The sequence below is a fragment of the Sporosarcina sp. OR05 genome (assembly GCF_041414805.1).
GTDB lineage: Bacteria > Bacillota > Bacilli > Bacillales_A > Planococcaceae > Sporosarcina > Sporosarcina saromensis.
This window is the reverse complement of the sequence record NZ_JANKJL010000014.1, coordinates 1-88,593: the sequence shown is the minus strand read 5'-3', so window position 1 is coordinate 88,593 and position 88,593 is coordinate 1. Positions and strand designations below refer to the sequence as shown.

Genomic DNA, 88,593 nt, shown 5'->3' with positions numbered 1-88,593 from the left:
TTTGGCTAGTCGATACGCAGCGCATTGCGTTGTCAGCTTCAGTCGATCCGTCAGTCACGTACTAAAGTACGCTCCTTCCTTCTCTCCTTCGCTTCCTAGCACTGCACTACGTCTCGACCGCCAAAATGTCTTCTATAATAGAAAACACAAGAGAAACTTGAATAAGCTCTAGTTTCTTGCTGGCATCATTTAAGATGTCAATTTTGAATCCGAAGATTCGAGTTGTTCGTCCACCGACAAGTCGGCTTCAGAACTTTATTTGTTGACGTTTTGCTGTTCAGTTTTCAAGGTTCATGTTTGGTCACTTCGTTCAGAAGCAACTTTTATATAATAGCATGTCGCATCATTCGATGTCAACAACTTTTCTAAAAAACTTTTTCGCCCACTTGCTAAGTAAGTAACTTCCCAAGCGACGTTTATTATAGTAGCATGGAGTTCATTTAGAAGTCAACACCAAAAATAAAAAAAGGCGAATAAATCGCCTAACCCCCTATACAATCACTACTTCACCGTATATTCTCGGTGAAACACATACTCGTTTTTAGAATCACTTTGCACGATTTGAATAAATCCCTTATCAATTAGAAACTCAATTAGCACTTCGAGATTAGTGGAATACATTTGTAGTTCCTCATGTTCGTGTAGCTGCTGAATGGTCCATCTATCCATTTCAGACATGACGTCCATAATATGCCTAGCACCATCCAACGTTCGGTTATGGATGAAGAACTCACTTGCTAGGAATAATAGTTCCAGTCTTTTTTGAATCGGTTCGTCGCTCATGATCAACTCTTCATATAATTTATAAATCGCAGGATCAATTCGCTTCACTTGGGACCAGACAGTCACCTCTGGAGAAAAACCTTTCTCAATAACCGTTAACCGCGCAAGGTGATGCAATGATTGAATGGCATGTTGATAAGCATCCATGTAATTTTGTTGCTCAAAAAACATCTTTCCTTCCATATAGACACGCACTAAACGAGAAAGTTCAAGTCCCATTTTAATTTTACGGCCATAGAAAGGATACTCTTTCAACTCTTTTTTGAGACCTTCTACAAATTCATTGCGATCAAAGAAAATCTTTCCGTAAAACAACCAATCTACGACTTTTCTTCTTGTCCCTAAAAGCAACCATCTTCTCAACTGCTTTTCACTGATGACGTGCATCGCAGCTTTTCCTGTACCATCTGTATAATGCTTCGTATATATAGGTGTTTCTTCATTAGATGTAATGATTAACATAATTTCATCGAACGTATCAGTAATCGGATCGCCCGCGCCTCTCTTTTCTACGAGAATAACGCCAAGCGTTTCAGGAGAACTTGCACGTTCCTGATAGATCGGTCTAAGCACTTGTTCCATAGTAAACACCTCCATAGTATTCTTTTCGACGGTCTTTCATGAAAATCCTTCTAGGTATATTTCAAAAATAGGATGTGACTTGTTTTTTTATGCTATATTAGTTGAGGAGCCTATACACGGTCCTTTTCGCACTGTGGAAGGCAATCGTACCTACGACCATCACTATTTACGAAGGAGGATTATTCGTGAAACCTTATAAAAATAAAATTAACCGCATCCGTTCTTTTGCGCTATCCCTTATTTTCATCGGCGTTGTCATTATGTATCTCGGCATATTCTTCCGAAGCAACGAAATCATTATGCTGATTTTTATGGTTCTTGGACTACTTGCTATTTTAGGGAGCACCGTCGTATATGCATGGATTGGTACTTTATCGACAAAAGCCGTTCAAATCGTATGCCCAAATTGCGGGAAAGCGACAAAGATGCTAGGCAGAGTCGATATGTGCGGTCATTGTAGAGAGCCGCTTACACTAGATCCATCTTTAGAAGGTAAAGAGTTTGATGAATCATACAACCGACCTAATCGTCAAAACGAGCAAACGGATAAGAAATAAGAAAAAACCGGTTCCCGATTAAATGCGGAACCGGTTTTCTTATTTTACTTCCATAGCACTTGATGCACATTCAGGACACGTTCCATATACTTCGAGTCGATGCGAGTTGACTTGGAATCCTGTCACATGAGAAGCCAAATGTTCCACTTCTTCAAGCCCCGGGTGATGAAAGTCAACGATTTTGCCGCATCCATCACAAATGATATGGTAGTGATCGTGGGTGACAAAATCGAATCGGCTTGAGGCATCTCCGTATGTGAGCTCTTTTACTAATCCCGCATTGCGGAAAACACGTAAATTATTGTAGACAGTGGCAACACTCATGTTCGGAAAATCATTCTCGAGTGCTCTATATATTTCATCAGCGGTTGGATGCATTTCAGAAGAAATCAGGTACTCTAAAATTGCATGTCTTTGCGGTGTAATACGTACTCCGCTTTCCTTTAATGTGACAAGCGCGTCTTTAAGATAGACCTCAGACATCGCCAACACTCCATTCCATAAGGATTACTTCTTTATAATCATTATAATTAGTTTACTGAAGAAGTGGCGTAGTTGTCAATCAAGAAGCTGAGGAGCAGCCGCACTCTCTCGTACTAGTAGCCTCTTTTTGGTTCAATGATGTTGAGTAAATCCCTATCTCCTTGTTGCCATTTTACTAAGTTCCGTGTGAAGAACTCCAATGCCCGCTCTACATATTTACCAGAGTGACTGGATACGTGTGGTGAAATCGTGACATTGTCTAATTCCCACAGCTTACTTTCTGCCGGCAACGGTTCTTGTTCAAATACATCCAACACTGCGTGGCGAATTTCACCATTCCGCAATGCATCTACTAGTACGGACTCTTTAACAAGATCTCCACGACCGAAGTTCATGAACATTGCCGTGTTTTTCATTGCAGAGAAATGACTTTCATTCAATAAACCTCTTGTTTCGCTCGTGCTTGGCAAGACTGAAATTACAAAGTCTGCATGCGGAAGGACGTTCAACAGCTCATTGAATTGAACCGTCTTATCCATGAAATCAGCACTTGCCCCCGACCGGTTACAACCGATTGTTACTACGCCGAACGCTTGCAACAACCTTCCGATTTCAGAACCGATTGCTCCTGGTCCTAAAATCAGTGCGGTAGAACCAAGCAATTCCGTTTGTCGGACTTTCATGTTCCACTCTTTCCGTTTTTGTTGTGCATGTAGCACGGGCAATGCACGACCTTCTGATAATATGTGCGCTAATACGGATTCCGCCATCGGTGTTTTATGAATCCCACGAACGTTACTCATCACGATTCCGCGCTCAGCAATTTCAGCAAGCGGCATTTTTTCCACACCTGCCGATGCAACCATTAGCCATTTAAGTGCTGTTGCGCTGTCAAGCACTTCAGATGTAATGTCCTCTCCATATGTAACAATGACTTCATACTGGGCAATCGGTTCATTCGCCAAATCTTTCGTAAAGGAAAATTGTATGTCAGGAAAATCATTTGTCAAAGCTTCTAATTGATGATCCTTAATCTTAAATGTGAATAAAACGTTCATATGCCATTCCCCCATTACCCTTTTGTCAATTGTTCCAACGTCGCCAAAGCATCTTGAATATGCCCATCCACTTTCACTTTACGCCATTCTTTCACAACCGTCCCTGTAGGATCAATTAAGAATGTTGATCGCTCAATTCCCATGTACTCCTTGCCAAACATTTTCTTCATCTTCCAAACACCATAGGCTTCAGCTACTTCATGGTCTTCATCGACGAGTAGCGAGAATGGCAAGCCTTGTTTTTCAATGAACCGTTGATGGGACTTCTCATTGTCTGGACTGACACCTAAAATGACCGCATTTAATTCGGTAAAGTTTTGAAAAGCATCTCTAAAATCACAAGCTTGTGTCGTACAACCCGGCGTTGCATCTTTCGGATAGAAATAAAGAATGACGTATTTCTTCCCTTGGTAATCGTTTAATGAAACGGTTTCCCCTTTTTCATTTGGCAATGAAAATTGAGGTGCGTGTAATCCTTCTAGTTTCTCCATGCAGATTCCTCCCACAATCGTTTCTTTCATCGTACCGAACTACGGTGGGAGTTTCAATTTCTTTGGCGTACGAGCACTTTTTTGTTTAGAATAGATACGGTACTCATTTGAACGGAGGAATTAAAATGATTAGAACAAAGTCAGAAGAAATCTACAAAGAAGCATGTGAACATATCGTAGGAGGCGTCAATAGCCCTTCACGTGGATATAAAGCCGTCGGTGGCGGTGCGCCAACTGTAATGGAACGTGCAGAAGGTGCTTATTTTTGGGATGTCGATGGGAATAAATATATCGACTACCTCGGTGCATATGGCCCCATCATTACGGGGCATGCACATCCCCATATTGCAGAAGCAATTACAAAAGCGGCAACTACAGGTGTTTTGTATGGTACACCTACTGCGCATGAAGTGAAGTTTGCGAAGATGTTGAAAGAAGCAATCCCTTCCATGGATAAAGTCCGTTTCGTTAATTCAGGAACAGAAGCAGTCATGACGACAATCCGCGTAGCTCGAGCTTATACAGGAAGAACGAAAATCATGAAATTTGCAGGTTGTTACCACGGACATTCCGATTTAGTGCTTGTCGCAGCCGGTTCAGGCCCTGCTACGTTAGGGACACCTGATTCTGCAGGCGTTCCTGCATCCATTGCGCAAGAAGTGATTACGATCCCATTCAATGATCCAGCAGCCTATAAAGAAGCGATGGACAAATGGGGTGACGAATTAGCTTGTATATTAGTCGAACCGATTGTGGGGAACTTTGGAATCGTTGAACCGAACGAAGGCTTTTTACCACTTGTGCATGACCTTGCGAAAGAGAAGGGCGCACTTATCATTTACGATGAAGTCATCACGGCATTCCGTTTCCATTATGGAGCAGCTCAAACGCTTCTCGGAACAACACCTGACTTAACAGCATTTGGAAAAATCATCGGCGGTGGACTTCCAATTGGCGCTTACGGTGGCAGAAAAGAAATTATGGAAACTGTCGCGCCGTTAGGACCCGCATACCAAGCTGGAACAATGGCAGGAAATCCTGCATCGATGCTTTCTGGAATCGCTTGTTTAGAAGTGTTGCAACAACCGGGTATCTATGAAGAGATGGACCGTCTTGGCGCCATGCTAGAAGAAGGCATTTTAGAATCTGCGAAGAAAAACGGCATTACGATGACTGTCAATCGACTTGGCGGAGCCCTTACACTCTACTTCACGGACTGCAAAGTTGAGAACTATGAGCAAGCCGAGGAGAGCGATGGAGAGATTTTCGGGAAGTTCTTCAAGTTGATGTTAGAGAAAGGCATAAACCTTGCCCCTTCCAAATACGAAGCGTGGTTCTTAACAATTGCGCATAAAGAGGAAGACGTCATTCATACATTAGAGGCAGTCGACCGTTCATTTCAAGAACTTGCACAGCTCTTGAACAGTTGACCAGCTCGCCGAGATACGGTACAGTAGCGGAAAAAGCATGTTTGTGTATATTGAAAAACCGTTTGTGGAAAGGAAAATCCTATGAAACTTGGTGCCCGCATCTTTAAAACGGGTATAGCGATTGTTGTCGCATTGTTTGTAGCAGAAATGCTGCAGTTACCAAATGCCGTGTTTGCTGGCATTGCCGCCATCTTTGCAATCCAACCAACCTTATATCGTTCGTATTTAACAATTATTGAACAAATTCAAGGGAATCTGATCGGTGCCATCACAGCTGTCACATTCGTGTTAGTGTTCGGCCATCAAATTGTAACTGTCGGTCTAGCAGCTGTTATTATCATTTTGATAATGTTGAAGTTAGGGTTAGAAAAGTCGATTTCTCTGGCACTTGTAACTATGATTGCCATTATGGAAATTAAAGGAGATGAATTCCTCTCCTTCGCCCTGCTTCGGTTAGTAACCATTGTGATAGGTGTCCTTTCAGCCTTCATCGTCAACTTGCTATTTGTGCCACCTAAATATGAAACAAAATTGTTTCAGGCCATCCACCAAGCACAAGATGAAATCATCAGGTGGATTCGGTTAGCTGGCAGACAGGCATCTGAACATATTGCCACAAAGAAATCTTTAGATAAATTGAGTGAGCGTTTGACACAAGTCGACCTGTTGTACTCATTATTCAAAGAAGAGCGTAGTTACTTTAAGAAAAACACGGTGGCAAAAGCAAGGAAACTGGTCATTTACAGACAAATGATTGCAACTTCCAAAAGCAGTCACGAAGTGCTATCACGACTCCATAAATTCGAGAATGAACTGAGCAGTTTACCAGAGCATTTCAGGATGATGATACAAGAACGCCTCGATGCCTTACTTACTTATCACGAGCAAATCCATCTGAAGTTCGTTGGAAAACTGAAGTCGGATAAAATGATTGACAAGATGAGTGGAGAATTCATTCAACGACAAGAAGTAATGGACATTTTCGCAAAGGAAATCGCGATTACGAAAGAGGAAGAGGAATTTTCCGCCTATCACTTGCTCCATGTCCTTTCTTCCATATTAAACTACGAAGAGCAGCTGGAGCATTTAGACCGGCTCATTATTTCAAGCCAACGTCGTCATGGACACGAAGTGAGTACGGAATTGCAGGATGAGATTTATTAATGAGTCGAACACATTCAATTGAAAAACCGCGTGAAGTCCAATGAGTATGGGCTTCACGCGGTTTTTCTTATATATTTGCTGTCCAATGACTTAATTTTTCATTTTGGGATCCAATGCATCTCGCAAACCATCCCCCATCAGGTTGAAGCCTAAAACGGTCAGCATAATTGAAAGTCCAGGGAAGATCATTGTCCATGGGGCGGATTGCAAATAGGATTTGGAATCTGCCAACATTTTTCCCCATTCAGGTTGAGGGGCTTGTGCACCCAACCCTAAAAACCCTAATGCTGCCGCTTCCAAAATAGCTGTTGCAACCGCAAGTGTCCCTTGTACAATGACAGGGGCCATCGAGTTCGGAAGGATATGCGAAAACAGGATTCTTGCATCCTTCATACCTATCCCTTTGGCGGCCATAATGTATTCATCTTCCTTAATACTTAATACTTTCGAGCGAATCAACCGTCCAAAGTTCGGTATATTAATAATCGCAATAGCAATCAAGGCATTTTCCAAACCAGGTCCTAATACCGAAACGATGGCAATGGCAAGAAGGATGGATGGAAATGCAAGCATAATATCAAATATCCTCGAAATAATCGTATCAATCCACCGACCGTAATAACCCGCAATGATTCCTAAAAAACTACCGACAATGACCGATAGAATGACCGATAAAAAGCCTACTGACATTGAAATTCGCGCTCCATGGATAATACGCGATAAAATATCTCTTCCAAAATCGTCTGTGCCGAGCCAATATTCTGCTGAAGGGGGTTGTAGACGGTCAGCTGCCATTTGCTCATTGATACCTTCTTTGGCAAAAATCGGCCCGAATAGAGCTAAAGCTATAAAAAAGAGTATAATGACCATTCCAATAACTGCCGTTTTACTTTTTCTGAAGTTACGCCATGCTTCTCCCCAAGGTCCTACTGTTTTTTCTAATTCAGCATCTGCAATCCCATCTACTTTAGGCATAAACTCTGACATGTTTACCGTCCCCTTTCTTTAATCATATTTAATCCTCGAATCAATCAAACTATAAAGGAGATCGACGATTAGATTAATCATGACAAAAATGAAAGCGACTACTAATATGCCAGATTGTATGACAGGATAGTCCCTAAAATTGATTGCATCGTAAATATAACGACCGATACCAGGCCATGCAAAAATTGTTTCCGTCAAAATCGCTCCACCGAGTAACAACCCTGTTTGCAATCCGATAATTGTCAACACAGGGATCAATGCATTTTTAAACGCATGTTTGTAAACAACCCAAAACATTTTCTGCCCTTTCGCTCTTGCCGTTCGAATATAATCGGAACGCATCACTTCCAACATGCTTGAACGTGTCATTCTCGCAATGATTGCCATCGGGATTGTCGCTAACGCCATCCCTGGTAAGATGAGGTGACGAAGGACTTGTAACAACTGGTCGAACCGTCCTTGAATAATTGTATCCACAATATACAGATGAGTGATTGCATTGACTGGATCGCGAACTTGTTCGCGACCGGTCGTCGGAAGCCAACTAAACTCAATTGCAAACGCCCATTGACCAAGTAACCCAAGCCAAAAAATTGGCATGGAAACACCGACAAGCGCTAACACCATTGCAATGTAATCGAACCAAGAATTTTGGAACCAAGCTGAAATGACTCCAGCATTAATCCCAACAATAATAGCAATAAGCATTGCAAAAAAAGCGAGTTCAATCGTTGCCGCAAGATGTGGCCATATTTCATCGGCTACGGGCAAACGCGTTCGCATCGACTCGCCTAGATCCCCCTGCAAAATACCACCCAGATATTTGAAGAATTGAATATACCAAGGCTGGTCCAATCCTAGTTTTGCATTCATAGCCGCAACCGCCTCAGGTGTCGCTTGTTGGCCTAATATTACTTGTGCAGGATTTCCAGGAATTGCACGGATCATCATAAATACGATAAATACCATACCAAGCAATACGGGTATGAGTTGCAACAACCTTCTTCCTATGTAACTCAGCATGCTTTTCACCTCACAGAGTCTCGTTCATTCGATGCCTGCTCGTGTTTCTTGCCAATAGGAATTATCTAAAACAAGGGGAAATCAATGACCTCCCCTTGTACTTTTATAAAACCTTACTTCGTCAGCTCTACCTTTGATAAGATGTCTGATCCTGTCGGGTGTGGTTTGAACCCTTTCAATCCTTTAGCTGCTGCTAGCAAAGGTGTAGAGTGAGCAATTGGAACCCATGGTGCTTCTTCATGGATAATTTCTTGTGCACTCTTATAAAGTTCAATCCGCTTGTTTTCATCCACTTCTGTTTGTGCTTCAATGAGCAAATCATGCATATCCGTATTTTTAAAGTACGTGTAGTTATTGCTGCCGATATTGTCTTCATCAAGAAGGACATAGAGGAAGTTATCAGCATCTCCGTTATCCCCAGTCCAACCTAGCATGAAAGCATCCGCTTCTCCTTTACTCGCCTTATCAAGATACGTTGGCCATTCGTAAGAAACAATTTTTGCTTTCACGCCAATATCCGCCAAGTTACTTTGAATGACTTCAGCCACTTTAGCGCCATCTGGCATATACGGGCGTGGAACTGGCATTGCCCAAAGTTCCATTTCAAACCCGTCAGGATAACCTGCTTGCGCAAGTAACTCTTTCGCCTTTTCTGGATTGTATTCGTATGGTTCTATGTCTTCGTTATAACCCGAAATAGAAGGTGGCATCGGATTTTTCGCGATGTTTGCACGCCCCTCGAAGAATGAATTAATAATTGTTTCTTTATCAATTGCATAGTTCATCGCTTGGCGTACTTCCTTCTTATCAAACGGTGGTCGCGTAACTGTTAACCCTAGATAACCGACATTCATGGACGGTCTTTCAATCAATTGCAGTTCTTCATTTTGTTCAATCTTCTCACCATCTGCCGGGTTAATGCCGTCCGCAATATCAATTTCACCTGTCATTAATGCATTAAGACGTGTCGAGTTATCAGGAATTGATTTGAAAATGACTTTATTTAACTTCGGTAAACCTTCTTGCCAATACTCATCAAATTTCTCAATTGTAATCGTTTCGTTCGGTCTCCACTCAACAAATTTAAATGGCCCTGTTCCAACTGGATTTCTTTCGAATTGATCGTCACCCTTTTCAAACGCATCTGGACTTGCAATGGCAAACATACTCATTGCAATGTTTTTCAAAAATGGTGCTTGCGGTCTCTTCAACGTGATGACGACCTTATAATCTCCATCGGCCGTCACCGACTCGATGACATGACCTTCATCCCCTTTAAAACCACCAAACATGGAATTATAATATGGGAATTTATCCGCATCTCCATTCGCCCATCGTTCAAAGTTTTTCACAACGGCATCTGCATTGAAATCTGTGCCGTCATGAAATTTCACGCCTTCTTCCAATGTGAATGTATACGTCAATCCATCATCTGTCTTCCATTCTTTCGCCAAACCTGGCTGGATTGTTGTATCGTCTTCTCCAAAGTTCAATAACGTTTCAAAAATATTGACCGTCACCTTAAAGGTTTCTCCTTCAGTTACACGCGACGGATCCAGGGAAGTTGAATCCCCACCACGGCCAAACACTAATGTATCCTCTTGACTTCCGCTACTTTGCGATCCGCCTTCGTTACAAGCAACAAGTACAGTAGACAGTACTAGTAATAATACGAACGCAACAGACCACATTCTCGTTTTCCTCATAGAGACCCCTCCAATTGTTTTATATCATTGTCGACTTGCTGCTCATAAAGATGGCAAGCGACAGAATGACCATCGAGTTGTTCTTGGAGCTGTGGAGCTACCTTTGTGCAAATCTCCATCTTATATGGACAACGTGTGTGGAATGCACATCCAGTTGGTGGTTCCGCCGGATTCGGGATATCTCCTTCTATGATGAGTTGTTCTTTTGAATAGTTCGGATCAGGTATCGGCACAGCTGATAATAACGCTTGAGTATAGGGGTGCAGCGGTTTTTCATACAGACTTTCACTCGTCGCGAGTTCCACGATTCTCCCTAAATACATAACACCTACACGATCACTAATATGACGGACGACACCTAAATCATGTGCAATGAAGATGTACGTAAGGTTAAATTCTTTTTGAAGATCTTGCATGAGATTCAGTACTTGCGCTTGAATCGACACATCTAAGGCGGATACGGGCTCATCTGCAATAATTAACTTTGGATTCGTCATAAGAGCCCGTGCAATCCCAATACGCTGTCGCTGTCCTCCACTAAATTGATGAGGATAACGTTTTGCATGAAATGGATGCAAACCGACGATTTCCAAAAAACGATGGACCTTCTGCTTTCTTTCCTTCGTATCCAAATCAGTATGAACAAGTAACGGTTCCTCTAAGATCTTTCCAATTGTATGCCGTGGATTCAACGAGGCATACGGATCTTGAAACACCATCTGAATATCCCGACGTACTTTTCTCATCTCTTCGTCACTTAGCGATGTAAGTGTCTTCCCGTTAAATTCTATTACGCCACTCGTTGGTTCCAATAGCCGCATGAGTACACGGCCAGTTGTCGATTTTCCACAGCCACTCTCCCCAACAATTCCAAGTGTTTCCCCTTCATTTACATGAAATGTGATATCATCGACCGCTTTCACATAACCAACTGTCTTGCCAAACATCCCTTTCTTAACAGGAAAGTGTTTCTTTAAGTTTTTAACGTTCAACAAAGGCGTTGTCTCCAACTCGCTCCACCCCCTCTGTTGCATATAAAAAACAACGTGTTTGATGCTGTTCGGAAGTTTGGATCAGTTCAGGATCCTCTACTTGACAACGTTCGAATGCAAACGCACATCGAGCTGCAAACCGGCATCCTTTCGTTATCGAACCTGGTTTAGGGACATTCCCTGGAATCGAATAGAGTCGTTCTTTTTTAAACCGCATATCCGGCACAGACTGGATAAGCCCTTTTGTATATGGATGTTGAGGATCTTCAAACAGTTGTTTCGTCGGTGCTTCTTCAATGACTTGCCCTGCATACATGACGATAACCCGCTCACATACATCTGCTACAACGCCTAAGTCATGTGTGATTAACAAGATGGCAGTCCCGAGTCGTTCATTCAAAGACTTCATTAGTTTTAAGATTTGCGCTTGGATTGTTACATCAAGCGCAGTAGTCGGTTCATCCGCAATAAGTATTTTCGGATCGCACACCAATGCCATTGCAATCATAACGCGTTGTCGCATGCCACCTGATAATTGATGGGGATAATCACTTAATAACTCTTCCGCTCTTGGTAAACCGACTAGTTTCAGCATTTCAATTGCCCGCGCTTTGGTTTGCTTTTTGGACCAGCTCTTTTCATGTATCCGAATGGCTTCAATCATTTGGTTACCGATTGTAAACAGTGGATTTAAAGATGTCATCGGTTCTTGAAAAATCATCGCAATCTCATTGCCTCGTATTTGTCGCATCTCTTTCTCAGACAAAAGGGTCAAATCGCGATTTTTATACAAAACTTCGCCACCGACAATTTTTCCAGGAGGCGAGGGAACGAGCCCCATGACAGATAATGACGTGACACTTTTTCCACATCCCGACTCGCCTACAATTCCTAAAATCTCTCCGTCTTGCAGATGAAAATGGATGTGATCCACTGCTGGAATCTCTCCTGAATCTGTAAAAAATGTCGTTTGTAAATCGTTCACCTCTAACACACGATTCGGTCCACTCATTAAGCATCACCTTTTCCTATGGCATATTTAACGGAAACATCTGATTATACCTATTATACTTTCAATTCAATAAAATTCAATACTAGATTTCCAGCTACGATCAAAAACAGTGGGGCATATACATCCCACCGAGTACGTGTGTTGATTTCTCATTCTTTTACAACCACCGTTTACAAATCCCTTTCCATCAATAAAAAACCGTATAAAACCAAATACTCGCGGTTTCATACGGTTCTACTATTTCTCATGAACGGCAGCGATCAGCACATGCCGCTCACTATATCTTCAAATCCCTTGCACCTGATACAAATCGTAGTAAATGCCTTTCTTCTCCATTAACGATTGATGTGTGCCCATTTCCTTTAACGTACCATGATCAATGACGAGAATTTTATCGGCATGGGTAATGGTTGACAAACGATGGGCAACGATGAATGTCGTCCGATCACTGGCAAGTCGTTCAAGTGAATCTTGAATGAGTGCTTCACTTTCTAAATCCAATGCAGAAGTCGCTTCATCCAAAATGAGCAAAGGTGGATTTTTTAAAAATACGCGTGCAATGGCGATACGTTGTTTTTGACCTCCCGATAATTTCACACCTCGTTCGCCAACTTTTGTCTCATACCCGTCCGGCAATGATTCGATAAAGTCATGCGCGTTCGCCGCTTTAGCTGCAGCAATCACGTCTTCTTCCGTCGCATCAGGATTGCCCATTCGTATATTGCTTTTAACGGAATCACTAAATAAGATGCTATCTTGTAGCACTAGCCCAATCTGATCGCGCAACGTTTTCAGTTGCACATCGCGAACATCATGCCCGTCAATTCGGATTGCGCCTGATGTGACATCGTAAAAACGGGGAATGAGGCTGACGATCGTTGACTTGCCACCACCACTCATCCCGACAAGCGCAACCGTTTCTCCTGGCTTGACATTAAATGAAACGTTTTTCAACACATGCTCATCTTTTTCTTCATACGTAAAGCTCACATTATCAAACGAAATTTCTCCACTGATCTCCGGCAATTTATTTGCCCCTGTTTTATCTCGAATATCATACGGTTCTTCCATCAATTCAAATACCCGATCCATCGACGCAAAAGACTGTGTAAGTGTGGTAGACGCATTCACCAATCGTCGGAGCGGATTATAGAGTCGATCAATATAAGCAATGAACGCAACCATTACCCCAACAGACAAATCACCATTAATTACTTGATACCCTGCATAGGCGATGACAAGTAAAGGCGCGACATCTGTAATTGTATTCACGACGGCAAACGCTTTCGCATTCCAACGTGTATGGTCTATTGCCTTGTCCAGGAATTCACCATTCGTTTCGTCAAATCGCCGTTGTTCTCTGTCTTCCAATGCGAAGCTTTTTATGACGCTAATGCCAGAAATTCGCTCGTGTAGGTAACTCTGCACATTCGCAAGAGCTTGCGATCGTTTTCTCGTCAAATCGCGTAATTTCCCAAAGAAATGCTTCACACTATACGCGTAAAACGGAAACGCCAGCAACGTCACAAGTGTTAGCGGGACATCCATCGATAGCATAATCGCTATAGCAATCAGAATAGTCGCTACGTCTAACCAAACATTCATTAAACCGATCACAACAAAGTTCTTCGTCTGCTCCACATCATTAATGACGCGCGAGATGACTTCACCCGCTCGTGTATTGGAATAATAACGTAGGCCAAGCCTTTGCAGATGATGAAACAAGTTTTCACGAATGTCAAAAAGAATTTTATTGCTTACATATTGCGCAAAATATTGGCGGTAATATTCAACGGGCGGTCGAATGATGAAAAACAATAACGCCGTCCCGCCTAACCAATAAAATAATTGACGCGTCTTTTCCACATCCGATAAGCCCGGTCCATTAATGATATCGTCAATGACAATTTTTATAAGATAGGGAATGAATAATGGGATTGCAAATTTGACGACACCTATTAAAACCGTTAACACGATTAGCCAGTTATATGGCTTTACAAACTTCATATACCTTTTCATACTGTCACCCATGTACATCCTCCTACAGCTCATCCAATGAATAAAAGCCTCCCTGCGTTTATGCAGACAGGCCGTTATTGGTTGCTTTTCTTCACTTGTTTATAAAACTGATAACGCGATGTCCATACTTCAATGAAGTCAGGCGCAAACGGACCTTTCCGTTGTTTAATCCACAACAGTAACTTATCGAGGTTGCGACGTAAAATCTGATCGATCACTTCTGGATAATTCATCTTCCGCTTATGCTCAGCATACTCATCTTCATCCAGTATTAAATAACTCATATCCGGAAACACTTTTACATCCAAATCATAATCGATATACTTCAATGAATGATGGTCATAGACAAACGGTGAACTCATATTGACGTAATAATATACGCCGTCTTCCCGCAGCATACAAATGATGTTGAACCAATGTTCAGCATGGAAATAACAGATGGAAGGCTCTCTCGTCAGCCACGTCCGCCCGTCTGCTTCGGTGACAAGCGTGCGTTCATTCGCACCGATGACAATATTACGCGTGCCCTTTAAAACCGTCGTTTCCTGCCAAACCCTATGGATGTTCCCATCATGCTTATAACTGTGTACTTGTATCGTTTCCCCTTCTTTAGGTATTGTCATTTTCGAAAACCACCTTTATGTTCGACCCCATTACTATTTCTATAGTATACCAACCGAACAAACAAATAGAAAACGAAAGCCCTTCCTGTCAATCCTTACATAATGTTACCCCAAATTATGTATAACCAATCAAAAAACCGGCAGCGTTTTAAGCTGCCGGCCGGTGATAATTATCCATTACTTCGACTGATCTTCGTAACTGTTCGCACGAGCACCAGAAGCGTTACGCTTGTTTTGCTCTGCTTTCATGTTTTGTTGCTTTACATGATTCACATCTGTTTCCATCCCAAACTCTTCTTGCATGTTTTGTTGGTTAAACTGACCTTGGTTTTGTGTTTGGTTTTGGTTACGATTTTTCTTTGTCAATGGATATTCACCTCCGTAACCAATATGATGTCCAACGGCCGATTTATTATCCTTAGGAATTTTTTTCTTTTTCGTTAACTGCTTGCCATATTTTAATGACAGGAACTGCTTTCGGTAGTGCTTCGACTTCTTCTGTCGAAAAAAACTGGAATCCTTCAGGTGCAACATCATCAGTGACAACGAGATGACTCGTTATGTCCCACGTTAAATGGGAAAAGATATGCTTAAAATGCAGTAACGGCGTAGGCTGCTCGACTTGCATTTTGTATTGTTGCTGCATGAGCTGTTCAATTGCTTGGGATGGATAATTTTCAACCAACGGAAATTCCCACATATTCGCCAACAAACCTGTCGCAGGTCTTTGCCTTAACAACCATTTGCCATCTAAGTTTCGAATGACCACCATCAGGACGGGTATGGTTTTCATTTTCACTTTTTTAGATTTTATCGGTAGCTCCTGCTGCCGTCCCTCATGGAAAGCACCACAAAATTCACGGACCGGACAAAGCAGGCATTTCGGATTTGGCGTACAAATCGTTGCACCTAACTCCATAACTGCCTGGTTAAATGAAGATGGATCTTCTTTATCAATTAGGTGCATGACAACTTCTTCAAAAATCTTTTTATTCCGCGGGATAGCAATATCTTCATCAATGAGCAGTAAACGCGACATGACACGCATGACATTTCCATCCACCGCATGCTCTGGTATTCCATAAGCAATACTTAACACAGCACCAGCCGTGTATGGTCCAACACCTTTTAACTGTGAAATTTCTTTACGGGTTTTTGGAATTTGACTATTGTACTGCGTTACGACTTCCTTCACACCCGCTTGCAAATTCCTTACACGCGAATAATAGCCAAGACCTTCCCACATTTTCAATACGTCTGCTTCATCCGCTTCCGCCAAATGAGCAAGCGTGGGAAACTTTTTGATGAAACGTTCATAATACGGAATGACGGTATCGACACGGGTCTGCTGTAACATCACTTCGGACACCCAAATATAATAAGGATTTGTCGTTCGTCTCCACGGTAAATCGCGCTTTTCCCTCAAATACCATTGGATCAATGCTGATTGAAATTCTCTTTTTTGTTCAATTAATTGCATGAAGACCTCCGCACTGCATATGCTTTTCGTTAATGAAATGAAATTGTAAAAACTGAATGTTTTTTGTTCAACGATAAAAGGGTATATACTAATGAAAGAACCGATGCATATTCACACAAGGAGTGATCACTTGGATACAGGCACACATATTGTCATGGGCGGCGCGATATGCGGACTCGCAATGGCGGACCCAGTCGTTGCCACAGATTCTGTAACGATGACTGCCGTGTTTATCGGCGTTGTATCCGGCTCTTTAATACCAGACGTCGATACTGTCCTTAAATTGAGAAATAACGCAGTCTATATACGTAATCATCGAGGCATTACGCATTCAATACCCGCGGTTCTATTATGGCCACTCGTTCTGTCAATTTTACTATCGTTCATGTTCCCTGCTTCAGCCTTTTTCCACGTCTGGGCATGGACATTTCTAGCTGTGTTCTTGCACGTCTTCGTTGATATCTTTAATGCGTATGGCACACAAGCGTTACGACCTTTTTCGAATAAATGGGTAGCGATTGGGGTCATTAATACATTCGATCCCATTATCTTTGCATTACATGTCATCGCCCTTGCCTTCTGGCTATTCGGTACAGAACCTGTTCCAACATTCATCGTATTATATTGCGTCGTATTCGTTTACTACCTACTCCGCTTTGCTGTTAAAGCGGCCGTGAAGAAAGCAGTTATGAATACGGTGCCAGATGCCGACCACATTTTCATTGCACCTACCATGAACTTCTTTCAATGGAGAGTGGCCGCGACAAATAAGGATTGTCATTTTGTTGGACGCGCATATGGACGGTCCGTCAATATCTACGATCGATTTGAACGGGAAAAAATGCCGAAGTCCCCTTACATCGATGCAGCCATGCAAGATAAAAACATCGAGGCGTTCGTTTCTTTTTCACCGATTTATCGATGGTCAGTCGCTCATGTTAACGACTTATATGAAGTTCGACTAATTGACCTCCGCTACCGAAGCAAAGATTATTACCCTTTTGTAGCAGTCGCCCATATTAATGAAGACATGGAAGTTGTCAACTCCTATACAGGATGGATTTTCTCCGAAGATAAATTACGGAAGAAGTTAAATTTCATCCCGAACTCTTAATAACCAAGAGCTTGTCCCCGGTCGAGTAAGGGACAAGCTCTTATCACTTACCACTTTTCACAGATTCGAGCATCGCAATCGGCAAGGCTTCCGTTGCCCGCTCACCACCGAGACGATACCCCCAAGCAAAACGCCCTTTTAGATAATCGACATAGAAAAACACACCCTCATCGCCGTCAATTCGGTAAATTTCACCCGGAACGATTGTTGCAGGGTCGATCATGTACGACTTCGCCATTAACGCTTTACGTTGGTAAACGGCAAATTCATTGATCATTCCCATCTGTTCCGCTTTGCGCGCTTTCTCCATCAGGCGTCCGATTTCTGACCGTAATTCGTGCTCATTCATTTCACTATATTTCTTTTCAGTTTCCATTTTCCTCATTCTCCTTCATTTCAATGAAACGGTCAATTTTCTCAAGGGGGATGCCCTTTTGATACATCGATTGCTTCACTCGATTCCTTAAATCATAACCTGAATACTTTGCTGCATAACGTCGCCAAGCCTTTTCACCAACTGACGTACAAATAGCATCCCATTCATCTTCTTCACGTTCAAAGTCAATGGACTCCAACACATCACTAATAAGACCAAATGAAAAACCTTTTCGCGCTAAAGCATTTTGGATTTTCTGTTTCAATTGTGCTGGGGGAATCGTTCGGTTAGACGTTGCCGCTTTTTTAGCAAGCTTTTGTGCAATCGCAAATTGCTCCTCTTCCGGATACGCTTGAAGCACTTCTTCTTGTAGCTCCTTCGTGACTCCCTTTTTGTGCAACTCTTGCTTAATCGCCTTCGGTCCTTTACTCGATGCATTTTTTTGCGTTCGCACAAATGCTTCAGAGAATGCTGCATCATCAAGAAAGCCTAGTCTTCTTAACTTCACAATCGCTTCTAGGATGACCGCTTCGCCAAATTCAAGATCCAGCAATTTTTTCTTCACTTCGAATTCTGTCCGCATTCTAAAGGATAGGAAATGCAACGCTTTGTTAAACGCCTTTTCGATTTCATCTTCATATGTAATTTCGTCCATTGCCCAATCATCCAACTGCATCCCTTTTGTGAGACCAAACTTTACTAAGATGGATTCATGGACACTGAACGCATATTTTTCATCTATGAATAGATTATAACGTTCGCTATCACGTTTTTGTTGTGTTATTTTCGTAAGTATAGGCAAACCGGCTCGACCTCCCTTTCCTATCAGTATACATGTTCTATTCCGGAAGGTCAGCTTGCGAGGTTACAAGACTAACGGAGGTGTTCAAGTTGAAAGTTGTCATTGCAGGCGGTACAGGTTTCATTGGACAAAAAATCACATCGTTACTAAAGGAGAAAGGTCATGACATTGTGATTCTGACTCGTTCTAAACGACCGAACGAAAAAAACATCGAATATGTGCAATGGTTAACGGACGGATCCAAACCCGAAGAAGAGATTCTTTCAGCAGATGCATTCATAAACTTAGCAGGCGTATCCATTAACGATGGGCGCTGGACTCCAGACCACCAACAGCAAATCTACGACAGTCGGATGGTTGCGACGGACGAACTGATCCGCATTATTTCGGCATTGCAAAGTAAACCTACTATCTTTTTAAATGCAAGTGCAATCGGCATATATCCAGCTTCTGAAACGACTATCTACAGTGAAGCATCGCGCGACGTCGCTGATGACTTTCTTGGTAAGACCGTCCATGACTGGGAGCAAAAAGCAGCTACATTGCAAGCGCAAGGTATACGAACAGCAATCATGCGGTTTGGCGTCGTTCTCGGAAAAGATGAAGGCGCACTACCGCTCATGAGTATGCCCTATAAGCTATTCGTCGGTGGAAAAGTCGGTTCCGGTCGACAATGGGTTTCATGGGTGCATGTCCAAGATGTAGCGAACGCAGCTGTTTTTTTGTTAGAGCATGCAAGTGCCCAAGGCGTATTTAATATTACCGCACCTTTCCCATTGCGAATGAATGATTTCGGCAAGACAATCGGCAATGTTCTTCATCGGCCACATTGGTTACCTGCTCCTGCCTTTCTTATGAAGAGCGCGCTTGGTCAAAAGAGTGCACTAGTCCTGGAAGGCCAATATGTTTCGTCTGAAAAGATTGTAACAGCAGGGTTCGATTTTGAGTTTCCTGTTTTGGCGGACGCACTGAACGATCTGCTTAAATAAGGTATACTTTCCATCGTTGCGCACATCCTACGGAAAAAGGAGTTGTGTAATCATGGTGGAAGAACATGGACCAGGTATTCTCATGGCTGCATTCATCATTATTGTCGGCATCTTGTTCAATCCATTCGCTGCAAGTGCTGAAGAATTCCATTGGGGGTTCAAAAAATCAGCAAATGGCGTTCCTCCTAATGCTGGAGCTGCATTGGAATCGTTGCTCGACAGACACGGTGCAATCTATAAAGGTAAACCAGATGAAAAAATTGCCTATTTGACGTTCGACAATGGCTACGAAAACGGTTATACAGAATCCATTTTAGATACACTGAAAAAGGAAGATGCACCTGCAACTTTCTTCCTTACGGGTCATTATTTAAAGAGCGCTGCACCGCTTGTCAAACGGATGGTCGAGGAAGGTCACGACATCGGCAACCACTCATATGATCATCCGAATATGGCAAACTTGACAGAAGACGGCATGGAGAAAGAATGGAAAAAATTTGACGAGTTGTTGTTGAAAACAGCAGGTGTAGAACGGACCATTTACGCACGGCCACCTGAAGGCATTTTCAATGATGCATTATTGGCGAAAGGAAATGAATTAGGGTATCGACACATTTTCTGGTCTGTCGCTTTCATTGATTGGCATGCCGATAAACCTCGTGGACGCGATTATGCATATAATGAACTGATGAAGCAACTGCACCCAGGTGCTGTCATCTTAATGCATACAGTATCACCTGATAACGCGGAAGCATTACCGGATTTTATTCGCGATGCAAAAAAAGCCGGTTACGAGTTCCGTACATTGGATGATCTTGTCATGGAATACGAAAATGTCGATTCGATTTTGCGCTAGTTACTATATGAAGCAAAAATCTCCTTATTTCAGAACCGTCCTTTTATAATAGAAGAATGAGGAGGTTAAAAACATGAAATTTGAAATGACAGAGAACGGATTCCAAACAGAAACATCTTTCGGTACGTTACAAATCTCCGGCAATGAGGAGTTTGGCTTCAGGCCATATCAACTACTCATTTCTTCAATTGCCGTTTGTACGGGAGGCGTCATGCGGAAAGTACTTGAACGCAAAAGAATGCCTGCGACTTCCATTACGATTGAAGTTAAAGATGTATATCGCAATGAGGAAGAAGCGAGTCGGGTTGAAAGAGTCCATTTGCATTTCCTGATTGAAGGCATCGAGATGACGAATGAGAAGATGGATAAGATTATGCAAGTAACAGACAACAACTGTTCAATGTATCAATCCGTTAAAAACTGTATCGAAGTCGTCAAGACCTATGAATTTGTAAACTAAAAAAGCCCGGTCCATATCTGTAAAAGATGATGGCTGGGCCTTACGTATGAATAGAACTCTCACTTTCAATTTGCATAAAATTCGTAGGCGTCTATCGGCAGTAGCCGTCAAACGGTAACGGATCCCCTCCTTTGACATCGGATTCGATTCGTCTCTACTCTACAGCCTCCTTTACGAATTAGATTATTAGTAGTATACCACTTTGATTATGTATTGTAAACATTTTGTTAAGTATAATTTTCTATATAGTTAAACTGATTCGCGTTACATTGAATTCTATTGCCATTTCATATACGATTACAATGATGAAAAGAGGTGTATGTGTTGGAACAAAGACAAAGTGGACAAGTAGATGAGTTAAAAAACCGTCTTCATTTATTTTTGGAAAAGCTTGAAGCGATTGAGCCAGAAAACACTGATTTACAAGAGATTGATCAGCTCATCAGTTTAATTGACGAATTGGAACAACAAATGAATAAACTAAAAACAGACCAATGATTCCTTAGGGGGAAATAAGAATGTACATAGAGCAACTCGAAAAAAGTATGTATGATCTCATTTGCGATACATCTACGAATTTACCGAAAGATGTCCGTAGAGCTGTAAAGGCTGCAAGGGAAAAAGAGAATGCCGGTACACGGGCAGCAATGAGTCTTGATACAATCGCGAACAACATCAACATGGCTGACGACAAACTATCACCGATTTGCCAAGATACGGGTTTACCAACTTTCAAAATCAAAACACCAATCGGCGTTAACCAGTTGGAGATAAAAGACGCCATTACGCGTGCTATGGTACAAGCGACGAAGGACGGTAAATTGCGTCCAAATGCAGTTGATTCGCTTACTGGCGAAAATAGCGGGACAAATTTAGGCCTCGGTCTCCCTGTTGTGAAATTCGAGCAATGGGAAAAAGATTATATTGAAGTGAAGCTCATCTTAAAAGGTGGCGGCTGTGAAAACAAAAATATTCAATACAGCTTGCCAACTGAACTCGAAGGTCTTGGCCGAGCTGGACGTGATTTAGACGGAATTCGTAAATGTATTCTCCACTCTGTTTACCAAGCGCAAGGACAAGGCTGTTCTGCCGGTTTCATCGGTGTCGGAATCGGAGGCGATCGCGCTTCTGGGTATGATTTAGCAAAAGAACAACTTTTCCGCGAAGTGGATGACGTGAATCCGCATCCTGATCTTGCAGCATTGGAAAGTTACATCTTGGATACTGCAAACCAACTCGGTATCGGAACAATGGGCTTCGGCGGTGAAGCAACATTATTAGGTTGTAAAATCGGCGTCATGCACCGTATCCCTGCAAGTTTCTATGTCTCCGTAGCTTATAATTGTTGGGCATACCGCCGTATGGCCGTCGATATTGATGCAACGACAGGTGATGTGACCAAATGGCATTACAATGAGGGTGACAAACTAGCTTTTGCTGCTACGACGGAAACGAATGACACACAATCATCACGTGTCGTCGAACTAACTGCTCCTATTACAGAAGAGCAAATCCGTGAATTACAAGTTGGAGATGTCGTCAAAATTAGCGGAAGAATGTATACAGGACGCGATGCAATTCATAAGCACCTTACGGAAAACGATGCACCTGTCGACTTAGATGGACATATCATCTACCACTGCGGTCCGGTCGTATTGAAAAACGAAGACGGATCGTATGAAATCAAAGCAGCCGGACCTACCACTTCCATTCGGGAAGAACCTTACCAAGGCGATATTATGAAAAAATTCGGCATTCGCGCAGTCATCGGAAAAGGCGGCATGGGTCCTAAAACGCTCGCAGCCTTACAAGAACACGGCGGTGTCTACTTAAACGCAATCGGTGGGGCAGCCCAATATTATGCAGACTGCATCAAAGAAGTAGAAGGCGTCGACTTACTTCAATTCGGCATTCCTGAAGCAATGTGGCATTTACGCGTCGAAGACTTTACTGCGGTCGTCACAATGGACTCACACGGAAACAGCCTTCACGCCGACGTAGACAAATCATCGTTAGAAAAACTCGCAACATTTAAAGAGAAAGTATTTAGCTAAATAGCTTGGAAAGCCCTGCAGCATGTACATACTGCAGGGCTTTTTTGCGACTGTAGAAGTAAGCGGCGAGGTTCGTACTGTGTGGAGCGACTTGCTTTGGGCACACGACTCCCCTCTTTCCGCGTGGAGCAACATGCTTTAGACATGCAGCTCTCCTCTTTGCACAAATCAATTTCGCTCAAAAAACTTTTCAAACAACCCACTATCATTTTTCATTAGGAGTATGCTATACTCTTATTTATAATAATTATAAACAAGAAATGATTATCGAACAGCTCTCTATATCCAATTATATCAATTGTTTTAAAGATAATACATGTAAGTTCGTCACTTGCAAACGATAGTCATTCTCAATTAGGAGGGGTTTAAATGACAACAGAAACAACAGAAGCGCAACAAACGCCTCGTCACTGGACGGCGCACATCGAATTGATTGCTGCACTTCTTTCAGGACTATTAATAGTCTCAGCTTGGTTGATCGGCAAAGATGGTAACGAATCTTTATCCATCGCGCTTTATATAATTGCCTTTCTAATCGGTGGATTTGCTAAAGCGAAAGAAGGCATTGAAGAAACAATTGCAGATAAGCAATTGAACGTAGAAATGCTAATGGTCTTTGCTGCTATCGGTTCAGCAATTATCGGTTATTGGGCTGAAGGCGCAATATTAATCTTCATATTCGCAGTGAGCGGTGCGTTAGAAACCTATACATTGAACAAAAGCCATAAAGAAATCTCGGCGTTAATGAACATGCAACCGGAAGAGGCTTGGCTACTACAAGGTGATGGATCAACAAAAAGCGTCCCCACTTCTTCCCTTTCCGTCGGTGCTGCGATAGTTGTTCGACCTGGCGAGCGCATTCCGGTGGACGGTATCATTCTCCAAGGAACGACTTCCATTGATATGTCCGCCATTAACGGAGAGTCTGTTCCGGTTACGAAGGAAAAGAACGATGAGTTGTTCGCAGGAACCATGAACATTAGTGGCGTCATTCACATGGAAATGACAAAACCAAGTTCAGATACATTATTTCAAAAAATAATTACACTCGTTCAAAACGCACAAAGTGAAAAATCGCCATCACAGCAATTCATCGAGAAATTCGAAGGTACGTATGTAAAGATTGTTATTTTAACTGTCCTTGTTATGATGTTCCTCCCCCACTTCCTGTTTGGTTGGGATTGGACGACGACATTTTACAGAGCAATCGTTCTATTAGTTGTCGCTTCTCCTTGCGCACTCGTTGCTTCGATTATGCCAGCGACATTGGCAGCTGTTTCCAACGGAGCAAAGAGAGGGATATTGTTTAAAGGTGGTGTCCATTTAGAGCACTTAGGTTCATTGCAAGCAATCGCATTTGACAAAACAGGGACACTTACAACCGGGAAGCCTGTTGTTACGGACTTTTTCGTACGAAGCAAAGCAGATCGTACACAAGCATTATCACTTCTAGCGAGCATTGAAGCCCAATCCAATCATCCGCTCGCTCTCGCTATTGTAAACTACGCGCAAGAGCATGGCCTTACGACAAGAGGAATTGAACATATTGAAGATGTCCCTGGCTTTGGCATTCGTGCGGTTGTAGACGAGCAAGAGATCCTAGTAGGAAATCCTCGTTTTGTCGGTGCCCAAGAAACGAAAGACTTCCACCAAGGTATCATTCACGAACTCTATGAAGATGGAAAGACCGTCGTTTTCATCAAGGATTCACAAGGGATTCTTGCGGCTGTCGCATTGAAAGATACACTCCGACCTGAAGCAGTTCAAGCAATTCAAGACTTAAGGCAGTTAGGTATCCAGTCAATCATGTTGACAGGAGATAATGAAAAAACAGCTCATGCCATCGCTAAGGAAGCTGGCCTTGACCGTTACGTCGCAAACTGTCTGCCAGAGATGAAAGTCGAACAGATGAAAGGGCTACTAAAAGAATACGGTAATGTCGGGATGGTCGGGGACGGCATTAACGATGCGCCTGCTTTAGCAACAGCTACATCAGGGATTGCCATGGGGGAAGGGACAGATGTTGCACTCGAAACAGCAGATGTCATCCTCATGCAAAATGATTTGACGAAAATCTCTTATGCGGTAAAAGTTTCTAAAAAAATGCAACGCGTTGTAAAACAAAACGTATTCTTTTCTGTTTCCGTCATCGCTATTTTAATCATGTCCAACTTCATGCAAGTTGTCGACTTACCGTTAGGGGTAATCGGTCATGAAGGAAGTACAATTCTCGTCATCTTAAACGGTTTACGCTTGTTAAATCGCATCAACTAAACAGAAAAGAGCAATGCCCGTCATAAGACTGCATTGCCCCCAGAGTGTAGACAAAGTCGATTTTTACTTTGTCTACACTTTTTTAATGAAATTTGTTATACATAGAAAGTTCTTCAGCCTGATTGAAAACGCTTGTCAGGTGGAAGGCAGTCTAAGTTCGGGACGTCCTGTCCCAACGCCTGCACGACCTGCGTCGTGCAGGCCCGCGCGAAGTCGAGCGAAGACGCGAATAGAACTTAAGTTCATGAGCGGACGAGTGAGACAAGCAACAACGGATGCGAGCGTTTGTCAACAGGCTGAGAGCAATGCCAGTCAAACGACTGCATTGCTCTTTTGTTTTGCCAGCTTTGCCTGTTTTCGTTCCGTCATCACCGCGTTTAACTGCCCACCTAGCATTAAGATAATGGCCGAAAAATACAACCACATCATAAGTACGATGATGCCTCCAATACTGCCATACGTATTCGAATAGCTAGCGAAGTTCCCTACATAATAAGAGAATGCTAGTGAAGTGATAATCCACCCTGCCGTGGCAAATAAAGCACCTGGCATCGCACTTGTTATATGAATCTTTTTATTTGGTACAATCCAATACAATGCTAGAAAAACGGTAAACAATAAAATTGGTGGTAAAATCCAACGTAGATTCTCCCAAATGGTCATGAAGTCCTCTTCCATGCCAAAGTAAGAAAATGCAAGGGATCCGATTTGTTGTCCAAATACAGGTAGTAGGAGAGCAACAACTAGCACACCGATGAGTGCAACTGTAAATACAACAGACATTGCTCTCGCTACAATGAATGACCTTGACTCTTCCACATAATAGGACTGATTTAACGCTTTTGTAATCGCATTCATCCCTTTGGAAGCAGACCAAATGGTTGCTAATGCACCAACTGATAACAAACCACCGTTCCGGTTTCTCAATATGTCTTCAAGTGTGTCATGAATTAGACTATAAACACTATCAGGAGCGTAATCACGAATGAAGAGAAATATTTGGGATTCATCAATATTCAAAAATGGCAACAGCGTCATCATAAAGATTAATAGCGGAAAAAGCGATAACAGGAAAAAGAACGCTAGTTGAGAGCCTAAACCCGTTATATCGACATTTTTAATCCGAATAATTAATTCTTTCCAAAAGCCTTTTGTGGTCGTAACATCAAATCGCTCCATTTCACCTTCTTTTACATCATCGATGAACTTCATGATTTCCGAATCCTTTAGAATCCCACTTTTTTTGCTCTTAGGGTGTAAGCTTTCCTGTTGATGAGTCACTTGTTCTTTCTGGCTCACATCTGGCTCACTCCTTTCAAAGCTTACGACTTTTTTACATCTCCAGTTTCTTTCGTTTCTGTTATGAGCTCTTTATACTCTTCCTTTGAATCGACAAACGCTTCCTTCGTTCCTACTACCAGTTCTTTCACTTGTGGTGTCAGCGTCTTCAACTCGTCTACTTGTGTTTTAATGTATGCTGCGTCTCCAGAAAACTGATCATATAAGGACATATATTTTTCTTTAGTTTGCTGAAATTTTTCTTTTAATACATCCGGGTTACTCGCGTAGAATTTTACTTGGTTCGCCATGTGATTGGAAGTATTCATGACTTGCCTACGCGTACTTTTATCGAACAAACTAACAGCCGCTCCAGTTAATGCCCCAATCAAAATAAATTTACCAAATTTACTATTACCCACTACAAACCCCTCCAATATTGACTTATATGCATATAACATTATACCCGTAGAGAGGAAAAACAAACAATCTTACTGTATTTCAAAAAAAGTGCTTGACTATCGCTCTAAAATTTCGGAATATTATCAATAACAACTATTAAGTATTCTAAGTAGTTTTTCTACTTGATTCAATGAGAGGAGTCGATATAAAATAACTTATCTCGCTGTAACTGTATTGACATAATGAAACGAGGGGGTATTGACAATGGATGCAGTGTACAATTTTCTAGACAAAGCGAGCGGACTTATTTGGGGGCCACCCCTACTAATCCTACTTGTAGGAACCGGTATATTTTTAACTTTCAGATTAGGATTCATTCAACTACGTTTACTACCGTATTCGTTAAAGCAGGTTTTTTCTCGTAAGCACAGTAAAAAAGAGGACGGAGATATCTCTCAATTCCAGGCTTTGATGACCGCGATGGCTGCCACTGTCGGCGTCGGTAACATCGTCGGAGTTGCAACTGCCGTATTTTTAGGAGGTCCTGGGGCAATTTTCTGGATGTGGCTTGCAGGCTTTTTTGGAATGGCGACTAAATATGGTGAGGCCATTCTTGCAGTAAAGTATCGTACAAAGGATGCGAACGGCCAAATGGCTGGTGGTCCGATGTATTACCTTGAGCATGGATTAAAGCAAAAGTGGTTAGGTATAATTTTCGCAATATTCGGTGCTTTAGCTGCATTTGGAATTGGAAATGGAACTCAATCAAAAGCAGTTGCAGATGTTATGAATAGTACTTTCAATGTACCGCACTTACTAACGGGCATAGCACTCGTTATATTCGGAGCTCTCGTTATTCTCGGTGGTATTAAATCCATCGGAAGGGTTACAGCATTTTTCGTTCCAATTATGGCGCTATTCTATTTCATTGCTGGTGCAATCATCATGATTATGAACATCCATCTCGTACCTGAAGCATTTGGTTTGATTTTCAGTGATGCGTTCTCAGGCGAAGCTGCGGCGGGTGGTGCAATTGGTGCAGTAATCCGATTTGGTGTAGCACGTGGACTATTCTCCAATGAAGCAGGTATGGGATCTGCTCCAATCGCCGCTGCTGCTGCAAAAACTGACATGCCAGGTCGACAAGCACTCATTTCAATGACTCAAGTATTGTTTGATACACTTATTATCTGTTCAATTACAGGTGTAACGATTGTCATGTCAGGTCAATGGAAGAATAAAGACATTGATGCAGGGGCATTGACTGCTGAAGCATTCGGCTCATTCCTAGGTGGAGCAGGTCCAATCATCGTCGCAATCGGATTGGTATTCTTTGCAACATCAACAATTTTAGGGTGGAGTTATTATGGAGAAAAGTGTTTCCAATACTTGTTCCCTAAGAAACAAGCAGTACTCGCATACCGAATCTTTTTCGTAGCATTTATCATCGTCGGTCCACTTGTTTCACTTGATATCGTCTGGTTATTGGCGGATGTCCTTAATGGTCTCATGGCCATTCCGAACTTAATCGGTCTTCTAGGGTTGTCTGGTGTCATTGTGATGGAGACAAAGCGTTTCAAAAAGAAAATCGAAGAAGAGAAAGAAGCAGCAAAGCTTGCACAATCAGCAGCTGTTGACAGCTCGTCTAAATAATGTGATGATTAGTCCGATGCTAATGAAGGGCGGACGAAACTATGGATTTATCAAAACCTACCGAAGAAAATGTTTTGTATATGATTGAAAAAATCAAGGAAAAACTGCGTATGGTCAACGTGGACGCAATGAAAGCGGAACATTTCAACACAGAACAGTACGAAGACTTAGTGTACATGTACGAAATGGTCATGAAGCGCGAGACGATTTCTCCGAATGAAATGCAAGCCATTGCTGCGGAACTTGGCTCATTACGCAAATAGTCTTAAAGCCGACGGAAAGGATAAAATCCCTCTGTCGGCTTTTATTGTACAGACAAAAAAACGTGAAGCGATTGATACACGCCTCACGTTTTTTACTATTCAACTGACGTTCCATCCTTTAACACAAGAGGTTGGATAAGCACTTCCACACGTCGATTTTTACTACGGCCTTCAGCTGTTTCGTTTGAAGCAATCGGTTTATTTTCCCCGTAGCCTTTTACACTGAACAAATGTGGATCCAACTGATCCGTTGACACGATTGTTTTTAAGAAATTAATTGCCCGCATCATACTTAATTCCCAGTTTGAAGGGAACTCACTACTGTTGATGGGGACATTATCGGTATGACCCGCTACGACAATCTGTCTCGGCTTATCAAAAATCAGCAGCTGTGCTATATCCTTTGCGATATTGGCATACTCCGGTTTTATCGTTGCTTTGCCTGTTTCAAATAATATGTTATCACGAATTGTAATAAGTAAGCCTTCCTCTGTTAACTTCGTCTCGAACTGATTCTCCAACTCATGTACCGCAATATACTCTTCAAGTTTTTGCTGCGTTGCTTCCAATGATTGTTGATCTTCCAAATAAGAAGAATTCTCGTTCTCGTTTTCTTCCCCTGCCGAATCTTTTGGAACCGGAACAGCAGTTGGTGATGAACTATCCATCACCCCTGTTCCACCATCAAAGATTTGATTGAACACGGAAGAGATTTGGCTAAACTTCGCTTCATCCAATGAACTGGATGCAAACAATACGATGAACATGGCTAACAATAACGTAAGAAGATCTGCATATGGTAGGAGCCAGGACTCATTCACATGGCCAGAGTCATGATTTTTTTTCTTACGCTTCCTCGACAACCTGGCCCGCCCCCTTCTCACTCGTCACTTTTTCAGCACCGAGCTTTCGACGTTCTTCAAGAGACAAGTAAGATGCAAGCTTTTGTTCAATTACACGTGGTGCTTCACCTTCTAGTACAGATAAGATACCTTCAATCATCATCATTTTTTGGCGAACTTCTTCTTTTGACTTTCGCTGTAACTTGTTGGCAAAAGGGTGCCAGAGTACATACCCTGTAAAAATCCCCAATAATGTCGCAACGAATGCCGCTGAGATGGCATGTCCTAATGCGTCAATATTGTTCATATCTTTTAATGCGGCGATTAGCCCAACAACCGCTCCTAATACCCCGAGTGTCGGGGCATAAGTGCCTGCCTGTGTGAAGATTTGAGCCCCTGCTGTGTGACGTTCTTCCATTGCGTCAACTTCTTCCGTAAGCACATCCCGAATGTAATCGGCATTTTGACCGTCAATCGCTAACCCAAGGCCATTCTTTAAAAAAGGGTCTGCAATATCGTCCGTCTTTGCTTCCAAGGACAGTAAACCTTCCCGTCTTGCGACATCTGCCCAACCTGAAAAGATTTTAATTAACTCTGCGTCTGATGTTAACTGTTGTTCTTTAAAAATCACACCAAATAACTTGGGAACGCGTTTAATTTCCCTCATTGGAAAGGCAATGACGACGGATGCAATCGTTCCTAATACAATGATGAGTAATGCTGCCATATTAAAAAGGGTATCAGGGGTTACACCTTTTAACATCATCCCAACAAACAGCGCAACGATACCAATAACAAGACCAACAACGGTTGATAAATCCATACAAGTACCTCCATGTGTTCCAATCTACTTCTTCTTATTTCGACATTTTCTTACCATTCTTTAGATAGAACGGATAATTAATATGGATTATTTGTCTGAATGATGAATGATTTATTTTGCTTGAACGCATGCACTTTAGTACTATGAATATATACATGTTAAGGAGGTTTCCACTTTGTACTCATTCGAACAAAAGTTAGAAAATTACGCAAGTTTAGTAGTTGAGGTTGGCGCAAACATACAAAAGGATCAAGTACTTTACGTTAGTGCTTCCATTGATGCGCAAGCGCTTGTGAGAAAAATTGCAGACAAAGCATATGATGCAGGTGCACGTCAGGTAATCGTTGATTGGGCGGATGACGTGTTGACAAAAATGCGCTATGAAAAAGCCCCAGCGGATTCGTTTTCAGACTTCCCGGAATGGAAAGTAATGGAGCGTGAGCGGTTAGCAGAAGGAGGCGCTGCGTTTGTCAGTATCGTTTCCCAAAGTCCTGATTTGTTAAAAGACATTGATCCATCTCGCATTGCGGATGCTCAAAAAGCGTCAGGACAAGCTCTGAGCAACTATCGGAAAATGCTTCAAGCAGACCGATTCAGCTGGTCAGTCATTGCTGCTCCTTCTCCTGATTGGGCTGCGAAGATGTTCCCTGAATTGCCGCGTGAAGAGCAAGTCCCAGCACTTTGGGAAGCTATTTTCAAAGCCGTCCGTGCAGATGTCGCTGATCCGGTCAACGCTTGGAAAGATCTTGACGCAACACTGAATGACAAAGCTGATCATTTGAATAAAAAAGCGTATCGTAAGCTTCATTACAAAGCACCTGGAACAGATCTCACAATTGAGTTGCCTAAAGGGCATATTTGGTGTGGCGGCGGTAGCGTGAATGTAGACGGAAATCCTTTCATGGCGAACATGCCGACTGAAGAAGTGTTCACGGTCCCACATATGTCAGGTGTAAACGGCTATGTTAAAAACACGAAACCGTTAAGTTATGGTGGCAATATCATTGACGATTTCACGTTAACATTTACGGATGGCAAAATTACGGATGTTTCAGCCGGTCAAGGTGCAGAAGTACTTCAACGTCTTATTGACACGGACGAAGGTGCAAAACGACTTGGAGAAGTTGCCCTCGTCCCTCACGCCTCACCGATTTCAGAATCAGGTCTACTATTTTACAACACATTGTTTGATGAAAATGCGTCTAATCACCTTGCAATCGGAAGCGCATACTCGTTCTGTTTAGAAGGTGGAAAAACGATGTCTTCCAACGAACTTGAAGAACATGGTCTCAATCAGAGTATTACGCATGTCGACTTCATGATTGGTTCAGCTGAAATGGATATTGATGGAATCTTAGAAGACGGAACAGTAGAACCGGTCTTCCGCAACGGGAACTGGGCATTCTGATTTCAGTCACAATTTATGAAAACATATTGAACAAGCCTTTTAATTTTACAAAACTATAGTATAATGGTTGTATAATAATCATTTATTGTAGAGAGGAGTCTTATAATGGGCTTAATGTTCACTACAGTCATAGGATATTCAATTGTCCTTGGCCTCGCTGCTTTATTTACAATGCACTATCTTGGCAAGGCGCTTGATTCTTCGGATGCAGAAAGAATCGATCCAAAGCCGGAAGTAAAATAAAATACCAGCTCTCAGAGTGTAGACAAAGTCGATTTTGACTTTGCCTACACTCTTTTTAAATGGAATTTATTATGAATAGAAAATTTTTCAGCCTGATTGAAAACGCTTGTCAGCCTAGGCGCGAAGTTGAGCGAAGACGCGAATAGAACTAAAGTTCATGAGCGGACGAGCGAGACGAGCAACAACGGATGCGAGCGTTTGTCAACAGGCTGAGAGTTGCCACTTGGCAGCTCTTTTATTTATATTGTAAACTTATCTCATTACAAATAGATGGAGGGACTTCCTATGACAATATTATCCGAAATCATTGAATTCAATAAAACATTTGTTGAAGAAAAAGAATATGAAAAATATGCAACGACGAAATTCCCCGACAAACGAATTGTTATTTTAACTTGTATGGATACAAGATTGACGGAGTTATTGCCTAAAGCGATGAACTTGCGTAATGGCGATGCGAAGATTATTAAAAGTGCCGGAGCAATTGTTGCTCACCCGTTTGGCGGGATTATGCGTAGCATCTTAATTGCTGTGTATGAATTACGCGCAGATGAAGTATATATTATTGGCCATCATGACTGTGGCATGAGCTCCATCGATACAGAAAAGACGTTTGGCAATATGATTGAGCGTGGTGTAGACGAAAGCATCTTCTCTACCTTAAAGTACTCTGGTGTCGACTTGGAAGATTGGTTACGCGGTTTTAACGATGTAACAGAAAGCGTAAAAAGCAGCGTAAACCAAGTGCGCAATCACCCGTTAATGGACAAGAAAGTTCCAGTTCACGGTCTTGTTGTTCATCCTGCTACAGGTCAATTGGAGACAATTGTAAACGGGTACGAAGCAAACGAAGACAATTGACTACAAATTTCCCGGGAAATAGACAAAAACCGATTCCTCTAATTGAAGAATCGGTTTTTTATTAATGCAAAGTATTTCCGCCAAGCGGCCTTACCCTTTCAAAAATCTTCCGCTATCATCGCATACATATAATGATCTTCCCATACACCATTGATGTAGAGTAATTGCCGTAGAAGGCCTTCACGGACAAATTCGGCATTTTCCAGTACTTTAACCGACCCTATGTTTCGAGGAGAAACAAAAGCTTCCACACGATGTAAGGACACTGTTTCAAAAGCAAAACGGGTAATGATCCGGACCGCTTCCGTTGCAATTCCTCTTCCTGTCTCCCGTTCGTCAATCGAATACCCGATAAAACCGCTCGAAAAGGGAAGTCTCTTAATGCTGTATAGCGAGATATGACCAATTAGCCTACTCGTCTCCGCGTCGAATATACCGAAGTTATATTCCCGTCGATCCCTCATTTGATAAAGGGATTCCCTAATTTTATCCCTCTGAACTGAAACAGTATAATAACTCGCTTCGTGTCGCGGCTCAAATACTGTCCAATACGCTTTGTTCGCTATGAGGAGATCAGTAAAAGCCCTCGCATCTTCTTCTGTTAATATTCGCAAATAACAAGTGTGCCCTTCAAGCAAAATCAACGCTTCTTCACCTTTCTTTGGAAGCTATTTTCAAAAACTCCTCTACATCTTTTACACATAACGCGACTCCCTTCGCCCAGAAGTCTTCTTTCGTAATGTCTTCTCCTAAATGTTTCATCGCAAGATCCTCAACGGACATGACAGCTGTATCTCGAAGTAGATCGATATACTTCTTCTCAAATCCTTCCCCTTCAGTTAACGCTTTCGCATAAATGCTCAAAGAGAACAAATAACCGAACGTGTATGGGAAATTGTAAAACGGTGTTCCGGTAATATAAAAGTGCAGTTTGGAAGCCCAGAAATGAGGGTGGACCACGTCAAGCGCATCACCGTACGCTTCCTTTTGAGCTTCTTCAGTCAGCTCATTCAGCCGTGCAGCCGATACGACTCCTTCTTTTCGTTCCTCATAAAATCTTGTCTCAAATAAAAAGCGCGCATGTATATTCATAAAGAATGTAGCACTTCTTTTAATTTTATCCTCCAATAACGCAAGTTTTTCATCTTCTGTTTGCGCAGATTTAAGCGCGGCATCCGCCACAATCATTTCTGCAAAAGTCGAAGCCGTTTCAGCAACGCCCATTGCATATTGACGATTCAAATAATGGACTGGGCGCAATGCATAGGAGTGAAATGCATGACCGAGTTCATGTGCAAGTGTTGCGACGTTAGACATGGAACCACTGTATGTCATGAAGATCCTTGATTGCTGTGAAGCTGGCATACCGGTACAAAAGCCGCCTGGCCGTTTGTTTGGACGGTCTTCCGCCTCAATCCATCCTTCTTCAAACGCTTGTCTAGAAAATGCTTCGAGTTCAGGTCCAAACTTTCCGAAATGCGCTAATATGAAGGCAGCACCTTCCTGGTAGGACATTTTTGTCGTTTGAGAAGTGATCGGAGCATTTAAATCATACCAATTCATCTTTTCAGCGCCAATCATTTTCGCTTTTGTAGTTAAGTAATCGATGAATGGTTGTTTATTCGCTTGAATCGCTCCCCACATCGCGTCAAGCGTTTCTTGGCTCATTCGATTGCGCATGAGCGGTTCTTGTAGGACAGAATCCCATCCACGCTTGTTGTATACGGCTAAACGGAATCCTGCGAGGTGATTAAGAGCTGAAGCAAAGAAGTCTTCTTTTTCTTTCCATGCAGCTTCAAGTTTCTCGAATACTTCTTTCCGGACAGCAGCATCTGGATGAGACGCCAAGTTGTTAGCCTGTCCTACAGATAATTTCTTCGTCATACTATCAACAGTCATTTCAATTTCCATATCACCAACAAGTTGGTTATATAGCTGTCCCCATGCTTGGTAACCATCTACACTCAATGATGTAATAAGGCTCTCTTCAGCTTCAGAAAGTTGAAGTTGAACATTTTCCCGCCATTCATTTAAAACAAAAGTAAATTGGGAGAGCTCTTTCGTTTCCAACAACGCTCCCCATACATCTTCTTCCGTTTTTGCGATCGTTTGTTCAACCTTTAGTCGAACAGTCGAAAACCGAGCTTGGATTGTACTCACATCTGATTGAAGCAATAACGCTTGCTTGTCTTTTGTATTTGCTGCAACAAAACAGCCAATCACTGCAGATGCTTCTCTAAGATTAAGCGCTGTCGCTGTTATGCTTTCTAGTAAGTCATGTACTTCTTTTGCATCTTCTACTTTCGTTGGTACAGAAAATGCCTCAATACGGTTTTCAAGTGCGACAATTTGCGTTTTCACCTTTTCCAAATGTTCGTTTAGCTCAGGTGAATGGCTTCCCCCTTTAAAAAACACATCTAAATCCCATACTTCACTGTACAGTTTTGTCGTCATGTTCATCCCCCTCGTTGTTTGGAAAATTGCTATAAAAACCTGTATTAATTATAGCACGAATTTTCGGTATACGAAATATTTGATTTGTGACGGAAACTTCATACTTTCATTCGCATGTAGGGCTTTTCCTATGTATACTGTTCATGGGAGGATTTTATTATGTCTAGAATGATCTTGATGGCTCTTTCACTTCTGACGGTCATCGTTACGAATATAGCCGCTAGTTTTTTCACCCTCAATCATCAAACAACCGTTGAAATTGTTAACCGTTTGCCTGTGCTCTTTAATCCTGCAAATTATGTTTTTATTATATGGATTGTCATCTTCATTTTGTTGTTCATGTGGATAGTAAATTTCAATAAGATCACCGAGCAAATGAGCAACAAACATAAAAATCGAATCACTTTCCTGTTCGTAGTGAGCTGTGCGTTAAATACAATTTGGCTGTTCCTATGGCATTACAGCTTGTTCAACTGGGCAGTTATAACTGAACTCGCTCTTCTCGGTGTCGTACTTACCTATTATTTTACGTTTCCGAAGAAAGAAAATCGTTTGTATGGAAGAGTACCTTTTAGTATCCTTACGGGCTGGGTATTCATCTCCTCCATTTCTAACATCAGTTACACACTCATGTATCATGAATGGGAAGGTTTCGGTCTAAGCGATCCTTTATGGACAGTCTTTTACTTAACGATTTCCACTGCGTTCGCTTTACATTTTATGTACCATCACCGGGATTATGTGATGAATCTTGTTTTTGTTTGGACATTCATTGGCATTGCGATTCGAAACGGGATTGAAGAGTTGTTCATTACTTCTGCTGCACTCTTTTTGACTGCAGTCATCATTACATGCATGTTTCTTTTTTCAGGCAAAGGTGTACAAAAAAAATAGAGCAAAGTGCACACTACATGCACTTGCTCTATTTTAATTTCTTTGAATCAACCGTGGGGCGGATGTGAATAACAACACTGCTACAATTGCACATAACACTATGGAAGGAATCATATAAGAAGCATTGTATCCTAAAGAGTACAGCCAAGCCGGTTGGTCACCTGCATATTCCGCGAAGAACACCATTCCACCGATAAAATGTGCTAAAAAGCGCAATGATCCACCTAAAACGCTTCCTACAATAATGGCCGTTGCCATGGAACCTTTTTTACCTTCCGCTTTACTTTTCAGAAGCCATCTAAGTGTTACTGCCGCCAAACCGACAACCGTATACGCGATGAAATAATCCAACGCACCTTGTACAGGGTGAATAATGTAACCGCCGATGACTGCTTGGAGTAAACCGGAAATCAATCCCGTTAATAAACCTCCACTAAGGCCCCAACGGAATGCCATTAAGATAATTGGCAGCATCGATAAGGTGACGGAACCACCTTGAGGCATTTTAAATACTGTTAAGTTATCCAAAACAAATGACATTGCCCCTAATATTGCTACTTCCAATAAAAACTGCAAACGACTACGATCCAATTCGAATTCCTCCTCTTTTGTTTTCGGAGGGATACGGAAGAAAAGTCAACGTGTCAACAAAGACGTATGACCAGATTCTGTATTATACTTTACATAAAGCTCATCACTCACTAAACTTATGTAACAAAAAACGACATCCCGGATAGAACCGAGACATCGTATCGTATATGTCAGTTTCCATCCACATCCCTACGCAAGTATGAACTTACAGGTTCGAAGGGTCAGGACATCCGTCCAATCTCAGCCAAGTCGGCACCCCTTGTGGTCGTGTAATTCAATTGTCGTTACCATTGTATATGGTACAGTACATATAAGCAAGATGATTTTAAAAACTTCTTCTATTTATCAGGAGGTACACATGTCGAATAACAAAATCTTATCCGCCTTATGCTATTTCAGTATTTTCTTTTCCCCTCTTCTACTCCCCGCAATTGTCTTCTTCATTACGGACGATGCGGAAGTGAAAGGTCATGCAAAACGATCGCTCATTTCACATCTCGCACCTGTTGTATTGCTCATTGCAGGTTTTATATTGTTTACTTTTTCAATGGTTTCCTATGAGTCTCGATTAACGACGATGATGAATGGACAATTTGATTTCTGGGGGCTAGCCCCATTCTTATTCATGCTCATCTATGGCTTATTATTTTTAGTTGTTGTTATCTGGAATGTGTACCAAGGGGTTAAAGTGCTAAAATGACCGATAGTATTTTCAGCAAGCCCGCACCCCTCTTCACGAATGGAATTATGATATAGTAAAATGGAAAAGTACGTTTTGAGAAGGGACCTGTAAATAATGATTGTTAAAACAAATGAAGAAATTGAAGCGTTGAAAAAAATCGGACGAATGGTCGCTGAAATTCGCGAAGCGATGAAAGAAGCGGCCGTCCCTGGAATTTCAACAAAAGAACTTGACGAACTCGGTGGACGTCTATTTGCTGAGCGTGGTGCCGTTTCTGCCCCAATCGACCAATATGATTTCCCTGGCTATACATGTATTAGTGTCAACCATGAGGTAGCACACGGCATTCCAGGATCAACCGTTCTACAAGACGGAGATCTTGTCAATATTGATGTGTCTGGTTCATATGAAGGATTCTTTGCGGACACAGGCATTTCATTCGTCGTCGGTACACCTGACGAGAAAAAGCAAAAACTTTGTGACGTTGCCAAATTGGCATTTGATCGTGCAATGACAAAAGTGAAAGCCGGCTCAAAATTGAACCAGATCGGGAAAGCAGTCGAACGCGAAGCGAAAGAACACGGATTCGCCGTCATCCGGAATTTGACGGGCCACGGCATCGGTACTTCATTGCACGAAGAACCACAGCACATCCTCAACTATTATGACGCTTGGGATAAAACATTAATGGTCGATGGTATGGTATTGGCGGTAGAACCATTCGTATCCGAAAAAGCGGAAAACATAGTTGAATTAGGCGATGGATGGACATTTGTCACACCGGATAAATCCCTTGTCGCCCAAATTGAACATACGATTATCGTAACAAAAGACAAACCCATTATCTTGACACAACTGTAAAGAATTACAAAAGAGGCTGGGACAAATCTCTAAATAGACCGTTCCTCTGCGCTCCAAAAGGCACGCTTTCCGCGGGGCGCGCTTGAGCCAATCGAACAACAAAGAGTTCGATTTGCCGTATTTCTGCGTACTTTGCAGAAATTAAGGCATCCTTGCTCCCAACGCTTCGCTTATGCTCGCAAAAGCCGTTCTACGTAACGGCTTTCCCTACGGGGTCTCAACATTCGCGCTACAATCCCGCAGGAGTCGGCCTTTTTCCGCTCCGACTCACTCAAGAATTTGAAAAGAAACATTGGAAAAATATAAAAAAACTGCATGACGGCGAATTAGCCATCATGCAGTTTTTTTATGGTATGTCCCAGCCTTTTTTTCTTATTTCTTTTTTGGTTGGCTCTTCTTTGCATCTTTCTTATTCGAATCTTTTTGGCCACTGACTGTCTTTGAATTTCCTTCGGTCAATTTACCTTTAAACCACACTTTTTGTACAGGTTTGAATGGCTTTGCCAATTTCTTATAAGTCCGTTCTTCATGATAGGATAATAAGGTGAGTACTTCGCCATCTTCTCCCGCTCTTCCCGTTCTACCTGATCTGTGTACATATTGTTCTGTCGTATGCGGCACATCCACATGGATGACGTGTGTCAATCCTTGGATATCCAATCCTCTAGCCGCGAGATCAGTGGCGATTAGGATTCGGATTTCTCCTTTCCGGAAGTCCTCCAACGTTTGCTGGCGTTCAAATTTTGTCATGGACGAATACAAAACAGCAATTGGCGCGTTATTGTACTGCAATTTCATTTCCTTCATACGTAGTTGGTCGACATTGTTCATGAATGCGAGCGCTCGAATAGCTGGCAAATGCGACAAGCCGCGGAGAAGGTCTGTCTTATCTCTCGCTTCTGTCTTTACGAATGAATGCACCACTTTGCCTGAAGATGGCATATCTTCAAGTGATACTTTTAAACGGATCGGGTTGTCCATCATCTGTTGGGCAACTCGTTCGATTTCGTCCGTAATCGTTGCAGAAACAACGACAACTTGACGATCTTCATGTGCCCCGTCGATTAAATTTTTCACAATGACACGGTACTCTCGTGCTAGTAGTTGATCACCTTCATCTAGTACGATATAGCGAATATCGTGCAATTTTAGGCGTTTCGCTTTGACAAGTTCCACTAAGCGGCCAGGTGTACCGACAACGATTGTCGGTTTTTTCTTTAACTTTTCGATCTGACGTTGCATATTCGCTCCACCAATCAGCTGGGTAACTGTAATGTCAGTCCCTTCCACCCACTCGCGTATGACATTCACAATTTGCATGGATAACTCTTGAGATGGCGCCATGATTAGTGCTTGCGTTTGCTGTTTCTTCCCATCTACTCGTTGTAAAATCGGTAGAACATACGCTAACGTTTTTCCTGTTCCTGTAGGAGATTCCGCAACAACATCTTTGCCAGAAAGCATTTCAGGTATCATTTGTGCTTGAATTGGTGTTTCGCTATCAAATTGCCATTTATCTTTTAGTACATCGTCCATTTTATCCAAGAAGGACATATACATCCCTACTTTCCATTATTCCTTATTTAATAATGGACTGGTTTCTATTTCATTTCAACTATTTTCATCAATAAGGCTTACGTCTTGCACGAGTTGCTTGTTCAAAAGCGTATGCATAGCCGATTAATGCTGGTTCTGAAAAGGCTTTTCCACAAAATGTGATTCCAAACGGTTCACCGTCAATTGTAAAATCAGCCGGCACTGTAATTGCCGGATATCCCGCTGCTGCACTGAAACTGCACCCATGATCTTGCGGGAAAACGAGCGCGTCAATTCGTTGCTCCTTAAAAGCACGATTGAGCGCCACCTCGCCAGCTAAGTGCCTATTTCGTAATAATGCTTCAATATACTCCGGTTCCGTTAGTGTTCCACTTGTCCGTTCCACTTTTTCCAATAACACTTGTCCATACTTGAGCGTTTCTTCTGGGTGCTCTTTATTGAACTCGATAAGATCACCTAGATGACGGATTGGATTTGTCGGTGATGAAGTGTCCAAGTATTCATTAAGAGCAGCTTTGAATTCGTACAGCAAGACATTATACCCTAAATCATCTTCCATCGTACCGAGCTCTATATCGTCCACTATTTCTGCATCGAGCTTCTGGATTGCCCTTAACGCTTCACGAAATTGCGCTTCCCGTTCACTCGAAATCTCTCGAGTAAAGATTGAACGTGCGACCCCAATCCTTTTCCCGATTAGAGCATCTTTATCCAATCGCGCTAACCAATCAATTCCTACAAACCGAGTTGCACTTTTGGTAACCGAATCGGCCTCATCTTGCCCAATCATCAAGCTGAAAGTGATTGTTGCGTCTTCCACTGTTCTCGCAAGTGGTCCGGGCGTATCTTGTGTAATGGATAAAGGTATAATCCCTGTTCTACTAATCGCTCCAACAGTCGGCTTTATACCCACTAAGGAATTCTGAACAGCAGGATTGATGATCGATCCTGTCGTCTCCGTGCCGATAGAAACAGCGGTCAAATTTGCTGCCACAGCTGCCGCCGCTCCCGAGCTTGAACCGCCAACATCAAATAAACCGTATGGGTTATTCACCTGTCCTCCACGTGAGCTCCAACCGTTTTTCATCTTATCAGACATGAAATTTGCCCACTCAGTCATATTACTTTTTCCAAGAATGACAGCTCCTGCTTCACGTAACTTTTGAACGAGGAACGCATCCTGCTGTGCATAATGGTGTTGCAAGGCAATTGAACCACAACTCGTGTGCATGCAATCCGCTGTATCCATATTATCTTTTAAAAGCACAGGAATACCGTGCAACAGTGAGCGCACTTTCCCATTTCGACGTTCTTCATCCAAACCTTTCGCAATTTGGAGCGCATGCGGATTCACTTCAAGAACTGCATGGATATTTGGGTCTTTTTCTGCGATTGCCGCGAGATACATCATGACCAAATCTTCAGCACAAAGTTCGCCAGCATCCATTTTGTGTTGCATGTCTCGTATCGTCGCTTCTTCTAGCCATTCTTTTTGAAGTGCTTTCAAATAATCGTTCAATCGAATCCCCCCAGATGCATTCGTCCTGTCGTATATGTTGTAAACTGTTTCATTAATTCATAATAGGAAAGCTCATATAATTGTTTGCCATGGATTTTATAGATGCCGTCATTGACAAGTTGTTCAATAATCTTATTTCGTTTGTCATCCAATTGAGGATACTCTACTTTTCTCATGTTGTTTTCCTCCTATATCTTCCCCCTATCTATTCCACTTTACGAAGCTCCATAAACACTTTCATACGAGGAAGTAATTGTTGAAAAACCGCCTATTTTGCAACTCAGTTCCCGAACATAAAAAAGATGAGAACTCGTTAACAATCAACGAATTCCCATCTATAGTCAGTGACGAACTTCCCTATCCTCACCAATTATTATTTTTATATTTTCGATAATAATTCACTTGCCGCATGAAGAGGTATAGTTTACGTTTCAAATGCTCGTCCCTCTTATAAAAGAGTGGATTTGCATACTTACCTGCCCGTAACAATTGCTTGATTTCTTGACGGATTTTTTCATTTCCTACGAATTTCTTTAAGACGATTTTCGGAACAACCGTAAAGAGGAACTTCTCGTCAAGCAAAGTCAATGGCTTTTCCACTTTATAGATAAGATCGTCAACAAAATTCTTCGCCATATTGTGTCCGCAAGATGTAATGTAATAACTTGAGCGACCTTGACGGATGTTCACTTCAAATACTTTAAACTTCCCGTCACGATGATCATATTTCAAATCAAAGTTCGCATACCCCACATAATTTAACGCTTCTAAAAACCCTTTGAGCTTTAACATCATCTCTTCGTTGTAGCGCGTAATGACAGCTGTATAATTACCGATTGCCGTCACGGTATGCTCCTGCAAAACGACTTGACCAAAAGTAATTAACTCGGTATTCCCTTTACTATTCACGTAAAATACTGAATCCCACATGTATGTATCGTCACCAGGAATGAAGTCTTGAATGATTAAGTCATCCGTGTAACCACTTCTCTTAATCGTCTCGATAACAGAATTGATTTCTTCATATGAATTGACTTTGTACACCTTTTGCATGCCTTCAAATGGGTGTTTGTAATACTGAACTCCATTACTCGGCTTAATAATGACGGGAAACCTCACTTCATCAGCGAACGGTTCCGTAGACAAGCAAGAATAAAAGTACGTTGCCGGTGTATCAATTCCGTGTTCTGCACATAATTCATAAAAATTCTTTTTCACGAGCAAGTTGTTCATTAACGGCTCATCAATATAATTGAACACAAAATCATCTTGTAACGCTTCACGGTTTTCAATGATCAACCGTACATACAAGTCGTTCGTACCGACTAACAGCAACTGCTTATCAGGGGTTTTATACTTCTTAGCCACTTCTTTCAGGAAACTTGCAAACACATCACGCTCTCCTAACTTTGCATTCAGTTCAATCGCTCCAGGGATTGTACTCAATGTTGTAAACGAAAGCGGTTCTTTTCCAACAAGTATCGGGTTGATGCCATATGCTTCATGAAAAGATATAGCCATATTGTATGCATTAATATCTGTTCCGACGATAATCGGGATGAATGGGTGATTTTCCATGATTTCCTCCAAAACCTTTTCTCATACTTAGTGTAGAGTTCCTGTTTTTCGATGTCAATAAACCTGATGTCCCGTTCAATTTCAGCAGCGCAATGAATGCCCAAACACCCTAGTGCGCATATCACTCTTGCACAAGATAAATCGGGTCATTAATTGGCCAATTAGAGAAATCCGTAATGACGCCATCCACACCATATTTATGGGCTTTAGCTAAAAGCCTTTTGTCCTTTTTGGACCATACGAGCACTTTTCCGCCTTGGGCATGGATTTTATCAACCATTCTTTTGTTTATAAATGAAACATTAAAATTGATAAATGTTGCAAATGAAGTAAGGTCCTCAATACTTGTTGCAGACAAAAATGAATCCGTCGGACGAATCAATACACCCACTTGCAAGTCCGGCAACAGCTCATGCATTTTTCTCATCGATTCAACATCAAAAGATTGAAGTATAATCGAGCTGACATCTTCATATCCCAACAGTAACGTGGCGACTTTCTCTTCTATCCCCGGATATGCCTGCGGATTTTTCAATTCAATTAATAAACCGACTTGATGGTAAAACTCCTCTAACAATTCATCTAGCGTCATAATTGACTCGCCAGCAAACTCTTTACTATATGTACTCCCAACATCTAATTGACGTAATTCAGCTAATGTAAAATCACTTATGTAACCGCTTGCATTTGTCGTACGATCAACCCGATCATCATGCATGATAACCAGTTCACCATCTTTCGATAAATGAACATCACACTCTAAAAAGTCTGCCTGAAGTTCGACACCTTTCGCAAAAGCGGCACGTGTATTTTCTGGCGCGACACTCGAAGCGCCTCGATGTGCAAAGCTCAGCATATCTGGCATATGGACCTTTTTATCTTGCTGATTATAACCCGTGAGAAACAAAAGGCATGAACCGACTATTACGATAACCAAGACAGCATATTTCCTCATATACATCCCCTCAATTCCCCAATTTCTGTATAAAATCCGAATTATCTATAAATTATTTTAACACAGAAACATAGTCTTGAATACCCTCTACTTATCTATATGCAATTTGTCATAAAGATATTTCCGCATATTCCTTAATAAATAGTATTTTATTATATTTTTTAAACTACTCAACAGTAACTAGCTTATCGAAAAGATGATTAAATCAACATTCTACGAAATTAAGTTGTATGCGCTTTCACAAAAAACATTACACAAATCATCAAAATACTATTTACAAATCATTTTTATGCGTGATATATTGTATATCAATTCAGAGTAAGCTAGTGAAAGAGCACATTCCCACCGCTTTTTATCTGAAAATTATTTGTTTTTATAGAATTAGGAGGTTATCATATGTTAAGCAACCCTATCATTGCTACGACATTATTATTCGCACTCATCGCACTTGGGGAATGGCTTTCTATCCTATCCAAAGCAAGGATCCCAATGCTTCTTACAGCAATGGTCGGCTTCCTAGTTCTCGTCTGGACTGGAATTTTCCCAAACGATATTCTCGATAAATCGCAATTCCCCGCATTAGGAGCAATCCTCATCGGGCCAGCTATTTTACACATGGGGACCATGATTCCATTTTCGTTGTTAAAAAGCCAGATAAAAGCCGTAATCATTGCATTAGGTGGCGTCATTTTTGCAGGAGTGCTCATTTTACTTATTGTTCCTCTCATCTTCGATTATCCAACTGCTGTAGCAGGTGTTGGTCCAATCAGCGGTGGAATTATCGCTTTGATCATCACTTCCGATAAATTGACTGAACTTGGAATGACAAGTTTAATTGTAATTCCTGCACTCATCGTTGCCTTTCAAGGCGTAATGGGCATGCCGTTAGCGTTGAATTTTATGCGCAAATACGCACTTGTCATGCAAAAAGGTATGGATAACGGAAGCTTTACTCCTAGTCAGACAGATGCAGACGAACAAGATGCAGAGAAAAAAGACTCTACAAAGAAAAAAATCAAATCAACCACGACACTTAAACTGTTTTATGTATTTCTAGGAGCTTCCATTGGCGTTGCACTTGGAACTGTAACACCCATTCACTATAGTTTGTGGTGTCTCGCAATTGGGATTATTGGATTAAAAGTAGGTTTGTTAGAACCAAAAATGCTGGAAAAAGCGAATTCATTCACCATTACAATGATTGGGATCGTATTCGTCGTCATCGGAACAATGGGCGGCGTCACACCTTCTCAAGTACTTAGTAATTTACCAAGCATTTTGCTTATCCTTGTTATTGGAACTGTTGGTATGGTCATTGGAGGATACGTCATGTCAAAACTGATGAAATGGCATCCATACAAAGGAATTCCTGTTGCGTTAACTGCACTATTCGGTTTTCCAGGGGATTATATCCTTTGCGAAGAAGTGAGTAGAAGCATCGCTCGGAACGAAGAAGAAGAAAAAATCATTTTTAATGAATTACTAGCTCCGATGTTAATTGGTGGGTTTACAACGGTGACTGTTGCCTCTGTTGTCATTGCAGGGCTATTGATTCAAACGCTATAATGGAGGGATATGAATGAAACAAACAATTATTCGAAACGGATTACTCATTGACGGCAATGGGGGTGAGCCTAAACAACATCACATAGTGGTTATTGAGGGCAATACAATTCGATACGTTGGTGAAGAGGCGTCGTTTCTAGCGACGGGTGAAGAGGTTATCATTGATGCGCAAGGAGGAGCAATTCTTCCAGGGTTCATCGACACACACGTTCATATGATGATGGAATTTTCACCGATTGCAGAACGGTTAGCGACCCCTTTCTCGTACATGTATTACAAAGCTGCACAGTACTTGAAAGCAACTTTAGATGCAGGCGTAACCTCTGTTCGTGATGCACTCGGTACGGATTTAGGCGTTAAAAAAGCAGTTGATGACGGTTTGATTCCTGGACCGCGATTACAACTAAGCATTAACGCACTCACCATTACCGGTGGACATGGAGACGGCTACACAGTTTCCGGGAATACGTTAGATATTTTACCTTCCAATTATCCAGGAATGCCACACGGTCTTTGCGACGGAGTGGAAGAAGTGCGGAAAAAGACACGTGAAATGCTCCGTGCAGGTGCAGAAGTCATTAAAGTCCATGCAACAGGCGGTGTGTTAAGCGCAACAGATCATCCAGAATTCACGCAATTCTCTTTGGAGGAATTAAAAGTCATCGTAGAAGAGGGCCAGTTTAGAAAAGGCGTGAAAGTAATGGCGCATGCACAAGGTGCGGAAGGCATTAAAAATGCGGTCCGAGCTGGCGTGCATTCCATCGAACATGGAATTTTCATTGACGATGAAGCGATTGAATTGATGTTGGAAAACGGAACATTCCTTGTCCCTACATTACTTGCACCCGTTGCTGTGTTAGAAACAGCAGCACAAACCGGCATGCCAGATACAGCTGTTCAAAAGTCTAAAGAAGTTATTCAGCATCATGTAGAAAGCTTTAGAAAAGCGTATAATGCGGGTGTGAAAATTGCGATGGGTACCGATGCTGGTGTGATGAAACACGGAACAAACCTACGGGAACTTGGCTTAATGGTCGATGCAGGCATGACACCAATGGATGCGATTATCACTTCGACAAAAAGCGCTGCAGAGTGCTTAGGTTGGGAACAGCAAGTCGGAACACTTGAAACAGGTAAATTAGCTGACATCATTGTTGTAAAAGGCAATCCACTTGAAAATATCCACTCATTAAGTAATAACGATTTGATTCAACTTGTCATGAAGGACGGCAAAGTAGAAAAAAGTTTATTATAAAAAATGGCCATTAAGGAGAGGTTCCTTAGTGGCCATTTTTTAAACTTGGATTTGCAAAGCTTGTTGCAAAGAACTGTACGTTTGAATAGCGGTAAAATCCAATCCTAACTGGACACTCGTTTGAGCGATTTCAGGACGAATTCCTGTCAATGTCGATTCAATTCCAAGCAAGTCAACAATTTGCGTCAATTGATAAATGTGGTTTGCAACCATCGTATCAATTAATGTAACACCTGACAAATCAATATATAAGTGCTCGACATCCAATTCAACACATTTACGAGGTACATAATCCAGAATTGATTGTACCCGGGTCGTATCCACGTCACCAATAATTGGTAACACACCAATTCTGTTCGTTAACTTGATAACCGGGGCATTCAATTCTTCAATCAAACTTTGCTGAGCAGTCAGCCTTGTATGCATGAGCTCATCGTATTTCTTTGAAAACTCAATCATCAATTCATCAAATGCAAGATTGATTGCGTTGCTCCAATACATAATATCTGAGCGAAGGATCTGTTCACCTTCTCGATCGACAAATTCATTTACATAATTCCAAAAGATATGGCGGACTTTACTTAGCGCTTCCTGCACTTCGTAAATAGGCGTCCGACTGATGACTCTACTATGCGCAACATGAATCGCCCAGCTTTTCTTGTTTTCATCAAATGTTTCTCGACTCGTCAACAAGCTGCTTGCAATCGTAATATTCGTCCATTTGTTTTGTTCCCGCAGCATCTCTTCGGTTTCGTCACCAGCATCTTTTGAATAGATCGACCCTTTAATCGGCTTGCGCGCGGCTAACCACTCATCCGTTATTCCATTGATGTGTGCATGTAAAAAATCAAACAATTTCTGTGTGTTTTCTGACACCAAATCCCCTCCTCCGTACTACCACAAACATCGTTATTTTGTATTGTACCATATAAAAAGGATAAAAACGGATATCCCATGTTGGAATATCCGTTCAATCTCGATTAATTCAGGACTTTAATTTTCACTTTTTTTACGCCCCACTCCATTGCACTTTCATACGATGGAATAAAAACATCAATTTTATTTCCTTTGATTGCGCCACCTACATCACCTGCAATTGCTTCTCCATAGCCCTCAACCCACACTTTCGTACCTAAAGGAATGATGGATGGATCGACGGCAATTACTTTCTGATTTGGATTAGAGCGTAAATCAATACCAGTGGCTGTGGTCCCCGAACATCCCGTGCAATATGCAGTATAAGCGGTCGCAGTAACGGTCATTTCTTTCCCTTCAGTAGCAGGTGGATTCGCAGCAACTTGTTTAGCAACAGGTTGCTTTTGGACTGGTTTAGGAACAGTAGAAGCAACCGTCACCGCCTTCTTCTCTGGCACCTTGAGGTTATCCTCTACGCCTTCATCGGAAATGACAAGTTCATCTCCCGGATGTATTAATTCACTCGTCAATCCATTCATACTCATTAACGTTTCTAATGGAATGCCATGATTCAAGGCAATCCGATACAGATTATCCCCATTCTCCACAACATATGTGATTGGTTCCGGCTTGAGCAGTTCCAACGGTGGATAAAGATGAGGCATCGTTCCAATCATTTCCTTATCAAACGGAACCTCTTTTATAACAGTATTCTCTACATATTCTTCTATCGGGGATAGTTGTTCAAAAATCACTTCCATCATACTTCTCTCTGAATCATCCATGTCAATAACTGCGGCATGTGTACTCATACTATATGAGAACAACAAAACTGCTGTAGCGATTAGTAACTTACTTTTCATAAACAAGTATTGCTCCTCTCTTACAATTTCTCACAGTATTGTCCAAAAACTTTCAAAATCAAACATCAACTACACAAAAAGAGACAGATCTTTCGAAAACAACTGGCAATCTGTCAGTGTAAGAGAGTCAATTGAGGTTTACATTGCACAAGAAAGGGCAAAGTAGTAAAAACGATGAACCGAGGTGCATTTGTAATGAAAATTGGAAAGTTGATAAAAACAGCCATTAAATGGGCACCTGTTGTTTATCCATTTGTGCGCAAATTCATGTCAAAAAAGAATCAATCGAGACTCCCACTTAGCAAACGCTCATAACGCAAAAGTTGGGACACACTTCAAAAAGCATGAAGGACATTTCACCTTCATGCTTTTTATATCGTTGGATTCTGTATGGCATGGCATCTTCGCATAAGATTTTACACATATGTGAATACTAGTTATGACGAATAGGGAGGTCATGCAAATGAGCGCGGAGGGTAACCGCAATGATGTGAAAGAATCAACGTACAATAAACTGTTGTATTTGGAACATCCCGAGAAAATCGCTTCTAATCGAATGAGTTTATTTGATATGCATGAAGATATGCAAACTGTCGATACAATTCATTTGGATAATATGAAGGAAGATTTACGGAAAGAGCGTATCCACAAAAACCCGCGTCCCTGACAGTCAATTAAAAGCCGGCATATGCCGGCTTTTTTCATATTGGGCAAATTTCGTATACCCTTCTCCCCAACTGCATTTCCAAAAAACTCATTCCATACTACTAAACACAAAAACATTAATATAAAAATAACCAACTACATTTTGCTAACATAGGTGTTTTTAACTATTTTCCGAAAAACGCAAAGGATACTCTGGATATCCCACTTTAATAAATACACATAAAAACCTTATTATATAAGTATTTAACGAACAACGCAGCAATTCACCTTCCGCAAGAACATACAGCTAAACTCCTGCTAAAAATCGCCACCCCTAGTAACATACTATCAATTTCGTAATAATACATAAATTCAATCTTTTATTAATGTTTTATATATGTATAATTAAAACTAGACATCTAGACAAGCTACTTAAACACCATCGAGAACCTGCGCAAATTTCAGGAGAGGAGAGAAGGTGTTTTTTTCTATGTCAAAGGGGTGGGTTCTAACAAAAAAAGGGAGGAAGAAAATTGAAGAATCGCAGACGAATAAGACTATTTAGTATTGTCGCTACATTTCTAATGGTATTTTCGTTGATGTCACCTGGATTTGCTGCTAGCACTTCAAAAGTGAATAAGCAAATACATCATGCAATGAAAGACTCAAATGCCCTTGCACAAAACAAAGTAAGCGATCGACTCCTTCAAAGTTTTAAAGATGAAGAAATGGTTACGTTTCTCGTCAAATTTAAAGAACAAGCAGATTCAGAAAAGATTGCATCTGCAGCAAAAGAACAAGCAAGCAAACAAAAACTAACTGGCAAACAATCCGTCTTACTGACAAGATCTGCTGTCGTTTCTGAATTGAAAGCCACTTCATTGGAATCACAGCAAAATGTTTTGCAATTTCTTGAAGCAGAAGTTGAAGCAGGAAATGCAAAAGACCTTACATCTTACTATATCGTTAACGGTTTGGCAGTAACCGCAACGAAAGATATTGCTGAGAAGGTTGCAACTTTCGCAGAAGTTGAAAAAATACTTCCAAACGAAACACGTCAACTTTTCACAACGAAAACTGAAAATGCAACGACTCCTACTTCGGGCATCGCAAACGTAGAATGGAACGTTGAGCGAGTCAATGCACCACAAGTTTGGGGTATGGGCATTGATGGTTCTGGAACAGTTGTCGCAAGTATCGATACAGGGGTTCAATGGGATCACCCTGCACTTAAAGAAAAATATCGCGGGTATAATGCAGCAACAGGTGAAGTAAATCATGACTTCAACTGGTTCGACGCCACCGCAGGACGTTCGGCTGCGTATGACGATCATGGGCACGGAACGCATGTAACGGGCACAATGGTAGGTAGCGAGCCAAATGGTTCAAACCAAGTCGGAGTAGCTCCTGGTGCGAAATGGATTGCAGTAAAAGCATTTACAGCCAATGGTGGAACTGATACTGATCTATTAGCAGCAGCACAATGGATTCTAGCTCCAACTGATGCGAACGGGAATGCGCGTGTCGATTTAGCACCTGACGTTGTTAACAACTCATGGGGTGGCGGCCGCGGTTTAGATGAGTGGTACCGTGACGTCGTTAGAAACTGGCGTGCAGCAGAAATTTTCCCAGAATTCTCTGCAGGGAATACGACGTTGTCAAACCCAGGTGGCCCTGGATCAGTTGCAAATCCAGCAAACTATCCTGAGTCTTTTGCTACAGGTGCAACAGACATTAATAATAAGGTAGGAGGCTTCTCGCTACGTGGTCCATCACCTTACGGGGAGATTAAACCAGATATTTCTGCTCCGGGCGTAAACATTCGTTCTTCTGTTCCGGGTGGCGGCTATGAAGGTGGATGGAATGGTACGTCGATGGCAGGGCCAGCTGTATCGGCAGTCGCAGCCATGCTTCGCCAAGTGAATGCGAATATTTCTGTTGATGAAATGGAGCAAGTATTACTAAATACTGCAACAGCGCTGACAGACAACGAATATCCGACTTCTCCAAACCATGGCTATGGTTACGGACTTGTCGATGCTTATGAAGCAGTTTCTTCTATTGTGACAGGACTTGGTACGTTAGAAGGACAAGTGACAATCCAAGGGGATGATAGCGAACCACCAACATTCGATCACACTGCCCCTGTTGAAACGTATGAAGGTATGGATTTACAGCTATCCATTCAAGTTGCAGATAATGTAAGCGTATCTTCAGTAATGATGCATTACTTGGATGGAAACGGTCAATGGGCTGCACTAGAGGCCGTTCGTTCTTCTGGTGATTATCTAGCTGGTCAATACAACGTTACAGTTCCGGGAGATAAAATCTCTGGCAGTGAATTTATCTACAAATGGATTATCAATGATTTTGGTAATAACGAAGTAACTAGCCCTGAGTATACTGTCCAAGTAAAAGCTGGTATTACAACTGGTTACTTTGAAGACTTCGAACAAACACCAAATGGCTGGGTATCTTTCGGAGACATGAACAGCTGGCAATGGGGCGTTCCGACTTCTGGACCTGGCAATGCTGCATCTGGAGAAAAAGTATACGCCACGAACCTCGCTGGGAATTACGATAGTCGAATGAATGCAACACTCGTAATGCCTCCAATCGACTTGCCTGAAGGAAATAGTTACCTTCAATTCAAACACTGGCATAACTTTGAACAATCTTCTTCCGGAAGAGCTTGGGATTATGGACATGTGTTCATTTCAACAGACATGGTCGAGTGGACGCAACTTCTTATGGTCCAAGGGGCTTCCAATGGATGGTTAGACGCTGAAGTAGATTTGTCAGCTTATAGTGGTCAACGTATTTACATCGGCTTCAATGCGTTTTCAGATGGTAGCGTTGTTCGTGAAGGCTGGTATATTGACGACGTCGCTTTAAGCGGCACTTCTCAAACTGGGAATGTTTCAATCCAGCCGATTAAGAACACTTTCGGCTCCCAAAGCGGATTAAGTGGTATGAAGAACAATAATAAACTAGGTGTTATTGTGGAGAAAGGGAAAGATGCGCTTGAAAAACCGATTGACCCTAAATCCATTAAGCCAGTACTCCCTAAAGATGACGTATTAACACCACCGACAAATGACGGGCATGTCGGTCCTGTACTTCTACCGCTAGGTGCTCAAGTGAGCATTTTAGAAACAAATCGTTCTGTCTATACGAATCCTGCAAACGGAAAGTATAAACTGACTCACGGTACAGGAACATTTACAGCGAAAGCTGAAGCATATGGTTATCAATCAGCAGAACAATCCGTCACAATCAATGCAGACGAGACGACAACTGCAAACTTCACGTTAGAAGAATTAGCGCAAGCTACACTAAGCGGCACAGTGACTGATCAATCAACAGGTGAACCGATTGCAGGTGCAACCCTTCTACTCATAGAAGACGCTAACATTACGCCTGTCGAAACGGATGCATCTGGTCAATACGCAATTACTGCTTACGAAGGAGATTACACGTTGAAAGTCGTAGCACGTGGATACCACGGTCAAGAAGCAGCAGTTTCGATCGGTGACCAATCCATATACGACTTTGCATTAGAACCTTTCTTCACATATCCTGGCGGTGAAATCGGGTACGATGATGGAACAGCTGAAAACGCACGAGCATTTTACGATGCTGGAAACGGCTGGGGTGTGAAAATGTCACTACCTGAAGGAAAAGATTCCGGAATCGTCTCTGAAGGAATTTTCCGTTTCTGGGATACAGAATGGCCAGTTCCTGGTGGTACTGCATTTACTGTAGAAGTTTGGGATGCAACGGGCGCAGATGGAACACCTGGCAAAAAGCTTGCTGGTCCAATTGATGCGCAAGCAAAACGGAATGGCGAGTGGACAGTTGTAGATTTAGCAGAACACAACATCGCAGTTAACGGCGATTTCTACATGGTCTATGGCCAGTCAGCGCCAAACCCTTACGCACCAGGCTTAGCGACAGATGAAAACGGACCGAACGCAGGTAGAAGTTATCAGTACGTTGGCGGTGCATGGGCTCCTGCTCCGACGAATGAAGGGAATTACATGATTCGAGCACGCGTCAACTACGAAGTGTTCGAACCAGTTATCACTTCCCCTCAGTCCGGAACAGTGACAAACAAACAAGCAATCACGATTGACGGCAAGGCAACTCCAACAACTACAATCACTTTGCAAAACAATGGCACCGAAGTCGATTCAGTTGTTGTTGGTGATGACGGCAAGTTTTCATTTAACACAACACTTACTGAAGGTGAAAATGAATTCACAGCTGTTTCTTCATTAGACGGTCGCGTCACAGGTACTTCAAGTCCGGTTACAGTCCTTCTGGACACACTGAAACCTGAATTGACAATCGACAGTCCTACAAATGGCGAAAAAACAAATCGCGAAACAGTGACAGTCACCGGAAAAGTATCGGACGCAAATCTTGAATCCGTCACAGTTAACGGACAAAAGGCTACTGTTACAAACGGCACGTATTCAAAACGAATTCTCCTTGAACAAGGGGTTAATGACATCAAAGTCGTAGCAAAAGACGCAGCTGGTAATAAAAAGACGCAAAAAGTCTCCATTACAGCGCACTACAACGCACCAGAAATTTCAAACCTAACACCTGCTGAAGATGTTCATTTAGTCACTGGTAAGTCCGTAAAAATCGAATTTACAAGTGATGAAGGACTAAAAGGAAGCTTCATGATTCATATGCCATTGACAAATGTCGGTGGACGCAACGAAGTGACAAATGCTACCGAATTGCCAGTAAGCGAAGTAGCACCTGGTAAATATGTCGGCTACTGGACTGCACCATTAGGCGTTACAGCTGATGGCGCAAGAATTGAAGTAAAAGTAGTCGATAACTTCGGAAATGAAGCTAGAAAAGTAGCAGATGGAAAGCTATTCATTAATGTAGAATCTAATTAATGAGTAAGGTGACGTAAAACTCGCTAGCAGAAAGTCTCGCTAAGCAAATAAAGACTGTCCAGAAAGTCCGTGAAAACCGACCTTCTGTGACAGCCTTTTTGCTTTTTATTCAACTTTAAGTAAGGACAGCTCGCCCCTATGTATGTATCAACTTAATGTACCTTCTGTGTATAATGCCATTTCAAATAATACAGTATGCCCGACTTATCTACCCAACTAAATTCAATTAATTGATCATCAATTAATTGACGTAAATCATCTACTGAAATCCACTTTATATCTTCAGTATCATCCCCTTTATCATTCAGAACCTCATTTGCCTGACATCTAAAATAAGCACCTAATGAATCAACAGGACCATTTGTCGTTTGATAAATCGCAAGTGGCCTCACAGCTTCAACATTCGAATTTTTATCATGCGTTTCAATTTTGGTTTCTTCCCCAAAAATCTTCGTAATGTGAAGTCCTGTCTCTTCATGCACTTCTCTTTTTAACCCTTCAAAAAATGACTCGAATTCCTCCAGCCTTCCCCCCGGCAACTCATAAGGTGTATTTTTCTCATTCGCTTTAACCCTTTTTTGAATAACAATTTCAGTTCCTTTAGGACCATTTCTTTCAATTATCCCTCTAACATTTACGTGTATCATTCAAGTCCCCCCGGTTATGTACGATGTGTGCGCCAAGCTTCCGCAATAATTACAACGAATACAGTTCTAGAATCTTGTCCATGGGTAATTCACTAGCGTTACTCATATCAACAAAATAAGGCAACTGCTCTTTTTGAGTTTTCATCGCTTGCTTATTTGTCGGACTATCCCAACTAGGATAAACCCTTATTCCCATCTTCCCTTCCGTCGAACTTGACCTAAGAATATTCTGTTTTAGTAGAACTTCTTTCGGAAAAATAAACTGTCCAAACTCGCTGTCATTTTTAAAAGTAGTAATAACGAATAAATCAGGTGCTTCGTCATATGAATAAGGTTGGTTTTTATTATTCTCATCTTTTTCCCAACATGCAACAAACTGCCCTACTTTGTTTGGTGTTATATTTGCAACTCGAAAACGAACTGTTCTAGAAGATAATTGAAAGAGTCCACCACCATATTTAGCATTGTGCTTTTCTTCTTTAATCGACTTTACACGTATGTGATTCGGCTCGTATATCACTTTACTTACATAAGCTAATGCTTCATAAAAATCATTCATTCTTCCACTCCTCAAATTCCTGCAGTAACCCCTTTTGTTAAACAGAACAGATTAGCCTGTAAACTCGTCGGAATGCAGATTTATCGATTTAGTATAATAGTCAACCCACTCTAGTAGTTGTTTGTTTTACCAAATGTCAGTTCTTCAACAATCCCAGGCAGTTCACTCAATTCATCGATACAATAATCAGCATTCACGTCTTCCCACTGGTTGTCCTTTTTCCAAACACTGAGCATTCCAACCGAACGGGCTGCTTTCACATCGTTCATCGGATGATCTCCGACATACATACTTTCGAACGCTTGAACGTTCAGTCTTTCCAAAGCTCGCTGAAAAATAAGGGGATCAGGTTTTCTAATACCCTCTGACTCTGAAATGAGAATCGCATCAAAAAAATGTCCGATTCCAAGAGCTGATATATTTTTGGATTGAAACGGTTCTCTGCCGTTTGATATGATACCTAACTTCAAAGACCTATTCTTTAAAGTATCCAACATACTCTCAAGATGCGGAAACGGTACACAGTGGCGTTTAAAGTTCTCCATGTAATCTTGAAGCAATGTTTCCCATGGTAGTTGTATTTGATATTCTTTAACGAGTTGCTGATAGACTTTATCCTTCCATACATATCCTCGACAATCGTATTCAATGAACTTCGACATGTATTGCTGTTTTGGAATGTGACCAAAAACATCTCGATATCGATCATACTGATTCGATACAAAACTAATCACTGAGGCATCACGATTCAATAAAGTACCGTCCAAATCAAAGATCACTGCCTTTATCATAATAATCCCTCCATCATCTACTTAATTATCTAATTATACGTTATAATGAGATAGAAGGTGGTGGATGCTTTGACATTACTCTATCTAATTCCGACTCTTATTTGATAAAACAAATACAGGAGGAATTAATTTGACAAAACAATCTTGGGTACTTCCCTTTTATAAGAAGCAATTTGAACTAATGGATCCGCAAATAGAATTCAGAATGGAAGACGACTTAGCTCTTCAAGTAAAGCAAATCCACGAACAAGTTGGTAAACCGTTTACTACGATGTTGGATATCGGTGCAGGTAGCGGCATATTAGCACGAGCTATGGCCAAAAACGGAACCGAAATGACAACTGTAGAGTTGGTGCCTGAACTCGTTGAATATGCTAAATCATGCTCTCCCGATTCCATTACAGTACATTGTGGGGATTTTTATACAATCGAATTGCAGCAGCATTTCGATGTTGTTAGTTACATGGACGGTTTTGGAGTAGGGACTGACGAGGAACAACTCCTCTTATTAAAAAGAATAGCAGGGTGGATGAGAGAAGACGGTTGTGCATTAATTGATATTTTTCAACCTTCCTATTGGCGTAAAGTGAGTGGCCTAGATATGCGTATTGATGAAGCGTTTCGAAAATATGGATACGATGAAACGAACGAGCGTATGCTTGATACGTGGTGGCATATCGATCACCCCGAAGACGCTGTCACCCAGTCACTCCGGTGTTATACAGTAGAAGAAATTAGCAAGCTATGCCAAAAGGCTGGCTTGAAGATTGTTGCGATTTTCCCTGGTGGTGCAATGGATTATGAAGAGTGGACCTATTCTCCACTCGTATCCCTACAAGATTGTCTTGCATATCGTATAAAAGTGGAAAAGTGAGTGTTTACAACGACTAAAGGCAATATTTAACGGTTGCCATGGTCCGAAGACAAACAAGTAAATAGGACACTAAAAAACGCACAGAAACAACTGTGCGTTCAGAGTGTAGACAAAGTCGATTTTTACTTTGTCTACACATTTTTAATGAAATTTGTAATACATAGAAAGTTCTTCAGCCTGATTGAAAACGCTTGTCAGGTGGAAGGCAGTCTAAGTTTGGGACGTCCTGTCCCAACGACTGCATGACCTGCATCGTGCAGGCCCGCGCGAAGTCGAGCGAAGACGCGAATAGAACTAAAGTTCATGAGCGGACGAGCGAGACGAGCAACAACGGATGCGAGCGTTTGTCAACAGGCTGAACGCACGTAAGAACTGTGCGTTTTTTCATTTGCTAATTGAGTACATGTTTTCTCCACATACCAAACCGCCCGATTTGCATACAACCTTGTCGATCCATTTTTACTTCTTCTTCGACGGATGCCTCCGCATACTTTTCGTCACTTTCTTCCATTTGTCTCTCTCGGCAACTGCCGCCTGCCGGTTTGTTTTTCTTTCAAGAAAAGCGATTTCTTTTTGTAGTTTCACATAGCTGGCATAGCGGTCTTCCGGCAAAGCCCTAGACTGTAACGCCTCTTGTATCGCGCATCCTGGTTCACTCGCGTGACCGCAATCCGAGAATCTACAACTTATTGCAAGTTCCTCGATATCTTTAAATCCAGCGTCAACACTCTCGCTCTCGTTCCACAATTGGAACTCCCTCATCCCTGGCGTATCAATGAGCACCCCGCCAGAAGGAATTTTTATGAGTTCACGATGCGTCGTTGTATGCCGTCCTTTTGCGTCATCTTCGCGAATACCTTGTACGGCCATGGTACCTTCTCCGCAAATCGCATTGACAAGTGATGACTTGCCAACACCCGAAGACCCTAATAACGCGGCGGTTTTACCACCATTTAACAGCGCTGTTACTTGCTCGATTCCTTCCCCGGTCACACTACTAACCGTATATACTTCTGCTCCTAATGCGATTCCTCGAGCCTCTTCAATAAATTGATCAGGATTGTCGCACAGATCCTTTTTCGTCAGCACAACTACAGGTGTCGCACCTGAATCGTACGCCGCAACCAGATAACGCTCAAGTCGTCGGCTATTAAAATCATCATTCATTGACATGACGAGGTAGACGATATCGACATTCACAGCGATGAGTTGTTCTTCAATTGTCGTTCCTGCGGCTTTCCTTGAGAATAAAGACGTTCTTGGCAAAATCGCATGAATGATTCCCCGTTCTTCACCCGGCATCCTTTCGACGACGACCCAATCACCTACCGCTGGGAAATCTCGTCGTTCAACTGCTTCATGCTGAAACGAACCCGAGCAAACGGATAGCCATTCCCCTTCTTCCGTTATTACGCGATACATCCGTTTATGTTCGAGCGTTACACGCCCAGCTCTATAGTTTCCACTTTTCATATCAGCGATTGTTTCATCCCAATTATTTTGATGAAATGAATTCCAACCGTATGCTTGTAAATTGTTCAATGCTAATTCCTCCTGTTATGTGCATATAAAAAAGCATGGTTCCAGGATCGGACACCATGCTTTCACGCGCATAACAGAATAGACATGCCTATTACAAAGGCATGGCAGGTGAGAGTATGGGTCCGATCATATAGACAATTGCCACATTGATTGTCGCCATAAAACATCACCTACTTTCTGAAAGATACATTAACAATAACAAGGATTCTTTATAGTGTCAATTAAAAGTAGAATCTCCTATTTGTTTTAGTGCTTCGAATCTTTCGGTGCAACAAAAAACGCAATACCGATTGATAATGCAACCACAATAAATGGTGCATAAAAAATGATGAAGTTATTCACATTCTTTCACCTCACACATGCTCTTCTTTCTTTCCCGCTACATAATCTTTATTGAAAAGGAACAGTTTCAACACTAAATATAAGGATGGAACAAGTAAAAACAACCCAGCGATAAACGCAACTACAAGTGCAATCGCCATTGTCTTGTTTGTAAAGCTATCATAGATTGTCAAGTACGGATACAGTAAATACGGATAATGAGAAATGCCATAGGCAAAGAACGCAAAGCCAAATTGTGCGATCATGAACCCGACAGCCATTCCGTAATTACGTTTTGTCCATAACAACCAAACAGTCGCGACAAATAGAATTGCTGAGATGGCAAACAACCACCAAAAGTCCAACATTCGATCATAGTGCTCTGTTGTATTTCGTTTCAACTCTACAATGATCCCTATTGCACTCACGATAAGCGGAGTCGCCCATAGTAATGCATATTTTCTCATTAGGTTAGCAGCTTGTACATCATTCGCTTTTTGGGCATACCATGTTAGAAACACTGCAGAAATATACAAAACTGCCATAACACTCAATACGACAATGGCCCACGTTAGCGGACTTGCAAACATCGCTCCATAATCCAAGTTCGGTTGTCCGTCAACCATCGTGATGAATCCCCCTTCTGAGATCGTAAACACGACAGAAAGTGAAGCAGGAATGAGTAAACCTGCAAGTCCATAAGCAAGTGCATACCCTTTATGGTACCCTTTTTTTGCCCCGTACGATTCAAATGCATAATAACTTCCTCGTATGGATAAAAGAATGAGTGAAATGCTAACCGGCACTAATAATACGGTTCCATAATAGAAAGCCGTTTTAGGGAAGAACCCGACTATGCCTACAAAGAAAAACACTAAGAACACATTTGTGATTTCCCAAACAGGTGATAAATATCGTTTAATCACATTTGTTAAAATATGATTCTTTCCTGTCAATAAACTATATGCATTGAAAAATCCAGCACCAAAGTCAATGGAGGCGACAACAACATATCCGAAAAGAAACAACCACAGAACTGAAATCCCAAGTATTTCTAATGTCATCCCCGCTCACCGTCCTTCATTAGATGACGTTCTTCAATTTCTTTTTCAATTGGATTGCTTCGGAACATCCGCAACAATACGATAATACTTCCAATACCTAAGATGAGATAGAGCGCCGCGAATGCAACTAACATGAGATCTACATTGCCACTCGTTGTTGCTCCATCCGCTGTTTTCATAAACCCACGTAAAATCCAAGGTTGCCTGCCGACTTCCGCTAACCACCAACCAGCTTCAATTGCCAACAGTGCCAGCGGTCCTCCCGCTACAATGACACGTGTATACCATTTCGATGTAATGAAACGCCAATTCCGCCATTTGCCCACTACATATACGAGTGCAACTAGAAGCAGGAACATCCCAATCATTACCATAGTGTCAAAGAGGTAATGGATATACAGAGGAGGAATTTCATCTTCAGGAAACTGATCTAAACCGATGACTTCAGCAGTTGGATTGTTATGCGCAAGAATGCTCAAAGCATAGGGAATTTTAAACGCATATTTTACTTCTTCTCCATCTGTTACACCAAATAACACTAATGGAGCACCTTCTTCTGTTTTAAAGTGCCACTCCGCAGCTGCTAGTTTTTCGGGTTGGTACTCAGCTAAGTATTTTCCCGAAAAGTCCCCAATTACTGCGGTTGCAACTGCAAATACCAAACCTAACTTCATTAATAGATGTAGCGATTTTTTATGGTACACATGCTTCGAGCCTTTTAACATCTTAACAGCGGCAATTGAAGCTAACGCGAATGCAGATGCCATGTACGCTGTCACTAATACGTGCGCAACCTTGGTCGGCATCGCTGGATTCAACATAGCAAGTATAGGTTGGATATTGACTAACTCTCCATTAACTACATCAAACCCTTGCGGTGCATTCATGAACGCATTGACAATCGTAATGAAAACCGCTGACATCGATGCGCCAATCGCAACAGGAACTAGTAAAAACATGTGGCGTTTTTGACTCTTAAAACGATCCCACGTATAGAGGTAAATGCCTAAAAAGATTGCTTCAACGAAAAACGCAAACGTTTCCATGAACAATGGTAAAGCAATGACTTGCCCCGCTAATTGCATAAAGTTCGGCCATAACAATGAAAGCTGTAAACCGATAGCAGTTCCCGTAACGACACCTACCGCTACTGTAATGACGAAGCCGCGTGCCCATCTTCTTGCCAGTAATATATAATGCTCATCATTCTTTTTGTATCCTACATATTGGGCAATCATAATCATTAATGGAACCCCTACGCCAATCGTCGCGTAAAGGATATGAAAAGATAACGTTAACTCGGTTAACACCCGGCTCCAAAATACTGCGGACTCATTGACCATTTCAGTCATCTCCTAACTTCCAAATATACGTCCCGCTAAGGACACTGCCATAATAATAGCTACAACAAAACTAAGAATCATTAGTCTCCGTTCGTGCACTTTGTACATTGTACGTCACCGTCCTAAGCGATTTATAAGATATCAATCCAAATCTTAACGGCTGTCGCTAAAATGAGAACTGCCAAAATGGATTGAAGTACTTTCGTGTTCACTTTGCCACCCATTTTCGCGCCCAATGGAGCTGCTAGTAAACTGGCAACAATCATAATGGCTGCGGGGAAATAATCTACTTGTCCTGTTGTCAACTTACCGATCGTCGCACCAATGGATGAGATGAACGTTATCGCAAGACTCGTTGCGATCGTCATTCGAGTTGGTATACTTAAGACAACGAGCATAATCGGTACTAATAAAAATCCACCGGCTGCTCCAACTATTCCCGATCCAATTCCAACAATGAAAGCTAGAATGGCAGCTACTGGTTTGTTAAATGTCACTTGATCCATAGGTATATCATCGATTTTCTTTTTAGGAACAAACATCATGACCGCTGCAATTAACGCAAGCACACCATAGACGATGTTTACTCCATTTTCAGAGAGAAACTGTGAACCATAACTACCGACAAGGCTACCTAGTAGAATAGATCCCCCCATATAAATGATCAATGATTTGTTTAAGTACCCACTTTTTCGATAAGCCCATACACCAGCAATTGATGCGAAAAAGACTTGCACTGCACTTATGCCAGATACTTCATGCGCTGTGAATGCCGCCATACCTAAAAGAGGTGGCACATATAATAACAGCGGGTATTTAATAATGGAACCCCCGATGCCTAACATTCCTGATACAAACGAACCAATGAAGCCTATGAGAAAAATGACAATAATGAATGACAAATCCATTCATAATCAGCCTCCTTTACTGAATCCCTATCTCTATTTTCATTATAAATTGGTCTAATCTTGTTCCAAATAGGGGTTTTCCACTATAAATCAGAGGAACACACAAAAGAAAAACCTATCCAAATCACGTCATTTCACACGTGATTTGAATAGGTTCAATTCGTTATACATAATTATTCGCCAATCCATATTGAATGAGTTCTGCCTTGTTTTTCAGTTCCAACTTTTGCATAATATTCGCTTTATGATTTTCAACAGTTTTACTGCTAATAAATAACTTCTGACCAATTTGAACGTTTGTATAGCCTAAAATCGTCAATCGTACAATTTCTTGCTCACGTACTGTCAACAACTCTCGCTTCTCTTTCCCTTTTTGATTAAACAATTTCTCCAACTGGTCTTCTGGGATTCCGACCTCATAATGACGTTTTCCGTTATACACTGCCACGATCGCATCATGCAATTCTCCACCATGGCTATTCTTCAATAAATAGCCATGTGCTCCTACTTCGATTCCTCGTTGAATGTAAACAATTTCGTTATGCATTGTCAGCAAAATCACTTTCACATTGTCGACTATTTTCAAAATTTCTTGCGATGCCGTAAACCCATCGAGCCCTTTCGGAATAGAGATATCCATCAACACAACATCAGGCTCTGTTTTAGCTGCTAATTGAATGGCTTCTTCGCCGTCTCCGGCTTCACCTACTACATGTATATCTTTATATTGCTCTAATAGTAATACGATACCTTTACGGATTAGCACATGATCATCGACAATTAATACATTAATCATCGATCAATTCCTCCTTCCACTTTGGAATCTGTATCTCAATAGTTGTACCTTTTCCAGGTACAGAATGGATGGAAAACGATCCCTCTAATTGATCAATCCGCTCTTCCATATGCTTAAGGCCTAAACCTTCATTTTTTATCGCACTCTTAGCAAAGCCAATTCCATCGTCTTTCACTTGTAATGATAATTGATCCTTAAACTTCCGTAACAAGATATGAACGTTTTCCGCTTGAGCGTACTTAATAATGTTATGCAAAGCTTCTTGTACAACTCGATACAGGTTAATCTCGACAGCAGCTGCACATCTCTCAGTAAAATTCGTGTCAAAATGAATCGTAAGTTCGGGATGGACTTTTCTCACTGATTCGATGAGCGTTTTTAACGTTGGGACAATCCCTAATTGGTCAATACTATGCGGACGTAATTGATGGGAATATACTTTAATATCATTCATCACTTTACTTAATTCGGAACGGACTTCCTCAATGTACGTATTGAGTTTCGGATTATTTACATACGTTTCAATCGCTTGCAGGGCAACGGAAATTGAATATAATGACTGCCCTACTCCGTCGTGTAGTTCTTGCGCTAGCCGTTTATGTTCGGACTCTTTAGCTTCAATCATTTTCTGTATCATTAATTTAGCAAAACGAGCTTCCTCTTCCTTCAGTTGAATCGTTTGATCTCGTAGTACAAGCAAATATTCTTTTTTCTTACTTTGTGCGTCTGTATACATGAGTGCTGTACTCATTTCAACATCAATTTTCTTTCCATGATACGTAGGCATTTTGGAGAGAAAATAGGGGACTTCGTTATTTTCAATTAAATAGCATCGGTTTTCCTCGTGGTCTTTTTTCCGATTTTCGCAAAATGAACAAAAAGGAACGTAATCGTCTAACTCCCAACCCGTTAATCGTTTTGCAGAAGGATTGAGCATTAATATTTTTCGGCTGTCATCCATAATAATAATTCCGTCTTGTATATTTCTAAAGATTTGCTCTAAATATTCATTCGTCAATTGCATTTTCCTTAACACGGTAACGACTCCTTCGTGAGAATGATTGTACCTAGTTTGTTCATCTTACCATTTGAAATAGGAGATGGAAAAATATCTGTTCATTTCTTCTTTTTACAAGCTTTGATATCAATGAATACTTGTTTTCACACAATGGTGAGTAATTGTAATACGACGATTGCTTTATTAGGATGAACTGGTATCTGTATATAAAAACCGCTGAGACACTAAAACGCATCTCAACGGTTTCATCCAATTTGCTTATTTCACATCTTTTATCCATCTTGAATAGCCGCCAGCCATATTAACAAGATTTTTTATACCATTCGCTTGAAGTACACTCGCAGCAATCGCAGAACGACCACCTGCTTGACATTGAACGACGATTTTCTTATCAGTTTTCACTTCATCCAATCGTTTGCGTAATGTCCCTAGCATGATATGTTGCGCATCTTCAATATGTCCTTCGTCAAATTCCGTTTTTTTACGAACGTCTATTACATAGACTTCACCTTTTTCCATCATCTCTTTCGCTTCAAGTGGCGAGATATTCGCATAGGATTCAAGGGAGCTTGCTTCCTTCAATACAAGTTCAACATCAGCATAGCCTACTACGTTGTCAATCCCTACAGAGCGAAGCGCAATTAAAACTTCCTCAAGCGTCTCAGGATTTAGTAGCAAGTACAAAGGTTGTTCGTAGTCTACTAACCATCCTGACCAGTTCGTGAAAGAGTTGTTAAGTGGAATATTGATAGTTCCTTCAATATGTCCTGCAGCAAAGTCGTCTGCTTTTCGCGTATCGATAACTTGATGTCCGGCTGCTAGTACTATTTCCACGTCTTTCAAGGATGAAAGGTACTTGACGGCTGGCAAGTTTTTAATTAGCTCGATACCGACCTTATTCACATGTTTCATCACTGCAAAATAATATGGAGGTTCCGGTTGTCCATTGAGTAATGCTTTCATAAAGTCCGATTCATTTGCAAAATTCATCGCCCAGTTGAATTGTTTTTCATAACCAACTGTGGAAGAAGGTATCGCCCCTAACGCTTTTCCACAAGCACTACCTGCACCATGAGCTGGCCATAATTGTAAATAATCCGGAAGTGCTTTAAACTTCTCGATAGATTTGTACATTGCTTTTGCACCGGACTCTGACGTTCCTTGGATGCCTGCTGCTTTTTCAAGCAAGTCAGGGCGTCCTATATCTCCTACAAATACAAAGTCTCCCGTGAAAATGCCCATAGGCTTATCTGCTTTCCCACCACGATCTGTCAATAAAAACGAAATACTTTCAGGTGTGTGGCCGGTCGTATGCATTGTTTTAAAAACTAAATTGCCAATCTTAAATTCATCGCCGTCTTTAAGCAATTGATGGTTCAGGTGCTCTATGTTCTGGTATTTCCAGTCTTGGTCCCCTTCGTCAGAAATGTATAAAGTCGCACCAAAATGGTCTGCGAGTTCTCGGGAACCTGAAACAAAGTCAGCGTGGATATGCGTCTCCAGTGCACCAACGATTTGCAAATTCTCCTTTTTCGCTAATTCGATATAAGGTTCAATGTTACGCATTGGATCCACAATTGCCGCTTCACCAGTTGCTTGACAACCTACTACATAAGATGCATGTGCCAATTTTTCATCATAAAAATATCGTAATAACATTTCAAAATCCCCTATTCTTATTTTTGATTTTTCTCATTCATGACTTCAAGTGCGGCTTGTACATAGCAAAGACTTTTTTGGACCATCGGATCCTTTAACCACTTGACAAGTGAGAATAATTTAACATTTTGTGGATTACACTCCACTCTATTTTGCACTTCTTGAATGAGCGATAAGCCTTCTTGTCCTTTTGAAAGTAAAGGAGTAGCATATTCTTTTACATTAGACATGATATACTCGGTTGATTGTTCGTCGTGTAGGATAGCTGTGACAAACTCCATGATATTTTCCAGTTGCTCGATCATGTTCACCAATTTAGGCAGTTTCTCAATCAAAGTAATAAGCGACGTTACAGACTCGATGCTTATGTTGTAAGTCGATAACAGTTGATCGTATTTGTTGAGTGAAGTATGATCTTCCAAAACCGATCGCCCAAATCGTACGACGTTTTCAATTGAAGTGATGCTTTTCTCGAATTCAGGTAATTTATTCAGAAGTGATGAAAGTGAGTCTTGTACTTCTGGTCGTTCTAATTCTGAAATCAGTCGCAGCAAATCGCCACTTTCATGATGCGTTCCACTGACCATATACGTTATCCTCCTTCCTACTGTCACCGTTTACATAGTTCCTTTTAACATGCCGTCCCAATACATGATCGGAAGCAAATCCTTTTTCATAATATACATACTTGTCCGTTCTACAGCTTGGTTAAATGGCATAGATTCTGCTGGTTCTTTGTTATAATCAAACTCCGCTAAAATGAGCTTGTTATAGCCGGTCACAATTGGGCATGATGAGTAGCCATCATAAGAACCTGGCATTGGTTGTTGCCGCATGAGGGCAATGATATTTTCTGCAACAACCGGCGCTTGTTTCCGAATTGCTGCTCCTGTCTTTGAAGTAGGCAGATTCGCACTGTCCCCTAAGCCAAAGATATTTTTATAGTGCGTGTGCTGTAACGTATGTTTGTGAACATCCACCCATCCGTTCGCATCAGCTAGAATGCTATTGCGGATAAAAGCAGGAGCTTGCATATAAGGCGCGACATGAATCATGTCGTAAGGGATTTCCTCGATTGCTTGTGTGTCGAGATTTTCAAAAACAGCTACTTTTTCATCCGCTTTAATTTCGATTAAGTTGCGTCGGAAACGTGCATCAATTTCTTTTCGTTCTAACACTTTTTCAAGAGCCAATCGATACTTTTCCACATCAAAAATTGCTGGATTAGCTGAACCAAAAATAACGTTTGTCTTGTTTCGAACACCTGATTTAGCGAAATGGTCTTCCGCTAAATACATAATTTTTTGAGGTGCACCTCCACATTTAACCGGAGATGCCGGATGCGTGAAGAGCGCTGTTCCTCCTGTGAATGTCCGAATTGTTTCCCATGTATAGTCAACGTGTTTGAAAGAATAATTACTACAAACGCCTTTCGTACCGAGCGCTTCTTCTAGTCCTTTTATCGCTTTCCAGTTCAATTCAATTCCTCCGGCAACAACTAAATAATCATAGGTTAGCCGTTGACCATTGACCGTCATGAGTGCATTCTCTTCCGGGATAAAAGAGTCAACAGCATCTTGAATCCAAAACGCTCCCGCTGGAATAACAGTTGCCATATCCCTCTCTGAGTGTTCTTTATTTGCCGCCCCTCCACCGACCAACGTCCAGAGTGGTTGATAATAATGTTTGTCGGCAGGGTCAACAATTGCAATTTCATCCATCAATGCATTGGTCTGTTTTAGCAATCTAGCCGCCACCGATATCCCAGCAGAACCTCCACCTACGATGACCACTTTGTATGAAGTCTTCATGTCATGTCCTCCTTTAAGGTAGTTGCTTGTTATGAAGCACTTTTTCTATCCTCATTGTAGGAGACTTCTGTTTTGGAAAGTATAGGGGTTTCCCCCTAATTGAATTCGAATTCCAAAAGTGTAGAAAACGACATTGTACTCATTTGCAATAAAAAAACTGCCAAGTACATAAGCTACTTGACAGTTACACGTTTCTATTCGGTTAAAAAGGATTGATCCGTCTTTTTGTAAATGGACATCTAGATGCTGTATGACTCTCCAGTTTGTAATCGACTTACTCTGGATATACTATGTCTTTTCTTCTCTTCTAGAAAAAACAAACAATACTATTGAGTGCTTATTTCTATATCCATCCCTTTTCACGACAAATGGCAATTGCTTCGACTTTGTTTTTAGCCTCAACCTTTTGCAATACTTCAGACATATAGTTCCTAACTGTACCCGCCGACAAAAACAATTCAGCCCCGATTTCCTTCGCAGTCTTACCTTCTGCAGACTTTAACAGGACTTCCCGTTCCCTTGCAGTTAGAGGATTTTCTTCATGATAGGAATTCATTACTAAATCCGCAGCAAATTCCCTCTTCCCAACCATTACATTTCGGATTGCGTTCGCCAAGTCAGTTATGGAACCATCCTTTAACAAGTACCCATGAATTTTTGCTTTCATGGCTCTTTCGAAATATCCTGGTCTTGCAAATGTCGTTAAAATAATGACTTTCGTTTCTATCCCCATATTCAGCAAGTCTTCTGCAACGTCAAGACCGCTTTTCTTCGGCATTTCAATATCTAATATACAAACATCTGGACGCAATGTACGGATAAGTTGCAATGCTACTTCGCCGTTTTCCGCCTGCCCTACTACGTTAAAATCTTGTTCAAAATTCAATAAAGTACCTAGAGCACCTCGGAGTATTTGTTGATCTTCTGCAATAACAATACGGATCATAGAACAACAGCTCCTTCATTTACTTTTATAACGATCGGTATCTTAATACGGAGTGAAGTGCCCTTATCCGCTTCAACCGCTAACTCGCCTTCAATTAATGCAAGTCGTTCAACCATGCCAGTAAGACCATTTCCCCATTCACTATCTGACATACCTACCCCGTTATCCGCAATCCTTACCTGACATGTACTATCACAATTCTCAACCGTTACGATACATTCAGTAGCTTGACTATGCTTTACAATATTTGTTGAGGCTTCACGAAGACATAGACCAATAATATTTTGTTGTAGTGCTGAAAGACGAAGCCTATTTTGTAAAGGATTATATTGAAATCGAATATTTGCAGCTGATAGAATTTGCTCCATATGTGCTATTTCCTCTTCAATTGAACTAATCCGCATATTGCTTACAAGCTCTCGAACTTGTTTCATTGCCGAGCGAGACGTTTTTTCAATCTCCTCCGCTGCCTTGATCACTTTTTCTGGATGTGTCGCAACCCTCTGGATGACTTGGCTTTGTAAAGTTATTAATGATAATGTGTGACCGAGTGTATCATGCAAATCCCGAGCTATCCGAACCCTCTCTTCTTGCTTAATCAACGCTTTAATTTGTTCATTCGCTTTATTTAATTGCTCCTCTAACTCCATTCGTTCCATCATGCTCCGCACGCCATACGGTGATAAAATCATGACGACAAGGAATGGAGCGAAAAACAATAATTCACTCATTCCATTCTCATAGACAATCCAAACTGTACAAGCAATTAACACCGACGCAAAAAAAGAGACTGCACGATTAAACTGTTTCTTATTTTCAAACCATCCAATGAAATTGGATGCAAAAAAACCTAAAAGTAAGTTATACGGACTGAAAAATACTGTAAAGATAACTATCACACCAATAAGTGTCGTTAGCCATACAGTATCTTGTTTGAGTGATTGAGATTTGTACAATTGGATATAAGAGATGAGAAAAAGCAGTAACGCGCAGTAGCCCATTACCGCTCTCCATCCATTTAGATTGACAATATGATATAAAGGTAAAATTACATACGCTAAAAATATATAAGGAGTCATTCCATATCGCTTTGGAAAAAGCTCAAAACCTTTTACCACTTCACCACATCCTGTTTTCTTCTTCTATATGTTGATAATACCATGAACAGAAGAAGATAAACGAGGAGTATCAAAATATTCTTATAACCGGGTATGTCCCCTCGAATAATTGCCCATGCTCCACTACCATAATGGTATGCCGGTAACCACGTACCGATTGCCTGGATCGCTTTAGGTAGCACTTCCATCGGCATCCACATACCTCCCGTGATTGCGAGAAGTATATAGAGTATATTACTAACACTCGAAGCCAAGTCAACCTTTTGCATCGTTCCAACTAACACACCTAGTGCAAGAAAAGGGATGGAGCCTAGTAATATCCAAACTCCACACAGTATCCATTCTACAGCTGTCATCGAAACACCGTTGATGATTACACCTGACAAAAAAATCATTAGTATCGTAAGTGCATGGACTGTCGATTGCCCAATCATTTTTGCAATGAAATGTACTGCCGACGGTAACGGGGTAACACGTAAATATGTTGTCCAACCTTCATTTCTCTCTTGTATCATCCGTAGCCCAAGTGTCAGGATCGCACTCCCCATAATACTAAATGTCGCAATGGACATAAGGAAGTGTTTGTTCCATAATCCAGCATCTTCTAAACCTTGGTTCACCACTTTTGTAAAAATAATATAAAATACTATTGGCATGACTAACGATCCGAAAATAAAATATGGATTACGGAACACACGAATGACCTCTGTCTTCGTTTCATTGATGAACATGCTCATTCGAACCCACCTCCTCCATTGTCAGCTGAACAAATGCCTCTTCTAAACTTCCTCTTCCAACAGATATATCCCTGACTTCCATATTGTCAGCGAACAATCTTGCCAATACTGCATCGGAATTTTCGGTAACGATTGTTACTCTTCCTTTCTCTTCATACACGTCAACAACTTCGCTTAACTCGAGAAATTTTTCTCTATGAAGAAACGGTCCATCCACTTTAAATGAAACCGCTTGTTTTAACATGTTTCGCTTGATTGAATCCGGTGAGCCGTCCGCAATTACTTTCCCTTTTTTAAACAATAAAATACGTGTTGCACTATCATCCGCTTCTTGTAAATAGTGAGTTGAAAAAATAATTGTTTTTCCTTCATTCGCAAGCTGTCGCACTTTATCCCAAAACAATTTACGAGAAGTACTATCCATTCCAACTGTCGGTTCATCAAAGAATAATAAATCAGGATTCCCAACCAGCGCCAATGCAAAACCTACACGTTGACGCTGACCACCCGATAATTTTTCAGTACGCTTCTTCAAATCTGCCCCTTGCAAACCGGTTACTTCGACTAATTGCTCCATTGATATTGCATCGGGATAATAGCTTCTAAACAAAACAAGGAGTTCTTGCACCTTTAGAGCATCCATCAAACTAACATGTTGCAACATCACGCCAATCCGTTCTCGAATTTGACGATTTTTCGGATTCTCGTTAAACAGCTTCACATGTCCGTCAGTGGGATTCAATAATCCTAACAACATGAGGATTGTCGTGCTTTTTCCCGCTCCATTCGGCCCTAAAAACGCCACAATTTCACCTCGTTTAATAGAAAACGAAACATTATTAACCGCATCTACATCTTTAAACTTCCTAGTCAAATTACTTACTTCAACGACTGTTTCCATACACTCACTCCTTTCCATACATCTTACGAGAATAATTGCAGTTCGTTTAGTAAGCTCTGTCATCATTTCACATGACATGTGTCATGTGAAATGATGACACACGCTGGCATACGTTGTTGCTTGTGAAAGCAAATGTGCATTACATATAACCATTTGAAAACGCAAAAAAACAAGGAGTATTCACCCCTTGCTTTCAACTTACTATTCGATGCACTTAGCGTCTTACAATTTTCTTCATTACCTTAAACACAAAATAGCCAAACATGACACCAATCGCATTTAATATGATGTCGTCAATATCTGAACTGCGGCCAATGAAGAACTGGACGCCTTCGATGAAAAAAGTGACGCCCAATCCAACCCATGCAATCTTCCATAATGACGCAAATTTCCTCCATAATATCGGAATGAACAAACCAATTGGCGAGAACATGAACATGTTGCCAAGTAAATTCATAATGGAAAGGCTGCCCCAATTATCTGTATTGCTGTTTGAGTGCAAATAAAGAAGCATTGTTTGAAACGGAGTGACATTGACGCTCGCCAACTCATTTGCAACCATAATATCAAAGTATAGTTCGCCCGTTAACGAATCGACACCGATGCTCCATTTCGGAATGATCGTTTGTGAAGCTAAGCCAATACAGTACAGAATGAAGGTCGCTAATAGGAATTCACGTAATTTGTTCACTCGCTTTTTTCTTCTTTTCAAAAGTATAATTCGCACGAGCACATAAAGTGGCAATGCCACGATCATGTATCCAAGCATATTCATCGCGTATGTACTAATTAACCCCATGGTGCCTCCTTTTACAAAAAGCTATCGCTCTATTTATTCATATGACAGACATCCAGACGATATCCGTAAGAAAAAGACTGCAAACTTCACAGTCTTCTAGTCACTACAGCACTCTCCCCGTCATTGCCCAGACAGAAATCGAAGTTTTATTTGTATGATTAAAAAATCGATGTGGGGTTGTACTTTTGAAACGGATACTGTCTCCTTCGTACAAAATATGCTCATTATCTCCTAGAACAATTGTCAATTCTCCTTGCAATACATACCCGCATTCTTCCCCTGTATGCTCAACAAGTTGCTGATCTTCTTGCCCCGGTTCTAAATGAATCATAATCATCTCGATTGTTCCTTCATTAATAGGCGTCAACAATTGATACTTTGAATTGGATTGCGGAAAACTGATTGTCTTCCGTTCAGCTTTCCGTACTAATTGCAAAGCTTGTTCATCCGTTCCGAGCAACGTAGAAATCGATACATCTAATCCTCTACACAATTTATACAATGTCGTTAATGTTGGGTCTGTATTTCTACGTTCAATCTGACTGATCATACTAATGCTAACCCCAGAACGATCTGATAAATCTTTCAATGACAAACTCTGTTCGATACGTAGTTTTTTTATCTTTTGACCATCAAACATGAAACCTACCCCGTTTATTTCTTTTATTCCTCCATCATACCATAAGAAAACCTGGTAGTCCGAAAACTACCAGGCAAGTCTTTTTTATAGCATTGTTGAAAACCATAAACCTAATGTCGTTCCAATATAGTTCCCAATAATGTAACCGAGTGTACCAACTACTAATATTGGCCCAATGAGGTTTTTCCATCCTTTTGCAATTGCCATTGCAGCGGCTGTCGTTGGTCCTCCAATGTTCGCATTACTAACTAGCAATATTTCTTCCAAGTTGTACTTTAACAGTTTCCCCGCCGTCAATGAAACAAGCATGTTCACAAGCACAATGACTGCAACGAACACTAACAACAATGGAGCGTTCTGAATAATCATCGGAATGGAAGCAGGAACACCAATTACAACAAAGAATAGGTAAATAAGTAATGTCCCAATCTCCTGACTTCCATTAATGCTTTCAAAGTACTTCGGAAATAATGCAAGTGCAAGGAAAGTAATGGTTGTCAAAATCAAGTATTTATCCCCGAAGAGTCCGTTCAATAAATTCATGAAGAACGATACATCTTCACCCGAAGGAATCACACCATCTAAAAAAGCAGCAAGTTTAAACGCAACAATAACGAGGAAAAATGCTGTTCCAACAGATAAAGCCATATCTTTCAGTGAAATATCTTTACGTGCCCAAAAGCTTTCTGCTAACGTTTTGCCATCGCTTTTTCCTTTATTCGCTTCTACTTCCAGTACGTGCGGATGGGAATACCGTTTACGGAAAAATGCCATCGTTGGTATGATCATCAATACGACAAAATAGAGCGCCATCATTAAATTATCCGCAACAATTGTAGAGGATACCATTTCACCCGGCGTTTCAAACTTTCCCGCCATTGCCGCAAAGTTGACACCACCCCCAACATAGGAAGCACTCATCATCCCACCGATTTTATCCAAGTACGGTATATGATCTTTCAATAAGAAAAAGCTAATAATCGTACCAGCTACTGTTCCGATTGAACTAATTAAGAAAATGAGCAACATCCTTCCGCTTTCCTGCCAAATCTTCTTAAAGTTCACATGGAACAATAATAACGGAATCGCTAGTGGAATAATGAACGTCCAAACCGCATCATAAACAGGCGATTCTGTCGGAATAACACCCGTATTGGATAAGATGATTGCTCCGACTAACGCAATAATTGCTCCTGAAATCTTACTCGCCCAACTAAACCGTTGTTCCAAATAAATACTAACCGCCGCCCAGACAACGATGATTCCCCATAAGGTGATCATATCATCTGCCTTAATTAATGTGTTTTCCATTTCTCTTCCCCCATTCTTAACCCTTCAATTGTTTACTAATAAAATCAAACGCATTTGTATAACTGATGCGTTCCACTTCCTTACTCGAAAACCCACGCTGCTCCATTTTCATAAGTAGTTCAGGCACCTTCTCAACACATTCCAACCCAACTGTTGTCCCTTCTTCGACATCCGAACCAAGCTGATGACCATCTAAAAAGTCTAGAAAATCAAACCCGAATGCAACATGCTCGGGTCCTACTAAATCCGCCATATAGACAGCGTGATCGATAAATGTATCAACCGTAGGATTCACTTTGTCGATAAACGCATAATGCGCATTAAGCCCAATAATACCGCCTTTAGAAGCGATCGCTTTTATCTGCTCATCTGTTACATTCCGTTCATGGTCACAAAGCGCACGGGCATTACTATGGGAAGCAATGATCGGCCGCTCACTCGCCTCATACAAATTCCAAAACGAAGGTTCATCGAGATGAGAAGCATCTAGAAGCCAACGATAATCATTCGCAAGCTTTGTCGCTTGTCGCCCATATTGCGTAAGGCCAGTATGTATTCTTTCATTATAAGCTCCTGTACCACTTGCAAGAAAGTTATTTTCGTTCCACGCATAAATTGCATGGCGAACGCCTCCCTCATGCAATTCACGGAAAGCGCTTTCAACATTTCCCTGAATGGATGCCTCCCCCCAATGCTCCATAAACGTCAGCCCTTCCAAACCGAGAAGAACATTTATTTTTCCAACCTTTTGCGCATCAACGAAATCCTTCGTTGTCGTACAAAGATTTACATGCTGTGCAGTCCGTAAATCATCTAACACGCTCTCCCGCAACATACGAAATCGCCCATACGGATTGTCACGAAACGCCGGCTCTACCCAAAAGACACAAACAACCGCGTCAACTAAACCCTTTTTCAATTTCGGATAATGAATCCGATCAAATACATTTCGCTCTCCTTTACTTCGGCGGAATGCTAGATCTGTAAATAAATCTGAATGCAAATCAAATACTTTCAAATTTATTCACCTCCTCTTACTAGATTTACATTTTAATATATTATAATTTATTCTTTATATTGAAACAAGTCCTTACTTTTCACTTCAAAAAAAACCTCCACTATTTTAGTAGCATAGTGAAGGTTTGATGATTGTTTGTAGTATTTAGAACCTGTTATATCAACTATTTCTTAGAGGATTCCAGCATAACTCGATCATTCACCGCATAATCGCGCTAAACGCCGCATATTCCGCCAAAACGCCGCATAACTCCTGAAAACGGCTCATAAACTCCCAGAACTCAGCATTATCCCAGGTTTCGCCGCATACTCGCGCTAAACGCCGCATAACTCCTGAAAACAGCTCATAACCTCCCGGAACTCAGCATTATCCCAAGTTTCGCCGCATACTTGCGCCAAACGCCGCATATTCCCCGAAAACGCCGCATACCCCGTCCCATTCATCCAATCCAAATCGAACTCGTACAACTAGCAACCAACAAAATAACAAAAAGCAGCCCCATCAGTCCATCTACTTTACCAACACCTACAACATAGTAGAAATGCTTTCTCTTTTCACCCGTAAACCCTCTAGCTTCCATCGCAAAAGCCGCTCGTTCCGATTTACGAACAGCTCCTGCAAGCATTGGAAGAAGTATTTTCCGCATGTTCCACAAACGCATAACAACATTATTTTCCTTGCTGGCTCCTCGTAATCGATGTGCTTGTTGAATCTGAACAAACTCCTCTTTCAATACAGGTAAAAATTGATAACCGACTAAAATGCTATAAGCAATCTTAGGTGAAAGCTTCATTTGCTGCATTAAACTTAAAATGAACGAAACAGGTTTTGTCGTCAATGCAAACAGCAAGGACAGACCCGAAAAAGCTAATACACGAAAACTCAATGACAATGCGTGATGTAGTTGTACTTCCGTAACGGGATAATTCCACAATGTCCATACAACCGTCCCTGAACGATCTTCTGCAAATACGATCGTCGTCCAAAAATACCCAAATGCCATGATGAAAAAGGGAATCATGAACAACAGCCACCGCTTCCACTCGATGCGACTGAACAGAAGTTGTATAAGCAACACGCCAACCCATACGAAAAACGGCGTCCATGGATCGAAAAAGAATGCTAGCGTAAACATGCAAACGGTCACGAGGATAAATTTCACCGAAGGATTCATTTCATGCATAGCTGACTTCATTGTCTACACACCCTTTCGGCTGCAGCAGATGATGCGCTAGTAACAATCCTTCATTCGCCCAAACTCTGTCCGCTTCAAATTTCCCTGTCAATTCCCCTTGATCCATAAGCAGCACGGAGTCTGCAATCGCATAAGCAAACTCCATATCATGCGTTACAATTACAAACGTCGCACCGTTACGAGCCCGTTCATCAATCAACTGAAGTAGTTCGAATAAGGCAGCGGCATCTTGCCCGGATGTCGGTTCATCCATCAAGATCACTTCCCGTCCGTCACACAGCATAGCCGCAATCGCAACTCTTCGTTTCTGCCCATGGCTAACGGCAAACGGATGGGCTTCAGCTACACGCTTCAAATACAACCGTTCCAACATATCCTGCACATCAGCTCCCCCGCCGAATGCCACCTCATCCTCTACACTTTTCGTAACAAATAGAAATTCCGGAGACTGCGGAACATACCCTAATTGTTCAGGTACAACCGATCCTTTTGCAGGGATAAGTTGACAAAGCGCTTTAAGCAATGTGGATTTACCACTTCCGTTCGGCCCTGCAAGCACTGCCACTTCCCCTTTTTGTAGATGAAATGAAGTCTTCTTCAAATATGGGGTAGACACATCTTGTACGAGCAAAGATTGTTCCACTTGCCTACTACTTTTTCGCTTTTCCAGTCGAGGTACTTGATCCATTCTTTGTAATTCAATCGTCCGGTCAAAAAACGTCCCCCATAAGTCCAGCCGGTGCTCAATTGCCACAACTGTAAATCCTTTTTGGTTTTGCAATTCATCCAACCAAGCAATAAACTTTCTAGCCGTATACGGATCCAAATGAGAAATCGGCTCGTCCAGTAATAATACATCCGGCTCCATAATCAACGCACAAGCTGTAGCAATCCGCTGCTTTTCTCCCCCAGACAACTGCTGAATGACAGCATGCCGAAACTCAATTAAACCTGTCATCGTTAACACATCGTCTATCTTCTCAGCCATCACACTACGGTCAACATCGAGATTCTCCAATGTGAAGGCAAGCTCTTCCTCTACCGTCAACATACAAAACTGTGCATCTGGATCTTGAAAAACAGTTGCTACACGATGATTCACTTCTCCTTGGGCATATGAACTACTTTCCCTACCAAACAACTTCACCGAACCCGTCATAATGCCATCACAGTTATCAGGATACAACCGATTGCATACGTACAGTAATGTCGTCTTCCCACTTCCACTCGGTCCAGTGATGACTACCTTTTCACCAAGCTTTATAGATAATGAAACCTTATCTAAGATCCATTTATCTTCATCAGGATATCGAAAACAGACATCTTCAAACTCGATCACTTCAGGCACGGGCATCACCTTTAACGGATCTCGTTATCGCATATCCTCTAAGGGATCCTGTTGCCAATAAACCATCAACGACCATTTTACCGCCAACACCTGCAATCATTGCACCACTCACAATCCGGATAGCCAACATCAACACAACATAGCCCGTACTGAAAACAGCAAATCCTCCAAGTAAATACCCATAGACAAAACTGAAAACAGCTGCACCAATTCCTGCCAACATGAGCACCCACACGTTAAATCGCTTATAACCTGTTGCTGCAAAAGCCGCTTCTGCCCCTAATCCTTGAATCAAACCTGCCAAAATCAATCTCGGTCCAACCGCATTCCCTAGCAATACTTCTATCGCAGCAGCAATTGTTTCTGACACGACCGCAGCCCCGGGTTTTCGAATAATGTACATACAAATAATCGATACAATGAACCAAATACCAAAAATCCACTCATATGCAATTGGGCCAATAAAACCAGCCCATATATTTCCGACATGTAAAAACAGTAAATAGACAATGCCAAACACAACAGAAAATAGAGACATGAGAACGACTTCTTTTAACTTCCAAGATTTCAACATACTCATCGACCTCCATGTGAAGGGCTATTTATACTCATCGACACCGTCATCACTAAATGCTTATGCTGGTCTGAACGCGCATGCGTAAAGGATTCCTCATAAAAAGCAAACACATCATGAATATCTCCGTGGATTCCGCTTGCATAGTGCATAGATTCATTGAACACACCACGCTCCTTCGCACGATCCACCTCACGATAAATGACATTCATGTAATCCGGATTATTCATCGGATACAGCGCGAATTGGGATGACACGTATTGTTTTGTAGTATCTATATTCGCCACTTCATCCCCTTTATCCAAATAAACATCACCCGCTGTATCTCCTGGACAGCCTGCGGAAAAAGTACCAGACATCGCAATGTGTTCACCTGTTTTCGCCGCATGTAAGCAAATCGCCTTTGCAACATTGAATACATGCACCTGTTTTCCTCTAATAACTGTTGAAACATCATCGGTATGCATCCAAACATTCGAAGTATCTGTTTGTTCAAGCGCTCCCTTAATGACTTCTACAAAATTTGCCGCCATCGGATGCAACGAGAAACGGAATCCGATAATTGGACTGACGCCACACTTCATTTGTAAAACCTCCTCGATTTTTTTACATAAAAAAACTACATCCCGGAAGATGTAGCCACTTGTCCAATCGTAAAAAAACGCGGAAAGTCACTACACTTCCCCACGCAAGTATTATCTTGATCGGGTAATAAGGGATCGGAGCAGTTGCTCGCATCACAGCCATAGTGGGCACCCCTAGTGTAGAAAACGGTATGTAGTTGGATGGAATGGATTGTCATTCATCACTTTTTTATGTTGAGCCCAGTATAGTGGAAGTTTGCGAATTTGTAAATGTATTCTTGCAAACTCGTACTTTGGTGGGAGATAAAATATTTATCAAACAGTTTCCTTACCGTTGTCATAGCTAGATATACATTTCTCATTCAAAATGGATACAATTCATCCACAACAATTTCTTCTTTTATCGGCTTTCTATTTTCATCTACGAGACCATCTGCAATTGCCTCTTCCCAAGTCTTCCCATATGCAAAACCGGACTCTGTGTAGCCTGCGATAAAATAGAAATACTCGTCTTGCCCAAACAACTGGTCATCCGAATACTTCTTTTTGTTATTCTTACTCACCAATCATAACCCCTCTGCTTGCTAGATTCACTTTACATCCCCTCGTTATTCAACTCCGATTTTCTGTTCCTCATACGCTAGTAAATCTTTATAATACTTATTCATGGATGAAGGGGATACTTCAAACGATTCAGCGATCTCTTTTACGGTCATCTGAATCGAATCAAAAAGACCTTTTTCTTGTCCAAAACGAATCGCACCTGCAGCGATTGCCACTTCTTTCCGTGCATTTGGTTGTTGTTCCACGAGGAAGTCTTCAACAATCTCTAACAGCTTGTCTGATTCCTGTCCGTGCTTATCAAGAAATGCCATGATGGACTGCAAAACACCTGCTTCGAAGTTGGTGAATTCACTGCCATCGTAGTTATCATTTGCAAGCATCTTCCAAAATGACATCCCTTGTTCTTTCATAAATTGCTCAGTCGTTTGGCCATCTGTCTTTTCAAATAGCTTGATGAATTCCGTAAACACTTGTTGGTGATCTGTTGGGAAAAAGATGAGGCTCGATACCGCTAAGAAATGATTTTCATTCTCTGTACCGTCCGGTAAAATAAAGCAATACAAATGCACACCGACAGGTACCGGTTTGTCAACCTCTCTTCTCAATTGAATCACTTCATCTGTTAAAGTTATTTTTACCGTCAAGTACTCTTCATCAACTCCCAATACCTCACCAATAATAGCTTGTGGACTTGTCCATTGGTCGATAACCTTTAGGACGGCTGGGCGAATAAGTTTCTTCTTTTGCTTCTCTAAATAGCCTTGCCATATATCTTCACGGTGATGGAAGAAGAATTCATCCAGTACAATTGCTTCAATCATCTCTTCAGAAAAGTTTTGTTGGAAATTTTGTTTCCATTCGTTCGCCAAATTCAAATACTCTCGGATATCTTTACGCTCCGGATACTCATCATAAAACGATTGTAAAACCCGCTCAAGTTCTTCTGAAGTAACTTCCGCAACCGAAACCGCTTCCTTCGATTCGCAACACTTTTTATATTTCTTTCCACTACCACATGGGCACTTATCATTACGGCCTACCATACAAACACACTTCCTTAATAAATTTGTTTTCCTTTTCTATAATATCATTAGATGATTGCAGGATAAACTATCGTTGTTTTCTCAAATTTCCATATAAAAATCATATGATTACATCTTCATAGTTTTCCGATTTAATAATGAAAATGTAGACAAAGCCCAAATTGCTTTTGCCTACACAGTTCGTTAACTATTCATTCACACATGACAATTACTTGACGAGGGGCCGTCTGTGCAGGAATGCTTCTTGTCGTCGCTGAATACGTGACGATTAAGTATCGATTGACTGGGCTACCTGTAAATGTTTGATCGTTTTCCAAAAGCACTTTCGTTTGTGGCGAAATGTTCAACTGCAAACTACCGTCACTGCTCACTAATTGACGATTGAAGAAGTCCACTTTCACAAACTCATTTGAGCGGTTCTTTGCCATCACGACCGCTCGATATTGCGGTGGATAAATGAGGGGTACAGGTACATCGGCATCATAAAAACCCGTTACAGCATCCCCTACTTTTACAGTTACATGATCCACGAAGTACGTAGACGGTTCCACGACAAAATTTACAATCGCCCCATTTCCATTTTCCACCGTGAATAACTTATAGCACCCTACATTAGGATCATTTTGCATGATAAAAAAATCATTGATCATTGTTACTGTCCCACTAAATGACATGAAATTCATTGTGATATCCTCCCTCCATTGACTACAACTTTGCCTAAATAGTCTATGCTTCACGTGGGCATATTGTTCTCTCAACACGAGAAGGGACAAACAGGTATATGCAAAGAAATTATATACTCCTCTTCCATTGTCAAGTTGGACAGTTATCCATTTGGTTGATTAGAACATATAGCTAACCGGACGATTTGTTCAATAACCTCATCGACTTGGGCACAATCCCGAATGACAAACAAGTGATCCGCTTCCCGTTCATCTGGATCGCTTATGTCTTTAAGACTTGAATCCGTTTGTTGTCTTTTGAGCACTTCTTCAAAAGTCGAAGCACTTCTGAAGATATTTTTATTACGTGTGCTCCTCGCGACACGTGATTCAAGCACTGCATCCGGCAAGTCAAAATGGACAATGATTTGCAAAAACGCACTACGTGGAAACACATTTTCCAATAAGTCTTCACGGCCCTTTCGATTACGGTTGGCATTACAAATAATTAAATGACAATCACTATGTTCTTTCGCATACTCTACCATGAGCTGAGAAATGGCATGCTTCAATGTATTCGGTCCCGTTGTCGGTTGAAGTGTTCTGTAATACGTATTGATGAATGCAGCATGGTTATCTTGGTCAATGACAATCGAATGATCAAGAGCCTTCTCAAGCATTTGCGCAAAAGTCGTTTTTCCACTATGTGTTTTTCCCACAGTCAATATGACGAGTCTTTTCAAAACAAGTCCCCCTTTTTTGAGCAAAAACGCATGTAAGCACATGAATGTTCACTTACAGAGTACCACATGAAAAGACTTACCTATCAAAAAAGCCATCCGATTTACAAGACGTCATCGGATGGCAATTCGTTAGTTGTACACTGCTTCTGTTACATGTTGAGATTCACTCTTTTTCAATGTCAGCATGACAATGAAGGAGAGTGTATACAACGCTGCCAAGTACAGCATTGCAACTTTCATATCATAATTTTGTAGAAGATAACCGACAAGTATTGGTGAAAATCCACCGACTGCCCGACCAAAGTTGAAAATCGTATTCGTCGCTGTACTTCTAATTTGAACAGGGTACAGATTGCCGATTAGCGCACCATAGCCTGCAAACATCCCGTTAGAGAAGAAACCAACAATTGCTCCCCCAATTAATACCCCAGCGCTTCCCGTTGCATAGGCGTATAAAAACACTGCACATGCCGAAGCGATCAGAAAGGCACCAAAAGCACGTTTCGTACCAAAGCGGTCTAAGAATCGACCAAATGTCAGCATTCCAATGATCATCCCAGCTGCCGTACTAATTGTCCAAAGCGCAGAGCTAGAAACAGATAATCCTTGTGATTGTTGCAACATAGACGGCAGCCAAATCATCAACCCGTTGTATCCTGCAATTTGAACAGTCGCCATAATCATTAACGCAATCGTCGTGAATGTCACACGAGGTGTTTCAAATAATTGGACCAGTTTTCCTTTTTCTACAACTTTGTTTGCTTTTTTAACTTTCTGTGCTGCTAGCCACTCAGGTGATTCATCTAAATTCTTACGTACAATGAAGGCAAAAATGACTGGTAAAATGCCGACGAAAAATAGTGCTCTCCAACCTAGCGTCGGAAGAATGATCGCACTTAGCAACGCGGCTAAAATGACACCGTATTGTGCGCCTACACTTACATAAGAAGAAGCTCGTCCTTGTTTGTTTTTCGGCCACGCTTCAGCGACAAGCGCCATACCGATTCCATATTCCCCACCTGCACCGATACCTGCTATGAATCTGAACAAATAAACTTGCTCAATACTTGTTGCCAAACCTGTTAACGCCGTACCGATTGCAAATAATATCACTGTATACGTAAATACTTTTACACGTCCGTATTTATCTGCTAAAATTCCAAAAACAATTCCGCCGATTAACATCCCGATATTTGTAATGGATGAAATCATCCCCCCTGTAGCCAGGTCAATGTTAAACTCTGAAATAATCATTGTCATGGCAAAAGAGATGAACATAATGTCCATTCCTTCCAATGTTAAACCTGCGACAGACGCGACAACGGTCTTTTTACGATAATCCATGTACCATTCCTCCAGTTTTCTTATGGCTTACACTCTTTCACTTCCAAAGGAATGGATCTAATTTATGTGATTCCATTCTCCTTTTAAGCCTCACAGGACTTGTATTAAAAGAGGACTTACAAAAAACGCAAAAATAAAAACCCTATCGTCTCACAGAGGACAAAAGGGCATGAAAAAACCGAGTTACGCGAACTCAACTATATCAGCAGCCTTATCAGCCTCTCTGGACCGAATTAAAGAGCAATTATTTTTTTCTTATTGTAACAAAGCAATTCATGCTTTTCTACAAGAATTTTACGGAAAACCAAAGTTGGAGTAGCATAAAAGTTCTAGTAATTTCGAAAGTCAGGTAAATCTATTTTCACCTAACTACTTTTTCCCTGTTAATTGGATTAAAGCGAACGATTACATTTCCGTGCCATATATAGCGACATACTGATTTTGTAAAACAAAACGATTGTTTTTCCAAACTAAAGTATTTAAGAAATACCCTAAAGAATCTGCATTATACCGTCCGGCAATCTTTTGATAAATCAGGAGATCGTCTACACCATTCAAATCGAAGTCTACAGGATATATGCCACTTAAGGGATTTAGAAATCCAGTAATTGGTTGCTTTAATTTGCCGTTTGCATCATAAATTTCGTTCAAATATGATTTGTCCCTGAGAGAAAGATCGATTACATATTTCTCGTTATTTACTTCACTAATGAGTTCCACTTTATACTGATCCAAATAATTTACGCTGTATGTGTACCGGTTGTTATACACACTTGAGTCAAAGATAAACCTAGCTTGATTTCCAATATAAGTGACAATGTAAGCATTCATAATTCCGCCACTCCCACCGGTTGCGATGCTGATTAGAATTTCATCCACACCATTTCCCGTAAAATCACCTAGGAAAAGTGTCGGATTGTAACCTGTATTTTCCGGCAATGGGATAGAGCCTATTATTCCTGTTCTTCCGTCTCGAATGTGCAATACAATATTTTGTGTAAAGGGACTGTCCGGCGTTTTCGTACCCGTCAAATACACTTGGTCCATTACATGATCCCCATTCACATCCCCATGAGCGAACGCCACTACCATTGGATGATGCTTTGGTGAATTAACTTGATAATTCATCTTACTCCCCTTTTCATGCATACTTTTAGTAACTATGTTATGGACGAATGTTGGAATTGTTACCGTTTAACATCATTTATTCGCGCGTAATAAAATAATTTTCACATATTTCACTTGCAATCTGTTTTAAGAAGAGGTATGGTAGGAGTAATTAAAAATTTACTTATTTCGAAAGTTTTGAAGTAAGGATAGAGGCGCAAAGACCATCAGTACACAATTCGAGGAATATGAGATCCGACGAAAATTGTGGAAAGGGGAATTTGCCGAAGTGGAGAGATGCTCATAAGTCTCGAAGCTGGTTCTGGGTTGAACAAACACAGAATTGTCATATAGGAAACTATATGGAGGGCTATCTTATGCAAAAGAAATAATTTATTATTTCACTGCAACAACGAGCCCTCGTTGTTGCTTTTTGCGTTCATTTACAACTGCCCTTCTCCCTCTTTTTTATTAAAAAAATGATAGGATGTGGAGAAAGATGAATTTCGGACAAATTGTAACTGCTATGGTGACACCTTTTAATGAACACGGAGAGATTGATTTCCCAGCGACAAGGAACTTAATTAACCATCTGCTAGCAAATGGGACAGAGGCATTAGTCGTTTCAGGAACGACAGGAGAATCCCCGACATTATCAGAGAAAGAAAAAGTGCTGTTATTCAAGTTTACAGTGGACGTTGTAAATGGCAGAGTACCGGTGATTGCCGGAACAGGTTCGTTCAACACAAAAGAGTCAATTGAACTGACTTTGCTTGCAGAGGATGTAGGTGTAGATGCTGTCATGCTCGTCACGCCTTACTACAATAACCCTTGCCAAGAAGGACTTTATCAACACTTTAAAGCAATTGCTGCAGCGACATCTTTACCCGTAATGCTTTACAATATCCCTGGCCGCAGCGTCGTCAACATGTCTGTTGATACGATCGTTCGTCTTGCTAAAATACCGAATATCGTTGCCATTAAAGAAGCAAGTGGCAATCTAGATGCAATGGTTGAAATTATTGAACGCACTCCAAAGAACTTTGCTCTGTATAGTGGAGACGATGGATTGACCATTCCAATCTTATCGATTGGTGGAGCAGGTGTCGTTTCTGTTGCTTCTCATATTGTTGGCAATGAAATGCAAACGATGATTAAAAACTTTAAATGTGGCAACACCGATGTTGCCGCAAGAGAACACCGCAAATTATTACCAATCATGAAAGCCTTATTCTCAGCTCCAAATCCAACTGCTGTAAAAGCCGCATTGAACATAAACGGGGTTCCTGTAGGCGGCGTGCGTTTACCAATGGTTCCATTGACAAATGAACAGCTACGTACTTTGCAACAAGTCTTAACAATTCATGAAGTTGTAGCTTCCTAACATGTAAAAAGCCTGTGCAGGAAATGTGTAACACTCCCCGCACAGGCTTTTGTTTAGATAAAATCGCGTGTATTTATGCCGTAATAGCGCATGAATGCACCATCTACATTCGCTAAGAAGTAATCGACAGCCTCTGTAATTGTGTAGTCCGGCAGTCGCTCTTCACAATCAAATTCTCTCCATATCGAGTCCAATCGCCACCCTCTATCATCATGAATGAATGCTATAATCGGACCTTCTCTTTCGTCATGTTCCATCGTGTAATAGTAAAAATCGTTCATCCTGTCCCACTTTGACAATGCCACTCCAAATTCAAGCAATGCAAGTGCTGGTTCTAAAAAGAAACACTTGCCGTTCACCAGAATTTCCAACTTTCCTTGAATATCCACTAACAACTTCCCATTCCTTTGGCGAATCAATTTCTGCTCAATCTCAACTGTCGAATCAACCTGAAAGTGTATTTGCAAGCTAGTCAAATCTCCAACTCCTCTACAAGCAATATATATGCTTGTATTTTAGCATACCATCACCGAATGGTACGTTTCGTTCAAAATCGAGGAAAGTTATACGCAAAAAACCTTCCCCTATTAATGCAGAATAGATGGAAGGTTTTTTGGTTCCTCTGTTTTTATCATACTGACATGTAGTTCGTTCAAGTTGTTAACAGCTGCGTAAAACACTTCTTTCACATCAAAAATTTCTTTTCGCTCTAATTCTTTATAGAGCCATGCTTCGTTTAAGTTTCTTGCTAACAAAACTTCCGTGTAAATCTTCCCTTCAATGATAACTGGCACGTCAATTCCCTTGCTTGTGTATGTGTTTGGATGAACGTGTTCGACTCGTACAGATTCTTTCTCTGCTACTAACTTCACAGACAAACTCCCATTTGCCTCTATGATGGCTAGCTCCACGTCCTTCACATTGTACACTTGCTGCTCCCTTAGCATTTGTAAGATTGTATCAATTGGAAACTGTATTTTTTTCATTTTCTCTACTAAAAACTGCCCTTGGTAGATGACAATTGTCGGTTCAAATGTCAACATCCGGCCAATCCTACGATGTTTCATCTTCACTTTAGCGGTAAACTTCTGTAGCAATGCAATGGCAACAATTGCGACAGCCGTATAAATATGATTAATCTTTGGATCAGCAATATCAGCTCCGACAACGGCTCCTAACGTTAGAATGACTAAAAAATCAAATACCGGTAATTCACCGATTGAACGTTTTCCCATGTAGATCGTAGCAAACAATGCGAGTGGCAGGATCGTTACAATCCTCCCTAAGATTTTCACGATTTGAAAAGCATGTTCCACCAAAACACCTCATTTATCGACATGTGGCTAGAAAGTCTCTTCTTTCATGCTTGCCTATGTACTTTGTATTTATACCAAAAGGATTTCGCTCTGATGTCTATATACAATTCCAAGTAATTTCTTCAATAGAAAAAGCCCCTCGAGCTGGTTAACGAGGGGATGGTGCATCGGTCTATTAATTTCAATGTAAAGTATTACATCTTTTTTAGTGTGTAGGGAAGCATTCACGCTTCTTAATTTGTCTGCACTAAAGAAAAGAACTCCGTCAGTTGCCATTCATGTTTGTCCAACATCATTTGCTCATCTGAGATGCCTTCATGACGCAACAACTCAATATTTTGTAAAAGGAACTCATCGCTACCGACGACATAGAAAATCCCTTCTTTGTCTGCTGCTAGTTTTTTTACTTCTTCATAGTAATCTTTACGATTATTAACGAACATTGCAGTGAATTCTTTGTCAGCAGCCGATGTGAAAATATCGGTAAACAAATAGTCTGTTGAGGAATCTATATTTAAAGAGTGCACGCCACTTACATCATCCGCACGCTTAAAATAGTCGAGCACGAGTGGTCTAAATGTTGCTAGACCGACACCCGATGATAGTAAGTATACCTTTTTCCCTTCCCTCTTTAGCGGTACATTCGAACTCGTTTTAAAAATCGCCACTTCATCCCCAACGTTGATTGTCTTTAATATCGTTTTAAACTCCGAACACTTTTCACGAATTCTCGTTGTAATGCCGATTGACTGCTCATGAGGCAAAGTCGATATCGACATATGTCGAATCAAACTACGGTTTGGTTTTTCTTCTGCATTAAATCCTTTCAATGCAAAATGGGTATGAGCCCCTTCTTCCCACGTGAAATCTTGTGGACAGTCCAACAAGAAAGTTTTCACTTCAGGTGTTTCATCAATAATTTTATTTATTTTCGTCCAGTAAATTTGCATAATCGATTCCCCTTTTTCATTGATAGCAATTCTCACTATTTACTATACATCAATTGAAAACTATTCTCAATTAAGTTCTTTGAAATTCTCGATAATATAAAAACTTGCTGAACAAGTAGCCCCATCCGTCAGCGATATAACAAAAATTGTAACCGATATTCAAACCGAATCAAGCGCAGTTGCCGAATTGGCCGACGAACTTAATCGAATGGTTGGACAGTTTAGGCTACTATAATAAAAGACCAGGCTTCCTGTTTATTACAGGATTACCTGGTCTTTTTGTCCATAATCGAATGCTTATCATCGATATTTGTACTAAATAAAGAGTAAATATTAAGTCTACCACTAATAAGACGGCCACGGTCTCCAATAATTGTTTGCCGCAGCTACTGTTTGGAAGTGAATGGCAATTACTTGAAAGGCCGCGGTTAAACTATCAGCATTCCTGGAATAGGTAGGACGTAATACTTTTCTAATCTCTTCCGATGGTTGTGTAACGACAATACCTATTTGAGCAAGCTCCACAGCTAGTGCAAAACCTTCCTCTGGCGTTTGTGTTAAAAGCGTTTGCAACTGTCGCACAGCACTAGCGTTGCACCACAGTAAAAAAATAGATGATTTATATAAAAAATAG

88 protein-coding genes and 3 riboswitches are annotated in these 88,593 nt (G+C 41.3%); of the genes, 24 read left to right on the top strand and 64 right to left on the bottom strand.

Going from position 1 to position 88,593, the window contains the following annotated elements; all coding sequences use genetic code 11:
- Window positions 1–501: 501 nt before the first annotated feature.
- Entirely contained in the window at window positions 502–1,365 is an 864-nt protein-coding gene (locus NRI27_RS15890; protein ID WP_317945732.1) for a nucleotidyltransferase-like protein, read from the bottom strand.
- Window positions 1,366–1,550: 185 nt separating this feature from the next.
- Between NRI27_RS15890 and NRI27_RS15885 the strand changes: the two genes are divergently transcribed.
- A complete protein-coding gene (locus tag NRI27_RS15885; RefSeq protein WP_317945734.1) occupies window positions 1,551–1,922 on the top strand; it encodes a YgzB family protein in 372 nt (123 codons plus the stop codon).
- 39 nt (window positions 1,923–1,961) lie between these two features.
- On the opposite strand, the gene perR is transcribed toward NRI27_RS15885, so the two are convergent.
- The 3 genes from perR to bcp all read right to left on the bottom strand — a co-directional run bounded on the left by perR (window position 1,962) and on the right by bcp (window position 3,954).
- A complete protein-coding gene (perR, locus tag NRI27_RS15880; protein WP_317945736.1) occupies window positions 1,962–2,405 on the bottom strand; it encodes a peroxide-responsive transcriptional repressor PerR in 444 nt (147 codons plus the stop codon).
- 113 nt (window positions 2,406–2,518) lie between these two features.
- Window positions 2,519–3,463: a D-2-hydroxyacid dehydrogenase gene (locus NRI27_RS15875; RefSeq protein WP_371391590.1), complete on the bottom strand. Its 945-nt coding sequence runs from the start codon at window positions 3,461–3,463 to the stop codon at window positions 2,519–2,521.
- Between the two features lie 14 nt (window positions 3,464–3,477).
- On the bottom strand, window positions 3,478–3,954 hold the full coding sequence (gene bcp / locus NRI27_RS15870) for a thioredoxin-dependent thiol peroxidase (RefSeq protein ID WP_371391589.1): 477 nt from the start codon (window positions 3,952–3,954) through the stop codon (window positions 3,478–3,480).
- Window positions 3,955–4,079: 125 nt separating this feature from the next.
- On the opposite strand from bcp, the gene NRI27_RS15865 reads away from it, so the two are divergent.
- Together NRI27_RS15865 and NRI27_RS15860 are read left to right on the top strand one after the other, a co-directional pair.
- Entirely contained in the window at window positions 4,080–5,384 is a 1,305-nt protein-coding gene (locus NRI27_RS15865; protein WP_317945742.1) for a glutamate-1-semialdehyde 2,1-aminomutase, read from the top strand.
- An 81-nt stretch (window positions 5,385–5,465) separates the two neighbouring features.
- The gene (locus NRI27_RS15860) at window positions 5,466–6,548 is read left to right on the top strand and encodes an FUSC family protein (protein ID WP_317945744.1); all 1,083 of its coding nucleotides are present in this window, start codon (window positions 5,466–5,468) and stop codon (window positions 6,546–6,548) included.
- Between the two features lie 90 nt (window positions 6,549–6,638).
- Here the strand turns inward: NRI27_RS15860 and nikC are convergent, their stop codons facing one another.
- From nikC to mutY, 9 genes are all read right to left on the bottom strand, one after another.
- Window positions 6,639–7,535: a nickel transporter permease gene (gene nikC, locus NRI27_RS15855; RefSeq protein WP_371391588.1), complete on the bottom strand. Its 897-nt coding sequence runs from the start codon at window positions 7,533–7,535 to the stop codon at window positions 6,639–6,641.
- 18 nt (window positions 7,536–7,553) lie between these two features.
- Entirely contained in the window at window positions 7,554–8,558 is a 1,005-nt protein-coding gene (locus NRI27_RS15850) for an ABC transporter permease (RefSeq protein WP_317945747.1), read from the bottom strand.
- Between the two features lie 113 nt (window positions 8,559–8,671).
- The gene (locus NRI27_RS15845) at window positions 8,672–10,264 is read right to left on the bottom strand and encodes an ABC transporter substrate-binding protein (protein WP_371391587.1); all 1,593 of its coding nucleotides are present in this window, start codon (window positions 10,262–10,264) and stop codon (window positions 8,672–8,674) included.
- Complete coding sequence (locus NRI27_RS15840) at window positions 10,261–11,274, bottom strand: ABC transporter ATP-binding protein (protein ID WP_371391586.1); 1,014 nt, start codon at window positions 11,272–11,274, stop codon at window positions 10,261–10,263. The genes NRI27_RS15845 and NRI27_RS15840 overlap by 4 nt, the downstream gene beginning before the upstream one ends.
- Window positions 11,246–12,268, bottom strand: coding sequence for an ABC transporter ATP-binding protein (locus tag NRI27_RS15835; protein WP_317945751.1), 1,023 nt, complete (start codon window positions 12,266–12,268; stop codon window positions 11,246–11,248). Before NRI27_RS15835 ends, NRI27_RS15840 begins: the two co-directional genes overlap by 29 nt.
- 285 nt (window positions 12,269–12,553) lie before the next feature.
- Window positions 12,554–14,299: an ABC transporter ATP-binding protein gene (locus NRI27_RS15830; protein WP_371391585.1), complete on the bottom strand. Its 1,746-nt coding sequence runs from the start codon at window positions 14,297–14,299 to the stop codon at window positions 12,554–12,556.
- Window positions 14,300–14,361: 62 nt separating this feature from the next.
- The gene (ntdP, locus tag NRI27_RS15825) at window positions 14,362–14,910 is read right to left on the bottom strand and encodes a nucleoside tri-diphosphate phosphatase (protein ID WP_317945755.1); all 549 of its coding nucleotides are present in this window, start codon (window positions 14,908–14,910) and stop codon (window positions 14,362–14,364) included.
- Between the two features lie 177 nt (window positions 14,911–15,087).
- The gene (locus NRI27_RS15820; protein WP_317945756.1) at window positions 15,088–15,276 is read right to left on the bottom strand and encodes a gamma-type small acid-soluble spore protein; all 189 of its coding nucleotides are present in this window, start codon (window positions 15,274–15,276) and stop codon (window positions 15,088–15,090) included.
- A gap of 52 nt (window positions 15,277–15,328) precedes the next feature.
- The gene (mutY, locus tag NRI27_RS15815) at window positions 15,329–16,390 is read right to left on the bottom strand and encodes an A/G-specific adenine glycosylase (RefSeq protein WP_317945758.1); all 1,062 of its coding nucleotides are present in this window, start codon (window positions 16,388–16,390) and stop codon (window positions 15,329–15,331) included.
- Between the two features lie 130 nt (window positions 16,391–16,520).
- Here mutY and NRI27_RS15810 point away from each other — a divergent pair, with 130 nt between their 5' ends.
- Window positions 16,521–17,504 carry a metal-dependent hydrolase gene (locus tag NRI27_RS15810; RefSeq protein ID WP_317945844.1) on the top strand — a complete coding sequence of 328 codons (984 nt, stop codon included), beginning with the start codon at window positions 16,521–16,523 and terminating at the stop codon, window positions 17,502–17,504.
- 43 nt (window positions 17,505–17,547) lie between these two features.
- On the opposite strand, the gene NRI27_RS15805 is transcribed toward NRI27_RS15810, so the two are convergent.
- A complete protein-coding gene (locus NRI27_RS15805) occupies window positions 17,548–17,880 on the bottom strand; it encodes a YfhH family protein (protein WP_371391584.1) in 333 nt (110 codons plus the stop codon).
- Entirely contained in the window at window positions 17,870–18,682 is an 813-nt protein-coding gene (gene recX, locus NRI27_RS15800) for a recombination regulator RecX (RefSeq protein WP_371391583.1), read from the bottom strand. Before recX ends, NRI27_RS15805 begins: the two co-directional genes overlap by 11 nt.
- 89 nt (window positions 18,683–18,771) lie before the next feature.
- Here recX and NRI27_RS15795 point away from each other — a divergent pair, with 89 nt between their 5' ends.
- The 6 genes from NRI27_RS15795 (at window position 18,772) to NRI27_RS15770 (ending at window position 25,315) form a co-directional block, all read left to right on the top strand.
- Complete coding sequence (locus NRI27_RS15795; protein ID WP_371391582.1) at window positions 18,772–19,671, top strand: TIGR01777 family oxidoreductase; 900 nt, start codon at window positions 18,772–18,774, stop codon at window positions 19,669–19,671.
- Window positions 19,672–19,723: 52 nt separating this feature from the next.
- On the top strand, window positions 19,724–20,527 hold the full coding sequence (locus NRI27_RS15790; RefSeq protein WP_317945765.1) for a polysaccharide deacetylase family protein: 804 nt from the start codon (window positions 19,724–19,726) through the stop codon (window positions 20,525–20,527).
- A 73-nt stretch (window positions 20,528–20,600) separates the two neighbouring features.
- Window positions 20,601–20,987 (top strand): OsmC family protein, encoded by a 387-nt coding sequence (locus NRI27_RS15785; RefSeq protein ID WP_317945767.1) that lies wholly within the window; start codon window positions 20,601–20,603, stop codon window positions 20,985–20,987.
- A 324-nt stretch (window positions 20,988–21,311) separates the two neighbouring features.
- Window positions 21,312–21,485 (top strand): SE1561 family protein, encoded by a 174-nt coding sequence (locus NRI27_RS15780; RefSeq protein ID WP_317945769.1) that lies wholly within the window; start codon window positions 21,312–21,314, stop codon window positions 21,483–21,485.
- Between the two features lie 20 nt (window positions 21,486–21,505).
- Window positions 21,506–23,041: a fumarate hydratase gene (locus NRI27_RS15775; protein WP_317945770.1), complete on the top strand. Its 1,536-nt coding sequence runs from the start codon at window positions 21,506–21,508 to the stop codon at window positions 23,039–23,041.
- A gap of 369 nt (window positions 23,042–23,410) precedes the next feature.
- Window positions 23,411–25,315 carry a heavy metal translocating P-type ATPase gene (locus NRI27_RS15770; RefSeq protein ID WP_371391581.1) on the top strand — a complete coding sequence of 635 codons (1,905 nt, stop codon included), beginning with the start codon at window positions 23,411–23,413 and terminating at the stop codon, window positions 25,313–25,315.
- A gap of 312 nt (window positions 25,316–25,627) precedes the next feature.
- On the opposite strand, the gene NRI27_RS15765 is transcribed toward NRI27_RS15770, so the two are convergent.
- Both NRI27_RS15765 and NRI27_RS15760 read right to left on the bottom strand, forming a co-directional pair.
- Complete coding sequence (locus NRI27_RS15765) at window positions 25,628–26,614, bottom strand: YihY/virulence factor BrkB family protein (protein WP_317945774.1); 987 nt, start codon at window positions 26,612–26,614, stop codon at window positions 25,628–25,630.
- A 23-nt stretch (window positions 26,615–26,637) separates the two neighbouring features.
- Window positions 26,638–27,015, bottom strand: a complete 378-nt coding sequence (locus NRI27_RS15760) for a YtxH domain-containing protein (RefSeq protein ID WP_317945776.1) — start codon at window positions 27,013–27,015, stop codon at window positions 26,638–26,640.
- 244 nt (window positions 27,016–27,259) lie between these two features.
- Between NRI27_RS15760 and NRI27_RS15755 the strand changes: the two genes are divergently transcribed.
- On the top strand, window positions 27,260–28,648 hold the full coding sequence (locus NRI27_RS15755) for an alanine/glycine:cation symporter family protein (RefSeq protein WP_371391580.1): 1,389 nt from the start codon (window positions 27,260–27,262) through the stop codon (window positions 28,646–28,648).
- Between the two features lie 41 nt (window positions 28,649–28,689).
- A complete protein-coding gene (locus tag NRI27_RS15750) occupies window positions 28,690–28,911 on the top strand; it encodes a DUF1128 domain-containing protein (protein WP_371391579.1) in 222 nt (73 codons plus the stop codon).
- Between the two features lie 95 nt (window positions 28,912–29,006).
- On the opposite strand, the gene motB is transcribed toward NRI27_RS15750, so the two are convergent.
- Together motB and motA are read right to left on the bottom strand one after the other, a co-directional pair.
- Complete coding sequence (motB, locus tag NRI27_RS15745; RefSeq protein ID WP_371391578.1) at window positions 29,007–29,774, bottom strand: flagellar motor protein MotB; 768 nt, start codon at window positions 29,772–29,774, stop codon at window positions 29,007–29,009.
- Window positions 29,758–30,576: a flagellar motor stator protein MotA gene (motA, locus tag NRI27_RS15740; protein ID WP_317945783.1), complete on the bottom strand. Its 819-nt coding sequence runs from the start codon at window positions 30,574–30,576 to the stop codon at window positions 29,758–29,760. The genes motB and motA overlap by 17 nt, the downstream gene beginning before the upstream one ends.
- 175 nt (window positions 30,577–30,751) lie before the next feature.
- Between motA and NRI27_RS15735 the strand changes: the two genes are divergently transcribed.
- The 3 genes from NRI27_RS15735 to NRI27_RS15725 all read left to right on the top strand — a co-directional run bounded on the left by NRI27_RS15735 (window position 30,752) and on the right by NRI27_RS15725 (window position 33,088).
- The gene (locus NRI27_RS15735) at window positions 30,752–31,984 is read left to right on the top strand and encodes an aminopeptidase (RefSeq protein ID WP_371391577.1); all 1,233 of its coding nucleotides are present in this window, start codon (window positions 30,752–30,754) and stop codon (window positions 31,982–31,984) included.
- 105 nt (window positions 31,985–32,089) lie between these two features.
- Window positions 32,090–32,227 (top strand): hypothetical protein, encoded by a 138-nt coding sequence (locus NRI27_RS15730; RefSeq protein WP_317945786.1) that lies wholly within the window; start codon window positions 32,090–32,092, stop codon window positions 32,225–32,227.
- A 285-nt stretch (window positions 32,228–32,512) separates the two neighbouring features.
- Window positions 32,513–33,088 (top strand): beta-class carbonic anhydrase, encoded by a 576-nt coding sequence (locus NRI27_RS15725; RefSeq protein WP_371391576.1) that lies wholly within the window; start codon window positions 32,513–32,515, stop codon window positions 33,086–33,088.
- A gap of 98 nt (window positions 33,089–33,186) precedes the next feature.
- Here the strand turns inward: NRI27_RS15725 and NRI27_RS15720 are convergent, their stop codons facing one another.
- Together NRI27_RS15720 and NRI27_RS15715 are read right to left on the bottom strand one after the other, a co-directional pair.
- Window positions 33,187–33,732 carry a GNAT family N-acetyltransferase gene (locus NRI27_RS15720; RefSeq protein ID WP_317945790.1) on the bottom strand — a complete coding sequence of 182 codons (546 nt, stop codon included), beginning with the start codon at window positions 33,730–33,732 and terminating at the stop codon, window positions 33,187–33,189.
- A 7-nt stretch (window positions 33,733–33,739) separates the two neighbouring features.
- On the bottom strand, window positions 33,740–35,542 hold the full coding sequence (locus NRI27_RS15715) for a M3 family oligoendopeptidase (protein ID WP_371391575.1): 1,803 nt from the start codon (window positions 35,540–35,542) through the stop codon (window positions 33,740–33,742).
- A gap of 159 nt (window positions 35,543–35,701) precedes the next feature.
- On the opposite strand from NRI27_RS15715, the gene NRI27_RS15710 reads away from it, so the two are divergent.
- Window positions 35,702–36,436 (top strand): tryptophan-rich sensory protein, encoded by a 735-nt coding sequence (locus NRI27_RS15710; protein WP_317945794.1) that lies wholly within the window; start codon window positions 35,702–35,704, stop codon window positions 36,434–36,436.
- Window positions 36,437–36,469: 33 nt separating this feature from the next.
- Here NRI27_RS15710 and thiT read toward each other — a convergent pair whose 3' ends face one another.
- Window positions 36,470–37,027: an energy-coupled thiamine transporter ThiT gene (gene thiT / locus NRI27_RS15705; protein WP_317945796.1), complete on the bottom strand. Its 558-nt coding sequence runs from the start codon at window positions 37,025–37,027 to the stop codon at window positions 36,470–36,472.
- A gap of 169 nt (window positions 37,028–37,196) precedes the next feature.
- Window positions 37,197–37,297: riboswitch (TPP riboswitch) on the bottom strand.
- Between the two features lie 88 nt (window positions 37,298–37,385).
- On the opposite strand from thiT, the gene NRI27_RS15700 reads away from it, so the two are divergent.
- Both NRI27_RS15700 and map read left to right on the top strand, forming a co-directional pair.
- Window positions 37,386–37,727, top strand: coding sequence for a magnetosome magnetite crystal formation protein family (locus NRI27_RS15700; RefSeq protein ID WP_317945798.1), 342 nt, complete (start codon window positions 37,386–37,388; stop codon window positions 37,725–37,727).
- 96 nt (window positions 37,728–37,823) lie between these two features.
- Window positions 37,824–38,570, top strand: a complete 747-nt coding sequence (gene map / locus NRI27_RS15695; RefSeq protein WP_317945800.1) for a type I methionyl aminopeptidase — start codon at window positions 37,824–37,826, stop codon at window positions 38,568–38,570.
- Between the two features lie 372 nt (window positions 38,571–38,942).
- On the opposite strand, the gene NRI27_RS15690 is transcribed toward map, so the two are convergent.
- The 5 genes from NRI27_RS15690 to NRI27_RS15670 all read right to left on the bottom strand — a co-directional run bounded on the left by NRI27_RS15690 (window position 38,943) and on the right by NRI27_RS15670 (window position 44,179).
- Window positions 38,943–40,124 (bottom strand): DEAD/DEAH box helicase, encoded by a 1,182-nt coding sequence (locus tag NRI27_RS15690; protein ID WP_317945802.1) that lies wholly within the window; start codon window positions 40,122–40,124, stop codon window positions 38,943–38,945.
- Between the two features lie 70 nt (window positions 40,125–40,194).
- A complete protein-coding gene (locus NRI27_RS15685) occupies window positions 40,195–41,646 on the bottom strand; it encodes an amidase family protein (protein WP_371391574.1) in 1,452 nt (483 codons plus the stop codon).
- Window positions 41,643–41,822 (bottom strand): Fur-regulated basic protein FbpA, encoded by a 180-nt coding sequence (locus NRI27_RS15680; protein WP_317945805.1) that lies wholly within the window; start codon window positions 41,820–41,822, stop codon window positions 41,643–41,645. Before NRI27_RS15680 ends, NRI27_RS15685 begins: the two co-directional genes overlap by 4 nt.
- A gap of 187 nt (window positions 41,823–42,009) precedes the next feature.
- Entirely contained in the window at window positions 42,010–43,224 is a 1,215-nt protein-coding gene (locus tag NRI27_RS15675; protein ID WP_317945807.1) for a carboxylate--amine ligase, read from the bottom strand.
- 121 nt (window positions 43,225–43,345) lie between these two features.
- Window positions 43,346–44,179 (bottom strand): glycerophosphodiester phosphodiesterase, encoded by an 834-nt coding sequence (locus tag NRI27_RS15670; protein ID WP_371391573.1) that lies wholly within the window; start codon window positions 44,177–44,179, stop codon window positions 43,346–43,348.
- A gap of 396 nt (window positions 44,180–44,575) precedes the next feature.
- Here NRI27_RS15670 and NRI27_RS15665 point away from each other — a divergent pair, with 396 nt between their 5' ends.
- Both NRI27_RS15665 and NRI27_RS15660 read left to right on the top strand, forming a co-directional pair.
- A complete protein-coding gene (locus tag NRI27_RS15665; RefSeq protein WP_371391572.1) occupies window positions 44,576–45,745 on the top strand; it encodes a hypothetical protein in 1,170 nt (389 codons plus the stop codon).
- 13 nt (window positions 45,746–45,758) lie between these two features.
- Entirely contained in the window at window positions 45,759–47,000 is a 1,242-nt protein-coding gene (locus tag NRI27_RS15660) for a metal-dependent hydrolase family protein (protein ID WP_371391571.1), read from the top strand.
- A 39-nt stretch (window positions 47,001–47,039) separates the two neighbouring features.
- Here the strand turns inward: NRI27_RS15660 and NRI27_RS15655 are convergent, their stop codons facing one another.
- The gene (locus NRI27_RS15655; RefSeq protein WP_371391570.1) at window positions 47,040–47,876 is read right to left on the bottom strand and encodes an STAS domain-containing protein; all 837 of its coding nucleotides are present in this window, start codon (window positions 47,874–47,876) and stop codon (window positions 47,040–47,042) included.
- Window positions 47,877–47,980: 104 nt separating this feature from the next.
- Complete coding sequence (locus NRI27_RS15650; protein ID WP_371391569.1) at window positions 47,981–48,778, bottom strand: 3D domain-containing protein; 798 nt, start codon at window positions 48,776–48,778, stop codon at window positions 47,981–47,983.
- Window positions 48,779–49,241: 463 nt separating this feature from the next.
- On the opposite strand from NRI27_RS15650, the gene NRI27_RS15645 reads away from it, so the two are divergent.
- Together NRI27_RS15645 and NRI27_RS15640 are read left to right on the top strand one after the other, a co-directional pair.
- Window positions 49,242–49,445, top strand: coding sequence for a hypothetical protein (locus NRI27_RS15645; protein WP_371391568.1), 204 nt, complete (start codon window positions 49,242–49,244; stop codon window positions 49,443–49,445).
- A gap of 562 nt (window positions 49,446–50,007) precedes the next feature.
- Window positions 50,008–54,342, top strand: a complete 4,335-nt coding sequence (locus tag NRI27_RS15640; protein WP_371391594.1) for a S8 family serine peptidase — start codon at window positions 50,008–50,010, stop codon at window positions 54,340–54,342.
- A 152-nt stretch (window positions 54,343–54,494) separates the two neighbouring features.
- Here NRI27_RS15640 and NRI27_RS15635 read toward each other — a convergent pair whose 3' ends face one another.
- The 3 genes from NRI27_RS15635 to NRI27_RS15625 all read right to left on the bottom strand — a co-directional run bounded on the left by NRI27_RS15635 (window position 54,495) and on the right by NRI27_RS15625 (window position 56,339).
- A complete protein-coding gene (locus tag NRI27_RS15635; protein WP_371391567.1) occupies window positions 54,495–54,989 on the bottom strand; it encodes an NUDIX hydrolase in 495 nt (164 codons plus the stop codon).
- 49 nt (window positions 54,990–55,038) lie between these two features.
- Window positions 55,039–55,548 carry a MepB family protein gene (locus NRI27_RS15630; protein WP_371391566.1) on the bottom strand — a complete coding sequence of 170 codons (510 nt, stop codon included), beginning with the start codon at window positions 55,546–55,548 and terminating at the stop codon, window positions 55,039–55,041.
- Window positions 55,549–55,658: 110 nt separating this feature from the next.
- Complete coding sequence (locus NRI27_RS15625) at window positions 55,659–56,339, bottom strand: HAD family hydrolase (protein WP_371391565.1); 681 nt, start codon at window positions 56,337–56,339, stop codon at window positions 55,659–55,661.
- Between the two features lie 181 nt (window positions 56,340–56,520).
- On the opposite strand from NRI27_RS15625, the gene NRI27_RS15620 reads away from it, so the two are divergent.
- A complete protein-coding gene (locus NRI27_RS15620) occupies window positions 56,521–57,213 on the top strand; it encodes a class I SAM-dependent methyltransferase (RefSeq protein WP_371391593.1) in 693 nt (230 codons plus the stop codon).
- A 459-nt stretch (window positions 57,214–57,672) separates the two neighbouring features.
- Here the strand turns inward: NRI27_RS15620 and rsgA are convergent, their stop codons facing one another.
- From rsgA to NRI27_RS15480, 28 genes are all read right to left on the bottom strand, one after another.
- Window positions 57,673–58,755: a ribosome small subunit-dependent GTPase A gene (gene rsgA / locus NRI27_RS15615; protein ID WP_371391564.1), complete on the bottom strand. Its 1,083-nt coding sequence runs from the start codon at window positions 58,753–58,755 to the stop codon at window positions 57,673–57,675.
- 246 nt (window positions 58,756–59,001) lie between these two features.
- A complete protein-coding gene (gene cydS, locus NRI27_RS15610) occupies window positions 59,002–59,097 on the bottom strand; it encodes a cytochrome bd oxidase small subunit CydS family protein (RefSeq protein WP_371391563.1) in 96 nt (31 codons plus the stop codon).
- Between the two features lie 11 nt (window positions 59,098–59,108).
- Window positions 59,109–60,140 carry a cytochrome d ubiquinol oxidase subunit II gene (locus tag NRI27_RS15605; RefSeq protein WP_371391562.1) on the bottom strand — a complete coding sequence of 344 codons (1,032 nt, stop codon included), beginning with the start codon at window positions 60,138–60,140 and terminating at the stop codon, window positions 59,109–59,111.
- Window positions 60,137–61,483 (bottom strand): cytochrome ubiquinol oxidase subunit I, encoded by a 1,347-nt coding sequence (locus NRI27_RS15600; protein ID WP_371391592.1) that lies wholly within the window; start codon window positions 61,481–61,483, stop codon window positions 60,137–60,139. The genes NRI27_RS15605 and NRI27_RS15600 overlap by 4 nt, the downstream gene beginning before the upstream one ends.
- Window positions 61,484–61,614: 131 nt before the next feature.
- Complete coding sequence (locus tag NRI27_RS15595; RefSeq protein ID WP_371391561.1) at window positions 61,615–62,391, bottom strand: sulfite exporter TauE/SafE family protein; 777 nt, start codon at window positions 62,389–62,391, stop codon at window positions 61,615–61,617.
- 163 nt (window positions 62,392–62,554) lie between these two features.
- Window positions 62,555–63,187, bottom strand: coding sequence for a response regulator transcription factor (locus tag NRI27_RS15590; RefSeq protein WP_371391560.1), 633 nt, complete (start codon window positions 63,185–63,187; stop codon window positions 62,555–62,557).
- Window positions 63,180–64,223, bottom strand: a complete 1,044-nt coding sequence (locus tag NRI27_RS15585; RefSeq protein ID WP_371391559.1) for a PAS domain-containing sensor histidine kinase — start codon at window positions 64,221–64,223, stop codon at window positions 63,180–63,182. Before NRI27_RS15585 ends, NRI27_RS15590 begins: the two co-directional genes overlap by 8 nt.
- Before the next feature lie 240 nt (window positions 64,224–64,463).
- On the bottom strand, window positions 64,464–65,864 hold the full coding sequence (locus NRI27_RS15580) for an MBL fold metallo-hydrolase (RefSeq protein WP_371391558.1): 1,401 nt from the start codon (window positions 65,862–65,864) through the stop codon (window positions 64,464–64,466).
- 17 nt (window positions 65,865–65,881) lie between these two features.
- Entirely contained in the window at window positions 65,882–66,451 is a 570-nt protein-coding gene (locus NRI27_RS15575) for a helical membrane plugin domain-containing protein (RefSeq protein ID WP_371391557.1), read from the bottom strand.
- A gap of 30 nt (window positions 66,452–66,481) precedes the next feature.
- Window positions 66,482–67,675 (bottom strand): NAD(P)/FAD-dependent oxidoreductase, encoded by a 1,194-nt coding sequence (locus NRI27_RS15570; protein ID WP_371391556.1) that lies wholly within the window; start codon window positions 67,673–67,675, stop codon window positions 66,482–66,484.
- A 343-nt stretch (window positions 67,676–68,018) separates the two neighbouring features.
- Entirely contained in the window at window positions 68,019–68,621 is a 603-nt protein-coding gene (locus NRI27_RS15565) for a response regulator (RefSeq protein WP_371391555.1), read from the bottom strand.
- Window positions 68,618–69,739, bottom strand: coding sequence for a sensor histidine kinase (locus tag NRI27_RS15560; RefSeq protein WP_371391554.1), 1,122 nt, complete (start codon window positions 69,737–69,739; stop codon window positions 68,618–68,620). The genes NRI27_RS15565 and NRI27_RS15560 overlap by 4 nt, the downstream gene beginning before the upstream one ends.
- Window positions 69,733–70,476: an ABC transporter permease gene (locus NRI27_RS15555; RefSeq protein WP_371391553.1), complete on the bottom strand. Its 744-nt coding sequence runs from the start codon at window positions 70,474–70,476 to the stop codon at window positions 69,733–69,735. Before NRI27_RS15555 ends, NRI27_RS15560 begins: the two co-directional genes overlap by 7 nt.
- A complete protein-coding gene (locus NRI27_RS15550; RefSeq protein WP_371391552.1) occupies window positions 70,457–71,377 on the bottom strand; it encodes an ABC transporter ATP-binding protein in 921 nt (306 codons plus the stop codon). The genes NRI27_RS15555 and NRI27_RS15550 overlap by 20 nt, the downstream gene beginning before the upstream one ends.
- Window positions 71,378–71,591: 214 nt before the next feature.
- Window positions 71,592–72,176, bottom strand: a complete 585-nt coding sequence (locus NRI27_RS15545) for a VanZ family protein (protein WP_371391551.1) — start codon at window positions 72,174–72,176, stop codon at window positions 71,592–71,594.
- A gap of 103 nt (window positions 72,177–72,279) precedes the next feature.
- Complete coding sequence (locus NRI27_RS15540) at window positions 72,280–72,816, bottom strand: helix-turn-helix domain-containing protein (RefSeq protein ID WP_317945837.1); 537 nt, start codon at window positions 72,814–72,816, stop codon at window positions 72,280–72,282.
- An 84-nt stretch (window positions 72,817–72,900) separates the two neighbouring features.
- Window positions 72,901–74,127 (bottom strand): DUF819 family protein, encoded by a 1,227-nt coding sequence (locus NRI27_RS15535; RefSeq protein ID WP_317945839.1) that lies wholly within the window; start codon window positions 74,125–74,127, stop codon window positions 72,901–72,903.
- Window positions 74,128–74,143: 16 nt separating this feature from the next.
- Window positions 74,144–75,145 (bottom strand): dipeptidase, encoded by a 1,002-nt coding sequence (locus NRI27_RS15530; protein WP_371391550.1) that lies wholly within the window; start codon window positions 75,143–75,145, stop codon window positions 74,144–74,146.
- 439 nt (window positions 75,146–75,584) lie between these two features.
- Window positions 75,585–76,340, bottom strand: a complete 756-nt coding sequence (locus tag NRI27_RS15525; RefSeq protein WP_371391549.1) for an energy-coupling factor transporter transmembrane component T family protein — start codon at window positions 76,338–76,340, stop codon at window positions 75,585–75,587.
- Window positions 76,321–77,694, bottom strand: coding sequence for an ABC transporter ATP-binding protein (locus tag NRI27_RS15520; RefSeq protein WP_371391591.1), 1,374 nt, complete (start codon window positions 77,692–77,694; stop codon window positions 76,321–76,323). The genes NRI27_RS15525 and NRI27_RS15520 overlap by 20 nt, the downstream gene beginning before the upstream one ends.
- A complete protein-coding gene (locus NRI27_RS15515; RefSeq protein WP_317945971.1) occupies window positions 77,681–78,262 on the bottom strand; it encodes an ECF transporter S component in 582 nt (193 codons plus the stop codon). Before NRI27_RS15515 ends, NRI27_RS15520 begins: the two co-directional genes overlap by 14 nt.
- Before the next feature lie 2 nt (window positions 78,263–78,264).
- Window positions 78,265–78,846 carry a YkoF family thiamine/hydroxymethylpyrimidine-binding protein gene (locus NRI27_RS15510; RefSeq protein WP_371391548.1) on the bottom strand — a complete coding sequence of 194 codons (582 nt, stop codon included), beginning with the start codon at window positions 78,844–78,846 and terminating at the stop codon, window positions 78,265–78,267.
- Window positions 78,847–78,926: 80 nt separating this feature from the next.
- A riboswitch (TPP riboswitch) is annotated at window positions 78,927–79,032 on the bottom strand.
- Between the two features lie 176 nt (window positions 79,033–79,208).
- On the bottom strand, window positions 79,209–79,409 hold the full coding sequence (locus tag NRI27_RS15505) for a hypothetical protein (protein ID WP_371391547.1): 201 nt from the start codon (window positions 79,407–79,409) through the stop codon (window positions 79,209–79,211).
- 45 nt (window positions 79,410–79,454) lie between these two features.
- Window positions 79,455–80,453 (bottom strand): YecA family protein, encoded by a 999-nt coding sequence (locus NRI27_RS15500; protein ID WP_371391546.1) that lies wholly within the window; start codon window positions 80,451–80,453, stop codon window positions 79,455–79,457.
- A gap of 191 nt (window positions 80,454–80,644) precedes the next feature.
- A complete protein-coding gene (locus NRI27_RS15495; RefSeq protein ID WP_371391545.1) occupies window positions 80,645–81,136 on the bottom strand; it encodes a hypothetical protein in 492 nt (163 codons plus the stop codon).
- Between the two features lie 143 nt (window positions 81,137–81,279).
- A complete protein-coding gene (locus tag NRI27_RS15490; protein WP_317945979.1) occupies window positions 81,280–81,858 on the bottom strand; it encodes an ATP-binding protein in 579 nt (192 codons plus the stop codon).
- A 129-nt stretch (window positions 81,859–81,987) separates the two neighbouring features.
- Window positions 81,988–83,202, bottom strand: a complete 1,215-nt coding sequence (locus NRI27_RS15485; protein WP_317945981.1) for an MFS transporter — start codon at window positions 83,200–83,202, stop codon at window positions 81,988–81,990.
- 405 nt (window positions 83,203–83,607) lie between these two features.
- Entirely contained in the window at window positions 83,608–84,330 is a 723-nt protein-coding gene (locus NRI27_RS15480) for a VCBS repeat-containing protein (protein WP_371391544.1), read from the bottom strand.
- Window positions 84,331–84,511: 181 nt separating this feature from the next.
- Window positions 84,512–84,690, top strand: a riboswitch (Lysine riboswitch).
- A gap of 118 nt (window positions 84,691–84,808) precedes the next feature.
- On the opposite strand from NRI27_RS15480, the gene dapA reads away from it, so the two are divergent.
- Window positions 84,809–85,693 (top strand): 4-hydroxy-tetrahydrodipicolinate synthase, encoded by an 885-nt coding sequence (gene dapA, locus NRI27_RS15475; protein ID WP_371391543.1) that lies wholly within the window; start codon window positions 84,809–84,811, stop codon window positions 85,691–85,693.
- A gap of 53 nt (window positions 85,694–85,746) precedes the next feature.
- Here dapA and NRI27_RS15470 read toward each other — a convergent pair whose 3' ends face one another.
- From NRI27_RS15470 to NRI27_RS15455, 4 genes are all read right to left on the bottom strand, one after another.
- The gene (locus NRI27_RS15470) at window positions 85,747–86,169 is read right to left on the bottom strand and encodes a DUF7878 domain-containing protein (protein WP_371391542.1); all 423 of its coding nucleotides are present in this window, start codon (window positions 86,167–86,169) and stop codon (window positions 85,747–85,749) included.
- 111 nt (window positions 86,170–86,280) lie between these two features.
- Window positions 86,281–87,009 carry a DUF421 domain-containing protein gene (locus NRI27_RS15465; RefSeq protein WP_371391541.1) on the bottom strand — a complete coding sequence of 243 codons (729 nt, stop codon included), beginning with the start codon at window positions 87,007–87,009 and terminating at the stop codon, window positions 86,281–86,283.
- A gap of 233 nt (window positions 87,010–87,242) precedes the next feature.
- Window positions 87,243–87,959, bottom strand: a complete 717-nt coding sequence (locus NRI27_RS15460) for a dihydropteridine reductase (protein WP_371391539.1) — start codon at window positions 87,957–87,959, stop codon at window positions 87,243–87,245.
- Between the two features lie 345 nt (window positions 87,960–88,304).
- Window positions 88,305–88,593, bottom strand: a 289-nt coding sequence (locus tag NRI27_RS15455; protein ID WP_371391537.1) for a hexameric tyrosine-coordinated heme protein, incomplete at its 5' end; no start/stop codon positions are given.

Excerpts from the sequence above, each read along its gene's own strand:
- NRI27_RS15860 (WP_317945744.1), top strand. The coding sequence starts at position 5,466 with ATGAAACTTGGTGCCCGCATCTTTAAAACGGGTATAGCGATTGTTGTC.
- NRI27_RS15660 (WP_371391571.1), top strand. The coding sequence starts at position 45,759 with ATGAAACAAACAATTATTCGAAACGGATTACTCATTGACGGCAATGGG.
- map (WP_317945800.1), top strand. The coding sequence starts at position 37,824 with ATGATTGTTAAAACAAATGAAGAAATTGAAGCGTTGAAAAAAATCGGA.
- NRI27_RS15510 (WP_371391548.1), bottom strand. The coding sequence starts at position 78,846 with ATGAAGTGTGGCGTCAGTCCAATTATCGGATTCCGTTTCTCGTTGCAT.
- NRI27_RS15715 (WP_371391575.1), bottom strand. The coding sequence starts at position 35,542 with ATGACGACAAAACTGTACAGTGAAGTATGGGATTTAGATGTGTTTTTT.
- NRI27_RS15605 (WP_371391562.1), bottom strand. The coding sequence starts at position 60,140 with ATGACATTAGAAATACTTGGGATTTCAGTTCTGTGGTTGTTTCTTTTC.
- NRI27_RS15515 (WP_317945971.1), bottom strand. The coding sequence starts at position 78,262 with ATGTTGAAATCTTGGAAGTTAAAAGAAGTCGTTCTCATGTCTCTATTT.
- NRI27_RS15460 (WP_371391539.1), bottom strand. The coding sequence starts at position 87,959 with ATGCAAATTTACTGGACGAAAATAAATAAAATTATTGATGAAACACCT.
- NRI27_RS15830 (WP_371391585.1), bottom strand. The coding sequence starts at position 14,299 with ATGGGTGACAGTATGAAAAGGTATATGAAGTTTGTAAAGCCATATAAC.
- NRI27_RS15645 (WP_371391568.1), top strand. The coding sequence starts at position 49,242 with ATGAGCGCGGAGGGTAACCGCAATGATGTGAAAGAATCAACGTACAAT.
- NRI27_RS15635 (WP_371391567.1), bottom strand. The coding sequence starts at position 54,989 with ATGATACACGTAAATGTTAGAGGGATAATTGAAAGAAATGGTCCTAAA.
- NRI27_RS15875 (WP_371391590.1), bottom strand. The coding sequence starts at position 3,463 with ATGAACGTTTTATTCACATTTAAGATTAAGGATCATCAATTAGAAGCT.
- NRI27_RS15730 (WP_317945786.1), top strand. The coding sequence starts at position 32,090 with ATGGGCTTAATGTTCACTACAGTCATAGGATATTCAATTGTCCTTGGC.
- NRI27_RS15625 (WP_371391565.1), bottom strand. The coding sequence starts at position 56,339 with ATGATAAAGGCAGTGATCTTTGATTTGGACGGTACTTTATTGAATCGT.
- NRI27_RS15620 (WP_371391593.1), top strand. The coding sequence starts at position 56,521 with ATGGATCCGCAAATAGAATTCAGAATGGAAGACGACTTAGCTCTTCAA.
- NRI27_RS15565 (WP_371391555.1), bottom strand. The coding sequence starts at position 68,621 with ATGATCCGTATTGTTATTGCAGAAGATCAACAAATACTCCGAGGTGCT.
- NRI27_RS15670 (WP_371391573.1), bottom strand. The coding sequence starts at position 44,179 with ATGAGGAAATATGCTGTCTTGGTTATCGTAATAGTCGGTTCATGCCTT.
- NRI27_RS15700 (WP_317945798.1), top strand. The coding sequence starts at position 37,386 with ATGTCGAATAACAAAATCTTATCCGCCTTATGCTATTTCAGTATTTTC.
- NRI27_RS15500 (WP_371391546.1), bottom strand. The coding sequence starts at position 80,453 with ATGGTAGGCCGTAATGATAAGTGCCCATGTGGTAGTGGAAAGAAATAT.
- dapA (WP_371391543.1), top strand. The coding sequence starts at position 84,809 with ATGAATTTCGGACAAATTGTAACTGCTATGGTGACACCTTTTAATGAA.
- NRI27_RS15600 (WP_371391592.1), bottom strand. The coding sequence starts at position 61,483 with ATGGTCAATGAGTCCGCAGTATTTTGGAGCCGGGTGTTAACCGAGTTA.
- NRI27_RS15485 (WP_317945981.1), bottom strand. The coding sequence starts at position 83,202 with ATGGATTATCGTAAAAAGACCGTTGTCGCGTCTGTCGCAGGTTTAACA.
- NRI27_RS15525 (WP_371391549.1), bottom strand. The coding sequence starts at position 76,340 with ATGAAGTCAGCTATGCATGAAATGAATCCTTCGGTGAAATTTATCCTC.
- NRI27_RS15675 (WP_317945807.1), bottom strand. The coding sequence starts at position 43,224 with ATGGAAAATCACCCATTCATCCCGATTATCGTCGGAACAGATATTAAT.
- NRI27_RS15550 (WP_371391552.1), bottom strand. The coding sequence starts at position 71,377 with ATGGAAACAGTCGTTGAAGTAAGTAATTTGACTAGGAAGTTTAAAGAT.
- NRI27_RS15495 (WP_371391545.1), bottom strand. The coding sequence starts at position 81,136 with ATGAATTTCATGTCATTTAGTGGGACAGTAACAATGATCAATGATTTT.
- NRI27_RS15865 (WP_317945742.1), top strand. The coding sequence starts at position 4,080 with ATGATTAGAACAAAGTCAGAAGAAATCTACAAAGAAGCATGTGAACAT.
- NRI27_RS15770 (WP_371391581.1), top strand. The coding sequence starts at position 23,411 with ATGACAACAGAAACAACAGAAGCGCAACAAACGCCTCGTCACTGGACG.
- NRI27_RS15690 (WP_317945802.1), bottom strand. The coding sequence starts at position 40,124 with ATGTCCTTCTTGGATAAAATGGACGATGTACTAAAAGATAAATGGCAA.
- NRI27_RS15555 (WP_371391553.1), bottom strand. The coding sequence starts at position 70,476 with ATGAGCATGTTCATCAATGAAACGAAGACAGAGGTCATTCGTGTGTTC.
- NRI27_RS15680 (WP_317945805.1), bottom strand. The coding sequence starts at position 41,822 with ATGAGAAAAGTAGAGTATCCTCAATTGGATGACAAACGAAATAAGATT.
- NRI27_RS15595 (WP_371391561.1), bottom strand. The coding sequence starts at position 62,391 with ATGGATTTGTCATTCATTATTGTCATTTTTCTCATAGGCTTCATTGGT.
- NRI27_RS15835 (WP_317945751.1), bottom strand. The coding sequence starts at position 12,268 with ATGAGTGGACCGAATCGTGTGTTAGAGGTGAACGATTTACAAACGACA.
- NRI27_RS15710 (WP_317945794.1), top strand. The coding sequence starts at position 35,702 with ATGTCTAGAATGATCTTGATGGCTCTTTCACTTCTGACGGTCATCGTT.
- NRI27_RS15785 (WP_317945767.1), top strand. The coding sequence starts at position 20,601 with ATGAAATTTGAAATGACAGAGAACGGATTCCAAACAGAAACATCTTTC.
- NRI27_RS15790 (WP_317945765.1), top strand. The coding sequence starts at position 19,724 with ATGGTGGAAGAACATGGACCAGGTATTCTCATGGCTGCATTCATCATT.
- NRI27_RS15850 (WP_317945747.1), bottom strand. The coding sequence starts at position 8,558 with ATGCTGAGTTACATAGGAAGAAGGTTGTTGCAACTCATACCCGTATTG.
- NRI27_RS15540 (WP_317945837.1), bottom strand. The coding sequence starts at position 72,816 with ATGTTTGATGGTCAAAAGATAAAAAAACTACGTATCGAACAGAGTTTG.
- perR (WP_317945736.1), bottom strand. The coding sequence starts at position 2,405 with ATGTCTGAGGTCTATCTTAAAGACGCGCTTGTCACATTAAAGGAAAGC.
- NRI27_RS15640 (WP_371391594.1), top strand. The coding sequence starts at position 50,008 with ATGGTATTTTCGTTGATGTCACCTGGATTTGCTGCTAGCACTTCAAAA.
- NRI27_RS15845 (WP_371391587.1), bottom strand. The coding sequence starts at position 10,264 with ATGAGGAAAACGAGAATGTGGTCTGTTGCGTTCGTATTATTACTAGTA.
- ntdP (WP_317945755.1), bottom strand. The coding sequence starts at position 14,910 with ATGACAATACCTAAAGAAGGGGAAACGATACAAGTACACAGTTATAAG.
- NRI27_RS15590 (WP_371391560.1), bottom strand. The coding sequence starts at position 63,187 with ATGATTAATGTATTAATTGTCGATGATCATGTGCTAATCCGTAAAGGT.
- NRI27_RS15725 (WP_371391576.1), top strand. The coding sequence starts at position 32,513 with ATGACAATATTATCCGAAATCATTGAATTCAATAAAACATTTGTTGAA.
- NRI27_RS15570 (WP_371391556.1), bottom strand. The coding sequence starts at position 67,675 with ATGAAGACTTCATACAAAGTGGTCATCGTAGGTGGAGGTTCTGCTGGG.
- NRI27_RS15545 (WP_371391551.1), bottom strand. The coding sequence starts at position 72,176 with ATGGGGTTAATTAGTACATACGCGATGAATATGCTTGGATACATGATC.
- NRI27_RS15890 (WP_317945732.1), bottom strand. The coding sequence starts at position 1,365 with ATGGAACAAGTGCTTAGACCGATCTATCAGGAACGTGCAAGTTCTCCT.
- NRI27_RS15665 (WP_371391572.1), top strand. The coding sequence starts at position 44,576 with ATGTTAAGCAACCCTATCATTGCTACGACATTATTATTCGCACTCATC.
- NRI27_RS15575 (WP_371391557.1), bottom strand. The coding sequence starts at position 66,451 with ATGGTCAGTGGAACGCATCATGAAAGTGGCGATTTGCTGCGACTGATT.
- NRI27_RS15580 (WP_371391558.1), bottom strand. The coding sequence starts at position 65,864 with ATGTTATTACGATATTTTTATGATGAAAAATTGGCACATGCATCTTAT.
- NRI27_RS15535 (WP_317945839.1), bottom strand. The coding sequence starts at position 74,127 with ATGGAAAACACATTAATTAAGGCAGATGATATGATCACCTTATGGGGA.
- NRI27_RS15805 (WP_371391584.1), bottom strand. The coding sequence starts at position 17,880 with ATGGAAACTGAAAAGAAATATAGTGAAATGAATGAGCACGAATTACGG.
- NRI27_RS15630 (WP_371391566.1), bottom strand. The coding sequence starts at position 55,548 with ATGAATGATTTTTATGAAGCATTAGCTTATGTAAGTAAAGTGATATAC.
- NRI27_RS15650 (WP_371391569.1), bottom strand. The coding sequence starts at position 48,778 with ATGAAAAGTAAGTTACTAATCGCTACAGCAGTTTTGTTGTTCTCATAT.
- bcp (WP_371391589.1), bottom strand. The coding sequence starts at position 3,954 with ATGGAGAAACTAGAAGGATTACACGCACCTCAATTTTCATTGCCAAAT.
- NRI27_RS15755 (WP_371391580.1), top strand. The coding sequence starts at position 27,260 with ATGGATGCAGTGTACAATTTTCTAGACAAAGCGAGCGGACTTATTTGG.
- NRI27_RS15480 (WP_371391544.1), bottom strand. The coding sequence starts at position 84,330 with ATGAATTATCAAGTTAATTCACCAAAGCATCATCCAATGGTAGTGGCG.
- mutY (WP_317945758.1), bottom strand. The coding sequence starts at position 16,390 with ATGCAATTAATTGAACAAAAAAGAGAATTTCAATCAGCATTGATCCAA.
- nikC (WP_371391588.1), bottom strand. The coding sequence starts at position 7,535 with ATGTCAGAGTTTATGCCTAAAGTAGATGGGATTGCAGATGCTGAATTA.
- NRI27_RS15750 (WP_371391579.1), top strand. The coding sequence starts at position 28,690 with ATGGATTTATCAAAACCTACCGAAGAAAATGTTTTGTATATGATTGAA.
- motA (WP_317945783.1), bottom strand. The coding sequence starts at position 30,576 with ATGGATTTATCAACCGTTGTTGGTCTTGTTATTGGTATCGTTGCGCTG.
- NRI27_RS15775 (WP_317945770.1), top strand. The coding sequence starts at position 21,506 with ATGTACATAGAGCAACTCGAAAAAAGTATGTATGATCTCATTTGCGAT.
- NRI27_RS15520 (WP_371391591.1), bottom strand. The coding sequence starts at position 77,694 with ATGCCCGTGCCTGAAGTGATCGAGTTTGAAGATGTCTGTTTTCGATAT.